Here is a 114220-nt window from a genome sequence, read left to right on the forward strand (position 1 = left end):
AAGCCTCGTTCCGGTGTATCCAATTGAGGAGAAGATACGCCCAAGTCGAACAATACACCATCCACTTGTGTTATGCCGATGTTTGCTAATTCTTCTTTCAAGTATCGAAAATTACTTTTTATAATCGTGAAAGGAGTTCCGTAAGCGGCCAGCTTTTCTTCTGCATGTGCAATAGCGGTCTCATCTTGGTCAAACGCAATGAGTCTTCCTTCTTCAGATAATTGTGATATAAGATAAGAGCTGTGTCCGGCTCCGCCGAGAGTACAGTCAACATATACACCGTCCTCTCTTATGTTCAGACCGTCCACGGTCTCCTTTAACAATACTGTTACATGTTTAAACATAGATGCACCTACTTTGTAAAATAATTCCTTTAATTATAGCAACTCTTTCATTATATAATAAATTCTGCCATCTTTGCTTGAAATATTAATAAAATAATGTTGCAAAACAGACATAATAACCTTACATTTTCGTTACTTATTGTTTACTTAGAAACCATTGCTAATACAGGATAAACATATCTGTCATGCATAATGGCTCCTTTTCTTTTATATAAAAATTCGTTTATTAATAAAGAAATCCTGCAAACTTTCTGCAGGATTTCTTTATTAATATTAACATTTTACAATTTTATGATGAGCATTCCAGTCAAAAGGTAAATCCACTGCTTGACGAATAAAATCAAACCCGTATTCATTTAAATAGTAACATACATTCCATACTCGTTCTTGCAGCAGCCCTAACGGCTGAAGAGATATTTCAATCCGTCTTAATTTGTTCAGTTCAGCATCATGCCTTACTTCAATTGTTTTTTGTATCTCTCGTTCAAGTATAGCAATTTGCTGTTCAATTTTTTGCTGATTTTTCTTTGCGAAAGACTCCATCGCAGGATTTATGCGGCCAGCGAGCTCCCTGAGCGCTTGATGAGCATGCTCTATTTTTTCACGTGCTTGTGTAAACTCTTGGTTCACGGGTTCTGAAATTTGAGCATTCAACCACTCTTCTCTGAGCATTGCTGCATTTTTTTGGAATACATCAGACACAGCAATTCCTATATCTTTCATATCAGCCTCAATTGCACGCTCCACATAGCTGATCATATGGCGGGTGATTACTGGAGGCATATGAAACTCTACTGCATGAAATACCTGCTTTAATTCACTCCAATACGCAACTTCGCCGGGTCCTCCAATAAAAGCAAGCGTTGGAAATAAATATTCCTGCATCAGCGGTCTCGTAACAACATTGTTGCTGAAGATCTCCGGCTTTTCTTCCACTGCTTTTTGTAATTCTTCATAAGTAAATGTAAATGCCCCATCTTTACAAGAAAACAACCCATTCTCTTCTTTTTCCAAAAGCCAGCGTTCCCCCTCTATATGCATAAAGAGATGAACTGCTTGTTCTTTTGTCGCAATAAGAGGCGTATAGCCACTCTCTTTTAGTACGCTTTGCTGCATACGTAGTCCTGTCTGAATCTCTTCATGGTGAGCCAACAACGTTTTAAAGAATGGTCCTTCCAGCTTTCGAAGTGCTTTATCTCCGGAATCGATTAAAATCAATCCGTCTTCTTTAAATAATTCCATAATAATACGAGCAAAAAAATCAACATACGTATCAGCTTTATCAAGGCAATCCTTAATAAAATGCAGCAAATCATTTGTATAGGCGGTTTCTTTATACGTTTTAAATATGTCCTGTACCCAATTCCAGCACACTTCCTTATCCAGAACTGTCTCTGAAGCAATGCTTTTTTGCTTATGCACTTGATTAAATACAGATTTTTTTATATTTTTTTCTTTCATAACGTATATATGATTGACTTCGTCTATATCATGATCTTCCCCTGCAATCCAAAACACCGGTACAACGCGGACACCCAGTTTCTCTTGCTGCTGAGAAGCAAGCTGCAAAATAGAAATGATTTTATGGATTGTATACATTGGACCCGTCAACAAACCTGCTTGCTGCCCTCCAATAACAACATATGTGTTTTCATCTTGTAAAGCATGAATATTTTCGACAGTTTTCCTGCCAGCATTAAAGCGTTCACTGTATCGCAATAAGTGAGCAACCAATTCTTTGCGCGCATAAGTACGTCCTTTTAAATCTTCTACTCTTTTTTTCATCTGATCCATTGTATAGTCAAAGTGAGCTGTCATTTTTTCTTTACCAGCCATATAATCTCCTGCTGCACCGGACAGAGAGAAAGAGATTTCTTTTACATCCATATAATTCTTCCTTTCATATGTAAAGGTAATATCTTTTCGTACGTTATACTATTCCAATCAAAATTGTAGTCAAAGTTGTCAGGAAAAGCAAAAAATAACTCCTATTGCTGTTCTTTCTGCAGCCCTTTGATGGAATAATATAAAAAAGACAATGTCGGTACATATGTATGCTGCTTATTAGCTTGCTGCAAAATATACCCTATAATCGAATCTATTTCTGTTTGCCTGCCATTCTTTATATCCATCAGCATCGAAGAATGGTTATGTGCCGTGTTTCTGCAAACCGTACATACTCTATTCCACTGCTCTTCTCTATTCTTTACTTTGACTGCTTGCAGTATTTCATCAAATACTATTTGCATTGCTTGATGTAACGATGGATTGGTCAGCAAAGCACCGTTTCTCACACCATACAAGGCTGTCAATGGGTTAATGCACGCGTTGATAATGAGTTTATTAATCATTACAGCAAACCAGTCATTTTCTATAGTGCCAGGAAAAAGCTCATTATGAAAACAATGCAGGAAAGAATTAAAATGTCCCGTGTTTCCTTGTACAATTCCTATTTTAGTGGATCCCATACCCGTATGCTCTACCGTTGTAGCATTTAGCTTTCTTGCACCATGCTCCACTATTCCTACCGCACTAGGCTGCTTCATATTTTCCAACATAGACAGATGGCTCATCCCATTTTGCAAAAACACAAATCGTTCACAATCTGTTACTCCTAAAATGTAATCCATAATACTTGGAAGATGATATTGTTTGACTGCAAAAAGCAAATAGTCATCCCTATACATCCCCTCAGCCCAGTCCTCAGCATACATCGCCACCGTATCCTTCTTTGTATTTCTCAAACAGGTTACTCCATTTTTCAGCAGCGCTTCAGCCTGCTCCGGTTTCCTTGTATAAAGAGTGACTTCCGCTCCTTTCTTCCGGAAATAATAAGCACATAACAAACCAATCGATCCTCCGCCAACAATTCCAATCTTCATTTATTTTCTCCCGTACAGTTTTACACTTAGTGTAGCAAACTTTTTAAAAAAATGCTGTGAGAAAATAAAAAATATAGACACCTTCATCCTTCATAATTTTAGTTAGTTAAGTTATAATAGTATTATAAATATTTATACTTTTCGTTACTTTACACCGAGAGAAGGATGTGAAAGCAAATGTATATTCCAAAAGTAGAGCGTTTACTTGTAAATTACAAAACTCTTGAAGAGTTTAAGAAGTTTAAAGGTTGCGGAGCGCAGGAATTGTCTATGCTAGAAGACTTACAAGAAAATATTATTGAAGACAATAGTGAATCTCCATTTTACGGGATTTATTATGGAGGATCTCTTGTTGCAAGAATGAGTTTGTATGTTACAAAGCCATATGAATACTCCATACCGAAGCAGGAGTATCTAGAGTTATTTAAGCTCGAAGTGCTTCCTACATTTCAGAAAAAGGGATTTGGGAGATCGCTCGTAGATTACGCAAAAAGCTTGAACATGCCGATTAAAACAACTGCACGTGTGAATTCAGAAGAATTTTGGCAAAAACAAGGCTTTCAAAAAACAACCAATCATGAGGGCACAGTATATCTGTGGTATCCTGAAACAAAGGTGAATACGGTTTCAAATGGAGAATCTGCATAATTTATCTGCTGCTCCAACCTCAAAAGAAAAACAGCTGTAGTTACAAACTCCAGCTGTTTTTCTATTTCTCAATTTTTTCTAGTACATTTCGTTCGCGTAAAAGCTGTACTTTCTTTTCTCGTTCAGATGACTCCAGCACCACTACGTTTCTTTTTCGATCAATATAGTCAAAGAGTGTTCTATATTCTTCCTCTAAGAGTTCAAGCTTTGTCAGTAATTCTTCTTTTTCGTTTAGAAGAAATTGCTTTTCTTGCTCCAACTTTTCTATTTGAGCATGCAAGGTATTTTCATTAGTTTGTTCTTCTAATTTTTGTAAAAAAGCAACAACTTGGCTAAGTGTAATAGAATCACTGGATTGGTTGTTCACACTTTGCTTTACAGGCTCTTCACGTACAATCGCTTCCTTACGAAGTTGCTTAGCTTCTTCTATGTGAGCTTTATATTGCTTTCTCACGTAGGAATTCCACCGAAATCCGCAGGCTGCGGGGGTTCTTGATAAGTGTCGGCCTACTTCTTTAAAAGCTAACAATTGTGTTCCGCCTTCCTTGATGTGACGCAGCACAACTTCCGCTAACAATAAATCTTCCTCATCAGTCCATGCATCTTGACGTGTTGTCGCCATTCTGATCTCTCCTTAGCCATTTTTTACTAAACATATGCGACTAATAGAGGAGATAGAATGTTAAACAGTATGATTTTTTATTAAAAATCTGTTTCTTCTATCAAGAAATCGAAGCGGTTAATTCCCTATTCCTCACTCAATACGGTTGTAGACATCCTGATCTATTTATTTCTATAGTTGCATTGTACTATTCTTAGCCTTCTAAAAACGCAGCCACTGCCTGATGATGAGCGTCTCCTTCCCAAAGAACCGCACATTCTTCAATTTCTTCTCTCATTCGCTCTTGCAGTCCTGTTACCTTCCATTTTCTCACTGCTATTTTTTTATAAGCAGCTAGAACTTCAGCACGAGGGGAGAGTGTCTCCTCAATCCAGTTGCGACATGATAGTTTTAAATCTCCATCTATAATTTTATGAATAAACCCAATTGTATGAGCCTCCTCAGCAGAATAGCGTTTGGCAGAATATAAAAGCTGCATGGCTTGGTCATGACGAAGCTTTTCGTACAGCATCGTTCCCCCGCCCCATCCAGTTGTAATCCCTAAATGCCCTTGTACAAATCCAACTTGTGCCGTATTGATTGCCAACCGATAATCACAGGCTGCCGCAATTTCACAGCCACCTCCCACAGCCGTTCCGTTCAATAAAGCAATTGTAGGCTTAGGTAGCGTCATCAACTTATATAAAATGCCTCCCATTTTACTAAGCATTTCAAGCGCTTCTTCTCTTGTATATAAACCATGAAATTGCTGAAGATCTCCACCTGAGCAGAAAGCCTTGTCTCCAGCACCTGTTATCACAAGGGCCTTATCTTTTTCGCTTTGAGATACTTCTCTCACTACTTTGTCTAATGCATCCATGACATCATAATCAACAGCATTGCGGCGCTCCGGCCGGTTCAACGTCACCCAAACGATTCCTGCTTCATCTCGTTCTACAATTAATTTCTCCATATTTTCCTCTCCTCTTAACTTTCTGTACTATGTATGCTTCGAGAAAGAAAGAAAAAATCCCTTTAAAAATAAATAAGCGCAAGGGATATCCCTTGCGCTTACCTGTCAGCAAAATTATTTGCTAACAACTTCTTTACCTTTGTAAGTACCACATGCTTTACATACGCGGTGAGCTAGTTTCATTTCACCACAGCTTGGGCATTCTACCATACCAGGTACAGATAATTTAAAGTGTGTACGACGTTTTCTTTTTGCAGTTTTAGATGTTCTTCTAAAAGGTACAGCCATTATTCCCACCTCCTTAAACAGAGTCAGATTCATATGAAGACCTTACGGGGACTTCGCACGTTTACTTGTCAAAAAACTTCGCAAGCCCAGCCAATCGAGGGTCGATTTTCTCTGCTTGATCCTTTTCAGAAATCACTTGCCAGTCTTGACCTTTCGTAGGTGCTCCACCTGCAGGTTCAGCTTCTTCACTAAACACTTGCAGCGGAATTTCCAGAATTATATTTTCCTTAATTACCGGGAGTAAGTCAAGTACTTCTCCCTCTAAATAGCGAAAATCTTCATCACCTTCGTATTCCGTATGTTCCAGCAGAAAAACTTCTTTCGTATGAACATCAAACGGAAGCGGTACATCAACTAGCGATCGTGAACAAGGGAGAACCATTGTTCCAGTAATATGAAGATGAAAGGTAATGTAGTCGGATGTAAAATCTGCCCTTCCTTGTAAATGAACCGGAGAGATCTCTCGAATATCCGTATTCTCTTCTTTCAATTCACTTACATCTACCATTTCATCGAACGTTAATCCCTTATTTCGATATTTTTGAAGCTGATGAATTGACCATTTCATAATTTAATCACCTCAAGGCAACAAAGAAAATTATAGCTTTGACTGATGTATTTGTCAATATTTTTTCTTTACACTATAATGTAAGTATTATCCGCAATATATACAGATTACCATGTTTTTATACGAAAAGAAACAAAACTTTATCGCAGCATAGTTTTCTTTGTTAAATTTGCTTATTTACCTGCACTGTTGGTTCCTAAGAAAGGAGGACAGCTCATGAAAGCTGCCGGTGTTATTGTTGAATATAACCCATTTCATAACGGACATGCTTATCATTTGCAAGAAACGAAAAAGTTAACAAACGCTGATATTACTATTGCAGTTATGAGCGGACATTTCTTACAGCGGGGAGAACCTGCTCTCGTATCTAAATGGGCGCGAACAAAAATGGCGTTAGAAGGCGGAATTGATCTTATCATTGAGCTTCCCTATGCATTTGCCACTCAAAAGGCACAGACCTTTGCAAGCGGAGCAGTTTCATTATTAGATGCATTAGGAGTGCAAGAAGTGTGTTTCGGAAGCGAAAGCGGCAACATTGACAGCTTTTTAGACACGCTTTTTTTACAAGAACAGTTTACAGACACTTTTGAACACAATGTGAGACAACGAATGAAAGAAGGGAGCAGTTATCCAAAAGCATTATCTGAAGCATTTGGTGCTCTGCAAGGAGAGGCGCATACTGTCGACATGGCTAAGCCGAATAACATCCTAGGTTTCCATTACATACAAGCTATTCATCGGCAGCAAAGCTCCATTGTTCCTATAACCGTAACTCGATTAAACGCACAATATCATGACGAGACATTTGCTTCTGCAACTATTGCCAGCGCAACGAGCATTCGAAAGCAATTACTGTCTTCGTCGATTTCCTTTCCAACCATCGAAGGTGTCGTTCCTGCCGTTACTTATCAGCATCTAAAAGACTATTACGCTCAATACAGGCTTCTTCACAATTGGGAGCATTATTTCTCATTTCTTAAATACCGGTTACTTTCCTCCTCGGCTTCACAATTACAGCACATATATGAAGCTGAAGAAGGGTTAGAAAACCGGTTACTTTCGCATATTCAAGAGGCAAACTCATTCCACTCGTTCATGGAGAGCATTAAAACAAAACGATATACTTGGACTAGACTACAGCGCCTTTGCTTACATATACTTACAAACACCACAAAAGAAGAGATGAGGAGTATAAACGAAAAAGAAACGGCCCCTTACATACGGATTCTCGGGATGTCGAAAAAAGGACAGCTCTACCTGTCCTCGATAAAAAAACATGTACCTGTTCCCATTATCACTCGTTTACAAGCATTGGATCATCCATTGCTGCAACTCGATAAAAAAGCAAGTGCTGTCTACTCTGCTGTTTTTGAAGAACCTCTTCGCTCCAAAATGCTAAAGGTAGAAATGACACATCCTCCTCTGCGGTATGATGAGGATACCAATATGTTTCTGTAATAGAAAGAAGTGCCACAGATTGACAAGGCACTTCTCTTTATTTGTTTATTTTTTTAATTTTTCTAAATAAGCAAGCGCATCATCTAGTGTATCAACTGGGATAATCTTCATTTTTGTACCTATATCCTTTGCAGTTTTTACCGCTTCTTTATAGTTGGATTTTGAATCGCCCTGTTCATTAGGTGCAAAGAAAATTTCTGCGCCTGCATTGCTCGCCGCCACAATTTTTTGGGAAATCCCCCCAATCGGACCAACTTGACCTTTTTCATCTATCGTTCCAGTACCTGCAATTTTATGTCCTTTTGTTAAATCCTCTTTTGTTAACTGGTTGTAGATTTCAAGCGTAAACATCATCCCAGCAGATGGTCCTCCAATTCGATGGGAGTCAATTGCTACTTTCGGCTCTACCTCCAGCTCTTGATCTGTAACAATAGCAACCCCGATACCAACCCGCCCCTCTGCTCCTTTAATGGGCTGCAGCTGAAAGGTTTCACTTTTTTTCGTTTTATCACGAGTAAATTCAATAGTAACTGCATCACCTTGTTTTTTCATATTCATATAATCGATAAACTCTTGAGCCGTTTTCAGCGCAGTTCCATCCACAGCTTGCAAATGGTCGCCAAGCTTCAACTTGCCGTATGCAGGCATCCCTTTTACTACATCAAGCACCAGCACTCCTTTATTGTTAATGGTAACGGATTTATGCGCACGCGTATAAGCATTTAATTTTGCAGCATCCTGTGACCCTTTCATCATATATAGCTGTTGAAATTGATAGTCCTCATCAGACTGTCCCTTTTGTAAAATTTCCTCTTCCTTATAAATTTCATGATATTTATTCCATTTTGCTGTCAGGTAGTTGACGATATTTGCTTTTGACATCGATACTGTCACAAGCATAAAATCGCCTTCTTCCTTATAACCATTCTCCACCTTCACATATGGTTTTAATTCCTCCGCTAGCCCAGGCTTTGTAATATAAAACGGTAATTGAATGTACGTAACACCTACAGCGAGGATCACTGCTAATAAAAATACATTTAAATAGCGAAACCTTTTAAACATTATGGTTCTCCTTCCACTTCTCAATCATTTCTTTAATCGAATCAACATGCTTTACTGCTTCCTCTTCTCCTACCTGTATAATCTCCTCAATGTTTGTAAAAGCTCGGGAACTGAATCGTTCAATGGCAGGACGCATCATCAAGTCAGACGCAATTTCACGGTTTCTTACCATCTCGTGCTGCATAATTTCAATACTTTGCATAATCACATCATAGATTGAAGTAACTTCTCCGTTTACTTTAATGGGAGAAACATCCACTGCTATAGTAATATCAGCACCCATATCTTTCACAACAGATACAGGAATACGGTCTATGACTCCCCCATCTACTAGCAATTTCCCATCTACTTTCTCAGGTACAAAAATCCCCGGTACGGCAATGCTTCCTCGTACAGCCTCGGCAATCGGTCCCTTTGTAAATACTACCTTTTCACCTGTTAAAATATCTGTTGCTACGATCGCTATAGGTATCTCAAGCTCTTCTATATTTTTATTGTATGTAAGCATTCTAATCATATCTTTTACGCGTTTGCCTGCAATAAAACCCATTTTAGGAACCGTAAAATCTAAATAATACTTTCGTTTAAAAATTTTTCCCAAACGATATAAGCGCTCTGTATCTAATCCAGTAGCGTAAACAGCCGCAACGAGCGCACCCATACTGCTTCCTGCGATCATATCAATTGGAATCCCTGCTTCTTTTAATACTTTAATAACACCCAAATGCGCAAAACCCTTCGCTCCCCCTGAACCAAGAGCGAGCCCTATTTTCGGTTCCATCCTCCTCCCCCTTTCCAATTTAGTTTCTCTATAAAGGAATAGTGGTGACAAAAGCTTACCTGCTATAAGAAGACTCCCTTCAGAAAAGAGTTTCACTTTATCTTATGGTCTAAACAAGCCCCCTATCCTCGTATACTTAAATGACAGTGTAAGAAAAGGGGGCCCGCTATGCATTCCAAAATAAAAACTTTTATATTAGCTGGAGCAGTCACTTGCTTTACAGCAGCGCTTATCCTAAATCCCCAAGCTTCTTTAGAAGCCTCCATACGCGGTGTAAATATTTGGTGGGAAGTTGTCTTCCCGTCCCTATTGCCGTTCTTCATCATGTCTGAATTGCTTATTGGAATTGGGGTTGTGAGCTTTATTGGGATACTGCTAGAGCCACTAATGCGTCCGTTATTTCGTGTTCCAGGTGTCGGTGGATTTGTTTGGGCGATGGGGATGGCCTCTGGCTTTCCATCAGGCGCTAAAATAAGCGCACGGCTACGTCAAAACGGTCAACTAACACAAACTGAAGCAGAGCGACTCGTATCTTTTACAAACTCTTCTAATCCTCTCTTTATATTCGGAGCGGTAGCTGTTGGTTTTTTTAACAATCCCGGTCTTGGCATTCTTCTAGCTGCTTCCCATTATATCAGTAACTTTTGCGTAGGTCTTGTAATGCGTTTTCATGGAAAGGATAAAATAAAGGAAGAACCAAAAGTTAGACCATTTTCTGTAATTTACGCCTTTCAAACCCTTCATAGCAAAAGGTTAGAGGACAAACGCCCTATTGGCAAGCTAATAGGTGATGCCGTGGTATCCTCCATTCAAACCCTTTTAATGATAGGTGGTTTTATTATTTTATTCTCAGTTATTAACAAAATGCTGCAAGTCATTCATATTACAGAGTTTTTCGCTTCAATCATCCAATACAGTCTAACGCTCCTCCATATTCCAGCTCAATTCAGCATTCCGATATTTTCTGGGATGTTTGAAATTACGCTTGGAAGTCAGCTAACCAGTCAAACAGAAAACGTCTCTCTTCTTCATCAAGCAATGATTACCAGTTTTATCCTAGCGTTTAGCGGGTTATCTATACAAGCACAAGTCGCAAGCATTCTTGCGGAAACCGACATTCGGTTTCGTCCTTATTTCTTTGCACGATTCATGCAAAGTTTCATTGCTCCACTTTGTACATATGTTTTATGGAATCCTTTATATGTTAATCTCCACACGTTTCAGCAACATGAAGGAGATTTACCCGTGTCATTCCCGTTATCTGAAAGCTGGCATACAATAAGCATATACGGGCCTGTCTTTACCCTTGTCTGCTTATATGTGTATGTATTCCTCCTGCTTCTCAAGGTGAGGAAACAGTAAAAGGCATTCGTCAAAAAACGAATGCCTTTTACGTTTATCTACCGCTTCCCATACAGGTTCACTCAATGTCACATTATCCCAGTGTTTTTCTGCCTCTCCAATAAAACAACTATTTTATTGGAGTTGTATACTTTTCTTTCAGTGCCTTTTCGACAGCAGGAGGGACAAGGTCTGCTACATTGCCTCCATATTTGGCTACTTCCTTGACTATGCTTGAACTTAAAAAGGAATACTGGTTATTTGTCATCATAAAAAATGTTTCTACGTTCTTTTCCAACTTTCGATTCATAGCGGTGATTTGCATTTCATATTCAAAATCGGAAACAGCACGCAAACCACGCAAGATAGCGTTTGCATTTTTCACTCTTGCATATTCAACTAGTAAGCCGCTGTGAACATCTACTGTTACATTAGAAAGATCCTTTGTCACTTCCCTAATGAGCTCTAAACGTTCTTCTGCTGTAAATAACGGATTTTTTGAGGAATTATTCATCACTACTACATGCACTTCTTCAAACACTTTGGCTCCCCGTTTAATAATATCCACATGCCCTAACGTAATTGGGTCAAAGCTTCCTGGACAAATTGCAATACTTGCCACTTCCCTACTCCCCCTGCTCTTCATATTTATAAATAGAGATTCCGGTTATGCCGTAAGTTTCATATTTTATACGCATCAACCTTCCAATCTGTTTCGGCAATTCTGCCGCTGTGTCATGCTCTGCCATAATAACGCCGCTCTCATTCAATAAACCGTGCGTATCAATAACGCTTATTAAAGAAATAATTTGCTGGTCTTTATACGGTGGATCCAGCAATATTAAGTCAAATGACAGTTCACGCTTCAAAAGAGCTTTTAACGCTCTCTCTGCATCATTTCGATATACTTCAGCTTGCTCTATTAGTTTGCATGTCCCCAAGTTTTGTTTAATCGTTTGAATGGCTTTACCATCCCGGTCCACGAAAATCACCTTATCCATCCCGCGGCTTAACGCCTCAATCCCGAGCCCTCCGCTGCCACCAAACAAATCTAAAGCAACGCCTCCTTCAAAATAGGGACCAATCATATTAAAAATTGCTTCTTTTACCTTATCTGTAGTCGGCCGGGTTGACATTCCGGGAACCGCTTTCAACGGGTGTCCTTTATACTTTCCAGAAACCACTCTCATCTTTTTCACTACCTTTTAAACGTTATTCCTTACTAATCCTATCATAAAATGAATGAAAGCAAAATAATACCATCCTATGAAAATTTTCATTGCCAATGTATAAGCTTATATAATTTGGACATAAATAAAGGTAACAACATCATTGATGTTGTTGCCAACCGCGGAGAAGACTTACGTTTCCCCATAAGTTCTTCCTCCGGTTTCTCCTCTCCCTTTGCCTTCTTTCTAGTGTATCACTAGAATAAGAAGGACCCTGCTTTTGCATAAAAAGCAGGGTTTTTGTTTTGTTACAAAAAGCGAAAACGGCTTGTCCACTATTATAGAAAAGGAAACTTCCGCTCTTATATAACCAATAGCTTTTCAAGAAAACATAGAAATGATACAGTTAAATGGAGGAGGAGAATATATGATTCAACGTTTTATCGAGTTAGGCGAAGGTTATTCTGATATTTATGAGCTTATTGAAATTGCAGAGGCAAATGAACATCGCCTCGCACATCTGCTGCAACTTAATACCATAATCAATCAAAAGACAGTTTGCTCTTTTGTGGTCGTACTGCAGCCTACGGCAATTGGTAAATTTCAGCCCCTATACATATGCAGAGAAGGTATTACGGTGTTAGAGGATAAAGTAACTCAAAGAATTGAATTATTTGAAAAAACAGCTGCTAAGCTGGGCAAAGAAATCATACGGTTTGACGTAAAACCATCAACCATATTTCATGAAAAGGAGTTGTATTTTAATCATTTAATTGCAATTCTACGCTTGAACCACCTTATCCCGCCGATGCAGTAAAAAAATACGTCTCTCGTACTAGAAAATATAGTAACCAAAACAAATATACTCTTTGATTTATGTAAAAAAGGACTGTTCGCAACAGTCCTTTTATAATTCTACTTTATAATCATATTCCTTTGCACGGTCCGGTTTTGCATTTTCAAATTCCGTTTTCAAAAACGGTCGATACGATGGCTCTATTTTTTTTACAAATTGAAGCTGATCAAGCTTCTCCATAAGCTGCTCTACCTGCTCCATATCACAATAAAGCACAACGTACTTCAAACGTCTGGATATATAGTGAATATTGCCGTATTTTCGAAGAGGTTTTGCATATTTTAATGAATGTAAGTACACAATAATTCCTTGTCGTTGTCCAAACATAACTTTCTCCTTCATCCTCACTAAATCTATACTTCTATTTTGTGACATTGAACCTTCCATCGACTTTGGAGATGTTTCCTCATTACTCTCGCAACGTCGATTATCATCTCTACTTAAAGCGGGGAATCTATCATGAATTTAGAAAAAATATGGGATGTTTTCTTATGTGAACTTCAAGTCAACCCACTTATCAAACGATGCTATACAAGAAAAGTTGCCGGTATCCCCTTTTTATATGTAACCACTCATTCTTCAGCAGATACATCCCATTTACAGCTAGTCATTCAAAAATCTGCGGTAGAAGTAATGAAGGGAAAGCAATTGCAAGCAGAATGTATCTTTGTCCGCATGCATAATGATGAATTTGTCTTTCGTCATCGCTTCTATGTACCGCTTCGAAAAATGTTTTGCTGCGGTAATATGTGCATTGATTGCGTACGATTTTCTAAATAAGAAAAGCAAAACCCGCTCGTTTAGGTGCAGCTGGACATTATTTAAAAGCTTATACCTTTTAGAAAAAACGGGGTAAGATTACCCCGTTTTTTTACAGCCACAACTGCCACCTGAACCACATCCGCCTCCGCAACTCATAGAATCAAAAAATGGATTCCCTGAAGGTACTTTTATTGACGATGATACTTCTTGTCCAATTACTACGCTCACTTCATCAAGCAGCTTTTGGATTTCATTTTCTGCTTGCTTGAAATTGGCGATAGTTTCATGCAGATCAACTTGCCTCTTAAGCTCACGAATTGCCTTGGTTACTACATGGTAATCAGGATGGTACTTTCCGAAGCGCTGCACTTCCTCATACCGTTCTTTCATTGCTGTAAACTTACGGATAAGCTCTTGTGCAACTGCATCTTGCTGCAATGTATATAAACGTTGACGATAACGTTCTCCTATTTCTGATTGTATAATCATACCTGCCAAAGCTTCTGCTTGGTCAAGAATTAAGACGCTTTCAAGCGTTGCAATCATTATAACACCTCCGGTTACTATCTTATCATATTTGCGATAGAAACCATAATTCCTGCTTTCATCATACACAAATGTGCTCTGAAACATTGTATCTTGTAATTCCCCATTTGTCATTATCAACCGTAATATAATTTGCACATGCATTTGTTAAAGAAGTCCGAAAGGTGACCTCTTCAGGTGCAATAGCAGTAAGGATCGCCTTTATAGCATGAGAATGAGCAACAATGATAATTCGTTTCCCCTCATGTTTCTTTGCAACATCTTGAAGAGCTGTATAACATCTGTCTACGAGCTCCTCATCGGTTTCCATTCCTTCCACTTGGCCTGATGCAATTTTTTCACGGAATTCAGCAATGGATTTACCTGATGCTTCTCCAAAATTGCGCTCTATGAAACGGTCATCTAATTCAATTGAATCTAATTTGACAGCGTTGGCAACTGTTCGTGCCGTTTCTTGAGCACGTACTAACGGACTGCTTATGATTATATCCCATTTCTCATTTTGTAAAAATTGTGCGCTTTGCAGTGCTTGCTTTTTACCAGTTTCGTTTAAAGGGATATCTTCTCTTCCTTGAATAATTTCTTGAAAGTTCCAATCAGTCTGTCCATGTCGTACTAAACAAAATTCCGTCATGTTACAGCTCCTTTTCCACTTATTACGATAGTTATTGTAACAAATCTTCTACATGACGGATAGTTTTTTATTTTTTTAGTCCTTACTAACCATTTTGCTGTTTCATATACTGAAACATCTCAAGCATAATGGATGCCATTGTCAATTGATTTTGAAATTTTGATACTCGGTCAGGTATCGTTTTTTTATAATAATGCATGGCTGCAAGTTCAAAGCCTTCTCTGTCATGAGGGTTGCGGCTTAATTTACGATACCACTGGGGCTGTTCTCGAATAAACTTTTGCAGTTCCTCTTTCGATTGCATATATTCTACAAGCTCCTGTCTCATATAAACGCCTCCGCCTTATTAATCCTTCTGAAAATGAAAGGGATTGTTTTGCGGTCGTTGTGACGTGCCACTTGAATTAGGACTTTGAAACTGCTGAATCACTTGCTGCACACTTCCAATGGCCTCAGTCACACTTGAAATATGTGTTTGAATTTGGTCCATGTCTATCTTTTTTATAAATGACATCATTTGACCGACAAAGCCCGCCCCCTCACCTTCTTTAGCAGCAGCTGCATCATCCTTCACATCCGGTGTTCCGTCCGGCTTATACGTATTCCACATTTGATCTTTTTCTCCTAGAAGATACCATTCTTCATAAAATTGCTGCCAAGTTTTTTGACCGCTACGCACAGCATTGATCATTTTAGGATGATTTTTGACAAACACCTTAAATTGTTGTACAGAAGGATGCAAATTCCCTTTCGTTTGCATTGTACTCACCTCATTAGATAACTATGGTTTTACTATATTGTAGAATGGACATTCTATGAAGGTTCGCCTATTTTAGGCTCTTTTTATTAATAAAAGTGAAGTCGGCTTATTTAAACCATAGGCTCTATACCCTTAGAGGAACTTTTTACCTTTATCCGGTCCGGGTTCTCTAGTGGCAGCACTTAGATATCAAGAAAAACGAAATTGTGTAGTTCAGATAAAGTAGGAAAATCCCTTGAAACATGAATCCCTTCTATAAAAAAAGAAAGCTCTTTCTTGAGCTTTCATCTTGAAATAAAATTTTGCGTATAATATTTTTCAAATACACCGACTCCAAGTTCTGTAAAATTCAGATTTAATATATTTTCGCGATGCCCTTCACTGTTCATCCACCCTTGGACAACTGCAGGAGCGTCTGTATAGTTCATCGCAATGTTTTCACCCGCAAGCTTAAACGAAACTTTTGCATACTTCAGCCGGTCTCCCAATGTCCCAAATTTAGGCGAACGATGATCAAAGTAGTTTTGTTCTTTCATATCTTTACTATGCAAATAAGCTACTTGAGCAGCTTCTTCGTTCCATGTAAAAATACTTAGATCATGTCGTTTGCGCATAATATTTGTAAGGTCAAGTATTTGCTCGGCGTCTGCCCTCTCTATTTCGGCAACCTGCTCTTCTTTTAAAGGACGAGGGGTTAAAATCTCTCCTGAGTAAATAAGCTCATATGGCCTTTGTTTAATAATGGTCTCGTTATCTAAATAACGTATTGCTGTCAATTCTTTTGTAAACTTATCAAAGTATAATTGTGCCCAGCCATTTTCGACAGATACTAGCGGCTTTTCACTTAATTCATCTTCAGATAATTCAAACTGGTAACTGCTATTATTCACTTTTAAGGCTATTTCATTTGAAAACGGAACTTGAGCAATTACTTCATCATAATTTTCTCCAATATGAAAGGGAGATACGTCTACCTTCTCACCAGCAGTAAAAATGGTAACAACCCTGCTGTTGAATATACCAAATTGAACATATGAAGATAAATCCTCCCTGTAGACCCACCATTGATAATCATAAGATGAAGGATCAATCCTTTCTGGCTCACCGTATATTGACAATAGCTCATCCATGCTTTTCCCCAGCATATGTGAAACAGCATCATCAGAAGGTAGTTCGCTTCCATTCTGTTCTGTAAAATCAGGCGGCTGTAACATGTTTTTCTTATCCGAAGTAAGCTCTGATAAAATTAATTTCCCATATAAATTAATAAATAAAAAAATACCGGTAAAAAATAAAATAAGCCCGAGCTTTTTCATTTTCATATACCTCCTTTCATCTTGAGGCACATATTCTTGTTCCCCTTTAACAAGAAGTTTCTTTATAAAGCCTCTTTCATTTTCTATCTTAAAGCTGGAAGCATTATGTGTATGTTTATACGATGCACTTACTTACAATATACCATACTTTTCGTTTATAATACTTTCCCGTAACTTTCTTTTTTCAGAATACTCTATATGTAAGCTAAGCAGAATTAGAACAAGTTTTCTTTACAATATCATTATATTTGATTGCGCTTTCTATGTATTCGTACTATTATAAACCTAGGCAGAAATTTAACTGTTCATAAACGTAAGGGGGAAATACCATGAGATTTGAAAACACAGGAATCGAAGGACAATCCGTTGAGCTGTCCATGCTTAACGAAGTGATGAAAGATCACGGCTTCGTTCTTGCCGGACAATGGGATTATGAACGCGTTACATATGATTATAAATTTGAAATGTTAAAAGATATTTATTATTTACGTGTACGCGGCTATGCTGTTGAAGGAGATTTAGGAAGCCGACATGCTGTAGTTAAATTGCTTTCTCCGCTTCTTGGCAAGCACTACTACCCACATGGGGTAGAATACGGTGAAGGCGAAATCTTCCCGCAAAACGTGATTACAAAAAGCGAAACATTATTGAAAAACATTGAGAAAGCAATCGCAGCTCTTCCTCAAGCATAACTAATATAAAGGTGCATCAATCTAGATGCACCTTTATAATTTGTTCCACCTTTACATTGACTTCCTTTACTTCCAAGCCTGTCAACTTCTCGATTTCAGCCTTTATATGCTCCTGAATTTTATAGCATGTAGCGAAAATAGAGGCTGTGTGGTATAAAGCAACCTTTACATTAATACTCAGTGTCCCCTGCTCATGTTCAATTCCTACTCCCTTATAGGTCCTGCGATCAATTACGCTTGTCACTTTTTCCGAAAAATTCAATATGGTTTTAGCCACCCCATCAATTTCACTTATACACATTTGTACTAAGTCGTGTACAGTTACCTTTGTAATATATAAAGAACCATATGGCAGCAACTGTTGAAATTCCATCCGTTCTCCCCCTTTTACATATATAGTATGTAAGGAGGTCGGCATTGGGCACTTTGCGCTCAAAAATAAAAACAGACCTGAACTCTATTCAGATCTGTTTTTGTTACAAATTAAATCCCTAATATTGCTTTAATAACAGAAGTTGTGTCTCCACCTTTGTATAACACATATAACAGTGTGTAAACCATTACACCCGTAATTGCAGTCGCAAACCAAATAATGCTTGTAATCGGTCCTAATTTCTTATGCCTTTTTAATTGGTTTTTGTACCCTGTCAAAAGTGTAACGATTCCAAATACAGCACCACATGTTGCTAAGAAAATATGGAAAAATAAAAATAAATGATAATACAACTTCAAGCTGTCAGGACCACCAAAGCTTGTATTACCTATGAAAATAGTACGGCTTGCATAAATAATAAAGAAGGTAAGGGCAAACACTGCAGCCCAAAACATCGTTTTCTTGTGAGCCTCTACTCTTCGTTTACTGATTTGATACCAGCCAACTGCTACCAATACAGCACTGATAACGATACAGCTAGTACTAAGAGTCGGTAAAATTGGTAGTTGCATTTCTTTCACATCTCTTCCTTCAATTTTTGTTAGATTGCAAATATGGGGGCAGCTCATTCAACTGTTGCTTATCTTTTTCCCGTTCTCTACGGGCCCAATTAAAGAATACATAGCCGATAAGGGTGCCGTAAACAATTTCTTGAATAATCTTCATAATAACCCCGCCCGTACGCTGATCTTCTAAAGCAGGAAGCCAGTGCATAAAATCAGGACCTGTTATATTTAAAGAAGGGAGTGTGCCTGCTGGAACACAAAGCTCCATCGCTTTCGCCCACATTTGGGGGTCTGTATATGTTGCATATAATGGATGCCCTGCAAAGATAATAAGAGCACAAGCTGGTGTCAGCAACATCCCATTCGCAAAAATATACCCAATCTTTTTAATATCGCTTAATGTTTGATACTGAGGCAGCGGATTTAATAACGGCCACCACATCATAGTAGAAGTAAAGAATAAAATCAGCATGTAAAGAGAATGCAGCGTTGCATTAGTTTTTACAGTGTCAAACACCATTGGTAAATGATAGATGGAAAATAATAAATTAAATACAAATAATGCGATTAAAGGCTTCGCAAATATTTTAAGCAATCTTTGTACAAACTGTTTACTTACTACAATTTCTATCAGCCAAACAGGCAGACCCAATATCAAGAGAGGAGGTACTGCCAAATACAGAACCGCCATTTCTGTCATATGAGCGCTGAAAATAATATGTCCTAGTAAATCCACAGGTCCGCCTTTCATTATATACGTGAGAAGGATGCCTGTCACAAAATAAAATTGCTGCTTTTTGCTTACTTTCTCAGCATTGGGAAAACGATGTCGATACGGCCCAATGATTAGAAAGTATGCAACTAACACTAGGATCATCACTACTAAAAATACAGGACTCCATAAGGCTTCAAAGCCGAAAATCCATAGGTTCTTTAACATAATGTTACACTCCTTTTCGGAGAATAGTATATTATTATCTTTGCATAATGATTATATAATAATTTCAACTGTTCTTACAATAATCATCTCATAATAAAATGGGGATTGATCCTAAAATCAACCCCCAAATCCTATTTACCACCAAACAATTGTCATAAATGTCAAAATTGTAATCAATCCAACAGCCAAACCAGAATACAAGAATAAGGCAGGCGCTTCATGTCCTTTATGGTTCATATGCATGAAGTAGTACAGTTGGAAAATAACTTGAACTACTGCAAGTAAAATAATGAAAGGAACTGTGAAAATTGGGTTAATTGAATCTTTGTAAAGAACTGCCGCAAATGCAATCAGTGTTAAGAAAATCATAAGAGCGAAAGAAATGACGTGATGTTTCATTTCTTCTACACTTTTTCTTTTACGATAAGCAAGATTTACTTTCGGATTTCCCGTACTTGTCTGTTTTGCCGCCATTGTTTATCCCACCATCCCCATTAAGTATACTACAGTGAAAATAAACACCCAAACTACGTCAATAAAGTGCCAGTAAAGGCTTGCTACATAAAACTTTGGTGCATTGTACAGATTGATGCCGCGTTTTGCGTTACGGATTAATAAAGAGCTGATCCACAGCAACCCGAATGTAACGTGAGCTCCATGACATCCAACAAGCGTATAGAATGCAGATCCGAATGCACTACTTGTCATTGTATGCTTATATTCGTGCACATAATGATTAAATTCGTAAATTTCAAGCCCTAAGAATCCTGCACCTAGAAGGACTGTGATCCATAACCATAGTTGCATCTTCTTATGATTAAAGTTTTTCATGTGATACATTGCGTATACACTCGTTAAACTGCTCACTAATAATAGCATAGTTGCTAAAAATACAAGAGGCATTTCAAATAATTCTTCTGTTGTAGCTCCACCCGCATTTGAATTTTTAAGCGAAAGGTACGTAGCGAACAAGGAGGCAAATAATACTGTCTCTCCTCCTAAGAATAACCAAAATCCAACAAATTTATTTTTCCCTTCGAGGGTCGCTTTCTCAGGCTCAGCAGGGAATGTTTCGGCTGTCAATTTTTCTTCAGCGTGCATTATGCCTTAACCCCCTTATCTTCTAAATCTTCTTTATGAATATGATATCCATGATCATCGATAATAGAACGTAATAACATTGAGCCAAATGTAATGGCTAAACCGATAAAGGCAACGATTAACCAAACTGTTTCCTTACCGCCCTCCATATACATTGCACCAAATGCCGCGATAAACAATCCTAGAGATGTTGTAAATGGTAAGAAAGATGAATTTGGCATATGGATATCACCAACAGGCTCAGCTACAGTGACTTCTTTTTTGCCTTCCATTTTCTCAATCCATAGTGCATCTAAACCGCGAACGAACGGAAGCTGTTTAAAGTTATACTCTGGAGTAGGACTTGGCAGAGACCATTCAAGCGTACGGCCATCCCATGGGTCACGTCCAGATTTTTTGCTTGATACAGCTGTTTGAACGATATTTATCAATAAGATAATTGTCGCAACACCCATAAGTGCAGCACCGATAGAACTGATTAAGTTACCTGTTTCAAGACCTTGCCCTGGCAGGTAAGTAAAGTAACGACGAGGCATCCCCATTAAACCAAGGAAATGCTGAATAAAGAATGTTAAATGGAATCCAATAAAGAACAACCAGAATGTTATTTTACCTAATTTTTCATTTAATATCTTACCGAACATTAACGGCCACCAATAATGCGCGCCTGCAAATAAACCAAACACCACTCCGCCTACGATTACGTAGTGGAAGTGAGCTACTACGAAGTAACTGTCATGGAATTGATAGTCCGCAGGAGCTGCTGCATTCATAATACCTGTTACTCCACCCATTACGAAAGATGGGATAAAAGCAACTGCCCAAATCATTGGCGTTGTAAAACGAATACTACCGCCCCACATCGTAAACATCCAGTTGAAAATTTTAATACCTGTAGGCACTGCAATCGCCATTGTTGCTACCGCAAAAATCGCATTAGCAACTGGACCTAAACCAACGGTAAACATATGGTGAGCCCATACCATGAATCCTAAGAAACCGATTAATACTGTTGCGAACACCATTGAAGAATACCCAAACAGACGTTTCTTAGAGAACGTTGCAAAAATTTCAGAAAATACACCGAACACAGGAAGAACAAGAATATATACTTCCGGGTGACCAAAAATCCAGAATAAATGCTCCCAAATAATTGTGTTACCACCAAGTGCCGGGTTAAAGAATTGTGTTCCGAATAAACGGTCAAACATTAGCAAAGCTAATCCAACAGTTAATGGAGGGAACGCGAATAAAATAAGTGCAGACGTAACAAATGCAGACCAAGTAAACAGAGGCATACGCATGTATGTCATACCTGGAGCACGCATATTAATAATTGTTACGAGGAAGTTTATACCACCTATCAATGTTCCAATACCGGCTATCTGTAAGCCCAAAATATAAAAGTCAACACCGTGTCCCTGAGATGCCATTGTTAAAGATGCGTAAGAAGTCCAACCAGCATCTGGAGCGCCGCCTAAAAACCAACTTAAGTTTAAGAAAACGCCCCCAAAAAAGAACAACCAAAATCCTAATGCGTTTACATATGGAAACGCAACGTCACGCGCACCGATTTGCAATGGTACAACCGCATTTAAAAATGCGAAAACCAGAGGCATGGCTGCCAAGAAAATCATTGTTGTTCCGTGCATAGTAAGTACTTGGTTGTATGCGTCACCTACTAAGAAATCATTGTTCGGTTTAAATAACTGAAAACGGATAAATAAGGCTTCAATTCCGCCGACTAAAAAGAAGAATCCCCCTGCTACTAAATAAAGAATAGCGATTTTCTTATGGTCTACTGTTGTTAAGTAATCCCAAAGAGCGCTTTTTTTCTTCGTTACAGAACTCACAATTTTACCTCCCCTTCGTTAAGAATATCCCATCCTACTTTTGTACTTTAAGATTCATCAAGTAATCAGATAATGCATTGATTTGCTCATCTGTTAATTTACCATAAACACCAGTCATTTTATTTCCTGGTTTTACAGTTTCAGGATCTTTTAACCATTTCTTTAAATTTTCTTCGTTATGATCTAGTACACCGGCTACCATTTCACGATCACCAAAGTTAGCTAAGTTTGGTGCGATACGTGCAGATGCTGGACGATTATCCCCTGCATCAACTGCGTGACATCCGATACAGCTCTGATTGAAGATTTTTTCTCCTTCTGCTGCTGAAGCAGAAGCAACTGCTGGTTGACCTTTTTGATCTTTCATTTCAGCGATCCAAGCTTTGTATTCGCTCTCGTCAACCGCTTTCACTTTAAATTGCATCAAAGCATGGGAAGGCCCGCAAAACTCAGCACAGAATCCGTTATATACGCCAGGCTTATCAGCTTCAAGCCACATTTTATTTGTGTTTTCTGGATTTGTATCTATCTTCCCTGCTAGAGAAGGTACCCAGAAGGAGTGCTTAATATCAGCACCTTTTAAATTTAAATATACTTTCTTGCCTGTAGGGATAACTAAATCCTGGGAAGTAATTACCTTTTCATTTGGATATTCAAATTCCCACCAATACAGATTTGCAGTAACGTTTACTACAAGCGCATCTTTATCGATTTTGTCACCCTCGATTGGTTTAACATCCGCAAGCTTGAACGTGTATGTAACCGTCGGAACAGCCAAAATTAAAAGAAGCAAAATTGGAATAACTGTCCAAATAATTTCAAGCTTATGATTGCCTTCCACTTGCTTTGGAATAACATGCTCCTGCCCCTTACGTTGACGGAAACGGATAATTACATAAAAGAAAATCACCGTTACAACAGCAACAACCAGAACCATGATTGCAGTGGATAAAATAAGTAAGTCATATTGCATTTTCGCTACTTCACCTTGTGGAATCAAAGTAGACTGAAAGTCTTTACCGCATCCCCCTAACAGTAAAGCTAGTAAGGAAACAAGCGAAAATAATCGCCAATGTTTCATAAATGAATCAAACCCCACTTTCTTTGTTGATTAGATTTAGCTTTATTGAAACCTAAAGTAAACCCCGTTTTAAATTTTTCTCCCATTAAAAAATGTAAGAATACAAAAACCCTGCTCTCTTTTGTTATGTAATCATCCTTTGCCATCTGTAAGATGGCAAAGGATTTCTAACTCACAAACATGAACAGAGCAAATTTATTTGATTCGTTAAAACAATGTTACGACAATCATAGCTACAAATAAGATTGTCAGATAGTTTAACGAATAAACAAACATGCGAACAGACCATTTTATGTCGTCTTTTGTACGTAATCCCGCTAAGCCCATAATCAGCCAGCCTACATTTAGCACTGTTGCTAAAACCATAAATGTTGTACCTAAAGAGTGCAGATAAAAAGGCAACGGCAGTAAGCATGCCACCCAGACAATAATTTGTCTTTTCGTCATTTCAAAACCATGAACAACCGGCAGCATTGGAATGCCTGCATTTCTATATTCCTCTACTCGCTTCATTGCTAACGCAAGGAAGTGAGGAATCTGCCAAATGAACATAATTAAAAACATCATCCAAGCTACAAAATGCAGCTCTGGATCAACAGCAGCCCATCCGATTAATGGAGGAACAGCTCCAGATATACTTCCCACTACCGTATTTAACGTGTATGCACGCTTTGTCCATAAAGAATAAAGAACTACATACGTAAAAGCACCAATAAATCCAATCAATGCTGCAGCAGGAGTCGTTAACAGCAATAGAGCAAAACCTATTACTAATGAAAATCCTCCCAACATTAAAGCAAAGCTTCCTTTAAACTTTCCAGTAACAGTTGGACGATGTTTCGTGCGTTCCATTAAATGATCAATATCACGGTCAATATAGTTGTTTAAGCTGCAAGAGCCCGCAATAATTAACGAAGATCCAAGCATCGTAAAGACCATTTTGTCCAAATTATCAATGAAACTAAAACCATTAAAGTAAATTGCCAACCAAAAACCAGTGAAAGTTGTCAAGGCATTGGAATTTACGATTCCGATTTTAGTAAGGGCAAAGATGTCTTTCAGCCAGCTCTTTTTAGGCATGTCATCAATTGTTGACTGCTCGTGCAATTGACTTGTTGCTTGACTCATGTCCCTTCAAACTCCCTTCAATCTTCTATTTCTCGCTTTGCAAGCGCTTTACGTTTTTCAAAATGGTTATTCAACAATAACATTATAATGCAAATGTTCAGTTCCTACTAATAGAAATACAAAATTACTCGAATATATTAAAACATATTTTATGAAGTAATTGTGAAGAAATCTTGAACATTTTATGTCTTTTTTCTACAAATTAAATTCTTCCTCTGTCATCATACCACGTTTTCACTTATTATGATAAAGTATTTTAAAAAAAAGTAAATTTTTTGTCCCGTCTGCTTCTGAGCGTCTTTTATTTCAAATGGAAGGATTGCAAAAACCAGCTTTTGACTCTTGCGAAATTTGTAGCTTTTTTCGTATTTTTTGACAAAATTCGATTATACTTTGATATTTTTATAATTTTTATATATCATAGTTATGTATTTCACTTAAAAGTAATTAAGTAGGATTTACCTCTTACCAAATTATCTCGATAAAATATATATAATTGAAAGTAGGTGTAAGAAGTTGCCGCGTTATCTGAAATGGTTGGCTGTTTTAACTTCTTTCGATTTATTACTCGTTCTGCTTGGAGGGGCTTTAGTTACAAAAACTGGATCAGGTCAAGGTTGCGGGAAATCTTGGCCGCTATGTAACGGGGAGTGGTTTCCGTGGCCTTTATCAATGGAAACCATCATTGAACTTAGTCACCGTTTAGTGTCGGGTTCAGCTGCCTTGCTCGTATTGGCGCTATGTATCTTAGCTTGGCGTAAGATTGGGCACATCCGTGAAACAAAATTTTTGGCTATCGTCGCTTTCTTATTTTTAATTGCCCAAGCATTAATTGGAGCAGCTGCAGTTGTTTGGGGACAATCTGACATAGTCCTTGCAGCTCATTTTGGAATTTCCTTAATTTCATTCGCCTCCGTATTGTTACTGACATTGCTTATTTTTGAAGTTGACAAAAAATTTGATGCTGATGCTATTATGGTTGACAAAAGAATGAAATTTCATATCTATGGCGTTACTATTTACAGCTATCTCGTAGTATATACCGGAGCTTTTGTCCGTCATAAAGATGCAAGCTTAGCTTGTCCTTCTTGGCCAATGTGCAGCAAATACAGTGCCCTTCCAACACAAATGCATGAATGGATTCAAATGGGGCATCGTTTTGCAGCAGGATTAATTTTTATCTGGGTCGCTTACGCAACCGTATTGGCAATCCGTCACTATAAACATCAACGTGTTCTGTACAGGGGATGGATTATTTCATTTATTCTAGTCAGCCTTCAAGTTATAGCGGGAGCCTTGGTTGTCGTAACTGAATTAAATCTTACGGTAGCATTGCTTCACTCCTTGTTTATTTCTTGCTTATTTGGTGTACTGAGCTATCTCGTTCTTTTAAGTACACGAAGTACTAAACAAGCTCAAACTGCCACTACACAAGAGTCAATTATAAGAAAAAAGCCTTCATTTCGTTAGAATGAAGGCTCTTTTCTTTATTTATACAATTCAATTAATAAGTCTCCTGTTTGAATAGCATCTCCATCTTTAACATAAATCTCTTTCGCTACTCCTGAAAACGATGCTTGTACGGTTGTTTCCATCTTCATGGCTTCCGTAATAACAAGGTGATCCCCCTTATTCACTTGCTCTCCAGGCTTCACAAGCACTTTTATTACAGTACCTGGCATTGTTGCAATAATATGATTCGGGTTATCCCTATCCCCTTTTATTCTCTGAGCAACTGAGGATTTAATACTTTCATCCTTAATAACCACTTCACGAGGTTGACCATTCAATTCAAAATACACCACACGGGTGCCATCTGAATGCGGTTCACTGATAGATACAAGTCTTACCATTAAAGTTTTGCCGCGCTCAATCTCAACTTCTATATCCTCTCCAAGCCTCATGCCAAAGAAAAACGTTGGTGTATCGAGCACAGATACATCCCCATACATATCATAAATTTTTTGATAATCCATAAAGACTTTTGGATACAGAGCGTGCGACAATAAATCAAACATCGTCACTTGACGCTTAAGCTTGTGGAATAAAGTTTCCTGCAGATCTTTAAAGTCTACTGGTTCCAATAACTCGCCAGGACGAACAGTAATTGGTTCTTTTCCTTTTAAAATAATACGCTGCAATTCTTTCGGAAAACCCCCATGCGGCTGTCCCAAAAATCCTTCAAATAATTCTATCACGGAATCAGGGAAGTCTAGCGTTTCTCCTCTGTCATATACATCATCTTCATTTAAGTCATTTTGTACCATAAAGAGAGCCATGTCTCCTACTACTTTTGAAGACGGTGTAACCTTCACAATATCTCCGAACATATCGTTAACACGTCTGTACATGACTTTTACTTCATCAAAACGATCTCCAAGCCCTACAGCTTTAGCTTGCTGCTGCAGGTTACTGTATTGACCGCCCGGCATTTCATGCATATATACTTCCGTATGCGGTGCATTCATACCGCTCTCAAAATGAACATAGTATTTGCGCACATCTTCCCAATAATGTGACAATTGCTCCAGAGCTTGTATGTCCACATCTGGTTGTCTTACATTCCCCTCTAATGCATAATAAAGCGTGTTAGCACTTGGCTGTGATGTTAATCCAGCCATCGAACTAAGAGCTACATCAACAATATCTACTCCTGCTTCAATTGCCTTTGTATATGTTAAAATGCCATTACCGCTCGTATCATGCGTATGCAGGTGAATCGGTATGGATACTGTTTCTTTTAATGCAGAAACTAAATCGTAGGCAGCATTCGGCTTTAAAAGGCCGGCCATATCTTTAATCCCTAAAATATGAGCTCCTGCTGCTTCTAGCTCTTTTGCAAGGTTTTTATAATATCCCAAATCATACTTCCTGCGCAGAGGGTCATTAATATCACCTGTATAGCAAATGGCGGCTTCGGCTACTTTTCCTGTTTGACGAACTGCATCAATAGCTACTTGCATTCCTTCGACCCAATTCAAACTGTCAAAAATACGGAATACATCAATCCCGGCTTCAGCAGAAGACTCTACAAATTTTTTAATAACGTTATCCGGATAATTTTTATACCCAACTGCATTGGAAGCACGCAGAAGCATCTGAAATAATACGTTAGGCATTTGTTGACGAAGCGTAAGCAATCGATCCCATGGGTCTTCTTTTAAGAAACGATATGCTACATCAAACGTTGCACCGCCCCACATCTCGGATGAAAATAGGGTAGGCAGCATTCGCGAAGTTGGCTCTGCAATTCGCTTTAAATCTTGAGTACGTATCCGCGTTGCTAGTAACGACTGATGAGCATCACGAAATGTAGTATCTGTTAATAATACTTGCTTCTGTGACTGCACCCATTTTACAAGACCATCTGCTCCTTGCTCGTCCAAAATTTGCTTTGTGCCGCTTTGTATCGGTTCTGATTGTCTAATCTTCGGTATACGCGGTTCTGAAAAAGCCGGCTTACTCGCCTTACCAATTCCAGGAAATCCATTCACTGTCACATTCCCAATGTATGTAAGCATTTTCGTTCCACGGTCATGTCGTTTTGGAAATACAAACAGCTCAGGTGAAGAATCAATAAATGATGTATCGTACGCCCCAGACAAAAAGTTAGGATGCTTTACAACATTCTCTAAAAACGGGATATTCGTTTTGATGCCGCGAATACGGAACTCTTTCAAATTACGCTCCATTTTTGCAGCAGCTTGCTCAAACGTTAAAGCCCATGTTGTTACCTTTACTAATAAAGAATCATAATAAGGTGTAATAACAGCTCCTTGGAAGCTGTTTCCTGTATCAAGACGCACCCCAAATCCGCCGCCCGAGCGATATGCCATAATTTTCCCTGTATCCGGCATAAAGTTGTTTAACGGATCTTCCGTTGTCACACGGGATTGAATAGCATATCCATGTGTGCTAATTTCCTGTTGAAGCGGAATTCCTATTTTATTACTATGAAGATTATAACCAACCGCAATCATAATTTGGGATTGCACAATGTCAATTCCTGTTATCATTTCCGTTATTGTGTGTTCAACCTGAACGCGTGGATTCACTTCTATAAAGTAAAAATGATTGCCCGTAACCAAAAACTCCACTGTTCCCGCATTGACATAATTTACGTTTTTCATCAGCTTAACCGCTGCTTCGCAAATGTCATCTCGCAACTGTTTCGTCAGCGATACGCTCGGTGCAATTTCAACTACCTTTTGATGGCGCCGCTGCACAGAACAATCACGCTCATATAAGTGAATCACATTGCCGTCATTATCAGCTAAAATTTGCACTTCAATATGTTTTGGATTTTCAACAAACTTTTCGACATACACTTCATCATTTCCAAAGGCTGCTTTCGCTTCAGACTTAGCACGGTCGTATGCTTCACTAACTGCCGAAGCATTGCGCACAATACGCATACCGCGCCCTCCTCCGCCAAGAGAAGCTTTTATAATAATTGGATAACCATGCTTCTCTCCAAAGGCTGTCACTTCAGCTAAGCTATTTACCGGACCGTCGCTTCCCGGAATAACAGGAATGCCTGCTTTTTGCGCCTGCACTCTTGCTTTTACCTTATCTCCGAACATATCAAGATGTTCACTCGTTGGACCAATAAATTTAATTCCTTCTTCTTCACAGCGCCTTGCAAATTCAATATTCTCAGATAAAAAGCCGTATCCTGGATGAATAGCGTCCACATCATTGCTTTTGGCAATTTCTATAATTCCCTCTATATCAAGATAAGCATCAATCGGTTTTCTCCCTTCACCCACTAAATATGCTTCATCCGCTTTATAGCGATGATAGGAGCCCGCATCTTCTTTTGAGTAAATAGCTACAGTGCGCAGACCAAGCTCTGTGCACGCACGAAATACGCGAATAGCAATTTCCCCTCGGTTGGCTACTAATACTTTCTGAATCTGTTGTATATTATCCATATTTCCCCACCTCTGCTTGTTTATTATGTAGGTTGCCTTTGTTTTATTCATTCTACATGATTTTTCTGAATTTGGTAAGTATTTAGTCAATTACACTACATATAATTAGTATAACATAATATTAGCAGATTGGTTAGAATTAATTTCACACAATAAACAAAATATGACATACTAATAAAATATTCTCCTCCATATTAACTCACATAATCATAGATTCCCTTTCGTCTAACCCAATTCATATTAAGGTAAACGTATACAAAAAACCTGAAAATATAAAAAAAGAATCTTGCATGTTTTATGCAAAATTCTTTATTTAACCACAACTAAGTGACGTTGCTGATTTTTCTGTTGTTGCGGTTTTCTCTTTTGCTCTTGTTGTTTCACTTGAGCAGAAATATTCAGCAATACACCCATAGCTGCCAAGTTGATGATGAGAGAACTTCCTCCATAGCTGACAAATGGAACAGGTACTCCAGTTAAAGGAAGTGCGCCCGTAATTCCCCCTATATTAACAACAGCTTGTATACCAATCATGCTGCCAATTCCTATTGCCAGCAAACTTCCAAACGGATCTGTACATTTGCGAGCAACTTGAAAAGCACGAAGCACAATGAAAGCCAATGAAGCTAACACCACTGCTACTCCTAAAACTCCGAGTTCCTCTGAAATAATCGCCATAATAAAATCTGTATGCGGCTCCGGTAAATAGCCCCATTTTTGTTCACTATCGCCAAGCCCTAGTCCTTTAAGCCCACCATCAGCTATGGCGACAAAGGAATTGATCAAGTGAAAACCATCATCTTCCGGTGACAAAAACGGATTAATAAAAGCTGTAAACCTGGAAATTTGTTCATCTGTTAGAACAGCTAATGCCGCAAAATACCCCAAAGGAAGCCAAAGCGGAGCAAGCAAACCGATTCGTTTTAGATTTACCCCTATTCGTATGCCGGAACAAAGCGTCATAGTTGCTGCTATGCTCATAATCAAGAGACCTGTTCCCATATCAGGTTGTAATACTACTAAGATAACCACGAGTAGTACGAATCCCCATACAACACCCGCACCTCTCCAAATCGGTAGATCCGTTTCTTGCCGCTTTGCATAGAAACGCGCCAATACAATAATAATGCCGAGCTTAATAAATTCCGATGGCTGAAAGCCAAATACCCAGGCTTTTGCATTGTTAACTACTTCACCCATAATACGTGCAATACCAAGCAACCCAATACTGCTTATATAAATAATCAAGGCTACAACTCTTTTTTTCAAAATAGAATAGGAAAACCTCATGACAATAAAGCATCCAGCTGCCCCTGTCACTAAAAACATTAATTGCCTCTTAAAAAAATAGTCGCTTGCCACTTTATATTTCAGCAACGCAGGGGCCATGCTGGCACTGTACACCATAATAACACCTAACGCGCACAAAACAAATAATGCTGTTACCAACGGGTAGTCCATTGATTTTATAATTTTTTTCATACCTCTCCTCTTCCTTGAACTTGTTTCTATACAAAACTACTTCCATATATTTTGGGATTTTCCTTCTTATTGCGATATGTATGACGTAAAAAAGCTCAAACTACCGCACTAGTTTGAGCTTACACTTTACTTGTTATTCTTAGTAAACGCTTCATGCAAAGCGGATAATTCACGTTCAAGCTCCCCGAGAATTTCTTTTCCCATCGCTTCCTCTACAAGGCCAAGTCTAACGGCAAAATCAATTTCGCGAGACAAACCGAACATCTGTGTATCTAAAACTTCCTCATATAAAGGACACTGTGGCATAGTAAGGTGATCCATTTGCACTTTTATCAATTTTAAAATTTTATCTGCATCAGCTTTCAGAAGGGCATAAGCCTTTTCTTGATGATTTGTCACTGTCTCTGACGTCAAAATTGTTCCCTCCGTTTCCGTACAACTCTCCTATCCTATTCTCTAATATTAAAGATAGTTTTGACAAATTGCAACTAAAATATTTTTGGGTTCCCCTGCTTTTAGCTATCGATTCTCTTTACCGTAGACTTTAGGCGCGTTACCTGAAGCAACCCACCTACTATTCCTTACTCATGCCGAAAACGGGATTTTACTTCACCGGGATAATACGTGACAAGCCGTTCCTGTTGCCATTATACTTAATAAGAGTGTAAAAAAACAAATGGAGGAACCAATCGTGGACAACATTGTGACTATTAACGGAAAAGTTAATTATATAATTACTCTTGATCCTGGTGTATGGATTTTTGATGATAGAAAAGTAGACTTAACAACTTATTTTATAGAAGAGAAGCAGGAACATAATGAATTGGAGCAATATTTAAAAAGCACCTCCATGCATTGGGATCGCGAAATCCGAGAGGGAGCAGCCTTTCCGCCAGTTAAGAAAAGTGTTTCAAAATTTCAAAAGGAACAAATTATTACTGGTACATTCGGTATTCCACTTTGGCCGTTTCTTAAAAATGCAAATCCATTAGAAACTGCATCGTCCGTTGAAATCCATACAGATGATACTTGCATTACGATTTCATTAGAAACAGCTATGAAGGTAATACTCGGCTTTTCTAAAGATGGACAGCCTCTTCGTAAGGATGGACCTGTTCACTTATACTACGGTGATGGCTCAAATAAAGAGGCGCCTATTACGAATGTGTGCAAATTCACAATTATATAGTTATAAATCAAACAATATACAGCCTTCATTCCCTCGGAAATGTTATAAACAAAACGACCTGCATTTGCAGGTCGTTTTGTTTATAGAAGGTCTGCAGCCAACTGTGCTAGAGAAGATCGTTCTCCTTTTACAAACTTCACATGACCGCTTATTTTCTGTTCTTTAAACTTTTCAACTACATATGTGAGTCCATTATTATATTCATCCAAATACGGATGATCAATTTGCTGCGGGTCGCCCATCAGCACGATTTTACTCTTTTCCCCCACACGGGTCAAAATTGTTTTCACTTCATGCTTCGTTAAATTTTGCGCTTCATCAATAATAATGAATTGCTCTGGGATGCTGCGTCCTCGTATATATGTGAGTGCCTCCACTTCAATAGATCCCATACCTGCCAAAATAGCATCGAGTTCTCCAGGTTTTTTTGTATTGAACAAGTATTCCAGATTGTCATAAATTGGCTGCATCCACGGTCTTAGCTTTTCTTCCTTTTCCCCAGGCAAATAACCTATATCCTTTCCAACCGGAACGATAGGGCGAGCAACTAAAAGTTTTTTATATAATCCTAGATCTTCTGTCTGCATTAACCCTGCTGCTAACGCCAGAAGTGTTTTTCCAGTTCCTGCTTTTCCAATAAGAGTGACCAGAGGGACATCATCGCGAAGCAGCAGCTCCATCCCCATAATTTGCTGTACATTTCTTGGACGAATACCCCAAATTTGATCGTTATTAAAAACCAGTTTTTTTACTTTTCTTCCCGTATGATCTACCATGCCAAGGGCAGACCCAGATCCCCCTAGTGCATCCTTCATCACAATAAATTGATTTGGGTAAAATGGATGATTAGCAAGTTCAGAAACATTCAGCTCTAACTTTTCATAAAAGCGATTTAACAACTCCTTGGTTATGTAATATTCTAAGAAGCCGGTGTAAATATTTTCTACTTCTATTACACGATCACTTAAATAATCCTCCGACTCTAATCCGAGAGCATCCGCTTTTACACGAACTAAAATATCTTTGCTGACCAGTATAACTTTTTTGCCATTTTCCTTTGCCTCTTCTTCTAGCGACAGATTTTTTGCCACGGCTAAAATTCGATTATCATTTGTTTTTTCCACAAAGATTTCCTGCAATTGATGAAACGAGCGATGATTTAATTCAATACGAAAAGACCCACCGTTTTCAAGCGGAATGCTTTCATGCAGTTTCCCAAGTTCCCGAAATTTATCAATAAGTTTAGAGACATATCTAGCGTTTCGCCCTACTTCATCCATGTACCTTTTTTTAGAATCCACTTCCTCTAGCACGACTGCTGGAATGACTACCTCATTGTCTTCAAATGAAAAGATAGACAATGGATCTTGCAGCAATACATTCGTATCAAGAACATAAATTTTACTCAATCGGTTACCCCCTGACTTGTGTAAGTCGACACATTTCATGGACGAATCGTTGTTATAAATATATGAGCTACATTGTCAAGATAGAATGTTACAATATAAAAAATCAAAGGTGCGCAAAAAGGATGAACAACTGCTGTCCATCCACTTTCATGTATCAAAACCCTTTTATTGCCTGCAGTACTTGATTATCAAGTTTGGCAGCCGCACGAGGATCATATGTTTTTTCATATTTGGGCTCTACAGCAATTTTCGATCCATAAAACATCACATCGCGTACTTCTTTCACTTTTATTTCCACAAGTGAGAGTTTTAAAGGCACACCTTCTAAGCGTTCAGCTCGGATAGAGGCTACGCCGCTTATAGAATATACAGATTCATCCGCCATTACTGTAAGAACAATGGAAGAATTACTGCGAATGTTGGCAACAATACGTGAACGCTGATCTACCGCGAGACGTACAGTATCTTCACTTATAGCATATACCCACGAAATAACGCTCACATTTGGAGATCCTGTTTCATGATCAATAGTGGCGATAGTCACAAGACGCTCTTCTTGCAACGCTTGGACTAAATCGTCTGTCAATTTTGGTTCTACTACATTTGCCATACAAACACCTCCCAAAAGGTTTATAAGTTTATCATACTCTTTTTTTAGAATTATGAAAATATTTATTTTTTGGCTGAAATAGAAAATCAGTATATAATAGAGAGGCTGATATTAATGTGTAAGTTGAGGTGACAAAAATGAGAGTTAAATGCGTACTTTGTGATGAAATACATACTATTGAAAACGAAACCTTACTGGCGAAGCGTCTTCGCAACCGGCCGATTCATACATTTATGTGTAACCGATGCCAAGAACGGATTGAGCAACGGACAAAAGAGCGTCTTGCTAGTGGAAAATTCAAGTTATACCGTGATAAACAACTGGAAGAGGAATGGTAATTTGGTGAAAAGAGGGCTATTTACAGGATTGTTTAGCGGCATTCTGCTTGGATTTATCTTAAAGATTATGGAAACACTTTCCTCTATTAAAGTATATAGATTATTATTAAATATAGACTTTATTCCTTTTATAGGAAGCGTAGACTGGCCTGAATATGCAGAGTTTATGTTTCATCTACTCGTTTCTTTGTGCATAGGTATTACGTTTGTATATATGGTGGAGTATATTTGGAAAGGGAACCAATACCTTTTGTCTTTTTTGCTGACAGTTTCAGCCGTTTTTTTATATTTCCCTTTAACTATACTTGCTATAGAAGAGACACCGGCACCAACGAATATTCCAGCATTTCTACTATGGACTGGAGGACATGCAGTATATGCCCTCTGCCTTCCTTTTTTCTATAATAATCAAAAAGCCCTTGTCCGTTAGAACGAGGGCTTATTTTGGATAGTTTTGAAATTTTTCGGGTTCACGATTCATTTGGTCTAAGTAGCAATCAATAAGCTCTGTTGGAAACCGAGTCGACTTTGTTATCCCCTGCATGTCGTAAGTGATAAGATACATTTCCTCCCGTTTTTCGATTACCACAGATGTAATTCCATGATCCTCTTTTAACATGGAATCAAACAGCTCGTACGTTTCTTGAGCAGCGTTATCATCCGGCCTTGCTTCTGCCACAACTTTGATAGTAAGCCAATTGTACAAAGCATCTTGAACAGAACGCATTCGGACTCCTCCTTTTATCCTGCTTGCCTTTTATGTTGATACAGACGAAGCTTATAAATCCCGAGAACGATTGCAGCCAGTACCAACCCTTCTGCCACTGGCAGAAACACCCCTAAAAACGTTAAAACTGTGCATCCTAGTACAAGTACAGTATATACAATTACATTCTTTAAAATTGATAATTTCCTTGCAAAACCAAGATTATATACAATCACACATAACGCGATTATTGTTCCGTATAGAAGCCACATCCCCACATCCGGATTATGGTCTACACCATAGAGCTTTGCAAAAAACGACATTCGTTCCATCATTGCGCCTTTCCTCCCTGCATCTTTCTACTATAAGAGTACCTTGCCTCCCCTTGCCTGTCTAGTGAAAATATACAGACTCCCTAAAAAACTTGGCTCTTTTAAAAAAAGCCGCCGCTAAGCGGAGGCTTTTTCATTATTGACCCATTTCAGCGTATTTCTTTTTCTTCGCAGCTCTTTCACGTTCATTTTTGTCAAGCAGCTTTTTACGCAAGCGAATGGATTCCGGTGTTACTTCACAATACTCATCTTCATTCAAGTACTCTAACGATTCCTCCAGTGTCATAATACGAGGCTTTTTCATCGTTGTAGTTTGATCTTTATTAGCAGAGCGAATGTTTGTTGCATGTTTTACCTTAACAATATTAACTGTCAAATCGTTCTCGCGTGTATGCTCTCCCACGATCATTCCTTCATATACTTCCGTTGCTGGCTCAACAAAGATAATCCCACGATCTTCTACACCCATAATTCCATATTGGGATGCTTTTCCTGTTTCCATTGAAACAAGTACCCCTTGACGGCGACCACCGACTTGTCCCGGCTGCATCGGCTGATAACTGTCAAAGGAATGGTTTAAAATACCATAACCTCGTGTCAGCGTTAAGAACTCTGTTGTATAACCGATTAATCCACGTGCAGGAACCATAAAGATCAAGCGTACTTGACCAGTACCGCTGTTGATCATATCAATCATTTCACCTTTTCGTGCTCCCATTGATTCCATAATGGAACCTGTATGTTCTTCTGGAACATCGATTTGTACACGTTCCACTGGTTCACATCTTACACCGTCAATCTCTCTAATAATAACCTCAGGCTTAGACACTTGCAGTTCATAGCCTTCACGACGCATATTTTCAATCAAGATGGATAAATGCAGTTCTCCGCGTCCCGATACAATCCACGCATCAGGAGACTCTGTATTCTCTACACGCAAGCTTACATCCGTTTGCAATTGTTGACGAAGACGTTCTTCAATTTTACGAGATGTTACATACTTGCCTTCGCGTCCCGCAAATGGACTGTTGTTCACAAGAAACGTCATTTGCAGAGTAGGCTCATCAATGCGAAGTACCGGAAGTGCATCTTGATGTTCAACAGGACATACAGTTTCCCCCACGTTGATGTCTTCCATACCTGATACAGCTATTAGATCCCCAGCTTTTGCTTCTTGAATTTCTACTCTCTTCAGTCCAATAAAGCCAAACATTTTTGTTACTCGGAATTGCTTAACAGAGCCATCTAATTTCATAAGGGCAACCTGCTGACCCACTTGCATCGTTCCGCGGAATACACGGCCAATACCAATACGACCTACATAATCATTATAGTCTAGCAATGCTATTTGAAATTGAAGCGGCTCATCACTGTTATCAATCGGAGAAGGGATTTGTTCTACAATTGTATCAAATAAGCACTTCATGTTCTCTTCTTGACTTTCCACATTCGGTTCTAAACTTGCTGTACCGTTAATTCCTGATGCATAAACAACCGGGAATTCCAACTGTTCTTCATTTGCACCAAGTTCAATGAATAGGTCCAGCACTTCATCCACTACTTCTTCTGGTCTTGCAAAATCGCGATCAATTTTGTTTACAACAACAATCGGTGTTAAATTTTGCTCCAATGCTTTCTTCAATACAAATCGTGTTTGCGGCATACATCCTTCATATGCATCGACAACAAGTAGAACACCATCAACCATTCGCATGATGCGTTCTACTTCTCCCCCGAAGTCAGCATGTCCTGGAGTATCTAATATGTTAATACGAATTCCATCGTAGTTAATGGCAGTGTTTTTCGCTAAAATTGTAATTCCGCGCTCTCTTTCTAAATCATTGGAATCCATTGCGCGTTCCTCTACATGTTCATTTGAACGAAATGTCCCGGCTTGACGAAGTAATTGGTCAACCAGTGTCGTTTTTCCGTGGTCAACGTGCGCGATAATCGCTATGTTGCGGATATCTTCTCGTTTTTTCAAGTTTGTCCACTCCTATTTTGTTATACATTTTTCTACATCCTTTCCTACTTTACCATACAAAGTCCATTTGTAAAAGTGAATGTATTTGGCAGAAGCAAGTATATATTAAAATACTTACATTTATGATTAGAGACACAGTATTATAACGCTATGATAAAAAGATGGTAAGCAAATTCTACCGAGGTTAGCTTACTCGTCGTATGAACAGAATTTTCATTGCGCTTTTGTTTCTAAGTACGGTAAAATGTTCATGTGGAGGGTCGAAAAATGGAGAATATTCAGTATCGTTTTTTAGTAATTGCTATGATTGGTGTTTTATTTATGATTTTAATTGGTATTATGATTGCAGAAAAAAGTACAATCGGAGTTCTCTTAGCTATAGCAGGCACACTCGCGACTATTGGATATGGATTTATGACGAAGCGAAAACTAAAAAATTCTCAAAAAACACAATAGTCTTAAATAAGCTGCTGTCACAAAATAGCACTATTTCATACCGTATTTCAAAAACAAAAATCACTCATAAACTGAGTGATTTTTTTATGAAACATAATGCTTCAAAATTTCTTCATACACATGAGGCCGTGCTACAAGCACACTGCTTTTTTCTATTATATTCAACATTTTCCCTTCAAATGTGCTTGCAATCCCCCCCACTTCTTCCACAATCACTGCTCCGCCACCAAAGTCCCAAGGAGATAACCTCGGACTCACATAAGCATCCACTCGACCAGTCGCAACATATACAAATTCTAATGCTGCACATCCATAAGAACGTGTTCCCCTTGCACACTTTACAAGCTCAGCCATTTTGACGTGGTTTAAATAGGAGTTTGGAGTCAGCCAGGTCGCATTCACACAAACAACGCCTTTTGCAACGGTACTCGGTTGAAGAACTGGTATCTGTACCTCATTACAAAATGCCCCTTCTCCCTTTACTGCATGATACAATTCATTATGTACAGGATCGTATACTAATCCAACCTTTCCCACTCCGTTATGATAAATACCGATAGATACCGCAAAATTGCGTTGTTGATGCACAAAATTCATAGTACCGTCAATAGGATCAATTAGCCAGATTGTTCCTTGCGAAGAGATAAGCGTATCACCGTAACCTTCTTCACCTAAAATATAATGGTCAGGATATTCTGCTTGAATTTTTTTAATAAAGAATTGCTCCACTTGCCTGTCCATATGCGTTACAAGATCAGAGGCATTTGATTTTGTCTCGATGACAAGTTCCTGTGTGAAGGAGGACAGGATGAGAGCCCCTGCTTCTTTAATCCATTCTTTTGCTTTTTTTTCAATTTCGCGCCAGTTTTGTTGTACCATTTGCAAACACTCCGTATAAAAAATTCTATGCATTTAACGTTCACAGAAAAAACGAACCTCATACATAGGTTCGCACCAAAATAGGTATTCGTTCATAACATATTATTACGCTTCTAGGCGGATCATTTCAAGTCGAAGTAGTTCCAATTTCTTTTTGCTTTCATCTTTTTTGTTTTCATCATTTTCCATCATCGCATCGTACAGTGTTGCTAATTCATAATCCAACTCTAAACGCAACACTGGAATTCTTTTTTCAGCGTCTGTTCTTTTTAGCGCGTTAATCACTTGTCTCATGATATTTGCCTCCTCCCATTTTTTTATATTGCCATCGACTTTCATTTGACTAAATTTTCTGATTTTTTATATCATATTATGTGGGATAAATCCTCTATGCAACAAATTTGTATTTTTACCTATATTTTTTTTCGAATCGGACAGGCTGTGTTAAAATAGGGTGTAAATGGCTTTTTTGGAGGATGAAAATGAAATCTTTATCTTTTGAACGACAAGACTTTCAAGTGTTTGAAATTAATGGGCTGGATGAAAGGATGAATCAAATAAAAGAGCATATTCGTCCGAAACTCGAGGCACTTGGACTTTATTTCGCCCCATTTTTTACTGAAGCATTAGGTGAAGATGTTTTTCCACATGTCGCTAAACATGCGAGACGTAGTGTCAATCCCCCTAATGATACGTGGGTAGCTTTCGCAACTAATAAACGAGGATATAAAATGCTGCCGCATTTTCAAATTGGTCTATGGAACAGTCACATTTTTATCTATTTCGGTCTAATTTATGAATGCCCTCAAAAATCAGAATACGCAAGAGCATTTTCTTTTCATTTAGATTCTATAAAACAATGCATTCCCCCCCACTTTGTTTGGTCTGTTGATCACACAAAGCCAACGGCTAAAACACAAAATACTCTTTCTGCAGAAGAACTTGACGAAATGTTCAATAGACTTGCCACAGTCAAGAAAGCTGAACTACTTTGTGGAATTCACTTACGAAAAGAAGATGCAGTTAATCTAAACGACGAGCAGTTTGTAAATCTTGTAAAGGAAACGTTTCATACATTAATTCCCCTATACAAGCTAACCGCTTCTGTTTAGGTAGAAAAAACGGACAATAATTATTGTCCGTTTTTGCGTTGTCGTTCTATTATATCATATGCTGATTAGTTGTCAAAATATTTTTACATTTTAATAATTTTTTCAATTTCTTTTGTTTTTGCTTTTTGTACAGCACGATATAAAGAATATCCTGTAATTTCTTCAAATGCCGCATCAATCTTCTTTTCTTCCGCTTTACTTGGTACAATTTCCTTAAAACGGCGGTATGCATCCATCAATTGCAAACGGCTGATACCTTGTTCATATGCTTGTTCCACACTTTCATAAAATTTGATGACATCAACAATTTCCTTTGTTGACCAATGATAATCAAGAGGATACTGATAATCCATCATTATCACCTCACTTACTGTATCTTGTTCGAATTTCTTCTGCTTCTTTAATCATGCGCGCAAACAACTCTTGCACTGTCGGGATGTCTTTAATTCTCCCCATTACTTGTCCGGCCCATGCAAAACCTTCCATTTCGTTTCCTTCATATATGTATTTGCGATTTGCAGTTCCGCTTATGTATTCCTTTAAGCCTTCATAGCCAACTTCTTGTTCCTCTAACGCTAATATTTTTTCTGTCCATGAATTATGAATCACGCGTGCAGGGGCACCAATACTCCTTTTTATGACTACTGTATCATTTTCTGAACCATTTACCAATGCATCCTTATAGATTTTATGAGCATGAATACACTCTTGCGTCGCAATAAAGCGTGTACCCATCTCAATGCCTTCCGCTCCTAAACTAAGGGCAGCCATTAAACCACGTCCGTCTCCAATCCCTCCTGATGCGATAACAGGGATCGATACTGCATCAACTACTTGTGGAACGAGGACCATAGTACCCGTATCATTTTTCCCAAGATGTCCTCCTCCCTCTTGTCCCACAACCATTACAGCATCCGCACCAAGCTCCTCTGCTTTTTCTGCTTGCCGTTTTGCAGCAACAAGAACAAGTTTTTTCACATTTACACCTTCTAAGCGTTGAAAAATGGGGGTTGGATTACCTCCAGTCATTGTGATAACTGGAACCTCTTGTTCCACTGCCACTTCCAGCATATGTTCAAATGCTCTGCCATGCTGCCCGATGGCAAAATTGACACCAAACGGTTTATCTGTCAGACCTCTCAATTTAGTGATTTCACTTCGTAATTCATCTGGTGTTTGCAAGCTCATAGCTGTAATTTGCCCTAAACCTCCTGCATTACTCACTGCACTTGCCAAATCTGCGTATGCTAAATACGCCAAACCACCTTGTATAATAGGATATTTGATGCCGAGCATCTCAGTTATTCTTGTGTTCCAATTCACCTTCGTCATCTCTCCTTTCTCCGACTATTTCGAGGTTTTTTGAGGTTATCCTTCTTAACTATAAGAAACGAAACAATTTCTTGCAATTTTTATATACTTCTTCTTCAACAGGTGATATAATTCTTTTGTTTTGTAACAATGAAAACCGCTGGAGCACATCTTGTTATATACGGATTAGCCTTAGCGCTACTTACATTTGACTGAAAGAGTATAGCATAATTTTAAAATTTTTATACTTTCTTACCTTTTTAAAGGGAATGCTCTAACAGTAGAGAGATTTCACTGACAAACGAGAACAATACGTTCCAGTATAAAAAAACGATATATAAAGGAGTGTGTTAGATTGTCCCAACATGAAACACCATTGTTCACTGCATTAGTCGAACACAGCAAAAAAAATCCCGTACAGTTCCATATTCCAGGACATAAAAAAGGACAAGGAATGGATCCAGAGTTCCGGGAGTTCATTGGACACAACGCATTATCAATTGATTTGATTAATATTGCTCCACTGGATGACCTTCATCACCCAAAAGGTATGATTCAAAAAGCTCAGCAATTAGCGGCTGAAGCATTCGGTGCGGATCATACGTTCTTTTCTGTTCAAGGAACAAGCGGAGCAATCATGACAATGGTAATGAGCGTATGCGGACCTGGGGAAAAAATTTTAGTACCGAGAAATGTTCATAAATCTGTTATGTCGGCCATTATTTTTTCAGGTGCAATGCCAATCTTCATTCATCCAGAAATAGACCCTGTACTTGGTATTTCTCATGGTATTACCATTCCATCTGTGAAAAAAGCATTAGAAGAGCACCCAGATGCAAAAGGATTGCTTGTAATCAATCCAACATATTTCGGATTTGCTGCTGATTTAAAAAGCCTAGTTGAATTGGCGCACTCTTATGATGTACCTGTATTAGTGGACGAAGCCCATGGTGTTCATATTCACTTTCATGAGGATTTACCTCTCTCGGCTATGCAAGCTGGAGCTGATATGGCAGCGACAAGTGTGCATAAATTAGGAGGTTCATTAACACAAAGCTCTATTTTAAATGTGAAAGAAGGACGTGTATCAGTAAAGCGGGTGCAAGCAATCATCAGCATGCTCACAACAACTTCAACTTCCTATATCTTGCTCGCTTCATTAGATACAGCCCGCAAACGCCTAGCGACAGAAGGGCGCCAATTAATTAATGAAACAATTCGCTTAGCAGACAATGTACGTCAACAAGTAAACCAAATTGAGCATTTGTATTGTCCTGGAGAAGAATTATTAGGAACAGATGCCAAATTTGATTATGATCCTACCAAGCTCATCATCTCTATTAAAGAGTTAGGTATTACCGGTCATGACGCTGAGCTTTGGCTAAGAGAAAATTACAATATCGAAGTAGAAATGTCTGATCTATATAATATTCTTTGCTTAATTACTTTGGGTGACAGAGAAGAGGAAACTTCCATTCTTGTAAAAGCCCTCAAACATTTATCTGAGGAATACAGCCATAAAGCTGATAATAATGCCCACATGAACGTGCATGTGCCAGATATTCCTATCTTAGCCCTTTCACCACGCGATGCTTTTTATTCAGAAACAGAAATCGTACCTGTAGAAAAGGCTGCTGGTCGTGTTATTGCTGAATTTGTAATGGTATACCCACCAGGCATTCCGATTTTCACACCTGGTGAAATTATTACACAAGAGAATCTCGATTATGTAAAACAAAACCTAGAAGCAGGCCTCCCTGTGCAAGGACCAGAGGATGCTGAATTACGCACATTGCGTGTTATTAAAGAATATAAACCTATCGCATAGCGGTAGGTTTTTTTGCACGATTTTTTTCCTCCTTCATACCATATAAGGAGTTTACATCCCAAAATGGCTTGCGCATCCAGCGCTGAAAAGCCTCACTTTATATGTATTGGTGTGATTAGTGTATGATTATTATCGGCCGTTCAATTGTACATCCCTATTTAACAAATGATTCCGATACTTATTTCCATACGAAAGAGCAAATATTAAGCACTATGACAAGCAATCAAGAAGTATATACTTATCAGTCTATCGATCAGCTTGCTTTTGATTTAAACGTAAGGGCAGCTTTAGTTCTTGCATGCATCGATCTGTATAACAGCGGCATACAGTTCCGAACCTTCAAATATTCATTCTGCAACGAAAAATATTGGCAGTTAACTAAGCATGGAGGATTTCAGCTTAAACCTGGGAAAAAAGCAGCACAAGCCATTCTTGATATTTTTAAAAATGGAGCAAAGTACGGCACAGAATGCGCAACAGCCATGATTGTCCTTCTGTATAGAGCGCTTTTGGATGTGTACAGTGAAGAAACCTTCAACTTGTTATTTTCGAATTTGTTGCTTTATACATGGGATTATGACAAGGATTTAAAGCTCATAACAAAAACAGAAGGGCAAATTATCCCCGGTGATTTATCATATTTCAAAAATCCACAAGTCAATCCTGATACAATGGAATGGCAAGGAGAAAATGTAGTATATACAGGTGATGATTTGTATTACGGACATGGCGTGGGAATCAAAACAGAAAAACAAATTATTGAAAATTTAAATTTACGTCGTATTCCATTCGCTTTTTTGTCTGCTTATTTGACTAACATTATTACCCGTATCGACTATCGTCTGATGAATCAATATACTTCTCCATCCAAAATCAAAACAAAAATTGCAATTCGTCCTATTCGTGACGATGCTGTTATCGCAACTGCTGGAAATACGACTGTCGTATTTTAACTTACAGCAAAAACAAAAAGCCTGCATATGCAGGCTTTATTTATGCGCTTTCATGTTTTCTTGAGATTTAGAACCACAATTCGTACAACATTGACCATATAAAACTGTTACTTTTTCGTCCTCGAAATGAGCAATTGTTTCATTACAAGTTTGACATACGATCGTTCCCATATTCGAATCCCCCAATTTGTTCGTTTATTTTGTAACCGCTTTACTTCCTACTACTATATTAATATGCTATACTTTTTAAGTCAATACCAAATTAGTATAACATATTAAAAATTTTTTTATTTAATTATGTACCATTTGATTTATATGTGTCATCAAATGACCCTCGTGGACAAAAAAAGTCCCTTCTATTCTATTTGGAGTACCAAAAATCACTCTCCCTCGGGCTCAGCCTTTTTAAAGCCAGAGAGATCATAAGGTTGCTTACTAATCGATTGATATATTTCCATAGAAAAAGCTGCTGTGTACAGCAGCTTTTTCTATCCATCATATTGTTCTCCCACTAAGACATCTGGAATATAAAATCGTAAAAACTCTGCAAGCTCAGCAGCTTCTTCATATGTTTGAATATGGAAGATCTGCTGCAGGTGTGCTATATTTCCAATATCATCATGACCAAGAAGTGCCGATCGGGATGTTTGCATACAAACAACAAGTGATTTCCCAAAAAACATACTCGTATATACAATACCAAAGTCATAACGAATATCATTTGTAGTAAACCCTATAAACCGCACTTTCACATTTTCATATTCGTCATATAATTTTTCAAATATACGTCCCCCCTCCCTTCTTATGTTATAAAAGTGGAATGAGTATTATTTATATGATTTAAACAAAAGAAAAATAACCGCATAATTGTCAAAAAATTTAAAAGAATGTTAAAATAGAGATACGACAGCGTTTAAACAGGGGGATTAGGATGAATCAAGATGCTTTTATTAAATTAGTACCCAATTCTGCGAAACAAACCATTACACTGCAGGATGTGAAAACATTATTCTCATATTATAAAGAAATCACTTTTCAAACCGGACAGCAACTAGGCTGGAATTACGGAGATTCTGCCTTTCCTTACAAAATGATTGATACCTCTGAATCCACTTTACAGTTAAAATCAGATCATGATCGTTATCATACGATTTTCGTCGGAGTAGGAACAGAACAGGCAAAAGAGGAGGAGCAGCACTTTATTCAAATCACTCTTCCTGCAACTGCAACATTTGGGGATAAGGGTAAAGCAAATGAATTATGCAGATTTCTTGCAAAAAAACTAAATGGAGAGCTGCATTTATTCAACGGTCGCATCATGTATTTTTACAAACGTTAAGACATAATGACAATAATAAGGGTTACAATTCCTGTCAAAGCAAAAAACAACAAGGCGCTGAACAACGTAAATAATAAGGAAGCACGTCTTGTTTCAAAGAAAAAGTTTGCCACAATGTAAGATAAATACACGAATACAAAAAATAAAATGACTTTGGAGTGCAGTTTATCACGTTGGGAGAAAAACAGCACCAATGAAAAGCCTAGCCAAATGAAGCTGTGGAATGTCGATGCAAGGACTGTCTTTTTCATATATCTGAACTCCTTTTACAGGAATGCTTGTACTTTTTCACTTGAAAGGTTTGTATAATATATGAGAAAGGATAGAGGAATAGAAGAAAATAGTGTATAGATAGTATTGCCTTTCCATACAAAAAGCACTCTACAAAAGTAGAGTGCTTTTTTATCGTAGTTAATAAGGTATCCGCTTGTCTTATTTTACAATATGAATTGGCATACCTAGAGCAACCTCTGCCGCTTCCATTGTAATTTCACCTAATGTTGGATGAGCATGAATTGTATGAGCGATATCTTCAGCAGTCATACCAGCTTCAATTGCTAAGCCTAACTCAGAAATGATATCAGATGCTCCTGCACCTGCTACTTGCGCTCCAATCAGCAAGCCGTCCTCTTTACGAGTAACAATTTGTACGAATCCTTCTGTGCTGTTAAGAGACAATGCACGTCCGTTTGCCCCGAATGGGAACTTAGATACAACTACTTGCACGCCTTCTTCATCAGCCTGTTTCTTTGTATATCCTACAGAAGCTAATTCTGGATCAGTGAAGCATACTGCAGGAATTGCCAAATAGTCGATTTCTGCAGGGTGGCCGCTAATCGCTTCTGCTGCAATTTTACCTTCATAAGAAGCCTTATGAGCTAATGGCGGGCCTTCTACAATATCACCGATTGCATAAATATTAGAAGCACTTGTACGGCATTGCTTATCAATTTTCACTAAACCACGTTCCGTTAGTTCTACGCCAGCTTGCTCTAAACCAATCTCTTGCGTATTTGGACGGCGACCAACTGTGACCAACACATAGTCAGCATCAATAGATTTCATTTCGCCATTTGCTTCGAAATGAACTGTCACGCCATCTTCACGTTCTTCAACGTCTTTACCGAATGCTTTTGTGAAAATTTCTACGTTTCCTTTTTTCTTTAAGCCACGCTTTACAATGGAGCTCATAGATTTTTCAAAACCAGCTAAAATTTCGTCCCCAGCTTCTAAAATTGTGATTTCAGTACCGAAATTCGCATATGCAGTTCCTAATTCCATACCGATATAACCGCCGCCAATTACTACCAGCTTCTTAGGAATTTCCGGTAAGCTTAATGCACCTGTAGAGTCAATAACACGCTGAGAAAACTTGAATCCTGGAATTTGAATTGGTGTAGAACCAGTTGCCAGAATCGCGTTTTTAAATGTGTAAGTTTGTGCTGAGTCTTCAGTCATTACACGCAGTGTGTTTGCATCATTAAAGTAAGCTTCTCCTCTAATGATTTCTACTTTATTTCCCTTTAGCAAACCTTCCACACCGCCGGTTAATTTTTTAACCACACTGTTTTTCCAAGCTTGTACTTTAGAGAAATCCACTGTCACATTCTCAGCTGAAATACCCATATCAGTTGAATGTAACGCTGTTTCATAACGATGTCCTGCAGCGATTAATGCCTTAGAAGGAATACATCCTACGTTCAAGCATACCCCGCCAAGGTTCGCCTTTTCAATAATGGCTACTTTTTGGCCTAATTGCGCAGCACGGATGGCTGCTACATATCCTCCTGGGCCTGCACCAACAACGACTGTATCTAATTCGATTGCAAAATCTCCTACTACCATGAATTACGCCTCCATTACTAATAATTGCGGATCATTCAATAAACGCTTAATTTGGTTTAATGCATTTTGAGCAGTTGCACCGTCAATTATACGATGGTCGAAGCTTAAAGACAATGCTAATACTGGTGCAATTACAATTTCACCATTTTTCACTACTGGCTTTTCAGCAATACGACCGATACCAAGAATCGCAACTTCTGGATGGTTGATAACCGGAGTGAACCATTGACCACCTGCAGATCCGATATTAGTAATTGTGCAAGAAGCACCTTTCATTTCAGCTGGAGCTAGTCTGCCTTCACGTGCTTTTGCTGCAAGCTCATTAATTTCTTGAGAAATAGAGAAAATTGACTTACGGTCTGTATCTTTTACAACTGGTACTAAAAGACCTTTGTCAGTATCTGCTGCAATACCGATGTTATAGTAATGCTTGTGAACGATTTCTTGTGATGCATCGTCCATAGAAGTATTTAAAATTGGATATTGGCGTAGTGCAGAAGTTAATGCCTTTACTACATACGGCAAATACGTTAATTTAATACCCTTTTGCACTGCTACTTCTTTGAATTTCTTACGATGCGCAACCAAATCTGTTACATCTACTTCGTCCATTAATGTAACATGAGGTGCAGTATGCTTAGAATTTACCATTGCTTTTGCGATTGCTTTGCGGATTCCGCTCATCTTCTCGCGAGTTTCTGGGTATTCTCCTACAGGAATTGGCTGAGCTGTTGGAGCTGGTGCTGCTTCTGCAGTTGGTGCTGCTTGAGCTACAGGAGCTGCTGGTGCTTCTGCTTTCACAACTGCTGCTTCTCCGCCTTTCAAGAATGTGTCGATATCACTCTTAAGAACGCGTCCATTTTTACCTGTACCTGGTACTTGACGGATGTTCACACCTTGTCTGCGAGCATAGTTACGAACAGATGGCATTGCAATAACACGTGCACTTTCCTCTACAGCTACCGCTGCTGGTGCTGCTTCTGCCACTGATGCTTCCTCTTGTGCTGTTTCCGCTTGTGGAGCATCCTCTTCTTGGCCCTTGAACTTCAAGTTCTCATATCCTGGAGCGTCAAATTTAACAAGCACGTCTCCTACTACTGCCACTGTTCCTTCCTGAACTAAAATGTCCAATACTTTTCCTTTTACCGGAGAAGGAATTTCTACCACTGCTTTATCGTTCTGTACTTCTAACAGTACATCATCTTCGCCTACTTCGTCGCCAGGTTTCACGAACCACTTTACAATTTCACCTTCATGAATACCTTCACCAATATCTGGTAATCTGAACTCAAATGCCACGGTTTTCATCCCCTTGTAAGTTGTTGGTTAATAAAATAGTGTGAAAGAAATCAGAGCAACTGATTTCTTTCACATGAATTAGAAGCTCATTACTTTTTGAACAGCTTCTACGATGTCTTTATGGTTTGGTAACCAAACGCTCTCAGCTTGAGAGAATGGGAATACAGTATCCGCTGCCGCAACACGAACAACAGGAGCCTCTAAGCTCAAGATTGCACGATCATTGATTTCTGCTACTACATTCGCAGCGATACCTGCTTGTTTTTGTGCTTCCTGTACAACGACAACGCGTCCTGTTTTTTCCACAGAAGCAATAATTGTTTCAATATCTAACGGCTGCACTGTACGAAGGTCTACTACTTCTACAGATACTCCTTCTTTTTCAAGCTCTTCTGCAGCTTTTAATGCCGCGTGAACCATTGCACCGTAGCTAATGATAGAAACATCCTTACCTTCACGTTTCACTTCAGCTTTTCCGATTTCAATTGTATACTCTCCTTCCGGAACTTCTTGACGGAAAGAGCGGTATAATTTCATATGCTCTAAATAAATAACTGGGTCGTTGTCACGAATTGCTGAGATTAAAAGCCCTTTTGCATCATACGGAGTAGAAGGAATAACTACTTTTAATCCTGGCTGTTGCGCTACTAAACCTTCTAAGCTGTCTGCATGTAATTCTGGAGTATGCACGCCTCCTCCAAACGGAGAACGAACTGTAATTGGCGCATTCCAACGGCCACCAGAACGGTAACGCATACGAGCCATTTGTCCAGAAATAGAATCCATTACTTCATAGACAAAGCCGAAGAATTGAACTTCAGGTACAGGACGGAAGCCTTCTAACGCTAAACCGATCGCAAGACCTCCAATACCAGATTCTGCAAGTGGTGTGTCAAATACACGTTGTTCACCGAATTCAGCTTGCAATCCCTCTGTTGCACGGAATACGCCGCCGTTTACACCCACGTCTTCTCCAAACAGGACTACGTTCGGATCATTTTTTAATTCGACGCGTAACGCATCGGTGATTGCTTGAATCATTGTCATTTGCGCCATGGCTTACTTCGACTCCTTCTCTTTGTAAATTTCAAATTGCTCTTTTAAGTTGTAAGGCATTTCTTCGTACATGATATTCATCAAGTCTGTTACCTTTTGCTTAGGTGCTTGGTCTGCTTTTGCAATTGCTTCTTTAATATCTTCTTTTGCTTGCTCGATTGTTTTTTCTTCTTCTTCTTGCGACCACAAGCCTTTTGCTTCTAAAAACTTACGGAATCGAACGATTGGATCTTTCTTTTCCCATTCATTTTCTACATCTTTTGTACGATAACGAGTCGGGTCATCGCCGGCCATTGTATGCGGGCCATATCGGAATGTTAAAGTTTCAATTAAAGTTGGACCTTCTCCATTTACTGCACGCTCACGTGCTTCTTTTACAGCTGCATAAACTGCTAATGGATCCATACCATCTACTTGAATTCCTGGGATACCAACAGCTACTGCTTTTTGTGCGATTGTTCTCGCTGCAGATTGCTTTTCAACTGGAGTAGAAATAGCAAAGCGGTTGTTTTGGACAATGAAAATCGCCGGAGCTTGGAATGCACCAGCAAAGTTCATGCCTTCATAAAAATCACCTTGAGATGCTCCTCCGTCACCAGTATACGTTACTGCTACAGCTTTTTTGCCGCGAAGCTTCATGCCTAATGCCACACCTGCTGTTTGGATAATTTGAGCACCGATAATGATTTGTGGTGGAAGCGCATTTACACCTTCAGGCATTTGGTTGCCCATGAAATGACCACGGGAGAATAAGAATGCTTGATATAACGGCAAACCATGCCAAATCATTTGTGGAACATCACGGTAGCCCGGTAAGATGAAATCTTCAGCTTCAAGAGCAAAATGACTCGCAATTTGAGAAGCCTCTTGACCTGCAGTGGGCGCGTAGAAACCTAATCGACCTTGACGGTTCAATGAGATGGAGCGCTGATCTAATACACGAGTATAAACCATACGACGCATTAATTCTTTTAATTGCTCATCTGTCAATTCAGGCATTGCTGCTTCATTAACAACTTGACCTTCTTCATTTAAAATTTGGAATGTTTGGAATGTTTCTTCGATCGCTTTCATTTGCTGATCTACATCAATTAGGGACTTTTTCATTTTAGTACTCATTCCGTTCACCTCTGCCTCTCTATATAATTGGACATCACATTTTCAAATAAACTACATGTAAAAAATGTGTAAGTATATGAACCGACTGTAACTGTAGCCGGTTTGTAAAGGTGTTACCTTCTAGAAACTGTACTAATTTTTTCACTAAAACAATTAATACAACATTTAAGTACGTTTTCTAGTTTACAACAATGCGATTCCTCACGTCAATGACTTTGATTCCAATTTTCTATAATATAAATCTTATTTTATAATGGATAATATTCCTATAAATAACACGCTGTATCAGTAATCAAAATCACTCTGTTATATTATCCCCCTCCCTTTTGTTTTATTATTTTAAAATAACATATGAATACTTCCTGCTATTCTCCTCTTTGCTCATCATTTCATTAAAGAGAAGAGTATACGTGTTATAAACTATTTCATCCATTGCAAATAAATACTATTTTTCGACAACATTTTCTTTATTCTGCTATGGCACGTTCCACTTTTATTTTCAAACCACTCTCCTTATAAAACCTCTCTTTGGCATCGTTATATTGTTCAGTATGCACATTAAATACTTGATTTAACTTTAAAACTTTTACATAGGTTTCATTTATTTCATTGATTTTACGCTCCACTTCCTTCAGTTCAAAGATATCCTTCTCTAACAGCTTATACAGCTCTCGATCCTTTTGTAATGCAGTTGTATATTGTCCATATAAAATGTCATAAATATCGTATCTTTTCTGCATTATAGCTATCACCTGAGCTGATTTTATTTTTAATGATTCTTCCTTTACTTTTCTCATTAGCGGCTTTACTTTTTCGAATTCTTGTTTAGAAGTAAGCAAACTGTTTCGTTCTTTCTTCAAATGCTCCTCACGAGTATCCAGCATAGATTGGGCCTTTGCGGAGAGTTCCTTCCGTTTTTCCGTTTCACCCATCCCTAATGAAATAATTTGATGGTATACCTCTTTTTCTTCTTGCTCCAGTTTTACTAATGGCTGTTGCTCACGTTCAAAGGTACGTTCGAGTGAAGCCACTTTTTCCAGTTTATTATAAATCCCATCTTCAGCAGAAACACCGCAAGAACAAAGCAACAATACCCAGACAACTAGACAAATACTTCGCATTTGATCCTCCTGATTGATTGTTTAATTTATCTTTTCGCTGCATCTTGTAAAATTATTCAGTTGATTTTACCGGTATAGGCAAATAACCATACAATTTTTTGTTCATTTTCATAGGTTATACTAACCGCACTTTTAGCGGAAATGAAAAGGAGGTAAAACTCATGTACGGATATACTACTTGCTATACAGCACCGACTTGCGCAGCTCCAGCATACGGATACGGCGGTGGCGGCTACGGGCGTGGCGGCTTCGCTTTAATCGTTGTATTGTTCATCCTTTTAATTATCGTTGGTGCATCTTTCGTTCGTTATTAATGTAATATGAAAAAACTATGAGAAATGAGCACGGATATCTTCCGTGCTTCTTCTTTTTTATTTCGTAATTATCACGTTCTTTTCTTAACAGCTGCTGAAGCGCATTATTTCACTTCGACTTTTTTTACAAGCTTTGGTAGACTAATATGTAAGAAAGGAGAGAAGAAGATGTTAACAATGAAAGATATTATTCGCGAAGGACATCCCGTATTGCGGGAGGTTGCAAAAGAAGTGCCCCTTCCTCCAAGTGAAGAAGATATACATACACTGAAAAGCATGATTGAATTTGTCATTAACAGCCAAAATCCTGAGCTTGCTGCGCATTACCAGCTGCGCCCTGGCATCGGACTAGCAGCTCCTCAAATCGGGATTTCCAAACGCATGATTGCCGTACATGTGACAGACCATGATGATAAGCTTTACAGCTACGCCCTCTTCAATCCAAAGATTATAAGTCATTCCGTTGAAAGAACTTATTTAACATCTGGTGAAGGATGCCTATCTGTAGACAGATCTGTCCCTGGCTATGTGCCTCGCTATGCACGCATTACAGTTAAAGCCACATCTATCAACGGAGAAGAGCTGAAGCTTCGTTTAAAAGGGCTTCCAGCAATTGTATTCCAGCACGAAATCGACCATTTAAACGGTATAATGTTCTACGATCATATTAATCAAACCAATCCTCTGGCAATTCCAGAAAATGCTATGCCGTTTGAGAGATAACAAAAAAGCGATGTCACACGACATCGCTTTTTGCTTCACAACTTCCCGCACATGATGTGTTAAGGGAACATGCTGCACATTTTCCTTTTTTGCTTTTCTTAACAAACTTGACTAAAGAGTAGCCTGCATAGCTAAAAATAAGCGCACCGATTAGGATATTAACCATATTCCACCCTACTTTCTATTGGAATCCCAATAGCTTTCCTACTTGATAAATAAGAATGCTCAATCCATAGGCAAGGATAAGTGCATAACCGACAGAAAAGAATGTCCACTTTTTAGAACCTGTTTCTTTTTGAATTACTGCAACTGTCGCCAAGCATGGGATGTATAACAGCATGAAGACTAAAAAGCTGTAGGCGCCAAGTGGCGTAAAATAATGTCCCATTAACCCTTGTAATTTATCAATATCTGGCGTTTTATAAATAATGCTCATCGTAGATACAACCACTTCTTTGGCTAAAAACCCCGTAAGAAGGGCCACTCCTGCTTGCCATGTTCCAAATCCTAACGGTATTAAAAGCGGAGCAATTATGCCACCAATTAAGGCTAAAAAACTGTCTTCCATCTCCACGTTCAAGCCGCCAGGTCCTGCATAGGACAAAAACCAAATAAGAACAGAGCCCCCAAAAATAAACGTACCTGCTTTTTTCACGAACCCTTTTCCTTTATCCCAGGTACTGCGAAGCAATGTCTTCCACTGCGGCATGCGATACGGCGGCAATTCAATAACAAAATAGGATGCCTCGTTGCGTAGCAACGTCGATGAAAAGATTTTTGCCAGCAATAATGCCATCACAACCCCAAGTACATATAAGGATAGTACAATTAGCGCCTGATGTTCTTTAAAAAAAGCAGCTACAAACAAACTATAGACGCTAAGGCGTGCTGAACAAGACATTAGCGGCGTTAACACAATCGTCAGCAAACGCTCCTTAGGTTGTTCAATGGTACGTGCCGCCATTACTCCTGGTACGTTACATCCGAACCCAATAATCATCGGAATAAACGCTTTTCCATTTAACCCCACTTTTTCCATTAACCGATCCATTACCGTGGCAACACGCGCCATATAACCAGAATCTTCAAGCAAGGAAATAAAGAAGAACAGCAGGAAAATTTGCGGCACAAACACCAGCACGCCTCCGACACCCGCAATAATTCCATCCAATATTACCGCTTCGATAAACGTATTTGCTCCGATTGTCTCAAGCAGGGCCTTTACCCCATCTGAAAGCGAACCTGCTATAAATCCGTCCAGCATATCAGAAAGAGGTGTACCTACCCAATCAAATGTTATCTTAAATAAAAGAAACATACATATTAAGAAAATAGGAATACCCAATGCTTTATGAGTTACAATCTGGTCTATTTTCTCAGTGAGGGTTGTCCTTTGCCTCTGTTCTTTCGTGACACACCCTGCTAAAATTCCTTGAATGTATGAAAGACGTTTTTGATAAATAAACTGTTTTAGGGACTTAGCTGGTTGCTGTGCCCGTATCATTTCTTCTGTTTCTGCAATTATAGTACGCCAAGCTGCTGGTGGAGCTATTCTTTCCCATTCTTGCAGCACCATCTCATTTCCTTCAAGCGCTTGAATTGCATACCACCTTTTTGAACCTTGTATTCCTTCCGGCAGCAAAGAAGCTAAACGATGGATGCCTTGTTCAACAATCGTACCATATGGTATCAGTAATGACGGATGTTGTTTAGCCTCCGGCAATACCTCAAGCAACGTATTAACACCAAGTTCTTTACGCGCTACAATTGGATACACCGGTACACCAAGCTCTTTTTCTAGCTTTCGATAATCGACTTCTATACCACGTACCTTAGCAACATCTATCATGTTCAAGCCAATAATCATAGGCTTGCCGTACTCAAGTAATTGAATTGTCAAATGAAGATTACGTTCCAATTGTGATGCATCTATAATATTTAAAATAGAAGAAAACTTCTCTGCTAACAAAAAGTTTGTTGCAACTCGTTCATCTTTTGATAGAGGCTGTAAAGAATACACTCCTGGTAAATCAATGAGTATCCCTTCCCGCTTTCGCAGCTTCCCTACCTTTTTTTCAACTGTTACACCGCTCCAGTTTCCTACATATTCATATGAGCCCGTCAATGAATTAAACAATGATGTTTTCCCTGTATTTGGATTCCCAAATAAACCAATTTGCTGCATTACACTTCCTCCACAACAATGCAATTTGCTTCATTGCGGCGCAAGCTGATGCACTGACCACATACTTCAATCATGCATGGTCCTTGAAATGGAAGCAACTGTTTCAGACACACTTTAGTCCCTTCATCTATGCCAAAATCTAGTAATCTTCGTTGTATAGCAGGACTGACTGAAGACAAGTCAGTAATAGTAACCTCTTCTCCCTTTTTTATCTCCGTTAATACCATAACGCTTCCCCCATTAATCATATGAGAATGACTTTCATTTTCTATTTTCATTATACCTGCTTTTCATACATAAGAAAATACAATCCTAAAAAGATCTTAATAGTTCTTGAGAAGACGTAAAAAACTCTCGCTGCACGAGAGTTTTATAATAGTTTTGCCCACTGTAAACCGTGAAGGATTCCATCATCTGCAACATCCTTCGTTACATATTTCCCTAGCTTCTTTAAATCTTCATGGCCATTTCCCATCACAATACCTGTACCAACAGTTTGGATCATTTCCATATCATTTAATCCATCGCCAAATGCATATACTTGGTCATGCTTGAAGCCAAGACGCTCAATAAATTTCTCTATCCCGTTCGCTTTAGACCCTCCCTTTGGGATAATATCCATGGAATAATTATGCCAGCGGATAAAATGAAAGTCAGGATACTCATGAATAAATTGTTCTTCTTTTCCTGCTTCACAAAATAAAAGGGCTTGGTATATATCTCGATCTTTGTAAAAATCCGGCTTTAAAGGCGGATGCGACATATGGAGACTTCCCATGCTTTCGGTTATAAACAAATGGTTTTCCACTGTTGCTGTCATCTCTTTTTCATCGAGATATACAAGCGGAATGTTTGTTTCTGCTGCAAAATCCGTGAAGTGCTGAAGCAAATGTGGCTGTAACGGGTTTTTATAAATCTCTTCTTCTTCAAAAACTACGTACTGACCGTTAAAGCTTACATAATTATGGATATTTAATTCCTTACGTACATCTTCAAACATAAACGGTGCTCTGCCGGTAGCGATAGCGACATGAATCCCGCTTTCCTGCAGCTTTCTTACAGCTTCTTTTGTAGACGCTGGAATTTTCTTATCATGATCAAGCAACGTCCCGTCAATATCAAAAAACACTATTTTATCGTTCATATAAACAATCCTTTCTATGCTGCCGTTTTATCTAGGCTCGACTTTTTCCTTTGTGAAAACGTGGATAAATATACACCCGTAAAAATAAGAACCAATCCAAAAATCATATGGTAAGTAATTTTTTCTCCCAATATGATATTTCCCCAAATCATGGCGGACACCGGTACTAAATATGTCACAAATGTAGCGAATTCTGCGCTTCCTTCCTTCACCATATAATAAAACAACAAATACGCTAGACCGGAGCCAAAAATGCCAAGCCCCCCTAGAGATAGCAGTATATCATATGAATGAATGCCTCGAAATCCTTCTGTGCTCATAAATGTCATGAACAAAAAGCTAATTACACTTGCCATCAGTAATGTAGATGCCGACAATACAGTCACTGACAAATGACTTAAATATTTACGGGACAAATGCGTACCCAAAGCATAGCAAAAGGTAGCTGCAAGAACAAAGAGTATTCCTTGTAAACTTCCTGAAACGAGCTGTGTCACATCAAACTGCAATAAAATAAGAATACCCGTAAACCCTAACAAAATTCCTATCCATTGCATTTTTCTAATATGGGCAGCGAAAAGTAAAACACCTATAATTACAGTTGATATAGGAGTCATAGCATTAATAACCGATGCCATACTGCTTGAAATTTTTAATTCCCCAATAGCAATAAACCCAAACGGCAACACATTATTAATTAAACCAACTAGAAAAATCCAACCAAAAGGCAGTTGCTCCCACTGGATACGTTCTTTTCTTATTAACATAACGCATAATAAAGTCACAAACCCAAACAGGCAGCGCCAAAATACGACTCCCCAAGGTCCGAGTTCCGGAGCCATCATTTTAATAAACAAAAAAGATGTCCCCCAAATAATACTTAATGTCAACAATGCGCTATATAACTTCCCCAATATGTATTCCCCCTCTTCTTCTTTCATCTTCTATTGTAAATTTTATTTAGAAAAAGAAAAATAGTTTACATACTAAATTTTCTGTCCTCTATTCCTTTTTTCTATATATGAACGTTTCCTAATCACCAAATACTATAAAAATATTCTTGATGTGTTTGAAAATGAGAAAGGACGGCTAATAATGTTAAGACATTGAATAGAAAGCTCAACGCATATGGGAACGATTTAATGCATAAAAGAAAATTGCATAATCTCCTCTATCAATCGAAACGCTATATATAAAGAGACTTTCTGTATATCGCAAGGGGTTTTTCCTTGCCAATTTAGGAAAAAGCATGAAAAACAAAACCGTTTCAGCTATAATAGGTAAAAGACAGCCAAATAATCGACAGTAAGGAGAGAATTACATGATTTTCAAAGTGTTTTATCAAGAAAATGCTTTACAAGTTCCTGTAAGGGAAAACACAAAAACAGTGTACGTCGAAGCGGAATCTGAAAAAGATGTACGTATTAAATTAGCTAAATTCAACTATAATATTGAGTTAGTTCAACCACTATCCGGTGCTCACCTTGAATATGAAAAACAAAGCGAAGCCTTCAAGGTTTCGGAGATTGTATAGATGAAATTTTTAAAAAATGACCAAACTGCCGTTTTCGCACTCGGCGGTCTTGGAGAAATTGGTAAAAATACATACGCTGTTCAATTCCAAGATGAAATTATCATCATTGATGCCGGTATCAAATTTCCTGAAGATGAACTTCTCGGCATTGATTATGTCATTCCGGATTACACGTATTTAGTGCGAAATGAAGATAAAATTAAGGGATTGTTTATCACACATGGTCACGAGGACCATATAGGAGGCATCCCTTACCTTCTACGCCAGGTAAATATTCCGATTTATGGCGGGAAGCTGGCGCTTGGCTTAATCAAAAATAAACTAGAAGAGCACGGTTTATTGCGAAAGGCAAAGCTGCATGAAATACAGGAAGACGACGTGATTAAATTCCGCAAAACATCCGTCTCGTTTTTCCGCACTACTCATAGTATCCCAGATGCGTACGGTATAGTAGTAAAAACTCCGCAAGGACAAGTCGTTCATACAGGTGATTTTAAATTTGACTTCACCCCTGTCGGAGAGCCTGCCAACTTAACGAAAATGGCTGAAATCGGAAAAGAAGGCGTGCTTTGTTTATTATCCGACAGTACAAATAGTGAAGTACCAGATTTTACAATGTCTGAACGAAAAGTAGGCGATACCATTGATGATATTTTCCGAAAAGTGGACGGACGCATTATTTTTGCCACTTTCGCTTCGAACATCCATCGCCTTCAGCAAGTAGTAGAAGCAGCTGTGGAAAACGGCAGAAAAATTGCAGTGTTCGGACGAAGCATGGAAGCTGCAATTGAAATTGGACAAAACTTAGGCTACATTCGCTGTCCAAAGGATACCATTATCGATGCTTCTCAAATTAATCGTTTACCTGTAAATCAGGTTGTTATTTTATGTACAGGAAGCCAAGGCGAACCAATGGCAGCCTTATCTCGCATTGCGAACGGTACACATCGTCAAATTCAAATTATCCCAGGTGACACAGTCGTGTTTTCATCATCACCGATTCCAGGCAATACCGTCAGCGTAAGCCGTACAATTAATATGCTGTACCGAGCTGGTGCCGAAGTAATTCACGGCAGATTAACAGATATTCATACAAGCGGTCACGGGGGACAACAAGAACAAAAATTAATGATTCGGTTAATTAAACCGAAATTCTTTATGCCGATTCACGGGGAATACCGTATGCAGCGCATGCATGCGCAGCTTGCAGTCGATTGCGGAGTACCAGAAGAAAACTGTTTTATCATGGATAATGGAGATGTACTGGCATTACGTGCAAACGAAGCAGGCGTTGCAGGCAAAATCCCTTCAGGATCTGTCTACATCGATGGAAACGGAATTGGTGATATTGGAAACATCGTTCTTCGAGACCGTCGTATTCTTTCAGAAGAGGGACTTGTCATTGTGGTAGTTAGCATTGATATGAAAGAGTTTAAAATTGCTGCTGGTCCTGACTTAATTTCTCGTGGATTTGTTTATATGCGGGAAAGCAGTGACTTAATTAATGACGCACAAACTCTTATTTCTACTCACCTTCACAAAGTAATGGAGCGTAAAACAACACAATGGTCTGAAATTAAAAATGAAATTACAGATACATTAGCGCCATTCTTATACGAGAAAACAAAACGCAGACCGATGATATTGCCCATTATTATGGAAGTTTAATACAAGGCTATTACAGCCTGTTCTCCCTGTTAACGAGAGGAGAAAACCAACAAACAAGCCAATGCAGAATGCATTGGCTTGTTTTATTGAATAGTCCCTATATAAATACTGGTCTGTTTTATAATTTCTTTTGGATAAAATGGAAAACTATGGAGAGAAGCAATCGGCAGCCACTCTATTCCAATTTGATCTGCATCTTGTTTTAGCGGTATACCCTTCATCTCAATGAACTGAGCTGAAAACAACAGGACTACTTTATGGAAATCTTCATCAAACGATTCCCAAACCGATAGGAGTTCTCCACCTACTACCTCTGCTCCTGCTTCCTCTTTGCATTCTCGCTGCAACGCTTCATGCATGGTTTCCTTCTTCTTTTGCTTGCCCCCTGGCAATACATAAAATTCTGTTCCATTCTTGTGTTTTTTAATAGTAAGCACCTTATCATCTTGTACAATCCACGCTTTAACAACTGTCTTAAGCTTCATCTCCATCCCCCATCTGCGCTCACCTGCCGCTTTCTTTCTACATGCTAGCCGTTTTAAGAAAAATGGATATATTACACTTCACCTGGGGAAAATCTTTCTAGGAAGCAGGCTGAGGCGTACTTTTATCTAAAAAAAGCTCTACTGCTGTAGAGCTTTTACGCTAGGTAATTCTGAAAGCGAGCTACGTCTGCATCCCCGCCAATAACGATTAATATATCTCCTGTTCGGATAGCCTCCGTTGCTTTTGGGGAAACATTGATTTCTTTATTACGCTTAATCGCTACAATATTCAATCCAAATTTCGCCCGAATATCAAGCTGCTGCAAAGACTGGCTGTTCAACTTTTCATTCGCTTTAATTTCCACGATACTATGGTCATCAGACAGTTCAAGATAATCTAATACATTGCTTGATGCAATATTGTTCGCAATTCTCTTTCCCATGTCACGTTCAGGGTGTACAATTTGGTCAGCACCGATTTTACGAAGCACTTTTTCATGATAATCATTTTGTGCTTTAACTGTAATGTTCTGTACACCAAGCTCTTTTAAAATTAAAGCAGTTAAAATGCTTGCTTGAATATTATCACCAATAGCTACTACCACATGGTCAAAATTGCGGATTCCTAAGCTTTTTAACACCATTTCATCTGTCGAATCGGCAATAACCGCATGAGAAGCAATACTGGAAAATTCATTTACGCGATCTTCATCTACATCAATTGCCATCACTTCCATGCCAAGCTGGCTCAATTCTCGGCAAATACTTCCTCCGAACCGGCCGAGTCCGATGACTGCAAATTCCTTCTTTTTCACAAAAACTCCTCCAATAAATGCTTATACATAATTGTATTATTGACCATTGTAGCACACTTTATGAAGTTTCAGAAAGCAATACGCCCCTTATCCTATTGAATAAAAAATGGCACAACAAAATATAACATTTGAAACACCTTACATAAATAAGCAACGGTTTTTCATGCCTATTTTACCAATGTAACTAAACAAAAGAAGCTAGGACGTTATTACTTTTTTATTTCTCACCTTTGACATACTTTGCATCAAATAAAAATAGACGAAGAAGCAAATACAAAGATGGAATCAAGAGAAGCAGTCCTAAAATAAAGACGACTACCAGCGCAATTCCCATCGTTTCATTTGTATAGCCAGAGTAAATAGTAATATACGGATCTAAAATATATGGCAAGTGACCGGCACCGTATCCAAAAAATGCAAAGAAGAATTGAAACATAACGAAAATGAACGCTAGCCCAAATCGCTTTTGGTGGTAAATATAGTGCGTCGCCCCTAAAAAGCAGGCAAACGATAACAGAAACATCCACCAAATATCTATCATATTTTCAAAATGACGAAAATTATGCCGCTGTAAAGAAATAAATACGAGTAAACTTGCCAAAATGGTAGGGGCACTCCAAAACAAGGAGAATTTCCGCATAATTCTTGCTGATTCTTTGTCTCCAGCCCTGTTAGCATAATAGGTCAAAAACGCCGCACTGATGAATAATACAGACACTATCGCAAGAAATACAACACTCCAGGAATAAAAACTTGTAAACAATTTTTTAGCCAAGAACACTACTGTATCCCCTTGCTTTTCTAAAAAACCCCCTTCAGAAATTGTCAGTGCCGTAGAAAGTGCAGCGGGAATCAACAATCCTGTCGCGCCATATAAAAACATATAAGCCCGGCTTTGTTTAGACCCGTAATTTTCAAACGCATAAAATGAACCTCGGATTGCAAGTAATACTAGTGCTACACTGCCCGGAATTAATAATGCTGTCCCGTAATAGTATGCTGTGTCCGGAAAGAAACCCACAAGACCGACAAAGAAGAATACGAAAAATACATTTGTAACCTCCCAAACTGGATTTAAATATCGGTTAATCAGCTTTACCATTTTAGAATCTTTCTTTTTCCACTTTGCATAATATGCATAAAATCCCGCTCCAAAGTCAACAGACGCTACGATCACATAACCATACAAAAACAACCAGAGCACACTAATACCTAATATTTGAATGTTCATTGTATCCCTCCTACTTCACCAATTTCGTATCTATATGTTTTTCCAGTTCAAGTTCGGCAGGATTAGTTTTAAACATCTTTAGCAGAACTTTAGCGGAAATCCAACCAAGAACGATATACAGGAGCATGAACAAGATAAACATTAAGCCTATGTGCTGAGGTGCAGCGGTTGTTGCTCCTTCCCCTACCTTCATGTATCCTCGTAAAATCCATGGCTGACGCCCCACTTCAGCAAAAAACCAACCGATTTCAATCGTCAACATGGACAATGGACCACCGATAATAATTGAACGCAGCATCCATTTATTATGTGCCCAGGCTGCATTAATTTTTACAAGTATCAAGAATAAAAAAGCAACTCCCACCAAGTACATCGCAAATGTAATTTTCAAATCAAATAAATAATGAATATACAAGGGCGGACGTTCGTCCTGCGGTGTTTCATTCAGTCCTGTTACCTTTGTATCAAAACTGCTTCCTGCAAGAAAACTTAAAAACTTTGGAATCCGAATTTCATACTTAATCTCTTCCGTTTTTTCATCCAAAATTCCAAATAATACAAGATCTGCTCCTCTTTCTGTCTCAAAATGCCATTCCGCCGCCGCTAGTTTTTCTGGTTGATATTTTGCTAAAAATTTAGCTGACAAATCCCCTGCAATCCCTGTTGCTATACCTAAAATGGCACATGCAACCATTGTGAGTTTCAATGCTTTTTGATAATAGACGTCTCGTTTTCCCTTTAATATCATAAATGCAGTAATGGCAGCCAGCACAAAAGCAGAAGTTAAATAGGCAGTTACGATTACATGCAATGTCTTTGTCGGTGTGGCCGGGTTAAACATTGCAACTAGTGGCTGTAAATCTACAATTCTCCCATCTTCCAATTTAAATCCTTGCGGAGTATTCATAAATGCATTTACGACTGTAATGAAAAAAGCAGATAACGTTGAGCCGATAATAACAGGGATAGACAGCAGCCAATGAAATATCGGTTTTTTAAATCGATCCCATGTATATAAATAAATCCCTAAAAAAATCGCTTCAAAAAAGAATGCAAATGTCTCCATGAAAAGAGGTAATGCAATTGCCTGTCCTGCAAGCTGCATAAAGCTCGGCCAGAGCAACGAAAGCTGCAGACCGATACATGTTCCTGTAACAACCCCCACAGCTACAGTAATGGTAAATCCTCGTGTCCATCTTCTAGCAAGCAATATGTAATGAGAGTCCTTTTTCTTAATACCATATAATTCAGCTAATGAAATCATAACAGGTACTCCCACACCTATGGTGGCAAAAATAATGTGAAAGGCCAATGTGAGCTCCGTCAATCCCCTGCTGAGTGTAACACTATCTAAACTCATTCAGTTTCCCTCCTAACATATTCCCGTGGAATACGTTTACTCTATTTCACTATATTCATAGTGTAAACGTATTCTACGGCAATCGTGTATAAAAGAATTGAATTTTTTGTGACTAATTTCACAATCATTATAAAAATGCTCTTCTTTAATCTTATGCGGGCTGATTATTCAATGCTAGTTACAAAATATTAGAACAACCCCCTTTGTTAATAGAACCCTGAATAGTAAAAAATCCTCTCTTACAACAGAGAGGATTTTTTACTATTCAGCAGCTTGTGCAGCTTCGTCTAATACACGATTCACACGTTTTGTAAGCATCGGCATGCCGCCTCCGCCTGCCTGAAAATGGCGCAGCACGCCTGTTTTATCAAACACATAATAAGATGGTACATATTTATTTTCAAATGAATCTGTAATCGTATGTTGATTATCCACTAAAATCGGCTGAATAATACCGTGCTCCTCTGCCACCTGCTTCACTTGCTCTAAATCCAAATCTTCTTCTGAACGAGGCATATGTACAGAAATAACATTCAATTGCTCTTTATATTGATCGCGAAATTCATTAATGTTTGGCATTGCTTCTTTACATAAGTGACAGCTAACAGACCAAAAATGAATCAATGTCGGTTTCTCTCCGATTAAACCTTCACGGCTTACTTCTCCATTCAACACAGTAGTTGCACCTTCTAAAGAGGGCATTGGTTCACGCAATTTCAATGTGGAGTCCTCCCTTATGTTCAAAAAAGGTCTAACAAACGTTTGTTAGACCTTTTTTTAATTAAACTGATAGCGTTTTTTGACCTGGTTTCCAGTTAGCAGGGCAAAGTCCGCCTGTTTGCAGTGCTTGAAGAACGCGTAACACTTCGTCCACTTCGCGTCCAATGTTGTTGTGATGTACTACTTGGTACATTAATTCGCCTTCAGGGCTGATGATGAACAAACCGCGAAGTGCAATTCCTTGATCTTCAATTAACACACCATAGTCACGAGATACAACATGGTTAGTATCTGCAGCTAACGGGTAGCGTAATTCACCTAAACCGTTTTTGCTGCGGTCTGTATTAATCCAAGCCAAGTGAGTATGGATAGTATCAGTAGATACACCTACTACTTCTGCATCAAGATCTTGGAACTCATCGTAACGATCAGATAGTGCGATAATTTCTGTCGGACATACGAATGTAAAGTCCATTGGATAGAAGTAAAGAACTGTCCACTTATCTTGTTTCATGATTTCTTCAAGACTTACCTTACCGAATTCTTTGTTTGACAATACAGCTTCCATCTCGAAACGAGGAGCTTGTTTTGCTACCATACGTTCTGCCATATGTATCGACCTCCAACTAGATTTTAGTGGTTACACCCTTATTCACAAGAGTTATTATATAAAAGAAGTTATTTCCAGTCAATGTTATATGATAATTATTACAACTAAAAATCTGGTAACACTTTCTAAATTAACTCCTCTATCCCCATTATAAAGTATTGTACAGGAATTACAAAAAATATGCTGCGGGAAAGTAGATTAAGTCAAAACTATTGTGTACACTACCTGCGAAAAGTTTATTGACGATAGTTTTCCTTCTATTAAGTATAACTTTTGTATAAGCTTCTTCTCTCCTTCATAGTATATAGGGATAAGTAAACTATACAGTAAGGAGGTATACGCATGAAAAACTATCTCATCAGGAGTATGCTTAATATCATCTCTTTTGCCCTTGTGCTGATAACTAATTTTCTTCTTCCAGCTGGACGCAATATTTCTCAAGTATCTAATAGCATTGATTATCTGTTTAAGCCAGCAGGATATGCCTTTATGATTTGGTTGGTAATCTATTTTTTACTTGCTGTTTGGTTAATGCGGCAATTTTTCTGTTCTGAGATAGAAAAAGCTATTTATAAAAAAATAGGATATTGGTTTTCAGTGAACATGCTGCTGAATGCCTTATGGGTTCTCGCTTTTGGAAATGAGCATATCAACATATCTTTACTGATTATGATTGGGATTTTACTGACGCTCATTGTTGTATATACCCGTATTCAAAGCTCTCCTAATAAAACTAAATTGACCCGACTGCCTATTTCAATGTATCTTGGCTGGATTTCCATCGCTACCATCACCAATGTGTTTACTGTGTATAAAGCAAATGATATTACCCACCTATTAGGCTTAAATGAGCTGACTTGGACGATTATTATGCTTTTATTCGGTGGATTGCTAGGGGCTTACTTCACATTAAAAAATAATGACCTTGTTTACCCTCTCGTTTTTATATGGGCTTATGCTGCAATTATTGTGCAGAGAAAGAATATAGAGAGCATCACAACTGCCGCGTGGATTGCAATTGCTTTGTTAACAGCTGTGACTGTTTACAATGGACTTAGGAATAAGAATGTATAGCATCACCCTGTACAAAAAAGCGCGGTTTTTTACGGATGAAACCTTATATATTTTAACAACAACCGTTTCTTAACACTGCACTTTACGGCTTCTTCTCGGTTTGTAATACTAACTCGATAGTGAATCAGAAGCTCTATACGCCCCTTAGAAGGTACCACAATCAGCATGAGGTCTAGATACGATGTCTTTAAACCCTTCTAATATCGCCTTTTCAATCACCATAGCTTTTGACACACAATAATACATTAAACAGAGACTTTCACACTAGACTTAGGAATTGACAAGACCTGTCATGGCATTATCTTTCCTCCAAATGAATCATATTGCGGTAACTGGAACGTTTTCTATAAGGTATATATGTTCTCTCTCTTCTCAAAAACAAATCATAGCTGCCCTCACAATAATATTTATGCTGGAAACAAAAAACAGACAGGCTAGGCCTGTCTGTTTCCTTTAAACTGGAAATATAATATTAAAAAGCGAATGGCTTTTTCAATAACCTCTTCATTTGGCTGCAGCTTTGCATGATGTAGGCCATATTCAGATCCCACCCCAAGCCAGAACATAAATCCTGGAATTTCACGAAGCATATAACCAAAGTCTTCTCCTGTCATCGCCTCTTTGCATTCGATAACCTTCATATCCGTTTGTTCTGCAAATTCCATAAACTCGCGTGTAACCTCTTCATGATTGTATACTTCGTAATACATGGAGCCATAATCAATATTTGCCACACATTGAAAACCCGCTTCTATTCCTTTTACGAGAGCCTCGATACGAGACTTTACACGCTTCATAGATTCTACAGATAAGGTACGGATGGTTCCCTCTAGCCTTGCTTTTTCAGCAATGATGTTTTGAACAGTTCCTCCTGTAATTTTCCCAATCGTAATGACTGCGCTATCAAGCGGATCTATGTTCCTGCTAATGACAGATTGAAGTTGAGTCACCAAGTAGCTTGCTGCCACTACCATATCATTTGTTTGCTGCGGATACGCTGCATGCCCGCCTTTCCCTTTTAAATCAATAAACAACTCTGATGTATTTGCAAACAGCAAACCTTCCTTTGTTGCAATGGTGCCAACGGGATATTCCGGTGCAATATGAAGACCGACGATCAGCTGCGGCATCCATTCTTGCAATTCTTCACTCCTCATCATAGGCTGTGCTCCGCCCGGCCCTTCTTCTGCGGGTTGAAAAATAAAAATGGCATCATCCTCAATCGGATCATTAACAAGCCCCGTCAATACTCCTAAGGCAATACTCATATGCACGTCATGTCCGCAGGCATGCATATAGCCTTCATTAACAGAAGCAAAGGAATACCCAGTCTCTTCTTCAATCGGCAAGCCATCAATGTCTGTGCGATACCCAATTGCTTTTTCAGGATTTGTTCCATGTACTTTTACGATTATTCCTGTTTGCCAGGTTTTTATTTCTAGACGATTCTTTGGTAACTCTTCTAAATACTGTAACAAATACGCTTGCGTTTTATATTCCTGAAAACCGAGCTCTGGAATTTGGTGCAAGTCTCTACGAATTTGTACAAACGGGTTAATTTCCATAATTTCGCCTTCCCTTAATAAAAAGCGTAAGCAAAGAGCTTACGCTTTTTATATTATTTTGTTGGGTTTAATTCACGCAACGCTTGAATGATTTCTGTTTTAGACTTTGTTTTTTCATCAATTTCTTTAATGATGCGGGCAGGTACTCCTGCAACTACCGTATACGGAGGAACATCCTCAGTAACAATGGCACCAGCAGCAACAACTGCTCCTTTTCCTACTGTCACACCTTCTAATACAACTGCATTCGCGCCGATTACTACGTCATCTTCTACAACCACAGGCTTAGCAGATGGTGGCTCAATTACGCCTGCAAGCACTGCGCCTGCTCCAACATGACTGTTTTTGCCGACAGTTGCTCGTCCACCAAGCACTGCGTTCATATCAATCATTGTACCTTCACCAATCACAGCGCCGATGTTGATTACAGCACCCATCATGATTACTGCATTGTCCCCAATCTCCACTTGATCGCGAATAATTGCACCTGGCTCAATACGAGCTTTGATGCCCTTCATATCCAGTAAAGGAATTGCGGAATTGCGGCGGTCATTTTCCACCACATAATCTGCGATTTCAGCGCTGTTTCCTTCTAGCACAGTCTTAATATCAGACCACTCACCAAACAATACACCTGTTCCTTCATTCACAAATGCTTGAATGCTGTCAGGAAATTCAATGCCATTTAATTGGCCTTTTATGTATACTTTCACCGGCGTTTTCTTTTCACTTTTTTGAATAAACGAAATAATTTCGTTTGCATCCATCATCTTCATTCTCTATTCCTCCTAATACTATGTGATACTGTTACTCTACCAAACCAAGACAAAACTCGCAACAAACATTGGTTACATTTTTTTTTCTTGGAGCATATCTGCAAAAGCTTTAACTTGCTTCAACTCCAATGCTGAATCATTGAGAAACATCCATGTTTCTCTTGTAAATTGAATACCTCCATCAGTTAACGGAATTTTATGAAGAGAAGTATCCAGATCGTGCAGCACAGTTGATGGTAAAATAGCGTAGCCTATGCCGTGAAGCACCATTTGCTTGCATGTTTCGATTTGATCCACCACAATGGTGCGGCGTGGGGCATGAGAAAAAGTACTGTACCACCACTGCTGAATTTGCGAGTAATAGGTAGAATCACTTTTAAACTGAATAAATGGTTTATTTGTATGGCGAAGCATTTCAATATTTTGAATTTCGGTATCTACCAAATACAGTTCATCGGTAAATAAATGGATTCGTTTCCCTTGCAGTTCATGCGTTCCCCGTAAAATAGCAATATGAACGTCTCCTTCAAAAAAATGCTTTTGCACCTCGCTGCTCCACCCAGTAAATAAAGAAATTTGCACAAGCGGATACTGTTTTACGAATGTTTTCAACATATTAGGAAGCCAGTACTGCGCAATAATGGATGCTACCGCAATTTTTAATGTTCCATGCGTCTTATTTTGCAGGGATGCCAGTTCATTTTTCATCGCCTCTTCTTTTCCAACCATTTCTTTTGCATACGCAGCAACTTTCTCTCCCTCAGGCGTAATAGTCAATCCTTTTTGCGAACGTATAAAGAGCTTCGCTTCCCACGTTTTCTCCATTGTCTGCAATCGCTGACTTAGTGCCGGTTGTGAAACAAATAACCTCTCCGCAGCTTTTCTCATATTGGATTCCTGTGCCAACACAATCATCATTCGTAAATCATCTAACTGCATGGTCTCTCCTCCATAAAAAAGCGCAGCCTCTTGTCCAAGAAGCTGCACACTTTCTTAATTATTGTAACGTTTTACTTTTTTATTCAACAGCTTCAAAATAGCTCGACGTGTTAAAATGCCTTCAAAGTAACCGTCTTCATTTTCTACACATACAAATGGGTGATTAATAGTCATATCAAGACCTTCCATAAAATTAGCATCGAGCTTTAATCTAGGAATCTCGCGGTTCATTACTTCTTCAACCTTCATATGTTCAAGCTTTTCAAATTCAATTCGCTCTAGCCCTAATATCCGATCTAAAATCATTGCCGTACTCAGTAGTCCATGCAATTTATATGTTGGGTCTAATACAGGAATTGCTGAATAGCCAGACTTTGTCAAAACAAGCAAAGCGTGTTCAAGATTATTACCAACCTGCACATGCGCAACTTTCTCAGATGATATCAATAAATCTTTTACACATATGTTTTTAAATTCTTCAGTAGGAAGACTTATCATTGATGTTTTCCCCCATTTTCTTTATCGATTCATGTTATTGTATTCGTATAACATGATAGCGTTTTCACTTTTTATTCTTTTTCATTTGTTTCCTTGGTCCCTTTTACACAACACTCTTATTGTAACACAAGAAAAAGAAATGAGGTAAATAAAGGGAAAATGTCCATTCCACACAAGACAAACAGATTATTTCAAAACATGTTTGTTGTGTTCTTCGCCGGCCAGGATGCTTTTTTCTTTATTTAGGTAAGGTAGTTTTTGGAACCTTTTGCCGAATAGATTTTTCTCATAAAAAAGAATGCCCTCAGGCACTCTTTTTCTTTAATATCCCGCACCCTTGAGACGTGCATATAATGCTGTAATTTTTTGATATTGCATAATATCTGTAGTTCTCAAACCAGTTTCAATATCAGAAAGCTGGCACGCCAAAATCTCAACTGCGTAGTTTTGTTCAAATAATAAGTCTACTAGAAGATTTTTTTCTTCTTCTGTTAGGTAAAGGCTTTCTTGTTTCACAGTATTCCTCCTCTGTAAACCAATTGCTTCCTAACCTCATTATATAAAATTTACGCTTATTTTAATAGACTGAAAATTTAATTTTTTTATTTAGTATATCGATTTGCATAACTGAAGGCTGCATACGAGTCTGGTTTGATTTTTGCCGTAAGCCCCATACCTGTAATACGTGAAGTCATGTCCGAAATCAATTCCTTTGTCAATCCATAATGACCAATATCAAGATGAATTTCCATCAAAAATCTCGCACCTTCCTTTTGATAGGGATATAAAATCTCGGCCATAGTACTGAGGTGGTCAGGAGTAAATAAACAGGCAATTTCTTGACTATAATACGTTTCTAAGTATATTTTTTCACGAAGACTTTCCATCTGTCTAAGTATTGTTTTATTACGCAAGCATCCCCATGCGCCTTTTCCAACACGATGCAAATGAATGGCACTAATAAATCTCGTGTAATTTTGATGTGCTTGAGAATCCGTTCCAATCGACAAACGGTATGTATTCACAGGATCCGCTCTCATAAAATTACAAATATGCGATAACACTGTCTCAAAATCCATATGTGCTTCAGATAAATTATAAAAGTCCCTCATACAGCCACATCCTTTCTTTTTAGTGCCCGTTGCGGTTGCTTATTCTCATCTTATTAAAGTAATTTGCAAAATATGTCACTTTTTTTGCGACTGTATGAGCGAGCTGTTTTTATCCTTTACTTGTTATAATATTACGCATAATATAACTGCAAGATGGACAAGTATAGATCACATTTTGATTAGACTGTGCAGTCAGCACTTCTTCAAGCTCTGCCTGTTGTCCACAGTTCGGACAAACTACTTGAGGTGTATGCATCAAATCCCCCCTTCCTTTCGTTATTTTTTATTCTTGCCGTAAAAACATACAAAAAGCACTCTCAAAGGAGAGTGCTTTTTGGGTACAAATATAAATTGTAAATACGATACAGTATACTTTCGTACCACATAAGAAATACTTTGGAGCATTGCTTAGCCAGTCAGTGCACATAAGAAGCTCTAGTTAAGTTTTTCTTTATGTATCCTACGAAATCATATCATAAATTTCAATAGCAACCATATCTATGTTGTCAAATTGAAACGATTGTGGTTTTTCACCTGGCTGATATACCTCAAGTTCGTACATATCGCTTTTATCAAAGTATTTTACGCTACATTTTCTTTCACCATTTACTTCGAAATAACGTTGAGCAACCTCACCGTTTGTTGCTTGTTCTTTTAAGCTGACAAGACGTGTTAAAATTCCTTGGAGCAGAGACATTAAATTCTCTCCTTTCACCTGTAATGACTATCAATAGCTTTTGCAATATAATAATGTTTTTATCCATCATTCTTTAAAAGCTATTGTCCATTAATTAGAATAATGGACAATAGCAAGAAACACAACAAAAAATGACTATTTTTATCAAAAGATGCCAAGATAGGCAGATACAATTGATTTTTTCCTACTCCTATCATCAACATACCTCCTGTACATAAAATACTTCTTAATATTGCCGCCCTTGCATTATCCCTTTATAATGAAAAGCAGGTTTTATTTACTAAATAAGGAGAACATATATGAAAAAAGAAGTAGATGTATATACACAGCCTGATTGTCCCCCTTGTCAAATCGTTAAAGAATTTTTACATCATTATCACATTGCGTTTAATGAATATAATATAAAAAAGGATCCTGCAGCATTCCATCGATTGACCAATGAATTTAATTCGTTTTCTACACCTACAGTTGTTATAGATGGGCATGTCGTGGCAGGATTCGATATTAAAGAGCTTGAACGGCTGTTAGATCTCTAAATGCGAACTTTAAAGCATGCCTCTTTTGTTCTGCGTCTTTTCTAAAATGATACAGTAAACAAAAGCTGGTTTTTGCAGACTAAAAAAAGACTTTCCAATGGAAGTCTTTTTTCTGCGAAAATAGTTGCATTTGTTTCAAAATGATATACTGTTTTTTCGTTTATTTTTGCAATTTTTGAATTTCTGGAAGCAGCTTTTCACTTTTATAATATCCTGCCATTTCCCAACTACCTTGGTCTTTCTGCATAGTGATTACTTCATATTTTCCTTTCACACGCTCATATACGTAAAGTAAATCATATTGTTTATCGTAAGCGATTTTCGTTTTACCATCAAAAGAAAATGGCGCTTTTTTAGAGAATAAATAGCCTTTATTGACACCGGAGTTTTCATCTGTGAACACTTGAAGAAATGTATCGACAAAATATGGAGAAAGCTTACTGTACATTGTATCCATGGAGAGGTTTTTATTTCGAATAGATGCTTGCTCTTCATAACCTTTTCTGATTGTTTCATACACGGCGCTCTTCTTAAAAATCGCTTCGCTTTGAGCAAGGGAAATACCTTGGTATGCAATTAACAGTACTGCACATAATAAGACGAGAACAACCGACCTTTTCTTCATTCCTGCGCCTCCTTCATGCTTTTGTACCAGCTTGTCCAATTATCACTATTGTAACAAGCATAGAACCAGCACGGTAAAAGTTTCTTTCGTAAAATAAATACAGCGATAGACAGCATCCTGTATCACTATTTCCAATTTATGAACGAAACAAACAAAAAATGCACGAACACTGTAATAAAAGTGTTCGTGCGTTTTGTTCCAACACAGCGAAACAAGACAGATCTATTTCTCGTAAAACACACCTTAAAGAAGACCGTCTTGTTCATATAAAAATTCATAAGATAAGTCAATAAACAGGTAATATGACTCATCTAAGGGAAACGAAAAGGTACGGATTATATCCCCTGTTTCAATGTCTGCATATAAGTCAGAGAGCCTTCCTTTCTTTTCAAAGCGCATTTGCATAATATTTTCCAGAAAATAAGGACGCCAGCTCCAGTTCTTCATCAAATATTGAGGCTCCATGTCCCAATCTCCATTCCTTTTCACAAGGTTAGCAGATTGCTGAAAACCATCTTCGTCACAAATATACATCCGAAAGCTCATATGTGAAAACTCACTTTTAATTGAGAGGAGAAATTTATTTAAATCTTCATGCTTTTTATATTTTGCCGCAAAGAGAGAAAGCTTGCTGCGCAATTCTTCTGTCAGCATATAAATGCTTTGCAGCTTCCCTTTTTCATAGGCAATAAATTGACGGCACTCCTTCCGCAAACGCTCTTTGAGAACATCAGGCTCTAGCAAGTGAGAAACCGACTCCCACAAATAATCCCCTTGGTAATACCTTCCCCCATTACGCCATGCATATTGCAATTGATAAAAGGCATCGATATCTTCATACAGCAGCGTTGCTCCAATACGACGCGCCAGTAACGAAATTGAATATAATACATCTTGATAAGAGTGCATAAGTGTTGTTTGACGCAGGTTTTTTAAATCTACTTTCAAAATATCAGGGGCCAACAATCCAATGCGCTCTAAGTTGCTTGCACCTTTTCCAATTCTGTTAATCGCTAGCTGGATTCCATATGTACGATGATACACAAGCAAATGATTTAAATGATTAATATTGCCTTGAAAGTCTTGCTCTGTTATTTCCAGCACAATTTGCTCAAGTTTCAATCCTTTCTTCTGATAGTCTAAAAGAAGTGTTAAAAATGCTTCATTTCCATCGTTCATGAGCATATTAGCATCCCTATGCACAAACAAAAGAAATGATTGATTCGTTTCTAACATTCGTTGCAGTGCTTTTTCTAATATAAGATTATCCACTTCTAGTCGATACTCATCGGGGACTGAGTTATCTTGAAAAAAAGGACCGAGACTCGCAACGCCTTCTTCTGTTTTTATCCGTCCGACAACCTCATAGCCGATAATCGTATGCTCATCTGCACTAAAAACAGCTTGATAGTACGGGACTACACGATCGAGGTTCGTCATCACATCTAAGGCATCTACCATCTTCTCACCTCTTCATTATCCGTTGTCACAAATTATATCATGGAAATGCAAGAACCTTGCAAGTACCTATATTCAAAAATGTTCCGACTTTCCTTGTCGTTTTTTTATACAAAACAAAATAGCCCCTTCACAAATCGAAAAAGGGGCTATATATATTAGGAAGAAAAATCAGCAATCTTTTATGAAAAAAAGACATTTCATATCAACAACTACAAGCTTTCTCCGATAAAGAGAGTGTTGTGCCGAGCTATAATAAATGACCGCTATTATTTTAAAATGGATATTGATGCAGCGATTGTCCTCCATCCATTGTCATACATGCACCATTTATGTAAGCCGCTTCATCAGACAGCAAATAATGCGCCAAACCTGCTATTTCTTCCGGAGTTCCGAGTCTTCCAAGCGGCACACTGTCTAACGTATGCTTAGCTGCCTCTTCTGATATCCACAATTTACCAGCTCCACCTGTCCTTTCAATAGGGCCTGGCGCGATTGCATTGACACGAATGCCATACTTCCTGCCCCATTCTACAGCCAACGTACGGGTCATTGCCAGTACCCCTGCTTTAGCAGAAGCAGAATGAATAACCCCCGGTCCTGCATCCCATGCATATGTCGCAACCATATTTATAATACTTCCTTTTATTCCTTTTTCGATCCAGTACTTACCGACTGCTGAACTGCAGTAAAATGTTCCATTCAGCACAATATTAATGACTGCGTTCCAACCATTTACTGAGAGTTCCTCTGCAGGGCAGATAAAATTGCCGGCAGCGTTGTTCACTAAATAATCAATACGACCGAAAGCTTTGTCAATAGTATTTATCATATGCTGGACATGTTCAGGCTGTCTTACATCCATCTGTACCGTCAACACTTGGTTTTCAAATTGCTCAATCTCCTGCTTCGCTTCTTCAAGCTTTTCTACTGTACGCCCCGTAATAACTACATATGCTCCTTCTTTTGCAAAGCGGGCCGCCATAGCTTTTCCCATTCCACTTGAACCGCCTGTAACAATTGCTACTTTACCTTTCATCATCTGTTCCCCCTCTAAAAATGAATACCTATTCATTTTACCATTATTTTAAAGATAATTGTTAATATTTTTAAAAATTTTCTGAAAAATTAGAGTTCATTCCGTTTTTTATTTACATGCTATAATAAAGCGATAATTAGCAAAAGGATTTTTACGGTTTCTTGAGAATATAAACATTAGTAATTTCAGTCTTTAGCAAGATTAAATAGTGACCCTAAAAGGTAGATGTGGATGAAAAAATTAAACAGGAGAAATTTTTTAAAAAATGGGATTCGGTTGATGTTTTATTCTGTTCTTACATCCGGCTTAGGATATTACTACGCGCGATACATTGAACCAAGGCTGCTCACAACTGCATACCATACTATCTCCTCTCCACTTATCCCAAGAGGGTTTAATGGAGCAAAGATCGTTCAATTCAGTGATCTGCATTTAGGCTATAATTACACATTAGAACAGCTAGAGGTATTGATAGAAAAAATTAACGAGCAAAAGCCGGATTTGGTATTTTTCACAGGAGACTTAATGGATGACCAACGTACGTATTCACGTACAAATGAAATTGCACCAGTATTACGACGGGTTAATGCTCCTCTTGGTAAATTCGCAATATATGGAAATCATGACCACGGAGGGTACGGAACTGAAATTTATGAACAAATTATGAGTGCAGCCGGCTACGAAATTCTTATAAACAGCAGTAAAATTATTAAACTCGTAGACGGCAGCCAAATTGGCGTCTTAGGTATCGATGACTTAATGCTGGGCAATCCCAAAATTAAGGAAACAATTCAACAGGCTGACCCAAATCTGTACACGATTGCTCTTATACATGAACCTGATATGGCACACATGGTTGCCGACTCTGCTGTCAATTTGCAGCTTTCCGGCCACAGTCATGGGGGACAAGTACAAATACCTTTTGTCGGTCCAATCATTACTCCTCCGCTTGCAGAAAAATATGTTGAAGGATTTTACAAAGTAAACAGCTCCAGCGGACACGAACTTCTCGTCTATGTCAATCGAGGAATCGGCACAACCCGAGTTCCTTTTCGATTTTTAGCGCGCCCGGAGCTTACGGTTTTTACACTGGTAGCAAAGTAAATAAAAGTTTATTCAGGCCGAGACACGCTCCGGCCTTTTTTTATTCGCCCATTTTCTACATTTTTCACGACCGGTACTTGCTCTCATCTCCTTCTTTTTCCATACAATAGAATGAATTCTACTAAGGAGGTTAAAGTATGTATCCTCAATTTCAGCCGGTTGATTTTCGTTCTCAACCGCCAGTTGCAGGTCCTCCGGGAACGCGCTTCTTTCCCTTTTTGGGACTCCCGTTTTTAGCAGGCGGCGCACTAGGCTTACTCGGCGGCGCACTAATATTTGGACCAAGACCATTCTATCCATATCAACCTGCCCCATGCGGTCCATATCCATGCGGTCCATATGGCGGGGCACCATTCGGCGGCGCACCATTCGGCGGTTCTCCTTACTATTACTAAAATGGCAAAATAGAAAACTATAATGAAGAAAGAGGAGAGATTGACGTTCTCTCCTCTTTCTTCATTGCTTGTTTACAAAATGAATAAAATCCTTCCAGTTCACTTTTTCTCGGTAATTCATAACGCCATTTATGTAGATGCGGCTCGTGAATTTATTCAATACTATAATTGTTCCAACTAATAGTACCGTCGTAATTATAATCTCCCCTAATCCAGCTTCCCCGGCAACAATGCGGGAAAACGTAATGATTGGAGAAAACAAGGGAATATAGGAACTCACTATAACTAAAGTGCTATTGGGATCAGTCATGGATTTGATTCCAATAAATAACGCTGCAATAATAAAACCGGTAACAGGCATAGAAACTGCGGAAATATCTTCTGTTCTGCTTACCACGGACCCAACAGCAGCATACAGCATGGCATATACTATATATCCCAACACGAAGTACAGTACAAAAGCAAGCATCACCGCAGGCGTTAACTGACTCAAGTCCACTAACATACCAAACAATTTTAAGTTATCCTTATCAATCCAGCCAAGCAAGTAACCGAGTCCATATGCAGCAGCAATGATAATAATTTGAAACAATCCTATTATCAGCATGGAAAAAATTTTGCCGTACATCATATAAACAGGCCGTACTTTCGGTATGATGATTTCCATAACACGTGATGATTTTTCCGCGGCTACCGTGGTAGCGATACTCTGCCCGAAAATAACAATCAGCATATAAATAAGAAACACAAACACATAGACAATTCCTGCGGTTTTCATTGAATCCTGCAGTATATCTCGTTTGACTTCAACCGGTGTTAACAGCTTCACTGCCGTTTCAGGCCGAATGTCATTTTCGATGATTGTAGTATTTAAGTATTTTTGCTGAACATACTGTGAGATAACAGCCAAAAGCTCATTGTTAGGAAATGTTTTATAAGTATATGTAAGAAGCGGCTTAGATTCTTGTTCCTCAACTTGAATAATTCCGTCCAATTCCCCCTTCTCCACCTGTTTCTTTAAAGTGAGTAAATGTTGTTTGTCTTTTTGGATGACCTTCACATTATCAAGAGCAAGCTCGTTTTCTTCAATAGAATACTTCTGAGAAGTAGAGATAATCGCTACTGTACTCTCTTTTTGGTCCTCTTTTGTCACTTGCCCAAAGCCAAGAATACCCAAAATTCCAACAAACAAAATCGCAGCTGTAATAATGACTGCTTTCGATCGGAAGCCCTCTTTTAAATGAAACAGAAAAACGATTCTTAACTTATTCATTTATCTCGCCCTTTCGACAAAGATTTCATGTAATGTCGGCTCTAACAACTTAAAATACCGAAGAGAAATACCGTTATTTTGTAAGTCTGCTAGAAGAGACATTGCTTCCTCTTCCTTGTTCACCTTTACTACCAAGTCTTTTAACGTTGCTTCAAAATATATCCCTTTTTCATCCAGCCATCTCTTTGCTTCACTATGAAAAGGAATCGTTAAATTACGGTAACCGTAATGCTCCTTAATTTCCTGCAAATTTCCACTAAGGACTGTTTTTCCTTTATTCAACATAATAATATGCTTACAAAAGGATTCCACCTGCTCCATGCGGTGACTAGAAAAAATAACCGTTTTTCCTTCTTGAATCTGTTCCTCGATAATAGATGCCAGCATGCTTGCATTAACCGGGTCCAATCCGCTAAACGGCTCATCCAAAATAATTAGTTCCGGATTGTGAATGAGAGTAGCAATCAATTGAATTTTTTGCTGATTTCCTTTTGACAATTCACTTGCTTTTTTATGTTTATATTGGGGAATTTCTAGCTTATTGAGCCAATCATCTATTGCAGCATTCGCTTCTTTCCGGGTCATTCCTTCGAGTTCAGCAAAATAACGAAGCTGATCTACGACTTTTGTTTTCACATACAATCCCCGCTCTTCCGGTAAATACCCTATAGAAACTTCCTCACGATTCATTGGTTTACCGTTCCATAGAATGTCTCCGTTATCTTGCGTAAGCAATCCGAGTATCATTTTAATAGTCGTCGTTTTGCCGGCTCCATTTCGTCCCAATAAGCCAAGTACATCTCCCTTGTGTAACGAAAGCTGTAAGTTATCAACGACTGTATTGGAACCAAATGATTTTTTTAAATTGCGTATCTCAAGTGTCACCTTTTTTCCCCCTTTTGGACATCCTCCCATCATTGTATCATACCATTCTGAATTTTTTATTATTAATAAAAAACCTCTGTATATCCCCTGATTTTCAAGTATGTTTAGACCGATAATTACAATAATATCCCCATCCAACATAGTTACCGGATGGGGATACATTTCACTTTTATTCTTCATCATCAGAAATACGATAAGCCATAGAAAAAAGTTCAGTTTGGCTGTCAATCTCCTGTTCATCCTCTTTTCGAATTACATAATGGTACTCACCGGTATTGTCTTGTTCTCGTGCTTTTACATTGTCAGACAAAGTCAGTTCTAATATATTCATAATACGGTGCTTCATATCATCTTCTACAATCGGGAATGAAATTTCCACTCTTTTCTCCATATTGCGCGTCATCCAATCAGCAGAAGATAAAAACACCTTATGTTGTCCGTTATGCCTGAAGTAAAAGATACGACTATGCTCCAAATAACGGCCTACTAAACTAATCACCCGTATATTTTCGCTTACACCGGGAATGCCAGGTCTTAAGCAGCATGTTCCTCGTACGATTAAATCCACCTTTACCCCGGCTCGCGAAGCTTCATAAAGCTTCTGGATTAAAGATTTGTCTGTTAATGAGTTCATTTTGGCTATAATATAACCATTCCTATATTGTTTATGATAACAAATCTCCTCATTAATAAGCTTAATAAAACAGGCTCGTATATCAAAAGGCGCAACTGACAATTGATGATAATTCGGTATTTCTGTATATCCTGTTAAATAGTTAAAGAAGTTTGTAGCATCAATGCCAATATCTTTTCTCGTTGTGATATAGCCTAAATCTGTATACAGTTTCGCCGTCGCATCATTATAGTTCCCTGTGCCAAGATGAACAAAGCGTTGAATTTTTCCGTTTATCCTGCGAACAACCAGCGTGATTTTACTATGAGTTTTCAAATGACTCATTCCATAAATAACATGACAGCCTGCTTGCTCCAGCTCTTTTGCCCACTGCACATTATTTTCCTCATCAAACCGCGCTTTCAGTTCTACAAGCACAGTAACCTGCTTGCCATTTTCCGCAGCTTTTTTTAAAGCAGAAATGACTGGGGAATCACCGCTCACTCGATATAAAGTCTGCTTAATAGCCAGTACATCAGGATCCTTGGCTGCTTCCGCCACAAAGTCAATTACGGGCTGAAAGGACTCAAATGGATGATGCAAAAGAATGTCCTGCTCCAAAGCTTTCTCAAACAAATTTTCATCCGAACGTATATCCCTTGGGGGCTGCGGAATGAGGGCAGGAAAAACTAAATGTTCATGCGTTTTGGATAACTCTTTATAAAGAGCAAAGGAAAATGTCAAATCGACTGGTCCATCAATTTCATATACATCCTTTTCATGAATCTCAAGAGCTGTATGTAAAGAATCTAACACCCGTTCATCCATCCCTTGTTTGGCAACTTCCAAACGGACAGCTGCACCCCTCTTTCTTTTTTGCAGTTCTTTCTCGATTACTTTCAATAAATCCCGCGCACCTTCTTCATGAATAGTTAAATCTGCATTGCGCGTAATCCGAAACCTCGTAACAGATAAAACATCGTAGCCAGTAAACATTTTATGAACAAAACTGCTGATAACATCCTCTAAAAAAACAAACTTACGCTCTTCCTCCCCCGGCAAGAAAATAAAGCGCTCCAGCACCGACGGTACCTGCACAATGCCAAGCTTCGTTCGGTTCTCTTCAAGTTCTTCTTCATCGTCATACAGCATCACTGCCAAATTGAGACTTTTATTAAGCAGCATCGGAAACGGGCGATACGCATCAACAGCAACTGGGGTTAGAACAGGAAAGATTTGTTCATCGAAGTATTCCTCAATAAAACTTAGCTGTTCCGGTGTTAATTCATCAAAAGAAATCGGATAAATCCCTTCCTCCTTCAGCTTAGGAATCAACATAGATTGAAAGGCGCTGTATTGCAGGCGGACTAATTCATGAGTCTTCTCTGAAATCTTGTTCAACTGCTGTTTCGGTGTCAGGCCTGCTTTATTTTCAGGCTGATTGAATCCCGCTCTTACTTGATCCTGCAAACCCGCTACCCGAACCATAAAAAATTCATCTAAATTCGAACTAAAGATACTAATAAACTTTAATCGCTCCAATAACGGATTACGTTCATCTAGCGCTTCACGAAGTACACGTTCGTTAAACGCAAGCCAGCTAAGTTCACGATTGTTATAGTATGCTGTGTCATTAAAATTAACAGAATCGATCTGAGTTGTATTCATAACTATTCCATTCCCCTTCACCAACATTATTGTTATAATACTATAACTTCTTCATCCGTTCTTATCATAACAAATAAAGCAGGAGCAAGTTTTAACCCCGTGTTTACTATTTGTAAAGTTTATGTAAATGGGTGCAGACTTCATGACTGCTTACGATGAAAATATAACTCAATGGTGCACTTCAGTACTTTCTCCAACGCTTTCTTTTGTTTCTCCGCTTGTATTCTTTCCGGCATTGCATTATCATTGCAAACTATATAAAACAACAGCTTATCTTCATTTCTCACAACCGTAATGTCTTCAATTATATTGCGGTTTGTTGTATTTAAAGAGGACGCAAACTGCAAAATGGAACCCATAAGACGAATATGTCGTTGTTCTTCTTTTGTAAACCATGCCTCAAACGGCTTGCTGTATTGCCTAAATAAGAGCTTTGATTTATAAGAAGCCATTAGGGCAAGCTTCACACGTTCCTTATGCATCATACCGTCGATCGTTTTATTCGCCAGTAAATAAAAGGTATGCTGGCTGCTTGATTCAGAATCAATATAATTGCCGATATGGAAGACCTTTGCCCCCCATCTCATATACATTCTATCTTCAGGAGTAAATGCTGCTATTTCACACATCTGCAGTCCCTGACAAAGAATAGATGAGATTTTCATAAGCGCGATAGCATGGTTCATGTCCATCTCATACTCGCGGGCAAGCAAATAAAAGCTTTCCTCAATGACATTTGGATAATAAGGAAGTCCAAAAGACTTAATTAATTCTTCATAAAACACTCCTTCACGCAGCCCTTTACCACTTAAAATAAAAGAAGATGCCTTAGTGATTTCCGTTAACGTTTGAAATACTTGAATTGCGGGGATAATAGTATCCGCACGGTCTTTCGCCAACCCTTCAAGTTTTTGAAGCTCCACAAAAGGAAGGGATGTAATCTGCTGCTTAACATATGGTATATCATTCTCATTCATTTCATATAAATGAAGACCATATATTGGATATGACACAAGATTTTGGTGTACCTTCACCATATTCCGGGCACTGCCGCCAATTGCAATAAGCGGGAGCTTTTTCCCTTTCAGCCACGGCAGCGTTTGAAATTGTGTTTGTAAAAATAACACAAGGTTTTCTAGTTCTTCGGATGTCGGCATATCATGCTGAATGAATTGCTGTTTTAGTGATAATGCTCCGAAAGGAAAGCTGTGATAATTTTGTAGTTCACGGTTTTTAAAGTATGTAACTTCGGTACTTCCTCCACCAATATCAACGGTAATTCCTTCAGAAAAAGGCGTAGAGTTCATTACCGCCATATAGCCGTAATATGCCTCTTCGTATTCTGATAAAATACGGAGCTCAAAATCAGTATAAGCCGCCACTAAACGTTTAATTTCCTGTTGATTTGCAGCTTGACGGACCGTCGCCGTTGCGGTACAAATAACATGCTGCAATTTATGATAGCGTGTGCTGATTTGAAATTGCTGTAGCGTTTGCAATAATAAATTGATGCCCTCTCCTGTTAAAACATCGTCATTTGATAAGTAATTTCGTAATCTAGCTGAAATTTTCGTATTTTCTAACTCCCGGTACATACCACTGCTCCGTTTTTCATATATAACGAGGCGCATAGTGTTAGATCCAATATCGATAATGCCGTATTGTTGTTTCAATGTTTGCTTCATCCTTTTTTCAAGTGTTACTATCCATTATAATCCATATTCTTTTATCAGAAAAAGAGGGACTCATTGAAAATTGTAGAAAATCCATTATAATAGTGGAGAATAGAAAGGGGTGAAACAATGGAGCGTTCTCATCATGGAAAAGAACCCACTATTTCAGAATTATCACAGGCTGTGTTTGTCGTTAACCGTCATGCAAAAGCAGCTCCGGACCCAAAGTTTTTATATTGGCTTAAAAAGAAAGCGCTTGAAAAGCTCATTTTTGAGAAGAAGGCGCAGAAGGAAGGGCTTCATTTTTCGAGAAATCCAAAGTTCAGTCAGCAGCAATCTGATGTTCTCGTACGTGCAGGTGACTATTTTTTCCATATTCCGCCTTCTAAAGAAGACTTCAAAACACTTCCTCATCTTGGTGAATTAAGCCAGACATACCGAAATCCCAAAACCAATATGTCGCTTTCTTTGGCAAAAAAGCTGTTGCAAAATTATGTTGGTAAAGAAGCGTTCACCCAAGAACATCAAATGAAAAAGCCACAATTCCCTTGGCTCGGAAAGAACTATTTCAGTAGTAAAAAATAATATTGGAAACCTCCTTAACACTTTGAAATAGGTTGGCTCTCTTCGTTTATAACACTACGCTATGCAAGCTTGATTTTTTAGATCTAACACATCTTACAGCAAAAGACCACTCAACGGCAATTGAGTGGTCTTTTATGATGTCTTCTTTTTCACCTTAAAGCCAGCCTGCTTGTAAAAACTCAGCTTCTCATTATTATACTTTGCCGTTACATCGTTAAACTTTGTATTCCATTCACTTACTTTGACATAGTTCTTATTCACGGCTACTACTTTATCGTTCACTTCCTTAAGCTTTTGAGTTTTCTCCTTCAGCATCGTATACAATTCTTTCTCTGATTGCAGCGCTGTTTTATATACTTTGTGCATTTCTTTAAATACCTCAAAGCGCTCTCGATACAATTCCTCTGTCTTTTGTGCTCTTTTGTTAAGTTCGCTGTTCTCTATTTTATCGATATATAGCTTTGCATCTGTCATCTTTTCTTGGGCGGCTTGCAGCAGCGTTTCTTCCTTCTGTAAAATCGACTCCCGCTCTGAAACCTCTTGTAAAGCCTCTTCTATAGTAGCTTGAACTGCTTCGTTATTTTGCTTTCCATCCTTCAAAATTTTTGAATACAGCTCTTGATTTTTTACTTCCAGCTTTTCTAGCTCCGCAGCTTCTTGATACAAACTCGCCTCTTGTTTTGCCGCATTTTCAAATACTGTATACACTTCTTCTTCCTGTTTTGGGCCAAAGCATCCACTTAACAGGGTTATTGTTAATGCAATGGCAGCTAGTTTGACACCTTTCAAATGGAATCCCTCCCCTATAAACGGGCATCATGCCAAAAATTCATCATAAAATGAGCATCTTCATTATAGACTTCGAACTCATACCCTCTGTGAACTAGTGATTGAATAATCCTAGGCAGCGCTTGGACAGTTTGCTCTTTTTCATGGAGTAAAATCACTTCAATATTACGCCTTACATGAGTATTTATATTGTTAATTATTGCATTTGGTTGCCCTGGCAGTTTCCAATCCAATGAATCAATCGTCCAATCCCATTCTTTAAAACCTGCAGCACTCATTTGGTCTCGCAACCCTTGATTCAAACCAGGCATGCTTCCATATGGGCATCGTGTTAGATGAGGAGTTGCGCCGGTAATATTCTTTATGATTTTTTGCTCTTCCATCATTTCTTTTACAATCTGCCCGTTTGTATACAAATGGGCATACTTGTGCGACATGCTGTGCAAACCAGGGTAATGCCCTTCTCTGACCAACCTTTTTACACTTTCTTCATACCCCGGCACATTTGCACCAATCATAAAGAACGTTGCCTTGATATTGTTCTGTTTTAATATATTCAACAACTGCTCTGTATAGGGGTTCGGTCCATCATCAAATGTCAGATACACTAATTTTCGTACTTTTCCATTATATTCTTTCGGTAGTTCTTTTGTTGCACCTGCCATCTTTTGGCCGCTCACTATATGAACTGTATTCACTTGATCCGAAATTGCTTTTGCAGGAGATAGAAGCGCTCGAGCAAAAAGAAAGCTCCCAATACATATCCCAGCCGCTGCTACAAGCAACAGGGTTCTTTTCACAGGGCGTTTAAATCGCCGCCGAACGCGTCTTTGAATCATTCTATCATTTCCTTTCCCCATCCCTGTATTACTAATCTAGTATAAAATACATTCAATTATGGAAGTGTTACGAAAAGGTTACAATGAAAGTATGCGGTTCATTTGTTTTGCCGCCGCAATAGCTTGCTCATCCTTCAATATATCCCCAGGCTGATTTCCTTCTCCAATAATATACCCCTCAAATGATATGCCGACAAAGTCAAAAATATTTTGAAATTGTAAAATAAGAGGTAATCCTTTTATCTTAGGCTTATCCCCGCCTACAAGGATGACAAAGGCTTTTTTTTGACTCATTCGCTCTTTAAATTGAATATCCGCATCACGCAGACTTTGAGACCAGCGATCTACAAAATCCTTCATCACTCCTGACATACCGTACCAATAAATTGGTGTGGCAAACACTAAGATATCGTGCTCCAATACCTGTTTGATCATAGTTTCATATGTATCGTGCATAGGCTGAAAGCCCTCTTTGTCATGACGCTTATCGTTAATAGGAAGAATTTCAAGGTTACGTAACAAAAAATTTGTAACTTCCTGCCCTTTCGTCATTACATTAGCTAAATATTCTGTATTCCCTTCGTTTCTTGAACTACCATGCAGTACTGCAATTTTCATAATACCACCCTTTCAATTAAAAAATGAAAAGTGTAGAGGACAAATCTCTACACTTTTTTGTCGTTACTCTAATTTTACGTCTTTTCTATATTCCATTATATGTCTATTTCTTATTTTTTTAAAGTATTTCCTGTAATAATTTTAAAGAAATTGTAACATTAGTAACCTAAATTTTAACCGATTCGTCATAGCAACCACTTTACTATGTACAGAAGATATAAAAATGTACCTCCACTTTAGCCTATTTATTAATAGAAAGGTTTTCTTTTTTGTTTACTTCTCATATGTATATAGAGAGGGACAAGCATTATGAAAGGAGCGTGAAATTTGAATGGGTAATTTTTCAGATATCATTCGATTTGTAACAGGTTTTTTACTATCTCTCAAGCTTTTATTTGAATCCTTTGGTCATTCCTTTATTACCAATGATCAAATTGATGCTATCGCCAATGTAGCTTCCTTTTTATTCATTTTATACTTTGGCTATAAAAATAACTACGTTACAAAGAAAGGAAAAGAACAAAAGGAGCTTTTGAAGAAGCACAACCTTGATTAAGATAACAAGCGAACATAGCTGTCCTTACCACCTCAACGAAGCATTTCTTCCTAAGAAAAGGCTTTTTTTATATTAGGAAAGGTGTTTTATAGATTAAAGCTAAGTTCGTTACCTAACACTTGATACTATCCTATTTGTAAGAAAAGAGGCTTTATTTAAGCCTCTTTTCTTACAAATAGGGGGACATCTCATTATTTTTTTTCGAGTACAACTTCATTAGATTGATAAGGACCAAATATACTCCCTCGATTGTTCTGATAAGTGTAAGTAGCTCGCAGCGGTGCGGAGGGATTCATGTTTCCATCTTTCATTTTGAAATGAAGAAACAGTCTAGCTTCTTCACCGCTCTTCAATGACTGAATATGCCAACGCACTAATTGAAATAACACTTTTCCCTCTCCTTTATCAAAACGCAGCGAATTGGGTACGTAAATTAAATAGTCCCGAATCATATGATTTACATACAAAAGCATCGCAGTAGTCGCTCCGGTGTTTTTTACAAAAAGAGAGCATTCAACTATATCTCCCAGTTCATACGAAAGACGTTCTGTTATAAGCGAGCCTACCGTCAAGTTGCGTAAGGAAATATTTGTGACAATGCACGGTTCACCTGATTCTTGTATATAAAATACTTTCTCCTTTTTCACCAGTTCGTTACAGTTGTTTTTTCCAGAGGCAATAAAGTAAACAGCACCTTCAAGTTGCTCTGTCTGCGAGAGAGAGATCTTCAGCTGTAAAGGTTCATCTGCCCATTCTGTCCATCTAAATATAGATTCATTCTCACTCATATCAACAGGCAGAATGGTGGCTGCTGCCAACTGCAAGCCTTTTGGCAGCTTCATCTCTAACATCATGTTTGTTGCAGATTCAGCAGTAATTGTGACAAGCAAATCCACCATTGGCCCTTTCATATTACATTGGTCAACAGACAACAAAATACCCTGCTTCTCCAGTCCTTCTGACATGTTAAGCCTCCCTTTCAAATTGCTCTTATATAATATATGAAAGCATTTTGAAGTTTCATCTTATTTTTCATCATACTTTTGAAGATCACAATTACCGATGAGATTTTACTAGCACAAAGTCTTCTCGATAGGATACAACGTATGCCCCACCTTACTAATCTTTCTTTGAAACTTCAACGGAAACATTGTAATTATGTATCTTATGTGACCGGCCTTTTTCGGAATTGAAAGAAGCATTTTATTTCTCTCTTTTAATGCGCATACGATTGCATAATTCTGCCCTCCTTCTATTCTCATAATAAGTTCGTCTTCTTCCTCCAATATCCTGCCATAACAGATTTGTATTAACAGAAAAGTCATACTAAGCAAGTACTTGTTATCTGGTCAAATTTGACTATAATGAATGATATATCTTACATAAAGAGAAAGAAGGGGACCATTTGAATCCAAAAGAAAACAATATAAAATTTGTTGTTGCTGGTTTATTGCTGGGTATTTTAATGGCCGCAATGGACAATACAATTGTAGCCACTGCAATGGCTACAATTGTCGGTGACTTAGGAGGACTTGATAAATTTATTTGGGTAACCTCTGCTTATATGGTTGCAACAATGGCAGGAATGCCTATTTTCGGAAAGTTATCTGATATGTATGGACGAAAGCGATTTTACATTGGAGGATTGCTTTTATTTTTGATTGGTTCCATGTTATGCGGAACCGCTGGGAGTATTGAACAATTAAGTATTTATCGTGCGATTCAAGGGATTGGTGGCGGAGCATTGATGCCGATTGCCTTTACCATTATGTACGATATTTTCCCACCGGAAAAACGAGGGAAAATGACAGGTCTTTTTGGAGCAGTTTTTGGTACATCTAGTGTCTTCGGTCCGTTATTAGGTGCCTATATTACAGAATATATCAGCTGGCACTGGGTATTTTATATCAACCTTCCGTTAGGCCTGATATCCTTATTTTTCATCATGAAATACTACCAAGAATCCTTGCAGCATAAAAAACAACAAATCGACTGGCCTGGTGCTATCACATTGATTATTGGTATTGTCAGCTTAATGTTTGCTCTCGAGCTTGGCGGGAAAGAATACGCATGGAATTCTGGTGTTATCATCAGCCTTTTTGCTATCTTTGGTGTAATGGTAATTGCTTTCTTCTTGATTGAACGAAAAGCACAAGAACCCGTTATTTCCTTTCATTTGTTTAAAAACCGCTTATTTGCCGCCACACAAGGAGTAGCATTGTTTTATGGTGCAACGTTTATCATTGCAACGGTATATATTCCGATTTTTGTACAAGGGGTATTAGGCGGATCTGCATCTAATGCCGGTCTTATTTTAACACCTATGATGCTTGGTTCTGTTGCCGGCAGCCAAACAGGGGGACAATTAGCTACCCGCACAAGTTACCGCAATATCATGTTGTTATCAGGAGTATTTTTCGTTACAGGCTTTTACTTATTAAGTACACTGACTGTCGATACAAGCCGTGCTATGGTTACCCTATTCATGATTTTGGCTGGTCTTGGCGTCGGTTTCTCATTCTCGGTATTAAGCATGGCTTCCATTCATGGATTAGATATGCGCTCGCGTGGGTCTGCGACATCTACAAACTCATTCTCACGTTCACTAGGCATGACACTTGGCGTCACTATTTTCGGTACTATTCAAAATAGTATCTTTACAAATAAACTAAAGTCCGTATTTCCTCCTGAATTGGCAAATTTAGCTCCAAAAGGCGGAGATACTAGCTTTCTTCTTTCTTCAGAAGCAAACAAAAACATTCCTCCCGACGTTTTGCAGAGCATCAAAGAAGCACTGGCACATTCTATTTCCAGCATATTTGCTTGGGCGCTCCTTCCTGCAATATTGGCCGTTGTGTGTATCCTGCTCATGGGGAATGAACGACTTGCAATTCCTGTAAAAAACAAGAAAAAGCAAGTAAGCTAAATAGGAGGGATCGTATGATAAAACTGGTCATTCTTGGTCTCTTGATGGAAGGGGAAAAACACCCGTATGAAATACAGCAAATCGTCAATGAACGCGGGATGAACCACTATATAAAAATGGCAAAAGGGTCTCTATACTACGCCTTTGAGCAGTTGGAAAAAAAAGAATGCATAGAAGTGATTGACATTGTCCGGGATACAAATCGCCCTGACAAAACAATTTACCGTATCACAGAAAAAGGAGAAGAGGCGTTTCAGGATCTTCTTCTAAAGCAATTCCGCGATCCAAACCACATTTCCAAACCAATTTATGCTGGTTTGGCATTTGCGACAGCCGGTAATCAACAAAAGCTAGCTGCAATATTACATGATAAAATACAAGAAACATCCCACTTGCTCGAGTTAATGCAAATGATTTATAAGAAAAAAATAGGTACCATCCCACGTTCTCAGCTGCACATTTTAGCAGGAGTGATGGAACACGCTCAAACAGAAATCAATTGGCTTACGCGTTTACGAAGCGACGCTCTAAATGAACGCTTAGCCGAAATAGGTACAGAAATAGAGAATATTCAAATTAACAGCCGGCTGCCCTAATGGAAGCCGGCTTTCTTTTAAGGTTTATCAATGAAATTAAATTTATTAAGATTAAAATTAAAGAAATTAATTATTTAATTGTTGATATTCATTTTTTTGAGTTTTATAATTAATTATAATGAAAGGAGGGGAAAAATGGGTTACCCTATTATAACTTCATGTCCTATTTGTGAAGAAAAACTATATGCCGCACAATTAAACTGCAAATGCTGTAAAACTGTCATTGAAAATGAGTTTGAATTACCAAAGCTAATGTATTTAGAGAAAGAACAGCTCCATTTTATCGAAGTGTTTTTAAAGTGCCGTGGCAGTATTAAAGAAGTAGAAAGAGAACTTAGTATTTCATATCCAACTGTAAGAAACAAACTAGAGGAAATTATTGAGGCCCTGGGATACGATACAGCGAAGAAAAGAGAAGAACCAAAGAAAAAAAATATTTTAGATTTGCTGGATCGAGGCGAGATTACAGCAGATGAAGCAATTGAGATGCTGAAGAAAAAATAAAAAAAGACACTTTATGTAGATAAAGTGTCCAAAAACAATATTGTATGTTTATCATAACAAATATAAATAAATGTGTCGAGACACGATATAAGGGGTGTGTATATATGAAAGAAGAAATTAAGCAGGTATTAACCATGATGCAAGAAGGCAAAATTGATGCAGATAAGGCTTCTGAGCTTCTGACAGTTATCAAGCCGCAAGAGACAGAAATATCAACTAAGCCTTATCTGGATAAAACCTTGCGCATACGCGTCCATTCCCATGAAGGTGATAATGTAGCTATTAACCTTCCCATCAAATTAATCAAAGCAACCATCAAGGCAGCACAAGGAGCTTTTTTGAAAATACCTGAAACAGAGAAGTATTTAAAGGATGTAGACTTAGATCTACTTCTACAAGCAATCGAGCATGAAATCGATGGGCCTATAATTGACATTACAAGCGCGGAACAAGACAAAGTTTTCGTTGTGATTGAATAAGGCTATGATACGAATTAAAGTTACTGTCTCTGGTAAAAAGATACCTTTTTCCATTCCAGTTCCATACCTTCTTCTCCGTGCAGCCACATCTAGTCTAGTACTACGTCCTGTTTTAAAACTCGTAGACAATCAGCACAGAACCACTCTTGCAGGCTTAGATCCCACTGTATTCAAAGAACTAGTGCGGACATTACAACATTTCAAAGGAACAGAGCTAGTGCATATTGACTCTCATGACGGAACAAAAGTTATTATTACATTGTAGCATACTTCAAAAGCTGGCCATTCTTGGTCAGCTTTTGGTTTGAATGCTCCCTTCTATTTATCACAAATCATTCACCTTCACTACACAAATGTATTATATCTCCACTACAAAACCTACCAATCTATATCAAATTGCAACATAAGCCCTGCCTTATCTATGTATTTCTTAGCACAATGTTCACCATATCAACGATTCGTGTAGAAAACTTTCTTCAATCCGACATTATTTTTTAAAGGAAGATGACAAGAAAACAGGGAAATTGTAATTACGATAAATTTTGAGGGGGATTAATCATGGAAGCAAAATATAGAACGAAAGATGTTGAGAATAAAACAGGAATTCCCAAAAATGTCATTCGTAAATATAGTGCTACTTTAGAGCAATATGGATATCCTATTGAAAAGAGTGCGACGGGAGAACGTGCTTTTAGGTTAGAAGATATTAAGCTTTTAAAAACAATTCATGATTCTGCTTCTGAACTGGATAAGGATATTATCGAAGTGATTGCCGATCTTGTCCATGAAATGAACCATCCAACCCCTGCCCCTGTCCTTACATCAGCGAAATCGTCCAAAGCTATTTCTCCACTTGCTGCAGCTGACACTCAAGATGTAAGCGTCACTATCCGAGAACAGAATAAAAAGTTTGAGGAGTTCATGAACAAGCTCGACAATCTAGCACAGTTAAATGAAGCCATCATACACCAAAACTCCACATTAATATCACAAAACAGACAAAAAGATGAAAAACTGGACGATTTGCTGCACCATGTTTACATTAAAGAATCCAAACAGGAAGAAAAATTAAGCGAGCTTATGACACATGTTCAGAAAAAGGAATCGCGTCAAGATAATAAACTGCATGACCTCATGGTTCATATGCAGAAAAAAGAAGTAAAGCAAGAAGAGAATCTCAATAAACTCATGCATCATATATCACAAAAAGAGTTTAAACAAGAACTGAAGATGAATGAGTTTATGCACCATGTATCTGAAACAGGAGCACGTCAAGAAGAAAAAATGAGCGAGCTTGCTTATACGGTGAAACGGAGAGAAGCCAGCCGCGACGAACAGCTTATGCGCCTGATACGAGAAATGCAGGAAACAAAGCAAATGATTGCTGCTGCAAGAGAAAATTCACTCCTCAAAGGTTTAAAATCCTTATTTTTACGAGAAAAACCACAGAAAGCAGATTCTCACTAAACAAATAAATTAAACTCTAAGAGCAGCCATAAGAAAAAGTTACCGGTATATCGGTAACTTTTTCTTATGGCTGCTCTGCAGCAGGGAGGGTAATAATGGCTTCTGTTCCCTTCCCAACTTCACTTTTATATGTAAGCTTGCCATTGTGCGCTTGTATAATACTGAATGTAACCATAAGTCCTAAACCTGTCCCTTTTTCTTTCAAAGAGTAATAGGGCTGTCCCAATCGATCTATTTGCTCTTTCGTCATACCAACGCCGCTGTCTTTGACCTTAATAATAATTTCATCCGCTATTTGCTTAGCAGTTACCTTTAAATATCCTTTATTCTGCTGAATTGCTTCTACCCCATTTTTGACGATATTCATAATAGCTTGTTTCAGTTTTGCTTTATCTCCAACTGTATATAGAAAGTCCTCCATTTCCGTTTGTAAATATACGCCTTGCATCGCTGCAAAAGAGGACATAAGGGTCGTAACTTCAAAAAGCTGGGCAGACAGATGGATGTGCTGCTTCACTTCAATTTGTGGCCGGGCTAAGTTCAAGTAATCAGAGATAATTCCTTCCGCCCGATCAAGCTCTGTTAAAACTAAGCGCATATATTCTTTATTTCCTGCTTCCTCGCTTCCTTCTAACAGCTGAATAAAGCCCCTCACAACCGTCAATGGATTCCGAACCTCATGTGCTACACTGGCTGCCAGTTCACTTATGATATTCAACTTTTCTGATTTATGCATTTCTACACGTAAAAATGCGTTTTCATATAAATATTCTGTTATATAAATTTGAAAAATCATAGTCATAGCCATGATAATAGAAGCAACAGTAAAATTGAAATACATTTGTGATGTACTCAGTGTAAAGCCTTCCCCCATTACAATGACAAGCCCCTTTGCAATGATGTATACGAGTGCATAACAAAACGCTAGCGCAGAAGCTATCATAATTTTTTTATTTTTCGGATATGAAAACCACTTTTTCGAAACTACAAGCGGGATGACTGATAAAATAATCACATGAAAGGCACGGAACCATATATCCTCAAACCCGTTGAGAAATGCATAATATACTAATGAAGCAAGCGCCGTTACTATCCCTATCCCATATCCCCCATACAAAAAAGAAATCATAATGGGAATTTGATAAAAGTCATATTCTCCCCCTTCTCCTAAATGTATAGGGTAAACCATACAAAAGAGCAGTATGATATTAGATAGAACCGTCACAAAATAACGATTTGACTTCGGCACAGTAGCATGATGACGATTAAGGCGAATCGTTTCATAAAAAAAGAACGGCAAAATGATAATGGCGACTTGAATGATAATATCCTTCACTTGCTCCACTCCCCTACCTCCAAATATTCCCTCATCTTGATTATATCATTTGTTTGACAATTTAAAACGAATTTTTTAACTTTTCTAACAATTTATAAATAAAAAATAATATAAAGAGATATTATGTTAGAATCTCTCGAAATTAAGAAAAAACAAAAAACAACAGCTTAAAACTGTTGTTTACTCTTCTAAAAACCTCGCCCTTACCTCTTTAGAGGGAATCATACAAACTGTTTTACCAAACATTTTATACCGATACTTGGCAAATCCTTTATACAGCATATCCCTCAGCAGCCGCGGCACCACAATCCCCCCATAAAAAGCTTTCCATAGACCAAGGTGCCTGCAAATTCGCAGTGCTGCCTCAGAATGAGTGTAGTACCTATTCCCCTCAAGCAGTACAATAGAATCTATATTCTCAGGTACCTTATATGCGCTAAGCAGCTCTTTTCCCATTCTTGATTGCAACGAAGCGAAACGATAACGCGCTTTCTTATCACGTTTAATAATAAATCTGACACCCCCATTACAAAAACTACATTCTCCATCAAATAACACAATAGAAGTATCTGCTTTCATAGACATTTCTCTTCAACCTTCCTTATTTATATATCAAGTAATCCCCCATCAATGTCGGCTCTTTTATTACCACTAATGGGAGCAAAATCAATCATCTCTTTCTTACAATATTGGATCAAAAGCGATATTAATAGCGAATAAAAGAAGCTCGTCCTATTTTCATAGAAAAACCCTTACCTGAAGGGCTTATCTTTTATAAGTTACATAAAATGTTTTCATCAAATTCTGTATTTTTTCAAGCTTATGCACAGCCTCTTCGCTAAATAATGTAATGGATTTTCCAAGTACGAGCACTTCTTTATCGTAAATTTTCTTTACATCTACTTTCATCGCATCTGCTTGTGCATACTCCGAAATAATAATACGATGCGGTTCCCATAAAATGATATTCATCAATTCCTTTACTCGTTCACATTCACTTGTTTGCAAATGATGAATAAGCTCATAATTGGTAAGCCCCTCAATAAAGCTAAGCTGTACTTCATGATATTTTGCATACGCAGAAACTGCTTTGGCCAGCAATCCATCAATTGCAATAGCCTGCGGATTTAAAAAAGCAACATGATCATGCACCATCGCTTCCATAATAACAAGCCCTGTTTCGACATCTGTTTCGACATAATTTCCTGAGAAATGAATGCTATTAATAATGTCTGAAGGTTTTCGGCTCATATCCCCTGCCAGGTAAGAGTCTCGTAAAAAGCTATCAAAATGATCGGCTCCTAAAAATTTTGTTTTGCTTGTAAGCGGTGTATCAGTGTTAAGTAAAGCAACGATTCTCTTCGGTTCAAATCCATGCTTCTGTAAGATTGTTGCTGCTTCTCCTTCAAGTATAAGTTTTTCTGTATTCGTATGATGATTAAACCCTAACGTTTTTTCAACAGCATGTGAAAATGGCAGATGACCAATATCATGAAGCAATGCAGCAAGCCGCAATTCCAAATCCTCGGGGAAAAACCGTGAGATTACTGACCATACACCGATTGTATGATCCAGGCGGGAATGCATAATTGGAGAGAATAATGAAGCCGTTCCATAATGACTTAAAAATTTTAATCGACGCAACGTTTTGCATTGAAACAGCTCTAACTCACAAGGAAGAACCTTTATTTCATGCTGGTAAAGCGGTTCGTATAATACTGTACTGCAAAAGGTTTGTTGCATCCTTTTCACCACCGTGTTCAATGAGATTATCTTCATAGTATGATAGGATTGATATTATATTCATGTTTTCGATGAAAGGTTAGAGGAATTTAACTATTTTTTTACAAAACTTCCTTTATTCATCGCTTATTGAAACAGCCTGCACTACGTTCATCTATGTATATCCGTGCAAGGTTCCTTCGGAATATTTTCCCCCATGTTATAATATAGTCTGCTTTCACACTTCTGTATAGCAGCGGATATACTTGTCTTTTCGAATTTTCACCCTATTTCTATAAGAACCCACTCCTCTTGTTCGTTGCTAGAATGAACAAGAAGCCATATTTTATCATAAGGGTTATGTGCTGTATAAAGCTGCTTATGTGCAATCGTAGCCGCCGTCAATTCTTTGGAAAAGATCCGGATTAACAAATGACATGGAAAAGAGATATTATAGTTTTGCCATTTTTCATATTTCTTTTTTAACTGTGCATTTAGCTTTTCAAGGACCGTCTCCCGCTGGCGCCGCCCTGACGTTTTCTTTCCTTCTCTCCCGAACAAACGCATTGCTTGAAGATGATCTGTGAATAAGTGCGCTACTTCAAGTCCATACTGATTGCCGCATTGATCCCGTAATAAAAAATCCGGCATTTCTCTCTTTTCTGTTTTAGAAAGACAATTTCTGTGCGTCCTATTATATAATTGTAAAAATAGAGACAACGCTTCATGCTCCAATTCATATTTTTCTCTGTCATGTTTTCGCAAGAGAATCCCCACTCTCTTTTCTATAGCATATGCCGAAACAGCAAATTCGGAAGCAAACTATGTAACTGTTTAACTACAAACTCCTGAATCATGAACATACTCTGTGTATCTTTGCAATGCATGTAACACAAAGCGAATTGAAGATTTTCCATCTTCTTTTCCTAAGAGGACCCTTTGTATGGATTTAATTGAAAATTCCACTTACAACTCATACCTTATTCACCATTTTGATCAATACTATAGTCATGTAATATAAATTGAATATACAAAAATTTTCACAACACATTTGTCACATGTGATACAATATACCCAAATTGTGAACGGAAAGGAAAAAACATATGGAGCACTTATTGAATTCTCATGTCAAAAACATTCAAATCTCAGGTATTCGCCAGTTCTTCAATATGATTCAAAAATATGATAACCTTGTTTCACTTACAATCGGACAACCAGATTTTCCTACCCCCTCTCTTGTGAAAGAGGCTGGGAAGCGTGCTATTACTGAAAATGTTACAAGCTACACTCATAACGCAGGCTTTCTTGAACTGCGTCAAGCAGCTTGCTCGTTCGTAAACGACCGTTATCGCTTATCATATGATCCAGCAAACGAAGTGATTGTAACAACCGGAGCCAGCGAAGCAATCGACATCGCCTTCCGTACCATTTTAGAAGAGGGGACAGAGGTTATTTTACCTGCCCCCATTTACCCAGGTTATGAACCTATCATTAAGCTGTGCGGCGCTACTCCAGTGTATGTAGATGTTCGTGATACAGGATTTCGCCTGACCGCAGATGCATTGCAAAAAGCTATTACAGACCGTACACGTTGTGTTGTATTACCATACCCTTCTAATCCAACAGGAGTATCGTTGTCTTCAGAAGAGCTCCAGGAAATTATATCGGTGCTGCAAGACAAAGATATTTTCGTATTATCAGATGAAATTTACAGCGAATTAGTATACGAAGGAACCCATACTTCTATTGCATCATTCCCTTCTATGCGTGATAAAACAATCGTGATTAACGGCCTGTCTAAATCTCATTCAATGACAGGCTGGCGCATTGGTTTTTTGTTCGCCCCTGCCTATATTACAAAAGAAATGCTCAAGGTACATCAATATAACGTCACATGCGCCTCTTCAATTTCACAATACGCTGGAATTGAAGCACTCACTATGGCGAAAGATGCACCGCGTTTGATGCGTCACCAATATAAAAAACGAAGGGATTACCTTTATCACCGCCTGCAAAGCATGGGGTTGACAGTAGAAAAACCAACAGGAGCATTTTATATATTTCCTTATATCGGACAGTTTGGCATGAATTCCTTTGATTTTGCGATGAAGCTTGTCCAAGAAGCAGGTGTGGCTGTCGTACCGGGTACAGCATTTTCTGAATACGGAGAAGGCTATATTCGCTTATCCTACGCGTACAGCATGGAAACTTTGATAGAGGCCTGCAACCGCTTAGAAACATTTATACAGCAAATGCAATAATTTATAATAAAGAGGAGAGCTAAGAACTACGCTCTCCTTTTATCTTTTAAGAATGTAAACGCTTACTATTTTCCGCTAGCTAATTAGCTCTTGAAGGTTTCCCAAGCATTCTTAAGGAACAAGAATCCAAAAAATGCTATTGAAAACCAACCTACAAAAGATACGAAGAAGCCAAGGAAGCTCACAAAGCCTTTAAAGGATGTCACAGAGAAGAAGCCTAAGAAAGTATTAAGAGATTCAACAATTACATCGGCAGCCATAGTCCACATCCAGCCTACGAAAGCCGCAAGGAAAAATTTCATAAATTTATCCATATCGACACCTCCTCTTGGGGTGATTCTTTACAATATCATAGTATTCAATGTAAAAAACTTGGTTCTCTCAAACATCTGCAAAATCTGAAATTTTTTTTCGAAAAATAAAATATAATCTCTGTCCGTTTGAAAGAAGCACATAAGGAATCAAATCCTCCAATTTTATATGCCCTGTTTTTTGAATATACATAGTTCATACTTTACTATTACTAAATGAAAAAATCTGTCCCAAAGTGAGGGACAGATTTTTTATAAGCTTACAACCACTGTGTTTGCCAGCAGATCATGATATCCTTTTTTATCCTTGCGGGTTGCAATAACGTATACATTAACAATTGCAGGAATTCCAAGCAAAATTACATTTGGCAGCAACAGTACGAAGAAGCGAATGATAAGCTCCTTTATCCCTGCATTTTCGCCGTTACTTTTTGTTACCCGTGTACGCAGCAAAAACTTACCTGCTGTGAACCCATTCCATAGCAAAGGAACGATAACGAAGTATACAGCCATAAGGATAATTACAATTGTTATATCAATATGATAATCCCCTGTGCTTGATTCAAAACGAGCAAGCAATGCCTTGTAATTTCCTGATACTAAAGCCGTAATCATTCCGTATAGAAGCGAAATGATAAACATCTCTATTATATTTGCCCCGATGCGATTCATCACTGATGCAGGATTCTTTGTAGACTTCATTCTGCTCTCCCTCACATGTATATATTAACTGCTTTATACTACCACTTGGCATAATTGTTGTAAACAAACAACCGCTTTTCGATATGAGGATAAACATTATGTTACAATATATATGAATACGATTTCATAAAAGTGAGGGAATTAAGATGGCGGTACAACGTGACATTAACTATACAATTTCTTTCGGCGACCCTGCTGTCGTTGATGGATTGTCGGTACATTCTAAAGAGTTTGATGAAACATTTTATTACGAAGGAACTCTTGGTATTACGTATGAAAAAGAAAAAACAAAGTTTCGACTATGGGCACCGACTGCAAGTGAAGCGAAAGTCGTGCTGTATAAGAAATGGGATGATGAGGCAAGCTCAGAGCATGTTATGACAAGGGCAGAAAAAGGAACATGGACACTGGTTTTATATGAAGACCTAGAAGGATTATACTATACATACAAAGTTAAAATCGGCTCAGAGTGGAATGAAGCTGCTGACCCATATGCAAAGGCTGTTGGTGTCAATGGTGACAGAGGCTATATTCTTAATTTGGAAACAACACATCCGAAACATTGGATGAAGGATAAACCACATTTCACAGAACCGACAGATGCTATTCTCTATGAACTCCATGTACGTGATTTGTCCATGCATCCTGAGAGCGGGATGTGCCATAAAGGGAAGTTTTTAGCCTTGACTGAAGTCGGTACAACAGGACCAAATGAAATCCCCACAGGAATTGATCACATCAAATCTTTAGGTGTAACACATGTACAGCTGCTGCCTATATTTGATTACAGTACAGACAGCGTAGATGAAACATGTCTAGAAAAAGAACAATATAACTGGGGATATGACCCGAAAAATTACAATGCGCCAGAAGGATCCTATTCTACAGATCCATATAATCCTATTTCCCGTATTATGGAGCTGAAGCAAACGATACAAACTCTCCATGACAACGGTCTTCGAGTAGTGATGGATGTAGTATACAATCATGTGTATGATGCGTACCGTATGAATTTTATGAAGCTGGTGCCCGGCTACTACTTCCGCTACAAAGATGAACAAACACTCTCAAACGGCTCTGCATGCGGAAATGACGTTGCTTCTGAACGGCATATGGTTCGAAAATTCATCATCGATTCCGTAAAATATTGGGCATCAGAATACAACTTGGATGGCTTCCGCTTTGATTTGATGGGTCTGCATGATGTAGATACAATGAACGAAATTCGTGCAGAACTTGATAAAATCGACCCATCTATTTTAATCATCGGGGAAGGCTGGGATTTGGCAACAGAACTTTGCAGCGAATCAAAAGCAAATCAAAAAAATGCTCAGAAAATGCCCCGCATCGCCCATTTCAATGACGTGATTCGTGACGGATTAAAAGGAAGTGTTTTCTATCATGAAGTTTTAGGCCTTGTAAATGGCAATCCGAAAGCTCTTATCGATGTTCAATCCGGTATTGCAGGAGCTATCCGCTATTCCGATACAATTCATTCCTTTGCCGATGAACCGAATCAAGCCGTTACGTATGTAGAAGCACATGACAATCATACTCTGTGGGACAAGCTCTTAATCACGAACCCTAATGATACTGTCGAAACCATAAAAAAGATGCATAAGCTTTGCACAGCAATCGTGCTAACTTCCCAAGGCATTGCCTTCTTGCATGCAGGACAGGAATTTATGCGTACAAAAGGTGGAGACGAAAACAGTTATAAATCCTCAACAAAAATTAATCAGCTCGATTGGGTTCGCTGCGCGGCATTTCAAGAGGAAGTAGACTATGTTCGAAGATTAATCGCACTTCGAAAAACTGAGCCTGCTTTCCGCCTGCAGACAGCTGATAAGATACGGCAATGCCTACAGTTTATTGCAGCTCCAGACGGCGTACTTGCATATAGTATTCGTGATGAACAGAACAATAAACAGCTCTTTGTTGCGCATAATACCAATCGGCAAGCTGCATCTGTAACTCTGTCAACCAATCAGGAATGGACTGTGCTGTTTGGTCAAGAGCATATTATTAACCATACAAACACGCTTAGTATTGCAGCGTTTGGAAGCGTTGTGCTTTCTCAATAAAGAAACAGCAGGCATTGTTCCTGCTGTTTCTTTATTTTCTTTGGACTGCATCGCCGCTTTTTATGAGTGTATACAATGACTGCATTCTTGATACTGATAATGAGGAAAATTCTTTGGAAGCCATTCCTTTGCTTGGAATGTGCTTTGGAAAGAGAACCAGCCTCCATCTATTTTATTTCGTTCTATTCCTTTAAATGGTGTTTCCTGCAACAATCGAAACGAGCAAAGTGAGGAATGCAACGTTCCTAATTTTCCAGTTTTATCAACATTTAACCAATATTTAAAATTCATTTGAAATTCCTCCCCTGATGTGAATTTTCTATTTATATCTTTATTCGCTCGTGTAAGCATTTCTCCCTTCTTAAAAACAGCTTTTTATATTCTTATTTTCGTATTTTCATTGGCATAAACAGCAGCATATATATGAAGCTGCCAAACAACATACAACCAGTAAAAATACAGCTGCTTATTATAGCAGACAAGATAGACTCTTCCTGAATACACCATAGAAAAAAAGCTAAAAACGCTCCAATTGCTCCGTATTTTATTCTTTGACGAAAAACATGCCCTTCCAGTACTCCTATTAAAAAGAGCATACCTACGTATATTCGCTCGACCATCGTTATCCAATACAAGGAATGTGTTACCCAACCAAGTGCCAGAAAAAATACCGCATGTACAACAACTATCATCAAAAAATTGAAACAAGCTGCCGCAAGCTTCATCAAGCTTCTTCCTTTCCTTATGTCTGTTATACGGTATGCAGCTTTATCACTCTTGGACAGGGTATACGTTTATACGGAACTGCTTCTTTATCATATTTTTGTTTTCTGTATGATATAATGATTTAATATTCAAAATTATGAAAGAGGGATTTATATGTTTCTACTTCGGATTGATGATGAAATCTCTTTGCAGCTGTTAGAAGCAAACGATGCGGTAGAACTATTTACTATGATTGATGAAAATCGCGAGTATCTTCGCGAATGGCTTCCATGGGTAGATGATATGAAAACAGCAAGCGACTATGACCTCATCTTACCGATGTGGCTTCAGCAGTTTGCCGAAAATAACGGTTTCAATGCAGCCATCCGTTATAACGGGAGGTTTGTCGGTATGATTGGACTGCATGGTATTAACCGGAAGCTTAAACAAACTAGTATCGGATATTACCTAATTGAACAAGTACAAGGAAAAGGCATTATGACACGCTGCGTAAAAGCACTGATAGACTACGCCTTTAATAGATGGGATCTGAATCGTATTGAAATCCGCTGCGGGAAGGAAAATAAAAAAAGCCGTGCTATTCCTAAGCGTCTCGGCTTTACTCAAGAAGGCATCATTCGCGACGGAGAATGGCTGTATGACCATTTTCATGATATTGTGATTTACAGTGTGTTGAAACGGGAGTGGAAAGGGTAAGCAACTACTGATACGGAGCCCTTATAGGGATAAAGTACAACTTCCATTAGGATAGCCGTCTTCCTTATTTGAAACAGTCAGGTTTTTACAACCAGCTGTCTCTTTTTTTGGTTGCGGTTTGATCCTATATTTTTAAATATTTGTTGGCATACTCTTATGATAATGGTAAAAAGTCAGCTGATTTGAAAAAGGATAATTTTTACATTTTCCCCTAAAACAAACTGAGAGACACTTATACATAAAGAAAAAGAACCGCACTGAAAAATACGGTTCTTTCTCAACACTATTATAAGCTTTCAACAAACACTCCTACCCCCATGCCTCCGCCTACACAAAGAGATGCAATGCCCTTCTCCAAGCCTCGGCGCTGCAGTTCATGAACAAGACTCACCGTAATTCGTGCTCCCGTACATCCAATCGGATGCCCTAAGCTAATGCCGCTTCCGTTCACATTCACCTTCTCGCGATTTAACCCTAACTGTTTTTCTACAGCTAAATATTGAGCTGCAAATGCTTCATTTACTTCCAATAAATCTGCATCATGTAAAGTCCATCCTACATTTTGGAGTCCCTTTTGGATAGCTGGAACAGGACCAATACCCATATATAACGGATCGACACCCGCTACAGAGTAGCCTGCGATTCTGGCAAGAGGCTTTACTCCTTTTTCTCTTGCTTTTTCTTCGCTCATGAGAACCAATGCTGCGCTCCCATCATTTAAGCTGGATGCATTTCCTGCTGTGACGCTGCCGTTTTTACGGAAAGCTGGTTTTAGACCCGAAAGCTTTTCGTATGTTAAATCAGCTCTTGGATTCTCATCTTTAGAGATCACTGTTTCTTTTTTCCGTTCCTTGACTGTAATTGGGACAATTTGTGATTCGAAGTAACCGGATTCGATGGCATGAAGTGCTCTTTGATGGCTAAGGAGGGCTGCTTGGTCTTGCTCTTCTCTGGTGATTTTATATTTTTCAACGAGGTTTTCGGCTGTTTCGCCCATCATGATATGATGAATAGGATCTTCTAATATTTCCCAAACCGTATCTGTGATTTGACCATGCTGTAAGCGGTTACCCCAGCGATGTTGTTTGAGAACATAAGGACTTGAACTCATTGCTTCCACTCCGCCGGCAATCACAACATCACTGACACCGAGTTGAATTTGCATAGCAGCACTGATGATGGTCTGCATGCCGGATGCGCATTGACGCTGGATGGTGTAACCTGTTGTTGTATGAGGGAACCCTGCAAGCAAAGCAGATGTGCGTGCAGTATTCGGCTCATCAGTACGCTGGATACAATGTCCTAAAATAATTTCATTTACATCATTGGTTTCAATACCAGCGCGCTTCACAGCCTCCTGCAGCACCGGTACCATTAAATCTGTTGGGGTCAGGCTTTTAAATGCTCCTCCAAATGTTCCAATCGGAGAACGAACAGCAGACACAATCACTACGTTCTTCATAGCTTCTCCTCCTTTTATAATCTACTTCATTGTCTTCATTGCATAGGACAAGTATGAGCTTGTCTTACAATACTAAACTAGAAAATAATGTTTTCATAGGCATAAAGCTCCTTTTTTCGTCATATATATATTGCGACCTAACTTGCTTGATATGTATAACCCCGAGTCAAAAAAGGATGCTTTACCATATACTTGAGACTTTCTTTTGGAAGAAAGTCTCTTTTTTTACTTCTCAGATTCGTTGCTACTAACACCAAACTGAGTGCTAAAAAATTCCTCTCTATACCTTCCATACATTAATTAATAATATAATTCTTCTATTAAACTAAGCAATCTCCCATATCAACACACTGTTTATCTTTTAAAATAGCACCCTCTCCTTCCATATCTTTCTATTTATTATAATGTTAAATTCTAAAAATTCAAAATATTATCTCTTATAAACTATAAATTTAATAAAAAATATGCAGTAAATAATATAAACTTTCTCTAACAGAGATTTTCAAGTTTAAGAAAAAAGGATTTTATATCTCAATGTTTAAAATAATATTGTAGTACATAATTTGTTTATGCTTGATTTATTTTGGCATAATTAGCAAAGAATGAAAAAAAGGAGTGAATGTAAATATGGGAACATTGTATGACAAACTCGGCGGAAAAGAAGCAGTCTCACAAGTTGTGGACAGCTTTTATAAAAAGGTGCTAGCCGATGACAGAATTAATCACTTTTTTGCAAATACAGATATGGAAGCTCAGCGCCGCCATCAAACTGCATTTATCTCCTATGCATTAGGAGGGCCGCAATATACAGGACGTTCAATGGAAAAAGCGCATGAAGGCTTGAACTTACAAGAGGAACAGTGGGATGCAGTTGTAGAAAATTTAGTAACTTCTTTACAAGAGGCAAATGTAGGGGACGAAGATATTAACACAATTGCAGAGCAACTGCTTCCATTGAAACCTCACATACTAGGAAAATAATATAAAAAACGAGTGTACCTTATAAAAAGTCACTCGTTTTTTATATTATCTTGATCCTACCGCATCCATAAACAAATTAGAGATTTCCACAGCTTTTTCATATTGTTTCGTCTCAACATAATAGTCATATAATTGTCGCCCATATCTATTTATAAAAGTGACGCGCTTGCTCGACTCCGGCTATAACATCTCCCAGGCTGCCAGACCCTTATGGACCTAATACACGATATACATACAAGTTTGCATCAGGAGCAACTCCTGTTACTGACAGGCCGTCAGAATTTTCTCCTTGTCCTGCAACAGTCCCTGAAACATGAGTGCCGTGGCTTGTATAAAATGGAACTCCATATTCATTAAATTTAGGCTGTCCAGATTTTTCCCAGTCCTCATATGTCGTTTCCATCGGATCAGAATCATTATCAACAAAATCATATCCGCCTTTAAAAGCCTCTTTTAAATCTGGATGATTGTAATCAATACCCGTATCAATAACAGCTACTTTGACCCCTTTTTCGGTATATCCTTCCTTATGGAGCTTATCAATCCCGAGACACGGTACACTTTCCATCATGTTGGGAGAGCCCTGTTCCGTAGCAGAGTCTGTCTTTGGAGACGGTTCAACAGTCACGGTCACGTTTTTATACAGGGCTTTTACCACGGCTGATTGAAGAAGCTTCTCTACTTCGTTAGCAGGTAGTTTCATAGAAACGCCGTTGTATGCCGTTTTATAAACACGCGTGATGCTATGCTCGGATTTTTTGCTTTTTTGAGAAGTTGGCAGAATCTTCTTTACATCATTTTGAAATGCGGTGTGCTCTTCCTCTATCTTCTTTTTCGCTTGCGCCTCTGTCAATGACTTGCCTTTCCAAGCAGCATCAAGCACTGCAGCCTTTCCAGGTTTGGACTTAAACTCAACAATAACAGATATTTCTTTATCACTCTTTAAATCATTTTCTTCAAACCCTTGCAGTCCCTGGCGTTCATCTGCCACCTGCAGTTGAGTAAGTGCCTCTCGCTGTTCTTTTGTTAGAGAAGACAAAATTTGTTCAGCTGATATACTTTTAGCGGCTGTGGCAGGTATGAACCCGCTTTGAAACGGTGGAAATAATATTCCCATAGAAACAACCGCTACGGCAGAACCTTTGACGACTTTCCCCAATACCCGATTCTTTGATGTTTTCATGTAATCCCTCTTTATTTTTTTGAAAATTTCGATAAAAAACTTCCTGTTAGTAGTGTATAAGAAAGATTACACCCCCTACAATTGGGAAAATTTCCAATAGAATATTAAAAAATGAAATCAAACTTGCATAAGATTGATCATTTTAATAATCAAATTCCTTTGCTATATTCCTATTTTCAAAAAAATAATACGAATATTTATAAGAAATAATAGTACGATAAACTTGGGAAAATAAGGTCTTTTTTTCAAAATTCAGATTATTATTAAATTTAATTGGGAAATTTAGCTTAATCTTATAAGTATAGCGATAAATAAATAGAGTTTAAAAAAGTAATAATTTTTTGCTTTGCACAGTAATTTTGTCCTATTTCCTTTATAATGGATTGATACGACATCAAGAGGAGAGACATCAAATGAAAAGTAGCAGAATTTTCCTATTCATGATAGGAATTATCTTTATAACATTCGGCATCAGTTTAACTATAAAAGCAAATGTAGGATTAGGAGCGTGGGATGCTTTAGCTGTTGGAGAATCGAACACATTCGGATTAACAGTCGGAACATGGATGATTATTAATCAATCGATATTGCTGTTTATTAACGCCTATTTATTACGTGAAAAACCCCAATTTCTTGCGGCTATCACTTTTATACTTATCGGCGTGCTGGTCGATTTTTGGCTGCTTCAGGTGTTTGCTGATTGGAATCCGCAAGACATTGTACAGCGCTGGATGATCCTAATTGTAGGAATTATCATTATCGGCTTTGGAGTATCCCTTTATATACATGCAAAAATGCCTATGCTCAATCCTATCGATACATTTATGGTGGCATTAAAAGCAAGGTTCAATGTCAGCTTAATGACCGCTAAAACATTAGGCGAGCTTGCCGCTCTTATCTTTGCATTCCTATTGCATGGACCAATTAATCTTGGAACTTTAGTTATCACATTTACTATTGGACCTGTAATCCAATTCTTCTCCAAAATGGTGGAACGAATGAAAAACAGAGCAAACGTAGCACCACAATAGTAAGTTACTGAGCGCAGCAACCTTTTTCTTTGGTGCGCTCAGTTTTATTTTCGTATAGCTCAATACTTTGCTGCACCACCTCATTTTTACAATTCACTGGCATACATTATAGCTCCATTTTCTCCTATGTCCTTCTCTCCACATGAAAATAAGCCAAAGGACATATCCCCTAGCTTATAAATTCAGCCCTCCATATACAAGTGCCCCAAATACCACAAACGCAGGGTGTATTTTTACTTTTTCCATTAATATGTAACTGATAATTCCCAAAAAGAGTAACTGTCCAATCCCGATTTGAAGATAGGTGTCTTGAAAGGACCGAAAAGCCATGATGCCAAGTAATACTGCAATTGTCGGCTTAACATACAAAGTCATTCGTTTGACTTGCATAGAGTGGCGATATTTATACAGAATTCCCATCAACGTCAGCATAAGGATAAGAGATGGTGCAACTGTTGCGAATACTGCCAAAAAGGAACCAAATACACCACCTTCATGGAAACCGATATAGCCAGCCATTTTTGTGGCAATCGGGCCCGGTAGCGAGTTTCCCATGGCAAGCGCCTCGTTGAATTCTTGGTTAGTAAGCCAGCCTCGCCCCACTACTTCTTTTTGAATTAACGGAATGGTCGAGGGCCCACCACCATATCCTAAAATATTAGCAACAAAAAACGCCCAAAATATATTCCAATATATCATCACGCTGATAGTCCTTTCACTTTCTTCTTTCCATCTCCCGCCTTGGCGGGCTTTGTTAGTGCAAATAGTAGAAGCGCTCCAATCACAAAACCAGGATGTACATGAAAATATTCAATTACAACAATGCCTAAAATAAGGTGAACAATTGTAACTGGCCATTTCAATCCTTTAACAGAGCTTTGCACAAATTGCCATGTGAGCACACCAAGCATTACTCCAACAACAGGGACGATCGCTTTCGTCATGCCCTGCACCCATTTTAAATCTTTAAATGTAATTAAAGTAGTGAGTAAGATGACCATTAAAATAATCGTAGGCAACGTTGTAGCCACGACAGCATTTATCATCCCAATCATGCCGCCCACTCGGTAGCCGATATAGCCGGCCATTTTTGTATTAATCGGACCTGGCAATGTATTTCCAATAGCGAGTACATCACCAAATTCTTCGTCATTCATCCACTTAAATCGCTCAACCACTTCTTTATGTACTAAAGGAATGGTTGAGGGTCCGCCCCCGTATCCGAGCATACTGCTACGAAAAAAGGCGATAAAGATATTAAATTGTTTCATATAATCATTCCTTTAGTTTTCTGTTAGTTTGCCACAAGGCAAGTACATTTTACACAATTGCCGCAAGATTTTTTCTTTCTTGGGGCAGGCTTATGAGCAAAGTACATACGTACCGCAGCAGCCTCATTGCAAAATGAACATGTTACACCTGTTGGAGCCTTGCGAATATGAGGTAATTCTAATACCTTTAAACCGTCCTTCATATGTTTATCGCATACCCACATACACTTCACCCCTATTTAGAATATTGGTTACTGCGCGGTAATCACTTTCTTTTTCGGATGATCAAGCTTTCTCTTTTTCACTTCTGTTGTGACTTTTTCATCCCAGGAAATGGTAACATCATCCTCTACCACAAATGTTTGACAGCCTAAACGATATCCTTTGTTTAACCACTCATCGCCAAGCTTTCGGCGTTCCTGTACTTTAACCTTATCTACAGTACCTTCTTCAATTTTACAAACGCATGATCCGCAAACGCCCCCTCCGCAGCGGTTCGGAAGTTCTCCGTCATAGCGAAGAGACATACGTAAAATATTTGAGTTCTCCGGTACTTCTAACACTTTTCCACTGGTAGCAAAATTGAGTTTCGGCATATATTAAATCCTCCTCTGAACTTCTTTGGTATACAATATACCATATTTTAAATTTTCTGACAATATATTTTTATAGAAAATAGATTGATTTTGCTTAATTTATATTACTCTATTTGTTTTTTCATACCTGCCTTGTATAATTTTATGTATACCAAATATATTTTACTATTCAAAAAATAAAGAGAGGTGCTACATATGCTCAAAGTTGGATTAATTGGATACGGAGCTATCGGAAAAGATGTCGCAAAGTATATACAAGAAGGAAAAGCCGGAGATGTTACACTAGAAGCTATTCTCGTCCGCGACAAAAATAAGCATGAACACCTTGCCTCTGGTTTCTTTTATGAACATGAAGACACATTTTTTGGATTAGGGTTAGATATTATCATTGAAGCCGCAGGCCATGAAGCTGTATATGCATACGGAAAAGCAGCCCTTTCTTCCGGAAGTGATTTTATCATCGTTTCTGTAGGTGCTCTTGCAGATGATTCACTACTACACGAACTAGAAGCTGCAGCAAAGATTTATAATAAAAAACTCATCATTCCTTCGGCTGCCATTGCCGGCTTAGATCGCGTCGCTGCCTCAATGTTCAATGAGGTGGATGAAGTGAGGCTTGTGACAAGAAAACCTCCGAGTGCCTGGCGCGGCACAATTGCTGAAGAACAAGTAGATTTAGATACATTGACAGAACCTTTTTGCATTTATGACGGTATCGCTAGAGAATCCTCAAAGCTCTTTCCGGAAAGTTCAAATGTTTCTGCTGCTTTAAGCTTAGCTGGTATCGGATTCGAAAGAACACAAGTGCAGGTATACGTAGATCCTGATATAACGCACAATACACATCACATTATTGTGAAGGGATATTTCGGAGAAGTAGAAGTAAAAGTGCAAAATACCCCATCTGCAGACAATCCAAAGTCTGGATACATTGTGGCGATGAGCATTTGCAAAATCTTAAAAAGTGTAACTTCTCCGATTGTAGTTGGAGTGTGAGAATAGTTTTTTCTATTTAAGAAGGCTGATCTTATGATCAGACTAACAGTCAATAGGAAGCTCATACGTCCTTCCTTTATTTGAACCTGAATGTTTTAGATTCATAGAATTGAGAATATTAGTGGCAATAGACCTGGAAGAAATGAAGTGAATCGGACAAGCGAAGATCATGAAAAATGAGGTATCTTTTTTCTGGAAGAAAACTTAAATGATAGTCAAGTGACTGCTCGCCTCGATAACCGGCCCTGCTTTTTGCAAGCTCTTCCTCAATAAGAGGGCGTTTGGGGTGAGATGGCGGCAGTCTTCTCAGCAACGCTTCTAACTTTTGAATCTTCAACGGTTTTTTCGCTCTTTTTTATCATTTTACCAACTCCTCATTCTTAATGAAGTGGATATTCTGTAAAAAGCAGCTCATTCCTGCTTAGAGAACTAAAATTAAGAAGTTACATACGCGAATTTCATTTATTCCAGAAGTAGTTACACTACTTTTTAGAGATTTGCATTACTTCTCACGGTTTTTGCACCGTTCTCGTACTATTTGCACCACTTCCCACACTATTTGCACCGTTTTCGTGATATTTGCACTATTCTCGTACTATTTGCATCACTTCTCGCGATATTTGCACCGTTCTCGTACTATTTGCACCACTTCCCACAGTTTTAACTCGTTACAGTTAAACAAGCTGTGGATTATTATCCCCAGCTTGTTTTTATTTTGTCTTCTCTTTTCGCTTTTCTATGTAGTTCATGTATGCACGTCTGGAATTTTCGATATGTATTCGTGTTAAGTACTCTGCCATTTCTATTTCTTTGTTACGCACAGCCTTCATAATTTCAATATGCTCACGCAATGATTCCTTCCGTCGTCCCGGAGTTTCATAGCCCATATTAGCAGACATATGAATATAGTCCGTTAAGCCGGATAAAATTTCAAACAACTTAGGACTTTTGGCCGCTTTATATAATAAAAGGTTCATTTCAATATGCTCATTTTCAAAGTCATCGTCAGAGTTTCCTTCAATATGAAGAAGCTCTTCAATTTTTTGATCGAATTCTTGTTGAATTTCGTCTGTCATTCTTTGAGCAGCCAGCTTTGCTGCCAGCACCTCTAAAGAAGATAAAATCGTAAATACTTCCATAATGTCTTGATCAGAAATATTAGAAACGATAACACCTTTTCGGGGAACCGTTTTCACAAACCCTTGCGATTCCAAACGGAACAATGCTTCACGGATCGGTGTACGGCTAATATTCAATTTGACAGCGAGCTCACGCTCAATCAAACGATCCCCTGGCTTATAATGCCCTTCTAAAATCATTTCTTTTAAATATCTGTACGCATGTTCACGAACAGACAGCAAATTTGTTTCTGTCCATTCCATATCCATCTCTATCACCTGCTTCTCATATCTTGCCTATTGTTTAAAAGTGTAACAAAATTCCGTAAAAAGTAAATCTATTTCTTTCTATTATAATAAGTTTTTATTAGGAGTACAAAAGGCGGTATAGGTTCCACTCCTAACCGCCCAAATAGTATTATTTTTTAATATCTGCATCCGTTACTACTTCATATCCTTCTTTCACAAGGAGTTCTTGCAAAGCCTGCAGGGCAGCAGTACCCACTGCGGTGTCCTGTTCACCATTTCCTCCGCTGATGCCAATACCTCCAATCACCTCGCCATTCACAACAATCGGAAATCCTCCTACAAACACAGCAAATTTTCCATTTAGCATGTGCTGAATGCCGAATGCTTCATTTCCCGGTAATGCTGGTCCATTCGGTTCTTTATTAAATAAATGAGTAGAACGTTTATGCCCTGCTGCTGTAAAGGCTTTTGCAATCGCAATCTCCGGTCCTGTAATGCGGGCGCCGTTCATGCGTTCAAGTGCAATAACATATCCTCCGTCATCCACAATTGCGATGGTTTCTAGTACATTGATTTCCTCGGATTTTTTCTTTGCTGCTTCTATCATTGCTTTTGCCTCTTCTAGCTCTAATTTCAGTACTTGCTTCATACTATCTCCCCCTTAGCAACCAATATAGACTGTTTTGACTTGTGTAAAGAATTCTAAGCCTACTCTACCAGACTCACGGAAAGTCGACGTGCTCGAACGCTTCAAGCCTCCAAACGGAGCATTCATCAAATTGCCTGTTGTCGTGCGATTCACTTTGACTGTTCCCGCTTGAATATCTTTCGTAAATCGGTGAGCAATCTTCAAATTATTTGTAACAATTGCTGCAGATAGTCCATACTCTACATTGTTAGCAATTGTGATAGCTTCTTCATAGCTCTCCACTTCAATCACAGCTACGACAGGACCAAAAATTTCTTCTTTGGCAATCCGCATATCCGCTGTTACATTCGTAAAAATAGCCGGTTCCACATAGTAGCCTTTTTCGTATTTGCCGTACGCAAGCTGTCTTCCCCCATATACAAGGGTTGCTCCCTCTTCTTTGCCGATTTCAATATACTTGAGCACGTTTTTCAACTGCTTTTCATTTGCCAACGGACCAATTATGACTCCATTTTCAAAGCCGTCACCGATTTTTAATGCACTTGTTTTTTCTATTAACTTTTGAACGTAACGTTCTTTTAGCCCTTTCATAACAAGGACACGACTCGTACCGGTACATGCTTGACCTGTAAGATTAAATCCCCCGTTTACTGTCAAGTCAGCTGCCAAATCTATATCTGCATCGTCCATTACAATTAAAGGATTTTTCCCACCAAGCTCCATTTGTGTTCTTGTGGTAAATGACGTGTTTTTATGAATATGCTCCCCAGCACTAGTAGAACCTGTAAATGTCACTGCCCGAACTGCAGGGTGATTAACTAAACTATCTCCTATATCAGATGAACTACCTGTAATGAAATTGATAACACCTTTTGGAATACCTGCCTTATGCAGTGCTTCGACAAGGCGGTAGGCAATTAATGGTGTATCTGAGGAAGGCTTAAAGACAACTGTATTACCCGTAATAAGAGCTGGAGCGATTTTTCGTGCTGGAATGGATAAAGGAAAGTTCCAAGGAGTAATAACGGTAATAACTCCGAGCGGTTCTCGCTCTGTTGTTACTTTCATATTTGGATCATCATTTGGGAAGGTCTCTCCTGTAAAGCTTTGCCCTTCGATAGCATAGTAACGAAGCGTTTCAGCTGAACGAAGCACCTCCTGCTTGGCAGCACCTATAATTTTTCCTTCCTCTCGTGTTAATTCTTCTGCCAGTTGATCCACATTTTGTTCGAGAAGAGCTGCCGCTTTATTCAAAATTGCAGCACGCTTTGAAGGAGAAGCCTGTGCCCAAGCAGGAAAAGCCCGACTTGCCGCTTCAATCGCATCCTTCACGTCTTGCTTAGATGACGCCTGAAATCCCCCGACAATATCATCTTTATTGGCAGGGTTCACACTTTGAAAAGTTGCACCAGCTTGTGAATCTACCCACTTTCCATCTATGTAATTTTTATAGGTTTCTACTTTAGTAGTTAGCAACTGTATCATCCTTTCTTAATAAGATGGCAGTTCCCTAAATTAGGAAACTGCCACTTTTGTTTTCATATAAAACTCGTGCTCTTTTGATTATGCTTGCACTAAAGCACCAAGATCCTGCTCAAGATACTCTCTCCATAAACCATCCATGTACATGCGGCGCATTTTCGCTCCTGTGCGGACAACCTCTAAGCAACGCTGCTGCAGCTCCGGAGTGTCAGCGTGGTCAAGCACGATTTTGTAACCGCGCTCGCCATGAATTTCATCGGAAACGATATGAAGGTCGAAAAATTCAATTTCTTCATCTGTGAAACCGTATTTTTCACGCAGCGCTGGCGTTTGTTTACGATAAATGTCTGGTACTTGAGACTCCAGTCCTACTACCAATGCAGCCGTTGCAACTACGAAATTTTCACGTGCTGCCACTGCGTAACACCAGCTTTGCAGACCTAATGTAGTCGCAGCCATATTTTCAGGGTTTATTACCCGTTCACGAGTAGTACCACAAGCTTCTGCAAAACGAATTAATAAATCTGTATGACGATCGCCTGCAATTTCTTCCTCGTACATATTTTGTAAAGTGAAATCCTTTGCATCTTCATACTGTGGTAAATTTGGAGTGTTATGATAGATATACGCCAAGTAATCTGCAAAAGGTCCCACATAATGGTAATGATTTTCAGCCCAGCGTGCGAAATGCTTACGCTCTAGCTTCCCTTCAGCCCACGCAATAGTAAATGGCGCCTTTTGGCTGTGATTTCCTTTAATCGCTTCCTCTAACTCTTTACGAAACTCATCTTTGGATAATAATCTAGTCATCCAAACTCCTCCTCTACTTTGTATATGTAGTATTATTGATTATCAAAACAATGTATACCAAACACTTCTTAATATACATAACTCTCATCAAAATGAGGTTATTTCCCTATAAATTGCATTTGGTATACCAACTGACTTTATAGTAACCTATCATTTTTTGTTTGTAAATATATTTTTATTAAATTTTCTAACTTTTCTAAAATTTAATAAATACGCTCTACCATATAACAATGGCAATAATGGTAGAGACAATCATACCAAGGAGTACAGGAAAAAAGTTTTTCCTAGCAAGATCCAAGACTGAAACACCACAAAAACCAGCAACGGCTACTAAGGATGACCAAGCAATGATAGTTCCGCCACCTGTCCAAATAGCCCCCATTTGTCCGATAGCTCCCAACGTTCCCGAATCTACGCCAACGCTAGATGACATTGCACCCGATAATGC

General features: G+C 38.4%; 131 protein-coding genes and 1 pseudogene (2 of these 132 cut by a window edge). 37 read left to right on the top strand and 95 right to left on the bottom strand.

The window, feature by feature from the left end:
• From rsmH to J7Q84_RS11245, 3 genes are all read right to left on the bottom strand, one after another.
• On the bottom strand, window positions 1-344 hold the beginning of the coding sequence (gene rsmH / locus J7Q84_RS11235) for a 16S rRNA (cytosine(1402)-N(4))-methyltransferase RsmH (protein ID WP_209094651.1). Its footprint begins 589 nt before the window's first position; the window shows 344 of its 933 coding nt (coding positions 1-344); its start codon is at window positions 342-344; its stop codon lies off the left edge, out of view.
• A gap of 273 nt (window positions 345-617) precedes the next feature.
• Entirely contained in the window at window positions 618-2231 is a 1614-nt protein-coding gene (gene bshC / locus J7Q84_RS11240) for a bacillithiol biosynthesis cysteine-adding enzyme BshC (RefSeq protein ID WP_209094652.1), read from the bottom strand.
• Between the two features lie 101 nt (window positions 2232-2332).
• On the bottom strand, window positions 2333-3226 hold the full coding sequence (locus tag J7Q84_RS11245; RefSeq protein ID WP_209094653.1) for a 2-dehydropantoate 2-reductase: 894 nt from the start codon (window positions 3224-3226) through the stop codon (window positions 2333-2335).
• Window positions 3227-3403: 177 nt separating this feature from the next.
• On the opposite strand from J7Q84_RS11245, the gene J7Q84_RS11250 reads away from it, so the two are divergent.
• The gene (locus tag J7Q84_RS11250) at window positions 3404-3874 is read left to right on the top strand and encodes an N-acetyltransferase (protein ID WP_209094654.1); all 471 of its coding nucleotides are present in this window, start codon (window positions 3404-3406) and stop codon (window positions 3872-3874) included.
• Between the two features lie 61 nt (window positions 3875-3935).
• Here J7Q84_RS11250 and J7Q84_RS11255 read toward each other — a convergent pair whose 3' ends face one another.
• From J7Q84_RS11255 to J7Q84_RS11270, 4 genes are all read right to left on the bottom strand, one after another.
• Window positions 3936-4496 (bottom strand): RsfA family transcriptional regulator, encoded by a 561-nt coding sequence (locus J7Q84_RS11255; RefSeq protein WP_209094655.1) that lies wholly within the window; start codon window positions 4494-4496, stop codon window positions 3936-3938.
• A gap of 193 nt (window positions 4497-4689) precedes the next feature.
• Window positions 4690-5448 carry an enoyl-CoA hydratase/isomerase family protein gene (locus J7Q84_RS11260; protein ID WP_209094656.1) on the bottom strand — a complete coding sequence of 253 codons (759 nt, stop codon included), beginning with the start codon at window positions 5446-5448 and terminating at the stop codon, window positions 4690-4692.
• A gap of 114 nt (window positions 5449-5562) precedes the next feature.
• Window positions 5563-5736, bottom strand: a complete 174-nt coding sequence (rpmF, locus tag J7Q84_RS11265) for a 50S ribosomal protein L32 (protein ID WP_209094657.1) — start codon at window positions 5734-5736, stop codon at window positions 5563-5565.
• 61 nt (window positions 5737-5797) lie between these two features.
• On the bottom strand, window positions 5798-6304 hold the full coding sequence (locus J7Q84_RS11270) for a YceD family protein (protein WP_209094658.1): 507 nt from the start codon (window positions 6302-6304) through the stop codon (window positions 5798-5800).
• Between the two features lie 216 nt (window positions 6305-6520).
• On the opposite strand from J7Q84_RS11270, the gene J7Q84_RS11275 reads away from it, so the two are divergent.
• The gene (locus J7Q84_RS11275) at window positions 6521-7762 is read left to right on the top strand and encodes a nucleotidyltransferase (protein ID WP_209094659.1); all 1242 of its coding nucleotides are present in this window, start codon (window positions 6521-6523) and stop codon (window positions 7760-7762) included.
• Between the two features lie 45 nt (window positions 7763-7807).
• Here the strand turns inward: J7Q84_RS11275 and J7Q84_RS11280 are convergent, their stop codons facing one another.
• Window positions 7808-8827, bottom strand: coding sequence for a SepM family pheromone-processing serine protease (locus tag J7Q84_RS11280; protein WP_209094660.1), 1020 nt, complete (start codon window positions 8825-8827; stop codon window positions 7808-7810).
• Window positions 8820-9608, bottom strand: coding sequence for a patatin-like phospholipase family protein (locus tag J7Q84_RS11285; protein WP_209094661.1), 789 nt, complete (start codon window positions 9606-9608; stop codon window positions 8820-8822). The genes J7Q84_RS11280 and J7Q84_RS11285 overlap by 8 nt, the downstream gene beginning before the upstream one ends.
• Before the next feature lie 168 nt (window positions 9609-9776).
• On the opposite strand from J7Q84_RS11285, the gene ylbJ reads away from it, so the two are divergent.
• Window positions 9777-10970, top strand: a complete 1194-nt coding sequence (gene ylbJ, locus J7Q84_RS11290) for a sporulation integral membrane protein YlbJ (RefSeq protein WP_209094662.1) — start codon at window positions 9777-9779, stop codon at window positions 10968-10970.
• A 109-nt stretch (window positions 10971-11079) separates the two neighbouring features.
• Here ylbJ and coaD read toward each other — a convergent pair whose 3' ends face one another.
• Together coaD and rsmD are read right to left on the bottom strand one after the other, a co-directional pair.
• Window positions 11080-11571, bottom strand: a complete 492-nt coding sequence (coaD, locus tag J7Q84_RS11295; RefSeq protein ID WP_209094663.1) for a pantetheine-phosphate adenylyltransferase — start codon at window positions 11569-11571, stop codon at window positions 11080-11082.
• A 4-nt stretch (window positions 11572-11575) separates the two neighbouring features.
• On the bottom strand, window positions 11576-12139 hold the full coding sequence (gene rsmD / locus J7Q84_RS11300; RefSeq protein ID WP_209094664.1) for a 16S rRNA (guanine(966)-N(2))-methyltransferase RsmD: 564 nt from the start codon (window positions 12137-12139) through the stop codon (window positions 11576-11578).
• Between the two features lie 406 nt (window positions 12140-12545).
• On the opposite strand from rsmD, the gene J7Q84_RS11305 reads away from it, so the two are divergent.
• Window positions 12546-12935 carry a DUF7147 family protein gene (locus J7Q84_RS11305; RefSeq protein WP_209094665.1) on the top strand — a complete coding sequence of 130 codons (390 nt, stop codon included), beginning with the start codon at window positions 12546-12548 and terminating at the stop codon, window positions 12933-12935.
• Between the two features lie 90 nt (window positions 12936-13025).
• On the opposite strand, the gene J7Q84_RS11310 is transcribed toward J7Q84_RS11305, so the two are convergent.
• The gene (locus J7Q84_RS11310) at window positions 13026-13301 is read right to left on the bottom strand and encodes a YlbG family protein (protein ID WP_209094666.1); all 276 of its coding nucleotides are present in this window, start codon (window positions 13299-13301) and stop codon (window positions 13026-13028) included.
• Between the two features lie 132 nt (window positions 13302-13433).
• Here J7Q84_RS11310 and J7Q84_RS11315 point away from each other — a divergent pair, with 132 nt between their 5' ends.
• A complete protein-coding gene (locus tag J7Q84_RS11315; RefSeq protein ID WP_209094667.1) occupies window positions 13434-13754 on the top strand; it encodes a hypothetical protein in 321 nt (106 codons plus the stop codon).
• 78 nt (window positions 13755-13832) lie between these two features.
• Here the strand turns inward: J7Q84_RS11315 and J7Q84_RS11320 are convergent, their stop codons facing one another.
• From J7Q84_RS11320 to J7Q84_RS11340, 5 genes are all read right to left on the bottom strand, one after another.
• Entirely contained in the window at window positions 13833-14285 is a 453-nt protein-coding gene (locus tag J7Q84_RS11320) for a YlbF/YmcA family competence regulator (protein ID WP_209094783.1), read from the bottom strand.
• A 58-nt stretch (window positions 14286-14343) separates the two neighbouring features.
• Window positions 14344-14916 (bottom strand): histidine phosphatase family protein, encoded by a 573-nt coding sequence (locus J7Q84_RS11325; RefSeq protein ID WP_209094668.1) that lies wholly within the window; start codon window positions 14914-14916, stop codon window positions 14344-14346.
• Window positions 14917-15001: 85 nt separating this feature from the next.
• Window positions 15002-15244, bottom strand: coding sequence for a YlbE-like family protein (locus J7Q84_RS11330; RefSeq protein WP_209094669.1), 243 nt, complete (start codon window positions 15242-15244; stop codon window positions 15002-15004).
• Between the two features lie 18 nt (window positions 15245-15262).
• Window positions 15263-15676: a YlbD family protein gene (locus J7Q84_RS11335; RefSeq protein ID WP_209094670.1), complete on the bottom strand. Its 414-nt coding sequence runs from the start codon at window positions 15674-15676 to the stop codon at window positions 15263-15265.
• A 284-nt stretch (window positions 15677-15960) separates the two neighbouring features.
• Window positions 15961-16992: a CAP domain-containing protein gene (locus tag J7Q84_RS11340; RefSeq protein WP_209094671.1), complete on the bottom strand. Its 1032-nt coding sequence runs from the start codon at window positions 16990-16992 to the stop codon at window positions 15961-15963.
• Between the two features lie 329 nt (window positions 16993-17321).
• On the opposite strand from J7Q84_RS11340, the gene J7Q84_RS11345 reads away from it, so the two are divergent.
• Window positions 17322-17684, top strand: a complete 363-nt coding sequence (locus tag J7Q84_RS11345; protein ID WP_209094672.1) for a YugN family protein — start codon at window positions 17322-17324, stop codon at window positions 17682-17684.
• Between the two features lie 16 nt (window positions 17685-17700).
• On the opposite strand, the gene J7Q84_RS11350 is transcribed toward J7Q84_RS11345, so the two are convergent.
• The 8 genes from J7Q84_RS11350 to cyoE form a co-directional block, all read right to left on the bottom strand.
• On the bottom strand, window positions 17701-18057 hold the full coding sequence (locus tag J7Q84_RS11350) for an Asp23/Gls24 family envelope stress response protein (RefSeq protein WP_209094673.1): 357 nt from the start codon (window positions 18055-18057) through the stop codon (window positions 17701-17703).
• 110 nt (window positions 18058-18167) lie between these two features.
• Window positions 18168-18629 carry a DUF420 domain-containing protein gene (locus tag J7Q84_RS11355; RefSeq protein ID WP_209094784.1) on the bottom strand — a complete coding sequence of 154 codons (462 nt, stop codon included), beginning with the start codon at window positions 18627-18629 and terminating at the stop codon, window positions 18168-18170.
• A 19-nt stretch (window positions 18630-18648) separates the two neighbouring features.
• Window positions 18649-19563, bottom strand: a complete 915-nt coding sequence (gene ctaG / locus J7Q84_RS11360) for a cytochrome c oxidase assembly factor CtaG (protein ID WP_209094674.1) — start codon at window positions 19561-19563, stop codon at window positions 18649-18651.
• 135 nt (window positions 19564-19698) lie between these two features.
• Window positions 19699-20037, bottom strand: a complete 339-nt coding sequence (ctaF, locus tag J7Q84_RS11365) for a cytochrome c oxidase subunit IVB (RefSeq protein WP_209094675.1) — start codon at window positions 20035-20037, stop codon at window positions 19699-19701.
• 3 nt (window positions 20038-20040) lie between these two features.
• Window positions 20041-20664, bottom strand: a complete 624-nt coding sequence (ctaE, locus tag J7Q84_RS11370; protein ID WP_209094676.1) for a cytochrome c oxidase subunit III — start codon at window positions 20662-20664, stop codon at window positions 20041-20043.
• Window positions 20664-22517: a cytochrome c oxidase subunit I gene (gene ctaD / locus J7Q84_RS11375; protein WP_481747548.1), complete on the bottom strand. Its 1854-nt coding sequence runs from the start codon at window positions 22515-22517 to the stop codon at window positions 20664-20666. Before ctaD ends, ctaE begins: the two co-directional genes overlap by 1 nt.
• A gap of 34 nt (window positions 22518-22551) precedes the next feature.
• Window positions 22552-23598, bottom strand: coding sequence for a cytochrome c oxidase subunit II (gene coxB / locus J7Q84_RS11380; protein WP_209094677.1), 1047 nt, complete (start codon window positions 23596-23598; stop codon window positions 22552-22554).
• Between the two features lie 207 nt (window positions 23599-23805).
• On the bottom strand, window positions 23806-24726 hold the full coding sequence (gene cyoE / locus J7Q84_RS11385) for a heme o synthase (protein ID WP_209094678.1): 921 nt from the start codon (window positions 24724-24726) through the stop codon (window positions 23806-23808).
• 516 nt (window positions 24727-25242) lie between these two features.
• On the opposite strand from cyoE, the gene J7Q84_RS11390 reads away from it, so the two are divergent.
• The gene (locus tag J7Q84_RS11390; protein WP_209094679.1) at window positions 25243-26196 is read left to right on the top strand and encodes a COX15/CtaA family protein; all 954 of its coding nucleotides are present in this window, start codon (window positions 25243-25245) and stop codon (window positions 26194-26196) included.
• Between the two features lie 17 nt (window positions 26197-26213).
• Here the strand turns inward: J7Q84_RS11390 and pyc are convergent, their stop codons facing one another.
• From pyc to J7Q84_RS11405, 3 genes are all read right to left on the bottom strand, one after another.
• Window positions 26214-29660 (bottom strand): pyruvate carboxylase, encoded by a 3447-nt coding sequence (pyc, locus tag J7Q84_RS11395; RefSeq protein ID WP_209094680.1) that lies wholly within the window; start codon window positions 29658-29660, stop codon window positions 26214-26216.
• Window positions 29661-29969: 309 nt separating this feature from the next.
• Window positions 29970-31142 carry an FtsW/RodA/SpoVE family cell cycle protein gene (locus J7Q84_RS11400; RefSeq protein ID WP_209094681.1) on the bottom strand — a complete coding sequence of 391 codons (1173 nt, stop codon included), beginning with the start codon at window positions 31140-31142 and terminating at the stop codon, window positions 29970-29972.
• A 126-nt stretch (window positions 31143-31268) separates the two neighbouring features.
• Entirely contained in the window at window positions 31269-31556 is a 288-nt protein-coding gene (locus J7Q84_RS11405; RefSeq protein WP_209094682.1) for an Fpa/YlaN family protein, read from the bottom strand.
• Window positions 31557-31833: 277 nt separating this feature from the next.
• On the opposite strand from J7Q84_RS11405, the gene J7Q84_RS11410 reads away from it, so the two are divergent.
• A complete protein-coding gene (locus tag J7Q84_RS11410; RefSeq protein WP_209094683.1) occupies window positions 31834-32331 on the top strand; it encodes a molybdopterin-binding protein in 498 nt (165 codons plus the stop codon).
• 80 nt (window positions 32332-32411) lie between these two features.
• Here J7Q84_RS11410 and J7Q84_RS11415 read toward each other — a convergent pair whose 3' ends face one another.
• The gene (locus J7Q84_RS11415; protein ID WP_209094684.1) at window positions 32412-33740 is read right to left on the bottom strand and encodes a PhoH family protein; all 1329 of its coding nucleotides are present in this window, start codon (window positions 33738-33740) and stop codon (window positions 32412-32414) included.
• 154 nt (window positions 33741-33894) lie between these two features.
• Complete coding sequence (locus tag J7Q84_RS11420; protein WP_209094685.1) at window positions 33895-34350, bottom strand: pyridoxamine 5'-phosphate oxidase family protein; 456 nt, start codon at window positions 34348-34350, stop codon at window positions 33895-33897.
• Window positions 34351-34487: 137 nt separating this feature from the next.
• Here J7Q84_RS11420 and J7Q84_RS11425 point away from each other — a divergent pair, with 137 nt between their 5' ends.
• Together J7Q84_RS11425 and J7Q84_RS11430 are read left to right on the top strand one after the other, a co-directional pair.
• On the top strand, window positions 34488-34688 hold the full coding sequence (locus tag J7Q84_RS11425) for a YlaI family protein (RefSeq protein ID WP_209094686.1): 201 nt from the start codon (window positions 34488-34490) through the stop codon (window positions 34686-34688).
• A 4-nt stretch (window positions 34689-34692) separates the two neighbouring features.
• Window positions 34693-35118: a hypothetical protein gene (locus J7Q84_RS11430; protein WP_348519848.1), complete on the top strand. Its 426-nt coding sequence runs from the start codon at window positions 34693-34695 to the stop codon at window positions 35116-35118.
• Between the two features lie 9 nt (window positions 35119-35127).
• Here J7Q84_RS11430 and J7Q84_RS11435 read toward each other — a convergent pair whose 3' ends face one another.
• From J7Q84_RS11435 to typA, 3 genes are all read right to left on the bottom strand, one after another.
• Window positions 35128-35415 (bottom strand): hypothetical protein, encoded by a 288-nt coding sequence (locus tag J7Q84_RS11435; protein ID WP_209094688.1) that lies wholly within the window; start codon window positions 35413-35415, stop codon window positions 35128-35130.
• 14 nt (window positions 35416-35429) lie between these two features.
• Window positions 35430-35729, bottom strand: coding sequence for a YlaH-like family protein (locus J7Q84_RS11440; protein ID WP_209094689.1), 300 nt, complete (start codon window positions 35727-35729; stop codon window positions 35430-35432).
• Between the two features lie 133 nt (window positions 35730-35862).
• Window positions 35863-37710 (bottom strand): translational GTPase TypA, encoded by a 1848-nt coding sequence (typA, locus tag J7Q84_RS11445; RefSeq protein ID WP_209094690.1) that lies wholly within the window; start codon window positions 37708-37710, stop codon window positions 35863-35865.
• Window positions 37711-37977: 267 nt separating this feature from the next.
• Here typA and J7Q84_RS11450 point away from each other — a divergent pair, with 267 nt between their 5' ends.
• The gene (locus J7Q84_RS11450) at window positions 37978-38166 is read left to right on the top strand and encodes a DUF5325 family protein (RefSeq protein ID WP_209094691.1); all 189 of its coding nucleotides are present in this window, start codon (window positions 37978-37980) and stop codon (window positions 38164-38166) included.
• Between the two features lie 84 nt (window positions 38167-38250).
• Here the strand turns inward: J7Q84_RS11450 and J7Q84_RS11455 are convergent, their stop codons facing one another.
• Window positions 38251-39045 carry an inositol monophosphatase family protein gene (locus J7Q84_RS11455; protein ID WP_209094692.1) on the bottom strand — a complete coding sequence of 265 codons (795 nt, stop codon included), beginning with the start codon at window positions 39043-39045 and terminating at the stop codon, window positions 38251-38253.
• Window positions 39046-39150: 105 nt separating this feature from the next.
• Window positions 39151-39339 (bottom strand): hypothetical protein, encoded by a 189-nt coding sequence (locus tag J7Q84_RS11460; protein ID WP_209094693.1) that lies wholly within the window; start codon window positions 39337-39339, stop codon window positions 39151-39153.
• A gap of 188 nt (window positions 39340-39527) precedes the next feature.
• Here J7Q84_RS11460 and J7Q84_RS11465 point away from each other — a divergent pair, with 188 nt between their 5' ends.
• The gene (locus tag J7Q84_RS11465) at window positions 39528-40157 is read left to right on the top strand and encodes a YktB family protein (RefSeq protein WP_209094694.1); all 630 of its coding nucleotides are present in this window, start codon (window positions 39528-39530) and stop codon (window positions 40155-40157) included.
• Between the two features lie 83 nt (window positions 40158-40240).
• Here the strand turns inward: J7Q84_RS11465 and J7Q84_RS11470 are convergent, their stop codons facing one another.
• Together J7Q84_RS11470 and J7Q84_RS11475 are read right to left on the bottom strand one after the other, a co-directional pair.
• A complete protein-coding gene (locus J7Q84_RS11470; RefSeq protein ID WP_209094786.1) occupies window positions 40241-40510 on the bottom strand; it encodes a UPF0223 family protein in 270 nt (89 codons plus the stop codon).
• A 10-nt stretch (window positions 40511-40520) separates the two neighbouring features.
• Window positions 40521-41480, bottom strand: a complete 960-nt coding sequence (locus J7Q84_RS11475) for an NAD(P)H-dependent flavin oxidoreductase (RefSeq protein WP_209094787.1) — start codon at window positions 41478-41480, stop codon at window positions 40521-40523.
• Window positions 41481-41823: 343 nt separating this feature from the next.
• Here J7Q84_RS11475 and J7Q84_RS11480 point away from each other — a divergent pair, with 343 nt between their 5' ends.
• Both J7Q84_RS11480 and J7Q84_RS11485 read left to right on the top strand, forming a co-directional pair.
• Window positions 41824-43296: an aminotransferase class I/II-fold pyridoxal phosphate-dependent enzyme gene (locus tag J7Q84_RS11480; RefSeq protein ID WP_209094695.1), complete on the top strand. Its 1473-nt coding sequence runs from the start codon at window positions 41824-41826 to the stop codon at window positions 43294-43296.
• A 122-nt stretch (window positions 43297-43418) separates the two neighbouring features.
• The gene (locus J7Q84_RS11485; protein ID WP_209094696.1) at window positions 43419-44249 is read left to right on the top strand and encodes a protein-glutamine gamma-glutamyltransferase; all 831 of its coding nucleotides are present in this window, start codon (window positions 43419-43421) and stop codon (window positions 44247-44249) included.
• Window positions 44250-44285: 36 nt separating this feature from the next.
• Here the strand turns inward: J7Q84_RS11485 and J7Q84_RS11490 are convergent, their stop codons facing one another.
• Together J7Q84_RS11490 and J7Q84_RS11495 are read right to left on the bottom strand one after the other, a co-directional pair.
• Window positions 44286-44420 (bottom strand): GapA-binding peptide SR1P, encoded by a 135-nt coding sequence (locus J7Q84_RS11490; RefSeq protein WP_209094697.1) that lies wholly within the window; start codon window positions 44418-44420, stop codon window positions 44286-44288.
• 317 nt (window positions 44421-44737) lie between these two features.
• Window positions 44738-45034, bottom strand: coding sequence for a DUF3055 domain-containing protein (locus J7Q84_RS11495; protein WP_209094788.1), 297 nt, complete (start codon window positions 45032-45034; stop codon window positions 44738-44740).
• A gap of 146 nt (window positions 45035-45180) precedes the next feature.
• Here J7Q84_RS11495 and J7Q84_RS11500 point away from each other — a divergent pair, with 146 nt between their 5' ends.
• A complete protein-coding gene (locus tag J7Q84_RS11500; protein WP_209094698.1) occupies window positions 45181-45588 on the top strand; it encodes a DUF1885 family protein in 408 nt (135 codons plus the stop codon).
• Here J7Q84_RS11500 and J7Q84_RS11505 read toward each other — a convergent pair.
• From J7Q84_RS11505 to J7Q84_RS11530, 6 genes are all read right to left on the bottom strand, one after another.
• Complete coding sequence (locus J7Q84_RS11505) at window positions 45585-45839, bottom strand: hypothetical protein (protein ID WP_209094699.1); 255 nt, start codon at window positions 45837-45839, stop codon at window positions 45585-45587. The genes J7Q84_RS11500 and J7Q84_RS11505 overlap by 4 nt on opposite strands.
• A gap of 181 nt (window positions 45840-46020) precedes the next feature.
• Entirely contained in the window at window positions 46021-47433 is a 1413-nt protein-coding gene (lpdA, locus tag J7Q84_RS11510; protein ID WP_209094700.1) for a dihydrolipoyl dehydrogenase, read from the bottom strand.
• Window positions 47434-47436: 3 nt separating this feature from the next.
• Window positions 47437-48732: a dihydrolipoamide acetyltransferase family protein gene (locus tag J7Q84_RS11515; protein WP_209094701.1), complete on the bottom strand. Its 1296-nt coding sequence runs from the start codon at window positions 48730-48732 to the stop codon at window positions 47437-47439.
• A gap of 78 nt (window positions 48733-48810) precedes the next feature.
• A complete protein-coding gene (locus J7Q84_RS11520) occupies window positions 48811-49788 on the bottom strand; it encodes an alpha-ketoacid dehydrogenase subunit beta (RefSeq protein WP_209094702.1) in 978 nt (325 codons plus the stop codon).
• Between the two features lie 3 nt (window positions 49789-49791).
• Window positions 49792-50907, bottom strand: a complete 1116-nt coding sequence (pdhA, locus tag J7Q84_RS11525; RefSeq protein WP_209094703.1) for a pyruvate dehydrogenase (acetyl-transferring) E1 component subunit alpha — start codon at window positions 50905-50907, stop codon at window positions 49792-49794.
• 467 nt (window positions 50908-51374) lie between these two features.
• Window positions 51375-52028 carry a YkyA family protein gene (locus J7Q84_RS11530; protein WP_209094704.1) on the bottom strand — a complete coding sequence of 218 codons (654 nt, stop codon included), beginning with the start codon at window positions 52026-52028 and terminating at the stop codon, window positions 51375-51377.
• 161 nt (window positions 52029-52189) lie between these two features.
• Here J7Q84_RS11530 and J7Q84_RS11535 point away from each other — a divergent pair, with 161 nt between their 5' ends.
• Together J7Q84_RS11535 and def are read left to right on the top strand one after the other, a co-directional pair.
• Complete coding sequence (locus tag J7Q84_RS11535) at window positions 52190-52342, top strand: YjcZ family sporulation protein (RefSeq protein WP_209094705.1); 153 nt, start codon at window positions 52190-52192, stop codon at window positions 52340-52342.
• Window positions 52343-52510: 168 nt separating this feature from the next.
• A complete protein-coding gene (def, locus tag J7Q84_RS11540) occupies window positions 52511-53065 on the top strand; it encodes a peptide deformylase (RefSeq protein WP_209094706.1) in 555 nt (184 codons plus the stop codon).
• Between the two features lie 13 nt (window positions 53066-53078).
• Here the strand turns inward: def and J7Q84_RS11545 are convergent, their stop codons facing one another.
• The 5 genes from J7Q84_RS11545 to J7Q84_RS11565 form a co-directional block, all read right to left on the bottom strand.
• Complete coding sequence (locus tag J7Q84_RS11545; RefSeq protein WP_209094707.1) at window positions 53079-53231, bottom strand: FeoB-associated Cys-rich membrane protein; 153 nt, start codon at window positions 53229-53231, stop codon at window positions 53079-53081.
• Between the two features lie 15 nt (window positions 53232-53246).
• Window positions 53247-55250, bottom strand: a complete 2004-nt coding sequence (gene feoB / locus J7Q84_RS11550) for a ferrous iron transport protein B (RefSeq protein WP_209094708.1) — start codon at window positions 55248-55250, stop codon at window positions 53247-53249.
• Entirely contained in the window at window positions 55250-55528 is a 279-nt protein-coding gene (locus J7Q84_RS11555) for a FeoA family protein (RefSeq protein ID WP_247739209.1), read from the bottom strand. Before J7Q84_RS11555 ends, feoB begins: the two co-directional genes overlap by 1 nt.
• A gap of 92 nt (window positions 55529-55620) precedes the next feature.
• Complete coding sequence (locus J7Q84_RS11560) at window positions 55621-56394, bottom strand: Cof-type HAD-IIB family hydrolase (RefSeq protein ID WP_209094709.1); 774 nt, start codon at window positions 56392-56394, stop codon at window positions 55621-55623.
• Window positions 56395-56408: 14 nt separating this feature from the next.
• On the bottom strand, window positions 56409-57308 hold the full coding sequence (locus J7Q84_RS11565; RefSeq protein ID WP_209094710.1) for a DMT family transporter: 900 nt from the start codon (window positions 57306-57308) through the stop codon (window positions 56409-56411).
• A gap of 407 nt (window positions 57309-57715) precedes the next feature.
• On the opposite strand from J7Q84_RS11565, the gene J7Q84_RS11570 reads away from it, so the two are divergent.
• Both J7Q84_RS11570 and rnjA read left to right on the top strand, forming a co-directional pair.
• Window positions 57716-57928 carry a DNA-dependent RNA polymerase subunit epsilon gene (locus tag J7Q84_RS11570; RefSeq protein ID WP_209094711.1) on the top strand — a complete coding sequence of 71 codons (213 nt, stop codon included), beginning with the start codon at window positions 57716-57718 and terminating at the stop codon, window positions 57926-57928.
• Complete coding sequence (gene rnjA / locus J7Q84_RS11575) at window positions 57929-59596, top strand: ribonuclease J1 (protein ID WP_209094712.1); 1668 nt, start codon at window positions 57929-57931, stop codon at window positions 59594-59596. It begins immediately after the preceding gene.
• An 83-nt stretch (window positions 59597-59679) separates the two neighbouring features.
• On the opposite strand, the gene J7Q84_RS11580 is transcribed toward rnjA, so the two are convergent.
• The 6 genes from J7Q84_RS11580 to J7Q84_RS11605 form a co-directional block, all read right to left on the bottom strand.
• Complete coding sequence (locus J7Q84_RS11580) at window positions 59680-60081, bottom strand: NUDIX domain-containing protein (RefSeq protein ID WP_209094713.1); 402 nt, start codon at window positions 60079-60081, stop codon at window positions 59680-59682.
• 155 nt (window positions 60082-60236) lie between these two features.
• Window positions 60237-60896, bottom strand: a complete 660-nt coding sequence (locus tag J7Q84_RS11585) for a potassium channel family protein (RefSeq protein WP_209094714.1) — start codon at window positions 60894-60896, stop codon at window positions 60237-60239.
• Between the two features lie 217 nt (window positions 60897-61113).
• Complete coding sequence (locus J7Q84_RS11590) at window positions 61114-62127, bottom strand: cytochrome d ubiquinol oxidase subunit II (RefSeq protein WP_209094715.1); 1014 nt, start codon at window positions 62125-62127, stop codon at window positions 61114-61116.
• 10 nt (window positions 62128-62137) lie between these two features.
• On the bottom strand, window positions 62138-63487 hold the full coding sequence (locus J7Q84_RS11595) for a cytochrome ubiquinol oxidase subunit I (RefSeq protein WP_209094716.1): 1350 nt from the start codon (window positions 63485-63487) through the stop codon (window positions 62138-62140).
• Window positions 63488-63748: 261 nt separating this feature from the next.
• Window positions 63749-64207, bottom strand: coding sequence for a TlpA disulfide reductase family protein (locus J7Q84_RS11600; RefSeq protein ID WP_209094717.1), 459 nt, complete (start codon window positions 64205-64207; stop codon window positions 63749-63751).
• A 61-nt stretch (window positions 64208-64268) separates the two neighbouring features.
• Window positions 64269-64817, bottom strand: a complete 549-nt coding sequence (locus J7Q84_RS11605; RefSeq protein ID WP_209094718.1) for a peroxiredoxin — start codon at window positions 64815-64817, stop codon at window positions 64269-64271.
• A gap of 342 nt (window positions 64818-65159) precedes the next feature.
• Here J7Q84_RS11605 and J7Q84_RS11610 point away from each other — a divergent pair, with 342 nt between their 5' ends.
• Window positions 65160-65891, top strand: coding sequence for a tryptophan-rich sensory protein (locus tag J7Q84_RS11610; protein ID WP_209094719.1), 732 nt, complete (start codon window positions 65160-65162; stop codon window positions 65889-65891).
• 434 nt (window positions 65892-66325) lie between these two features.
• Here the strand turns inward: J7Q84_RS11610 and J7Q84_RS11615 are convergent, their stop codons facing one another.
• From J7Q84_RS11615 to J7Q84_RS11650, 8 genes are all read right to left on the bottom strand, one after another.
• Window positions 66326-67456, bottom strand: a complete 1131-nt coding sequence (locus J7Q84_RS11615; RefSeq protein ID WP_209094720.1) for an N-acetyldiaminopimelate deacetylase — start codon at window positions 67454-67456, stop codon at window positions 66326-66328.
• Between the two features lie 53 nt (window positions 67457-67509).
• Entirely contained in the window at window positions 67510-68232 is a 723-nt protein-coding gene (gene dapD / locus J7Q84_RS11620) for a 2,3,4,5-tetrahydropyridine-2,6-dicarboxylate N-acetyltransferase (protein WP_209094721.1), read from the bottom strand.
• A 72-nt stretch (window positions 68233-68304) separates the two neighbouring features.
• Window positions 68305-69171, bottom strand: a complete 867-nt coding sequence (locus J7Q84_RS11625) for a LysR family transcriptional regulator (RefSeq protein ID WP_209094722.1) — start codon at window positions 69169-69171, stop codon at window positions 68305-68307.
• Between the two features lie 54 nt (window positions 69172-69225).
• A complete protein-coding gene (cbpB, locus tag J7Q84_RS11630; RefSeq protein ID WP_209094723.1) occupies window positions 69226-69669 on the bottom strand; it encodes a cyclic-di-AMP-binding protein CbpB in 444 nt (147 codons plus the stop codon).
• Window positions 69670-69990: 321 nt separating this feature from the next.
• Complete coding sequence (gene abbA, locus J7Q84_RS11635) at window positions 69991-70185, bottom strand: antirepressor AbbA (protein WP_209094724.1); 195 nt, start codon at window positions 70183-70185, stop codon at window positions 69991-69993.
• Between the two features lie 86 nt (window positions 70186-70271).
• On the bottom strand, window positions 70272-70781 hold the full coding sequence (locus J7Q84_RS11640; protein ID WP_209094725.1) for a ribonuclease H-like YkuK family protein: 510 nt from the start codon (window positions 70779-70781) through the stop codon (window positions 70272-70274).
• A 109-nt stretch (window positions 70782-70890) separates the two neighbouring features.
• Window positions 70891-71037, bottom strand: a complete 147-nt coding sequence (locus tag J7Q84_RS11645) for a hypothetical protein (RefSeq protein ID WP_209094794.1) — start codon at window positions 71035-71037, stop codon at window positions 70891-70893.
• Window positions 71038-71241: 204 nt separating this feature from the next.
• Entirely contained in the window at window positions 71242-71478 is a 237-nt protein-coding gene (locus J7Q84_RS11650) for a YkuJ family protein (RefSeq protein ID WP_209094726.1), read from the bottom strand.
• Window positions 71479-71777: 299 nt separating this feature from the next.
• Between J7Q84_RS11650 and J7Q84_RS11655 the strand changes: the two genes are divergently transcribed.
• Window positions 71778-72014, top strand: a complete 237-nt coding sequence (locus J7Q84_RS11655) for a glutaredoxin domain-containing protein (protein WP_209094727.1) — start codon at window positions 71778-71780, stop codon at window positions 72012-72014.
• Window positions 72015-72174: 160 nt separating this feature from the next.
• On the opposite strand, the gene J7Q84_RS11660 is transcribed toward J7Q84_RS11655, so the two are convergent.
• From J7Q84_RS11660 to fadH, 3 genes are all read right to left on the bottom strand, one after another.
• Window positions 72175-72639, bottom strand: a complete 465-nt coding sequence (locus tag J7Q84_RS11660; RefSeq protein ID WP_209094728.1) for a DUF3993 domain-containing protein — start codon at window positions 72637-72639, stop codon at window positions 72175-72177.
• A gap of 243 nt (window positions 72640-72882) precedes the next feature.
• The gene (locus J7Q84_RS11665; RefSeq protein WP_209094729.1) at window positions 72883-74100 is read right to left on the bottom strand and encodes an EAL-associated domain-containing protein; all 1218 of its coding nucleotides are present in this window, start codon (window positions 74098-74100) and stop codon (window positions 72883-72885) included.
• 271 nt (window positions 74101-74371) lie between these two features.
• The gene (gene fadH / locus J7Q84_RS11670) at window positions 74372-75136 is read right to left on the bottom strand and encodes a 2,4-dienoyl-CoA reductase (protein WP_209094790.1); all 765 of its coding nucleotides are present in this window, start codon (window positions 75134-75136) and stop codon (window positions 74372-74374) included.
• Between the two features lie 231 nt (window positions 75137-75367).
• On the opposite strand from fadH, the gene J7Q84_RS11675 reads away from it, so the two are divergent.
• Together J7Q84_RS11675 and J7Q84_RS11680 are read left to right on the top strand one after the other, a co-directional pair.
• On the top strand, window positions 75368-76240 hold the full coding sequence (locus J7Q84_RS11675) for a metallophosphoesterase (RefSeq protein WP_209094730.1): 873 nt from the start codon (window positions 75368-75370) through the stop codon (window positions 76238-76240).
• 137 nt (window positions 76241-76377) lie between these two features.
• Window positions 76378-76635, top strand: coding sequence for a hypothetical protein (locus J7Q84_RS11680; RefSeq protein WP_209094731.1), 258 nt, complete (start codon window positions 76378-76380; stop codon window positions 76633-76635).
• 61 nt (window positions 76636-76696) lie between these two features.
• Here the strand turns inward: J7Q84_RS11680 and J7Q84_RS11685 are convergent, their stop codons facing one another.
• The 4 genes from J7Q84_RS11685 to J7Q84_RS11700 form a co-directional block, all read right to left on the bottom strand.
• Window positions 76697-77908 carry an ABC transporter permease gene (locus J7Q84_RS11685; protein ID WP_209094732.1) on the bottom strand — a complete coding sequence of 404 codons (1212 nt, stop codon included), beginning with the start codon at window positions 77906-77908 and terminating at the stop codon, window positions 76697-76699.
• The gene (locus tag J7Q84_RS11690; RefSeq protein ID WP_209094733.1) at window positions 77909-78793 is read right to left on the bottom strand and encodes an ABC transporter ATP-binding protein; all 885 of its coding nucleotides are present in this window, start codon (window positions 78791-78793) and stop codon (window positions 77909-77911) included.
• Window positions 78794-78962: 169 nt separating this feature from the next.
• Window positions 78963-81074: an RNA degradosome polyphosphate kinase gene (locus J7Q84_RS11695; protein WP_209094734.1), complete on the bottom strand. Its 2112-nt coding sequence runs from the start codon at window positions 81072-81074 to the stop codon at window positions 78963-78965.
• A gap of 140 nt (window positions 81075-81214) precedes the next feature.
• Window positions 81215-82759 carry a Ppx/GppA family phosphatase gene (locus J7Q84_RS11700; protein ID WP_209094735.1) on the bottom strand — a complete coding sequence of 515 codons (1545 nt, stop codon included), beginning with the start codon at window positions 82757-82759 and terminating at the stop codon, window positions 81215-81217.
• A gap of 117 nt (window positions 82760-82876) precedes the next feature.
• Here J7Q84_RS11700 and J7Q84_RS11705 point away from each other — a divergent pair, with 117 nt between their 5' ends.
• A complete protein-coding gene (locus J7Q84_RS11705) occupies window positions 82877-83332 on the top strand; it encodes a YkyB family protein (protein WP_209094736.1) in 456 nt (151 codons plus the stop codon).
• 132 nt (window positions 83333-83464) lie between these two features.
• Here the strand turns inward: J7Q84_RS11705 and J7Q84_RS11710 are convergent, their stop codons facing one another.
• The 3 genes from J7Q84_RS11710 to J7Q84_RS11720 all read right to left on the bottom strand — a co-directional run bounded on the left by J7Q84_RS11710 (window position 83465) and on the right by J7Q84_RS11720 (window position 85572).
• Window positions 83465-84121: a YkyA family protein gene (locus tag J7Q84_RS11710; protein ID WP_209094737.1), complete on the bottom strand. Its 657-nt coding sequence runs from the start codon at window positions 84119-84121 to the stop codon at window positions 83465-83467.
• A gap of 14 nt (window positions 84122-84135) precedes the next feature.
• Window positions 84136-84960 (bottom strand): polysaccharide deacetylase family protein, encoded by an 825-nt coding sequence (locus J7Q84_RS11715; RefSeq protein WP_209094738.1) that lies wholly within the window; start codon window positions 84958-84960, stop codon window positions 84136-84138.
• 78 nt (window positions 84961-85038) lie between these two features.
• Window positions 85039-85572 (bottom strand): flavodoxin family protein, encoded by a 534-nt coding sequence (locus tag J7Q84_RS11720; RefSeq protein WP_209094791.1) that lies wholly within the window; start codon window positions 85570-85572, stop codon window positions 85039-85041.
• Between the two features lie 337 nt (window positions 85573-85909).
• Here J7Q84_RS11720 and J7Q84_RS11725 point away from each other — a divergent pair, with 337 nt between their 5' ends.
• Window positions 85910-86134, top strand: coding sequence for an SPP1 phage holin family protein (locus J7Q84_RS11725; protein WP_209094739.1), 225 nt, complete (start codon window positions 85910-85912; stop codon window positions 86132-86134).
• 191 nt (window positions 86135-86325) lie between these two features.
• Here the strand turns inward: J7Q84_RS11725 and J7Q84_RS11730 are convergent, their stop codons facing one another.
• Window positions 86326-87099 carry a hypothetical protein gene (locus J7Q84_RS11730; protein WP_209094740.1) on the bottom strand — a complete coding sequence of 258 codons (774 nt, stop codon included), beginning with the start codon at window positions 87097-87099 and terminating at the stop codon, window positions 86326-86328.
• 440 nt (window positions 87100-87539) lie between these two features.
• Between J7Q84_RS11730 and J7Q84_RS11735 the strand changes: the two genes are divergently transcribed.
• The 6 genes from J7Q84_RS11735 (at window position 87540) to J7Q84_RS11760 (ending at window position 92106) form a co-directional block, all read left to right on the top strand.
• The gene (locus J7Q84_RS11735) at window positions 87540-89060 is read left to right on the top strand and encodes an MDR family MFS transporter (RefSeq protein ID WP_247739211.1); all 1521 of its coding nucleotides are present in this window, start codon (window positions 87540-87542) and stop codon (window positions 89058-89060) included.
• A gap of 14 nt (window positions 89061-89074) precedes the next feature.
• Entirely contained in the window at window positions 89075-89656 is a 582-nt protein-coding gene (locus J7Q84_RS11740; RefSeq protein ID WP_209094741.1) for a PadR family transcriptional regulator, read from the top strand.
• Window positions 89657-89791: 135 nt separating this feature from the next.
• Window positions 89792-90160, top strand: coding sequence for a DUF2089 domain-containing protein (locus J7Q84_RS11745; protein ID WP_209094742.1), 369 nt, complete (start codon window positions 89792-89794; stop codon window positions 90158-90160).
• Between the two features lie 104 nt (window positions 90161-90264).
• Entirely contained in the window at window positions 90265-90639 is a 375-nt protein-coding gene (locus J7Q84_RS11750) for a hypothetical protein (protein ID WP_209094743.1), read from the top strand.
• A 4-nt stretch (window positions 90640-90643) separates the two neighbouring features.
• The gene (locus J7Q84_RS11755; protein ID WP_209094744.1) at window positions 90644-90904 is read left to right on the top strand and encodes a hypothetical protein; all 261 of its coding nucleotides are present in this window, start codon (window positions 90644-90646) and stop codon (window positions 90902-90904) included.
• Between the two features lie 293 nt (window positions 90905-91197).
• Window positions 91198-92106: a DUF3967 domain-containing protein gene (locus J7Q84_RS11760; RefSeq protein ID WP_209094745.1), complete on the top strand. Its 909-nt coding sequence runs from the start codon at window positions 91198-91200 to the stop codon at window positions 92104-92106.
• A gap of 64 nt (window positions 92107-92170) precedes the next feature.
• On the opposite strand, the gene J7Q84_RS11765 is transcribed toward J7Q84_RS11760, so the two are convergent.
• The 4 genes from J7Q84_RS11765 to J7Q84_RS11780 form a co-directional block, all read right to left on the bottom strand.
• On the bottom strand, window positions 92171-93451 hold the full coding sequence (locus tag J7Q84_RS11765) for an ATP-binding protein (protein ID WP_209094746.1): 1281 nt from the start codon (window positions 93449-93451) through the stop codon (window positions 92171-92173).
• Window positions 93452-93622: 171 nt separating this feature from the next.
• Window positions 93623-94021, bottom strand: coding sequence for a thiol-disulfide oxidoreductase DCC family protein (locus tag J7Q84_RS11770; RefSeq protein WP_209094747.1), 399 nt, complete (start codon window positions 94019-94021; stop codon window positions 93623-93625).
• Between the two features lie 186 nt (window positions 94022-94207).
• Complete coding sequence (locus J7Q84_RS11775; protein WP_209094748.1) at window positions 94208-95185, bottom strand: HD domain-containing protein; 978 nt, start codon at window positions 95183-95185, stop codon at window positions 94208-94210.
• 261 nt (window positions 95186-95446) lie between these two features.
• On the bottom strand, window positions 95447-95929 hold the full coding sequence (locus tag J7Q84_RS11780) for a hypothetical protein (protein WP_209094749.1): 483 nt from the start codon (window positions 95927-95929) through the stop codon (window positions 95447-95449).
• A gap of 338 nt (window positions 95930-96267) precedes the next feature.
• Here J7Q84_RS11780 and J7Q84_RS11785 point away from each other — a divergent pair, with 338 nt between their 5' ends.
• Window positions 96268-97425 carry an aminotransferase A gene (locus tag J7Q84_RS11785; protein WP_209094750.1) on the top strand — a complete coding sequence of 386 codons (1158 nt, stop codon included), beginning with the start codon at window positions 96268-96270 and terminating at the stop codon, window positions 97423-97425.
• 83 nt (window positions 97426-97508) lie between these two features.
• On the opposite strand, the gene J7Q84_RS11790 is transcribed toward J7Q84_RS11785, so the two are convergent.
• Together J7Q84_RS11790 and J7Q84_RS11795 are read right to left on the bottom strand one after the other, a co-directional pair.
• Complete coding sequence (locus J7Q84_RS11790) at window positions 97509-97739, bottom strand: hypothetical protein (RefSeq protein WP_209094751.1); 231 nt, start codon at window positions 97737-97739, stop codon at window positions 97509-97511.
• A gap of 249 nt (window positions 97740-97988) precedes the next feature.
• Window positions 97989-98438, bottom strand: coding sequence for an RDD family protein (locus J7Q84_RS11795; RefSeq protein ID WP_209094752.1), 450 nt, complete (start codon window positions 98436-98438; stop codon window positions 97989-97991).
• A gap of 146 nt (window positions 98439-98584) precedes the next feature.
• Between J7Q84_RS11795 and pulA the strand changes: the two genes are divergently transcribed.
• Window positions 98585-100522 carry a type I pullulanase gene (gene pulA / locus J7Q84_RS11800; protein ID WP_209094753.1) on the top strand — a complete coding sequence of 646 codons (1938 nt, stop codon included), beginning with the start codon at window positions 98585-98587 and terminating at the stop codon, window positions 100520-100522.
• A gap of 60 nt (window positions 100523-100582) precedes the next feature.
• Here pulA and J7Q84_RS11805 read toward each other — a convergent pair whose 3' ends face one another.
• Both J7Q84_RS11805 and J7Q84_RS11810 read right to left on the bottom strand, forming a co-directional pair.
• Entirely contained in the window at window positions 100583-100813 is a 231-nt protein-coding gene (locus J7Q84_RS11805; protein WP_209094754.1) for a BTB/POZ domain-containing protein, read from the bottom strand.
• 92 nt (window positions 100814-100905) lie between these two features.
• The gene (locus tag J7Q84_RS11810; protein ID WP_209094755.1) at window positions 100906-101247 is read right to left on the bottom strand and encodes a hypothetical protein; all 342 of its coding nucleotides are present in this window, start codon (window positions 101245-101247) and stop codon (window positions 100906-100908) included.
• A 154-nt stretch (window positions 101248-101401) separates the two neighbouring features.
• Between J7Q84_RS11810 and J7Q84_RS11815 the strand changes: the two genes are divergently transcribed.
• A complete protein-coding gene (locus J7Q84_RS11815; protein WP_209094756.1) occupies window positions 101402-101944 on the top strand; it encodes a GNAT family N-acetyltransferase in 543 nt (180 codons plus the stop codon).
• Between the two features lie 286 nt (window positions 101945-102230).
• Here J7Q84_RS11815 and J7Q84_RS11820 read toward each other — a convergent pair whose 3' ends face one another.
• Window positions 102231-103406, bottom strand: coding sequence for a thiolase family protein (locus J7Q84_RS11820; protein ID WP_209094757.1), 1176 nt, complete (start codon window positions 103404-103406; stop codon window positions 102231-102233).
• A 627-nt stretch (window positions 103407-104033) separates the two neighbouring features.
• Between J7Q84_RS11820 and J7Q84_RS11825 the strand changes: the two genes are divergently transcribed.
• Window positions 104034-104387 carry a group I truncated hemoglobin gene (locus tag J7Q84_RS11825; RefSeq protein WP_209094758.1) on the top strand — a complete coding sequence of 118 codons (354 nt, stop codon included), beginning with the start codon at window positions 104034-104036 and terminating at the stop codon, window positions 104385-104387.
• Between the two features lie 208 nt (window positions 104388-104595).
• Here the strand turns inward: J7Q84_RS11825 and J7Q84_RS11830 are convergent, their stop codons facing one another.
• On the bottom strand, window positions 104596-105570 hold the full coding sequence (locus J7Q84_RS11830) for a S8 family serine peptidase (RefSeq protein WP_209094759.1): 975 nt from the start codon (window positions 105568-105570) through the stop codon (window positions 104596-104598).
• Between the two features lie 413 nt (window positions 105571-105983).
• Between J7Q84_RS11830 and J7Q84_RS11835 the strand changes: the two genes are divergently transcribed.
• Window positions 105984-106601, top strand: a complete 618-nt coding sequence (locus tag J7Q84_RS11835) for a YczE/YyaS/YitT family protein (RefSeq protein WP_209094760.1) — start codon at window positions 105984-105986, stop codon at window positions 106599-106601.
• A gap of 174 nt (window positions 106602-106775) precedes the next feature.
• Here J7Q84_RS11835 and J7Q84_RS11840 read toward each other — a convergent pair whose 3' ends face one another.
• Genes J7Q84_RS11840 through J7Q84_RS11855 form a run of 4 tightly spaced genes read right to left on the bottom strand, consistent with a single transcriptional unit; the run spans window position 106776 to window position 108468 of the window.
• Window positions 106776-107300, bottom strand: a complete 525-nt coding sequence (locus J7Q84_RS11840; RefSeq protein ID WP_209094793.1) for a chromate transporter — start codon at window positions 107298-107300, stop codon at window positions 106776-106778.
• Window positions 107300-107872: a chromate transporter gene (locus J7Q84_RS11845; protein WP_209094761.1), complete on the bottom strand. Its 573-nt coding sequence runs from the start codon at window positions 107870-107872 to the stop codon at window positions 107300-107302. The genes J7Q84_RS11840 and J7Q84_RS11845 overlap by 1 nt, the downstream gene beginning before the upstream one ends.
• A gap of 23 nt (window positions 107873-107895) precedes the next feature.
• Window positions 107896-108096 carry a hypothetical protein gene (locus J7Q84_RS11850; RefSeq protein WP_209094762.1) on the bottom strand — a complete coding sequence of 67 codons (201 nt, stop codon included), beginning with the start codon at window positions 108094-108096 and terminating at the stop codon, window positions 107896-107898.
• Window positions 108097-108123: 27 nt separating this feature from the next.
• Window positions 108124-108468, bottom strand: coding sequence for a 2Fe-2S iron-sulfur cluster-binding protein (locus J7Q84_RS11855; protein ID WP_209094763.1), 345 nt, complete (start codon window positions 108466-108468; stop codon window positions 108124-108126).
• 195 nt (window positions 108469-108663) lie between these two features.
• On the opposite strand from J7Q84_RS11855, the gene J7Q84_RS11860 reads away from it, so the two are divergent.
• On the top strand, window positions 108664-109464 hold the full coding sequence (locus tag J7Q84_RS11860) for an aspartate dehydrogenase (protein ID WP_209094764.1): 801 nt from the start codon (window positions 108664-108666) through the stop codon (window positions 109462-109464).
• 130 nt (window positions 109465-109594) lie between these two features.
• Here the strand turns inward: J7Q84_RS11860 and J7Q84_RS18760 are convergent.
• The 6 genes and pseudogenes from J7Q84_RS18760 to J7Q84_RS11885 form a co-directional block, all read right to left on the bottom strand.
• Window positions 109595-109801 (bottom strand): annotated as a pseudogene (locus J7Q84_RS18760) (nuclease-related domain-containing protein); the annotation flags it as partial.
• Window positions 109802-110174: 373 nt separating this feature from the next.
• Window positions 110175-110852 (bottom strand): GntR family transcriptional regulator, encoded by a 678-nt coding sequence (locus J7Q84_RS11865; protein ID WP_209094765.1) that lies wholly within the window; start codon window positions 110850-110852, stop codon window positions 110175-110177.
• Between the two features lie 148 nt (window positions 110853-111000).
• Window positions 111001-111480, bottom strand: a complete 480-nt coding sequence (locus tag J7Q84_RS11870; protein WP_209094766.1) for a GlcG/HbpS family heme-binding protein — start codon at window positions 111478-111480, stop codon at window positions 111001-111003.
• Between the two features lie 12 nt (window positions 111481-111492).
• Window positions 111493-112965, bottom strand: coding sequence for an aldehyde dehydrogenase family protein (locus J7Q84_RS11875; RefSeq protein ID WP_209094767.1), 1473 nt, complete (start codon window positions 112963-112965; stop codon window positions 111493-111495).
• 78 nt (window positions 112966-113043) lie between these two features.
• A complete protein-coding gene (locus tag J7Q84_RS11880; RefSeq protein WP_209094768.1) occupies window positions 113044-113772 on the bottom strand; it encodes an iron-containing redox enzyme family protein in 729 nt (242 codons plus the stop codon).
• Window positions 113773-113989: 217 nt separating this feature from the next.
• Window positions 113990-114220, bottom strand: partial view of a hypothetical protein gene (locus J7Q84_RS11885; protein ID WP_209094769.1) — the final stretch only. The gene runs 1212 nt beyond the window's last position; the window shows 231 of its 1443 coding nt (coding positions 1213-1443); its start codon lies off the right edge, out of view — the gene reads right to left on this strand; the stop codon is at window positions 113990-113992.

Source organism: Bacillus sp. 165 (assembly GCF_017742235.1).
Classification (GTDB): Bacteria; Bacillota; Bacilli; order Bacillales; family Bacillaceae_G; genus JAGHKQ01.

Coding starts and splice junctions, on each gene's coding strand:
- bshC (WP_209094652.1), bottom strand. CDS start 2,231: ATGGATGTAAAAGAAATCTCTTTCTCTCTGTCCGGTGCAGCAGGAGAT.
- J7Q84_RS11245 (WP_209094653.1), bottom strand. CDS start 3,226: ATGAAGATTGGAATTGTTGGCGGAGGATCGATTGGTTTGTTATGTGCT.
- J7Q84_RS11250 (WP_209094654.1), top strand. CDS start 3,404: ATGTATATTCCAAAAGTAGAGCGTTTACTTGTAAATTACAAAACTCTT.
- J7Q84_RS11255 (WP_209094655.1), bottom strand. CDS start 4,496: ATGGCGACAACACGTCAAGATGCATGGACTGATGAGGAAGATTTATTG.
- J7Q84_RS11260 (WP_209094656.1), bottom strand. CDS start 5,448: ATGGAGAAATTAATTGTAGAACGAGATGAAGCAGGAATCGTTTGGGTG.
- rpmF (WP_209094657.1), bottom strand. CDS start 5,736: ATGGCTGTACCTTTTAGAAGAACATCTAAAACTGCAAAAAGAAAACGT.
- J7Q84_RS11270 (WP_209094658.1), bottom strand. CDS start 6,304: ATGAAATGGTCAATTCATCAGCTTCAAAAATATCGAAATAAGGGATTA.
- J7Q84_RS11275 (WP_209094659.1), top strand. CDS start 6,521: ATGAAAGCTGCCGGTGTTATTGTTGAATATAACCCATTTCATAACGGA.
- J7Q84_RS11280 (WP_209094660.1), bottom strand. CDS start 8,827: ATGTTTAAAAGGTTTCGCTATTTAAATGTATTTTTATTAGCAGTGATC.
- J7Q84_RS11285 (WP_209094661.1), bottom strand. CDS start 9,608: ATGGAACCGAAAATAGGGCTCGCTCTTGGTTCAGGGGGAGCGAAGGGT.
- ylbJ (WP_209094662.1), top strand. CDS start 9,777: ATGCATTCCAAAATAAAAACTTTTATATTAGCTGGAGCAGTCACTTGC.
- rsmD (WP_209094664.1), bottom strand. CDS start 12,139: ATGAGAGTGGTTTCTGGAAAGTATAAAGGACACCCGTTGAAAGCGGTT.
- J7Q84_RS11305 (WP_209094665.1), top strand. CDS start 12,546: ATGATTCAACGTTTTATCGAGTTAGGCGAAGGTTATTCTGATATTTAT.
- J7Q84_RS11310 (WP_209094666.1), bottom strand. CDS start 13,301: ATGTTTGGACAACGACAAGGAATTATTGTGTACTTACATTCATTAAAA.
- J7Q84_RS11315 (WP_209094667.1), top strand. CDS start 13,434: ATGAATTTAGAAAAAATATGGGATGTTTTCTTATGTGAACTTCAAGTC.
- J7Q84_RS11325 (WP_209094668.1), bottom strand. CDS start 14,916: ATGACGGAATTTTGTTTAGTACGACATGGACAGACTGATTGGAACTTT.
- J7Q84_RS11330 (WP_209094669.1), bottom strand. CDS start 15,244: ATGAGACAGGAGCTTGTAGAATATATGCAATCGAAAGAGGAACTGCAA.
- J7Q84_RS11335 (WP_209094670.1), bottom strand. CDS start 15,676: ATGCAAACGAAAGGGAATTTGCATCCTTCTGTACAACAATTTAAGGTG.
- J7Q84_RS11340 (WP_209094671.1), bottom strand. CDS start 16,992: ATGAAAAAGCTCGGGCTTATTTTATTTTTTACCGGTATTTTTTTATTT.
- J7Q84_RS11345 (WP_209094672.1), top strand. CDS start 17,322: ATGAGATTTGAAAACACAGGAATCGAAGGACAATCCGTTGAGCTGTCC.
- J7Q84_RS11350 (WP_209094673.1), bottom strand. CDS start 18,057: ATGGAATTTCAACAGTTGCTGCCATATGGTTCTTTATATATTACAAAG.
- J7Q84_RS11355 (WP_209094784.1), bottom strand. CDS start 18,629: ATGCAACTACCAATTTTACCGACTCTTAGTACTAGCTGTATCGTTATC.
- ctaG (WP_209094674.1), bottom strand. CDS start 19,563: ATGTTAAAGAACCTATGGATTTTCGGCTTTGAAGCCTTATGGAGTCCT.
- ctaF (WP_209094675.1), bottom strand. CDS start 20,037: ATGGCGGCAAAACAGACAAGTACGGGAAATCCGAAAGTAAATCTTGCT.
- ctaE (WP_209094676.1), bottom strand. CDS start 20,664: ATGCACGCTGAAGAAAAATTGACAGCCGAAACATTCCCTGCTGAGCCT.
- coxB (WP_209094677.1), bottom strand. CDS start 23,598: ATGAAACATTGGCGATTATTTTCGCTTGTTTCCTTACTAGCTTTACTG.
- cyoE (WP_209094678.1), bottom strand. CDS start 24,726: ATGAGTCAAGCAACAAGTCAATTGCACGAGCAGTCAACAATTGATGAC.
- pyc (WP_209094680.1), bottom strand. CDS start 29,660: ATGGATAATATACAACAGATTCAGAAAGTATTAGTAGCCAACCGAGGG.
- J7Q84_RS11400 (WP_209094681.1), bottom strand. CDS start 31,142: ATGAAAAAAATTATAAAATCAATGGACTACCCGTTGGTAACAGCATTA.
- J7Q84_RS11420 (WP_209094685.1), bottom strand. CDS start 34,350: ATGGCAAATGTAGTAGAACCAAAATTGACAGACGATTTAGTCCAAGCG.
- J7Q84_RS11425 (WP_209094686.1), top strand. CDS start 34,488: ATGAGAGTTAAATGCGTACTTTGTGATGAAATACATACTATTGAAAAC.
- J7Q84_RS11435 (WP_209094688.1), bottom strand. CDS start 35,415: ATGCGTTCTGTTCAAGATGCTTTGTACAATTGGCTTACTATCAAAGTT.
- J7Q84_RS11440 (WP_209094689.1), bottom strand. CDS start 35,729: ATGATGGAACGAATGTCGTTTTTTGCAAAGCTCTATGGTGTAGACCAT.
- J7Q84_RS11450 (WP_209094691.1), top strand. CDS start 37,978: ATGGAGAATATTCAGTATCGTTTTTTAGTAATTGCTATGATTGGTGTT.
- J7Q84_RS11455 (WP_209094692.1), bottom strand. CDS start 39,045: ATGGTACAACAAAACTGGCGCGAAATTGAAAAAAAAGCAAAAGAATGG.
- J7Q84_RS11460 (WP_209094693.1), bottom strand. CDS start 39,339: ATGAGACAAGTGATTAACGCGCTAAAAAGAACAGACGCTGAAAAAAGA.
- J7Q84_RS11465 (WP_209094694.1), top strand. CDS start 39,528: ATGAAATCTTTATCTTTTGAACGACAAGACTTTCAAGTGTTTGAAATT.
- J7Q84_RS11470 (WP_209094786.1), bottom strand. CDS start 40,510: ATGGATTATCAGTATCCTCTTGATTATCATTGGTCAACAAAGGAAATT.
- J7Q84_RS11485 (WP_209094696.1), top strand. CDS start 43,419: ATGATTATTATCGGCCGTTCAATTGTACATCCCTATTTAACAAATGAT.
- J7Q84_RS11490 (WP_209094697.1), bottom strand. CDS start 44,420: ATGGGAACGATCGTATGTCAAACTTGTAATGAAACAATTGCTCATTTC.
- J7Q84_RS11500 (WP_209094698.1), top strand. CDS start 45,181: ATGAATCAAGATGCTTTTATTAAATTAGTACCCAATTCTGCGAAACAA.
- J7Q84_RS11505 (WP_209094699.1), bottom strand. CDS start 45,839: ATGAAAAAGACAGTCCTTGCATCGACATTCCACAGCTTCATTTGGCTA.
- lpdA (WP_209094700.1), bottom strand. CDS start 47,433: ATGGTAGTAGGAGATTTTGCAATCGAATTAGATACAGTCGTTGTTGGT.
- J7Q84_RS11520 (WP_209094702.1), bottom strand. CDS start 49,788: ATGGCGCAAATGACAATGATTCAAGCAATCACCGATGCGTTACGCGTC.
- pdhA (WP_209094703.1), bottom strand. CDS start 50,907: ATGAGTACTAAAATGAAAAAGTCCCTAATTGATGTAGATCAGCAAATG.
- J7Q84_RS11530 (WP_209094704.1), bottom strand. CDS start 52,028: ATGCGAAGTATTTGTCTAGTTGTCTGGGTATTGTTGCTTTGTTCTTGC.
- J7Q84_RS11535 (WP_209094705.1), top strand. CDS start 52,190: ATGTACGGATATACTACTTGCTATACAGCACCGACTTGCGCAGCTCCA.
- def (WP_209094706.1), top strand. CDS start 52,511: ATGTTAACAATGAAAGATATTATTCGCGAAGGACATCCCGTATTGCGG.
- J7Q84_RS11545 (WP_209094707.1), bottom strand. CDS start 53,231: ATGGTTAATATCCTAATCGGTGCGCTTATTTTTAGCTATGCAGGCTAC.
- feoB (WP_209094708.1), bottom strand. CDS start 55,250: ATGCAGCAAATTGGTTTATTTGGGAATCCAAATACAGGGAAAACATCA.
- J7Q84_RS11555 (WP_247739209.1), bottom strand. CDS start 55,528: ATGAAAATAGAAAATGAAAGTCATTCTCATATGATTAATGGGGGAAGC.
- J7Q84_RS11560 (WP_209094709.1), bottom strand. CDS start 56,394: ATGAACGATAAAATAGTGTTTTTTGATATTGACGGGACGTTGCTTGAT.
- J7Q84_RS11570 (WP_209094711.1), top strand. CDS start 57,716: ATGATTTTCAAAGTGTTTTATCAAGAAAATGCTTTACAAGTTCCTGTA.
- rnjA (WP_209094712.1), top strand. CDS start 57,929: ATGAAATTTTTAAAAAATGACCAAACTGCCGTTTTCGCACTCGGCGGT.
- J7Q84_RS11580 (WP_209094713.1), bottom strand. CDS start 60,081: ATGAAGCTTAAGACAGTTGTTAAAGCGTGGATTGTACAAGATGATAAG.
- J7Q84_RS11590 (WP_209094715.1), bottom strand. CDS start 62,127: ATGAACATTCAAATATTAGGTATTAGTGTGCTCTGGTTGTTTTTGTAT.
- J7Q84_RS11595 (WP_209094716.1), bottom strand. CDS start 63,487: ATGAGTTTAGATAGTGTTACACTCAGCAGGGGATTGACGGAGCTCACA.
- J7Q84_RS11605 (WP_209094718.1), bottom strand. CDS start 64,817: ATGGCAGAACGTATGGTAGCAAAACAAGCTCCTCGTTTCGAGATGGAA.
- J7Q84_RS11610 (WP_209094719.1), top strand. CDS start 65,160: ATGAAAAACTATCTCATCAGGAGTATGCTTAATATCATCTCTTTTGCC.
- J7Q84_RS11615 (WP_209094720.1), bottom strand. CDS start 67,456: ATGGAAATTAACCCGTTTGTACAAATTCGTAGAGACTTGCACCAAATT.
- dapD (WP_209094721.1), bottom strand. CDS start 68,232: ATGAAGATGATGGATGCAAACGAAATTATTTCGTTTATTCAAAAAAGT.
- J7Q84_RS11625 (WP_209094722.1), bottom strand. CDS start 69,171: ATGCAGTTAGATGATTTACGAATGATGATTGTGTTGGCACAGGAATCC.
- cbpB (WP_209094723.1), bottom strand. CDS start 69,669: ATGATAAGTCTTCCTACTGAAGAATTTAAAAACATATGTGTAAAAGAT.
- J7Q84_RS11640 (WP_209094725.1), bottom strand. CDS start 70,781: ATGAGGGACTTTTATAATTTATCTGAAGCACATATGGATTTTGAGACA.
- J7Q84_RS11645 (WP_209094794.1), bottom strand. CDS start 71,037: ATGCATACACCTCAAGTAGTTTGTCCGAACTGTGGACAACAGGCAGAG.
- J7Q84_RS11650 (WP_209094726.1), bottom strand. CDS start 71,478: ATGTCTCTGCTCCAAGGAATTTTAACACGTCTTGTCAGCTTAAAAGAA.
- J7Q84_RS11655 (WP_209094727.1), top strand. CDS start 71,778: ATGAAAAAAGAAGTAGATGTATATACACAGCCTGATTGTCCCCCTTGT.
- J7Q84_RS11660 (WP_209094728.1), bottom strand. CDS start 72,639: ATGAAGAAAAGGTCGGTTGTTCTCGTCTTATTATGTGCAGTACTGTTA.
- J7Q84_RS11665 (WP_209094729.1), bottom strand. CDS start 74,100: ATGGTAGATGCCTTAGATGTGATGACGAACCTCGATCGTGTAGTCCCG.
- fadH (WP_209094790.1), bottom strand. CDS start 75,136: ATGAAAGGTAAAGTAGCAATTGTTACAGGCGGTTCAAGTGGAATGGGA.
- J7Q84_RS11675 (WP_209094730.1), top strand. CDS start 75,368: ATGAAAAAATTAAACAGGAGAAATTTTTTAAAAAATGGGATTCGGTTG.
- J7Q84_RS11680 (WP_209094731.1), top strand. CDS start 76,378: ATGTATCCTCAATTTCAGCCGGTTGATTTTCGTTCTCAACCGCCAGTT.
- J7Q84_RS11685 (WP_209094732.1), bottom strand. CDS start 77,908: ATGAATAAGTTAAGAATCGTTTTTCTGTTTCATTTAAAAGAGGGCTTC.
- J7Q84_RS11695 (WP_209094734.1), bottom strand. CDS start 81,074: ATGAATACAACTCAGATCGATTCTGTTAATTTTAATGACACAGCATAC.
- J7Q84_RS11700 (WP_209094735.1), bottom strand. CDS start 82,759: ATGAAGCAAACATTGAAACAACAATACGGCATTATCGATATTGGATCT.
- J7Q84_RS11705 (WP_209094736.1), top strand. CDS start 82,877: ATGGAGCGTTCTCATCATGGAAAAGAACCCACTATTTCAGAATTATCA.
- J7Q84_RS11715 (WP_209094738.1), bottom strand. CDS start 84,960: ATGATTCAAAGACGCGTTCGGCGGCGATTTAAACGCCCTGTGAAAAGA.
- J7Q84_RS11725 (WP_209094739.1), top strand. CDS start 85,910: ATGGGTAATTTTTCAGATATCATTCGATTTGTAACAGGTTTTTTACTA.
- J7Q84_RS11730 (WP_209094740.1), bottom strand. CDS start 87,099: ATGTCAGAAGGACTGGAGAAGCAGGGTATTTTGTTGTCTGTTGACCAA.
- J7Q84_RS11740 (WP_209094741.1), top strand. CDS start 89,075: ATGATAAAACTGGTCATTCTTGGTCTCTTGATGGAAGGGGAAAAACAC.
- J7Q84_RS11745 (WP_209094742.1), top strand. CDS start 89,792: ATGGGTTACCCTATTATAACTTCATGTCCTATTTGTGAAGAAAAACTA.
- J7Q84_RS11750 (WP_209094743.1), top strand. CDS start 90,265: ATGAAAGAAGAAATTAAGCAGGTATTAACCATGATGCAAGAAGGCAAA.
- J7Q84_RS11755 (WP_209094744.1), top strand. CDS start 90,644: ATGATACGAATTAAAGTTACTGTCTCTGGTAAAAAGATACCTTTTTCC.
- J7Q84_RS11760 (WP_209094745.1), top strand. CDS start 91,198: ATGGAAGCAAAATATAGAACGAAAGATGTTGAGAATAAAACAGGAATT.
- J7Q84_RS11770 (WP_209094747.1), bottom strand. CDS start 94,021: ATGAAAGCAGATACTTCTATTGTGTTATTTGATGGAGAATGTAGTTTT.
- J7Q84_RS11775 (WP_209094748.1), bottom strand. CDS start 95,185: ATGCAACAAACCTTTTGCAGTACAGTATTATACGAACCGCTTTACCAG.
- J7Q84_RS11785 (WP_209094750.1), top strand. CDS start 96,268: ATGGAGCACTTATTGAATTCTCATGTCAAAAACATTCAAATCTCAGGT.
- J7Q84_RS11790 (WP_209094751.1), bottom strand. CDS start 97,739: ATGGATAAATTTATGAAATTTTTCCTTGCGGCTTTCGTAGGCTGGATG.
- J7Q84_RS11795 (WP_209094752.1), bottom strand. CDS start 98,438: ATGAAGTCTACAAAGAATCCTGCATCAGTGATGAATCGCATCGGGGCA.
- pulA (WP_209094753.1), top strand. CDS start 98,585: ATGGCGGTACAACGTGACATTAACTATACAATTTCTTTCGGCGACCCT.
- J7Q84_RS11805 (WP_209094754.1), bottom strand. CDS start 100,813: ATGAATTTTAAATATTGGTTAAATGTTGATAAAACTGGAAAATTAGGA.
- J7Q84_RS11810 (WP_209094755.1), bottom strand. CDS start 101,247: ATGAAGCTTGCGGCAGCTTGTTTCAATTTTTTGATGATAGTTGTTGTA.
- J7Q84_RS11815 (WP_209094756.1), top strand. CDS start 101,402: ATGTTTCTACTTCGGATTGATGATGAAATCTCTTTGCAGCTGTTAGAA.
- J7Q84_RS11820 (WP_209094757.1), bottom strand. CDS start 103,406: ATGAAGAACGTAGTGATTGTGTCTGCTGTTCGTTCTCCGATTGGAACA.
- J7Q84_RS11825 (WP_209094758.1), top strand. CDS start 104,034: ATGGGAACATTGTATGACAAACTCGGCGGAAAAGAAGCAGTCTCACAA.
- J7Q84_RS11830 (WP_209094759.1), bottom strand. CDS start 105,570: ATGAAAACATCAAAGAATCGGGTATTGGGGAAAGTCGTCAAAGGTTCT.
- J7Q84_RS11835 (WP_209094760.1), top strand. CDS start 105,984: ATGAAAAGTAGCAGAATTTTCCTATTCATGATAGGAATTATCTTTATA.
- J7Q84_RS11840 (WP_209094793.1), bottom strand. CDS start 107,300: ATGATATATTGGAATATATTTTGGGCGTTTTTTGTTGCTAATATTTTA.
- J7Q84_RS11845 (WP_209094761.1), bottom strand. CDS start 107,872: ATGAAACAATTTAATATCTTTATCGCCTTTTTTCGTAGCAGTATGCTC.
- J7Q84_RS11850 (WP_209094762.1), bottom strand. CDS start 108,096: ATGTGGGTATGCGATAAACATATGAAGGACGGTTTAAAGGTATTAGAA.
- J7Q84_RS11855 (WP_209094763.1), bottom strand. CDS start 108,468: ATGCCGAAACTCAATTTTGCTACCAGTGGAAAAGTGTTAGAAGTACCG.
- J7Q84_RS11860 (WP_209094764.1), top strand. CDS start 108,664: ATGCTCAAAGTTGGATTAATTGGATACGGAGCTATCGGAAAAGATGTC.
- J7Q84_RS11865 (WP_209094765.1), bottom strand. CDS start 110,852: ATGGATATGGAATGGACAGAAACAAATTTGCTGTCTGTTCGTGAACAT.
- J7Q84_RS11870 (WP_209094766.1), bottom strand. CDS start 111,480: ATGAAGCAAGTACTGAAATTAGAGCTAGAAGAGGCAAAAGCAATGATA.
- J7Q84_RS11875 (WP_209094767.1), bottom strand. CDS start 112,965: ATGATACAGTTGCTAACTACTAAAGTAGAAACCTATAAAAATTACATA.
- J7Q84_RS11880 (WP_209094768.1), bottom strand. CDS start 113,772: ATGACTAGATTATTATCCAAAGATGAGTTTCGTAAAGAGTTAGAGGAA.